Origin of the sequence: Aeromicrobium sp. JJY06 (assembly GCF_044069275.1) — a bacterium.
Lineage (GTDB): Bacteria > Actinomycetota > Actinomycetes > Propionibacteriales > Nocardioidaceae > Aeromicrobium > Aeromicrobium tamlense.
Genome location: NZ_JBIMRD010000001.1, coordinates 2,215,761 through 2,327,289, shown reverse-complemented (window position 1 = coordinate 2,327,289; position 111,529 = coordinate 2,215,761). Strand labels below are relative to the sequence as shown.

At 72.0% G+C, this 111,529-nt stretch carries 112 protein-coding genes (1 of these 112 running past the window's edge); 36 read left to right on the top strand and 76 right to left on the bottom strand.

Annotation, left to right across the window (positions count from 1 at the left end; genetic code table 11):
- A protein-coding gene (gene tyrS, locus ACGWYL_RS11445; RefSeq protein WP_179425254.1) for a tyrosine--tRNA ligase crosses the window boundary here: on the bottom strand, positions 1–916 show its 5' portion. 341 nt of this gene lie to the left of the window's left edge; only the first 916 of its 1,257 coding nucleotides appear in the window; the start codon lies at positions 914–916; its stop codon lies off the left edge, out of view.
- A 50-nt stretch (positions 917–966) separates the two neighbouring features.
- Between tyrS and ACGWYL_RS11440 the strand changes: the two genes are divergently transcribed.
- Positions 967–2,187, top strand: coding sequence for a hypothetical protein (locus ACGWYL_RS11440; protein ID WP_395487223.1), 1,221 nt, complete (start codon positions 967–969; stop codon positions 2,185–2,187).
- Here the strand turns inward: ACGWYL_RS11440 and ACGWYL_RS11435 are convergent.
- Complete coding sequence (locus ACGWYL_RS11435) at positions 2,177–2,557, bottom strand: universal stress protein (protein WP_179425258.1); 381 nt, start codon at positions 2,555–2,557, stop codon at positions 2,177–2,179. The two genes, ACGWYL_RS11440 and ACGWYL_RS11435, sit on opposite strands and share 11 nt — an antisense overlap.
- A 64-nt stretch (positions 2,558–2,621) precedes the next feature.
- On the opposite strand from ACGWYL_RS11435, the gene ACGWYL_RS11430 reads away from it, so the two are divergent.
- The 3 genes from ACGWYL_RS11430 (at position 2,622) to ACGWYL_RS11420 (ending at position 5,770) form a co-directional block, all read left to right on the top strand.
- Positions 2,622–3,281, top strand: a complete 660-nt coding sequence (locus ACGWYL_RS11430; protein ID WP_269306371.1) for a DsbA family protein — start codon at positions 2,622–2,624, stop codon at positions 3,279–3,281.
- Positions 3,282–3,406: 125 nt separating this feature from the next.
- Positions 3,407–4,513 carry an acyltransferase gene (locus ACGWYL_RS11425; RefSeq protein WP_395487222.1) on the top strand — a complete coding sequence of 369 codons (1,107 nt, stop codon included), beginning with the start codon at positions 3,407–3,409 and terminating at the stop codon, positions 4,511–4,513.
- Between the two features lie 66 nt (positions 4,514–4,579).
- On the top strand, positions 4,580–5,770 hold the full coding sequence (locus tag ACGWYL_RS11420) for an SGNH/GDSL hydrolase family protein (RefSeq protein ID WP_395487221.1): 1,191 nt from the start codon (positions 4,580–4,582) through the stop codon (positions 5,768–5,770).
- 13 nt (positions 5,771–5,783) lie between these two features.
- Here the strand turns inward: ACGWYL_RS11420 and ACGWYL_RS11415 are convergent, their stop codons facing one another.
- The 5 genes from ACGWYL_RS11415 to ACGWYL_RS11395 form a co-directional block, all read right to left on the bottom strand.
- The gene (locus tag ACGWYL_RS11415) at positions 5,784–6,332 is read right to left on the bottom strand and encodes a DNA-3-methyladenine glycosylase (protein ID WP_179425266.1); all 549 of its coding nucleotides are present in this window, start codon (positions 6,330–6,332) and stop codon (positions 5,784–5,786) included.
- A gap of 80 nt (positions 6,333–6,412) precedes the next feature.
- A complete protein-coding gene (locus tag ACGWYL_RS11410; RefSeq protein ID WP_395487220.1) occupies positions 6,413–6,820 on the bottom strand; it encodes a universal stress protein in 408 nt (135 codons plus the stop codon).
- Between the two features lie 13 nt (positions 6,821–6,833).
- A complete protein-coding gene (locus tag ACGWYL_RS11405) occupies positions 6,834–8,363 on the bottom strand; it encodes a tripartite tricarboxylate transporter permease (protein ID WP_395487219.1) in 1,530 nt (509 codons plus the stop codon).
- On the bottom strand, positions 8,363–8,872 hold the full coding sequence (locus ACGWYL_RS11400; RefSeq protein WP_395487218.1) for a tripartite tricarboxylate transporter TctB family protein: 510 nt from the start codon (positions 8,870–8,872) through the stop codon (positions 8,363–8,365). Before ACGWYL_RS11400 ends, ACGWYL_RS11405 begins: the two co-directional genes overlap by 1 nt.
- A complete protein-coding gene (locus tag ACGWYL_RS11395; RefSeq protein ID WP_179425274.1) occupies positions 8,869–9,876 on the bottom strand; it encodes a tripartite tricarboxylate transporter substrate binding protein in 1,008 nt (335 codons plus the stop codon). The genes ACGWYL_RS11400 and ACGWYL_RS11395 overlap by 4 nt, the downstream gene beginning before the upstream one ends.
- A 93-nt stretch (positions 9,877–9,969) precedes the next feature.
- Here ACGWYL_RS11395 and ACGWYL_RS11390 point away from each other — a divergent pair, with 93 nt between their 5' ends.
- The 3 genes from ACGWYL_RS11390 to ACGWYL_RS11380 are packed head-to-tail and all read left to right on the top strand — an operon-like array spanning position 9,970 to position 13,234.
- The gene (locus ACGWYL_RS11390; protein ID WP_395487217.1) at positions 9,970–11,571 is read left to right on the top strand and encodes an ATP-binding protein; all 1,602 of its coding nucleotides are present in this window, start codon (positions 9,970–9,972) and stop codon (positions 11,569–11,571) included.
- Complete coding sequence (locus ACGWYL_RS11385; protein ID WP_179425278.1) at positions 11,568–12,230, top strand: response regulator; 663 nt, start codon at positions 11,568–11,570, stop codon at positions 12,228–12,230. Before ACGWYL_RS11390 ends, ACGWYL_RS11385 begins: the two co-directional genes overlap by 4 nt.
- A gap of 47 nt (positions 12,231–12,277) precedes the next feature.
- Complete coding sequence (locus ACGWYL_RS11380) at positions 12,278–13,234, top strand: DUF2804 domain-containing protein (protein WP_395487216.1); 957 nt, start codon at positions 12,278–12,280, stop codon at positions 13,232–13,234.
- A 6-nt stretch (positions 13,235–13,240) separates the two neighbouring features.
- Here the strand turns inward: ACGWYL_RS11380 and argH are convergent, their stop codons facing one another.
- The 8 genes from argH to argG form a co-directional block, all read right to left on the bottom strand.
- Entirely contained in the window at positions 13,241–14,692 is a 1,452-nt protein-coding gene (gene argH, locus ACGWYL_RS11375; protein ID WP_395487215.1) for an argininosuccinate lyase, read from the bottom strand.
- On the bottom strand, positions 14,685–15,194 hold the full coding sequence (locus ACGWYL_RS11370) for an arginine repressor (RefSeq protein ID WP_269306351.1): 510 nt from the start codon (positions 15,192–15,194) through the stop codon (positions 14,685–14,687). The genes argH and ACGWYL_RS11370 overlap by 8 nt, the downstream gene beginning before the upstream one ends.
- Positions 15,191–16,114, bottom strand: a complete 924-nt coding sequence (argF, locus tag ACGWYL_RS11365; protein ID WP_269306349.1) for an ornithine carbamoyltransferase — start codon at positions 16,112–16,114, stop codon at positions 15,191–15,193. Before argF ends, ACGWYL_RS11370 begins: the two co-directional genes overlap by 4 nt.
- A gap of 76 nt (positions 16,115–16,190) precedes the next feature.
- Positions 16,191–17,405, bottom strand: coding sequence for an acetylornithine transaminase (locus ACGWYL_RS11360; protein WP_395487214.1), 1,215 nt, complete (start codon positions 17,403–17,405; stop codon positions 16,191–16,193).
- On the bottom strand, positions 17,402–18,364 hold the full coding sequence (gene argB, locus ACGWYL_RS11355; protein WP_179425288.1) for an acetylglutamate kinase: 963 nt from the start codon (positions 18,362–18,364) through the stop codon (positions 17,402–17,404). Before argB ends, ACGWYL_RS11360 begins: the two co-directional genes overlap by 4 nt.
- 10 nt (positions 18,365–18,374) lie before the next feature.
- Complete coding sequence (argJ, locus tag ACGWYL_RS11350; protein WP_395487213.1) at positions 18,375–19,541, bottom strand: bifunctional glutamate N-acetyltransferase/amino-acid acetyltransferase ArgJ; 1,167 nt, start codon at positions 19,539–19,541, stop codon at positions 18,375–18,377.
- Entirely contained in the window at positions 19,538–20,578 is a 1,041-nt protein-coding gene (gene argC / locus ACGWYL_RS11345) for an N-acetyl-gamma-glutamyl-phosphate reductase (RefSeq protein ID WP_179425292.1), read from the bottom strand. Before argC ends, argJ begins: the two co-directional genes overlap by 4 nt.
- A 5-nt stretch (positions 20,579–20,583) precedes the next feature.
- Complete coding sequence (argG, locus tag ACGWYL_RS11340) at positions 20,584–22,014, bottom strand: argininosuccinate synthase (protein WP_179425294.1); 1,431 nt, start codon at positions 22,012–22,014, stop codon at positions 20,584–20,586.
- A 71-nt stretch (positions 22,015–22,085) separates the two neighbouring features.
- On the opposite strand from argG, the gene ACGWYL_RS11335 reads away from it, so the two are divergent.
- Positions 22,086–23,867, top strand: coding sequence for a DUF2207 domain-containing protein (locus tag ACGWYL_RS11335; RefSeq protein WP_395487212.1), 1,782 nt, complete (start codon positions 22,086–22,088; stop codon positions 23,865–23,867).
- Positions 23,868–23,931: 64 nt separating this feature from the next.
- On the top strand, positions 23,932–24,489 hold the full coding sequence (locus ACGWYL_RS11330; RefSeq protein WP_179425296.1) for a LemA family protein: 558 nt from the start codon (positions 23,932–23,934) through the stop codon (positions 24,487–24,489).
- Positions 24,490–24,573: 84 nt separating this feature from the next.
- Here ACGWYL_RS11330 and ACGWYL_RS11325 read toward each other — a convergent pair whose 3' ends face one another.
- Genes ACGWYL_RS11325 through ACGWYL_RS11315 form a run of 3 tightly spaced genes read right to left on the bottom strand, consistent with a single transcriptional unit; the run spans position 24,574 to position 27,049 of the window.
- Positions 24,574–25,668 (bottom strand): branched-chain amino acid aminotransferase, encoded by a 1,095-nt coding sequence (locus tag ACGWYL_RS11325; RefSeq protein WP_269306338.1) that lies wholly within the window; start codon positions 25,666–25,668, stop codon positions 24,574–24,576.
- A gap of 41 nt (positions 25,669–25,709) precedes the next feature.
- Positions 25,710–26,768, bottom strand: a complete 1,059-nt coding sequence (locus ACGWYL_RS11320; protein ID WP_395487211.1) for a 3-isopropylmalate dehydrogenase — start codon at positions 26,766–26,768, stop codon at positions 25,710–25,712.
- 59 nt (positions 26,769–26,827) lie between these two features.
- Positions 26,828–27,049, bottom strand: coding sequence for a hypothetical protein (locus tag ACGWYL_RS11315; RefSeq protein WP_179425302.1), 222 nt, complete (start codon positions 27,047–27,049; stop codon positions 26,828–26,830).
- Between the two features lie 202 nt (positions 27,050–27,251).
- On the opposite strand from ACGWYL_RS11315, the gene ACGWYL_RS11310 reads away from it, so the two are divergent.
- Both ACGWYL_RS11310 and ACGWYL_RS11305 read left to right on the top strand, forming a co-directional pair.
- Positions 27,252–27,815 carry an O-methyltransferase gene (locus tag ACGWYL_RS11310; protein WP_179425304.1) on the top strand — a complete coding sequence of 188 codons (564 nt, stop codon included), beginning with the start codon at positions 27,252–27,254 and terminating at the stop codon, positions 27,813–27,815.
- Positions 27,816–27,896: 81 nt separating this feature from the next.
- Positions 27,897–28,331 (top strand): aromatic ring-opening dioxygenase LigA, encoded by a 435-nt coding sequence (locus tag ACGWYL_RS11305; protein ID WP_395487210.1) that lies wholly within the window; start codon positions 27,897–27,899, stop codon positions 28,329–28,331.
- Positions 28,332–28,338: 7 nt separating this feature from the next.
- On the opposite strand, the gene ACGWYL_RS11300 is transcribed toward ACGWYL_RS11305, so the two are convergent.
- Complete coding sequence (locus ACGWYL_RS11300; RefSeq protein WP_395487209.1) at positions 28,339–28,941, bottom strand: YitT family protein; 603 nt, start codon at positions 28,939–28,941, stop codon at positions 28,339–28,341.
- Positions 28,938–29,069: a hypothetical protein gene (locus ACGWYL_RS11295; RefSeq protein WP_269306328.1), complete on the bottom strand. Its 132-nt coding sequence runs from the start codon at positions 29,067–29,069 to the stop codon at positions 28,938–28,940. Before ACGWYL_RS11295 ends, ACGWYL_RS11300 begins: the two co-directional genes overlap by 4 nt.
- 60 nt (positions 29,070–29,129) lie before the next feature.
- On the opposite strand from ACGWYL_RS11295, the gene ACGWYL_RS11290 reads away from it, so the two are divergent.
- From ACGWYL_RS11290 to ACGWYL_RS11280, 3 genes are all read left to right on the top strand, one after another.
- Positions 29,130–30,575 (top strand): PLP-dependent aminotransferase family protein, encoded by a 1,446-nt coding sequence (locus ACGWYL_RS11290; protein WP_395487208.1) that lies wholly within the window; start codon positions 29,130–29,132, stop codon positions 30,573–30,575.
- Between the two features lie 94 nt (positions 30,576–30,669).
- Positions 30,670–32,145, top strand: coding sequence for an APC family permease (locus ACGWYL_RS11285; RefSeq protein WP_395487207.1), 1,476 nt, complete (start codon positions 30,670–30,672; stop codon positions 32,143–32,145).
- The gene (locus tag ACGWYL_RS11280) at positions 32,142–33,047 is read left to right on the top strand and encodes a universal stress protein (RefSeq protein ID WP_269306323.1); all 906 of its coding nucleotides are present in this window, start codon (positions 32,142–32,144) and stop codon (positions 33,045–33,047) included. The genes ACGWYL_RS11285 and ACGWYL_RS11280 overlap by 4 nt, the downstream gene beginning before the upstream one ends.
- A gap of 70 nt (positions 33,048–33,117) precedes the next feature.
- Here ACGWYL_RS11280 and ilvC read toward each other — a convergent pair whose 3' ends face one another.
- The 12 genes from ilvC to ACGWYL_RS11220 form a co-directional block, all read right to left on the bottom strand.
- Positions 33,118–34,143, bottom strand: coding sequence for a ketol-acid reductoisomerase (gene ilvC, locus ACGWYL_RS11275; protein ID WP_179425315.1), 1,026 nt, complete (start codon positions 34,141–34,143; stop codon positions 33,118–33,120).
- A 73-nt stretch (positions 34,144–34,216) separates the two neighbouring features.
- Positions 34,217–34,747, bottom strand: coding sequence for an acetolactate synthase small subunit (gene ilvN, locus ACGWYL_RS11270; protein ID WP_179425324.1), 531 nt, complete (start codon positions 34,745–34,747; stop codon positions 34,217–34,219).
- Positions 34,747–36,522 (bottom strand): acetolactate synthase large subunit, encoded by a 1,776-nt coding sequence (locus ACGWYL_RS11265; RefSeq protein WP_233456579.1) that lies wholly within the window; start codon positions 36,520–36,522, stop codon positions 34,747–34,749. Before ACGWYL_RS11265 ends, ilvN begins: the two co-directional genes overlap by 1 nt.
- Positions 36,523–36,778: 256 nt before the next feature.
- Positions 36,779–37,315 (bottom strand): GNAT family N-acetyltransferase, encoded by a 537-nt coding sequence (locus tag ACGWYL_RS11260; RefSeq protein ID WP_395487206.1) that lies wholly within the window; start codon positions 37,313–37,315, stop codon positions 36,779–36,781.
- Positions 37,316–37,320: 5 nt separating this feature from the next.
- A complete protein-coding gene (locus ACGWYL_RS11255) occupies positions 37,321–38,748 on the bottom strand; it encodes an SDR family NAD(P)-dependent oxidoreductase (RefSeq protein WP_269306317.1) in 1,428 nt (475 codons plus the stop codon).
- Positions 38,749–38,896: 148 nt separating this feature from the next.
- Positions 38,897–40,591, bottom strand: coding sequence for a dihydroxy-acid dehydratase (gene ilvD / locus ACGWYL_RS11250; protein WP_179425330.1), 1,695 nt, complete (start codon positions 40,589–40,591; stop codon positions 38,897–38,899).
- A gap of 41 nt (positions 40,592–40,632) precedes the next feature.
- Positions 40,633–41,316, bottom strand: coding sequence for a hypothetical protein (locus ACGWYL_RS11245; RefSeq protein ID WP_179425332.1), 684 nt, complete (start codon positions 41,314–41,316; stop codon positions 40,633–40,635).
- Positions 41,316–41,936, bottom strand: a complete 621-nt coding sequence (locus ACGWYL_RS11240) for a SatD family protein (protein ID WP_190263514.1) — start codon at positions 41,934–41,936, stop codon at positions 41,316–41,318. Before ACGWYL_RS11240 ends, ACGWYL_RS11245 begins: the two co-directional genes overlap by 1 nt.
- 46 nt (positions 41,937–41,982) lie before the next feature.
- Positions 41,983–43,020, bottom strand: a complete 1,038-nt coding sequence (locus ACGWYL_RS11235; RefSeq protein WP_395487205.1) for a patatin-like phospholipase family protein — start codon at positions 43,018–43,020, stop codon at positions 41,983–41,985.
- 183 nt (positions 43,021–43,203) lie between these two features.
- A complete protein-coding gene (locus ACGWYL_RS11230; protein WP_395487204.1) occupies positions 43,204–43,908 on the bottom strand; it encodes a hypothetical protein in 705 nt (234 codons plus the stop codon).
- The gene (locus tag ACGWYL_RS11225) at positions 43,905–44,744 is read right to left on the bottom strand and encodes a hypothetical protein (protein ID WP_395487203.1); all 840 of its coding nucleotides are present in this window, start codon (positions 44,742–44,744) and stop codon (positions 43,905–43,907) included. Before ACGWYL_RS11225 ends, ACGWYL_RS11230 begins: the two co-directional genes overlap by 4 nt.
- A 44-nt stretch (positions 44,745–44,788) precedes the next feature.
- Positions 44,789–45,259: a DUF6326 family protein gene (locus ACGWYL_RS11220; protein WP_395487202.1), complete on the bottom strand. Its 471-nt coding sequence runs from the start codon at positions 45,257–45,259 to the stop codon at positions 44,789–44,791.
- A 159-nt stretch (positions 45,260–45,418) separates the two neighbouring features.
- Between ACGWYL_RS11220 and ACGWYL_RS11215 the strand changes: the two genes are divergently transcribed.
- Both ACGWYL_RS11215 and ACGWYL_RS11210 read left to right on the top strand, forming a co-directional pair.
- Positions 45,419–46,558, top strand: a complete 1,140-nt coding sequence (locus tag ACGWYL_RS11215) for a sensor histidine kinase (protein ID WP_395487201.1) — start codon at positions 45,419–45,421, stop codon at positions 46,556–46,558.
- On the top strand, positions 46,555–47,217 hold the full coding sequence (locus tag ACGWYL_RS11210) for a response regulator (RefSeq protein ID WP_395487200.1): 663 nt from the start codon (positions 46,555–46,557) through the stop codon (positions 47,215–47,217). Before ACGWYL_RS11215 ends, ACGWYL_RS11210 begins: the two co-directional genes overlap by 4 nt.
- A 6-nt stretch (positions 47,218–47,223) precedes the next feature.
- Here ACGWYL_RS11210 and ACGWYL_RS11205 read toward each other — a convergent pair whose 3' ends face one another.
- From ACGWYL_RS11205 to ACGWYL_RS11195, 3 genes are all read right to left on the bottom strand, one after another.
- Positions 47,224–47,625, bottom strand: a complete 402-nt coding sequence (locus tag ACGWYL_RS11205; RefSeq protein ID WP_269306300.1) for a Rid family detoxifying hydrolase — start codon at positions 47,623–47,625, stop codon at positions 47,224–47,226.
- Between the two features lie 85 nt (positions 47,626–47,710).
- The gene (locus ACGWYL_RS11200) at positions 47,711–47,890 is read right to left on the bottom strand and encodes a hypothetical protein (RefSeq protein ID WP_179425350.1); all 180 of its coding nucleotides are present in this window, start codon (positions 47,888–47,890) and stop codon (positions 47,711–47,713) included.
- Positions 47,891–47,913: 23 nt separating this feature from the next.
- Positions 47,914–48,540: an NAD(P)-dependent oxidoreductase gene (locus tag ACGWYL_RS11195; RefSeq protein WP_395487199.1), complete on the bottom strand. Its 627-nt coding sequence runs from the start codon at positions 48,538–48,540 to the stop codon at positions 47,914–47,916.
- 44 nt (positions 48,541–48,584) lie between these two features.
- Here ACGWYL_RS11195 and ACGWYL_RS11190 point away from each other — a divergent pair, with 44 nt between their 5' ends.
- The 6 genes from ACGWYL_RS11190 (at position 48,585) to ACGWYL_RS11165 (ending at position 55,036) form a co-directional block, all read left to right on the top strand.
- Positions 48,585–49,256, top strand: a complete 672-nt coding sequence (locus ACGWYL_RS11190) for a hypothetical protein (protein WP_395487198.1) — start codon at positions 48,585–48,587, stop codon at positions 49,254–49,256.
- 27 nt (positions 49,257–49,283) lie between these two features.
- Positions 49,284–49,628, top strand: coding sequence for a hypothetical protein (locus tag ACGWYL_RS11185; RefSeq protein WP_395487197.1), 345 nt, complete (start codon positions 49,284–49,286; stop codon positions 49,626–49,628).
- A gap of 47 nt (positions 49,629–49,675) precedes the next feature.
- The gene (locus ACGWYL_RS11180; protein WP_395487196.1) at positions 49,676–50,260 is read left to right on the top strand and encodes a hypothetical protein; all 585 of its coding nucleotides are present in this window, start codon (positions 49,676–49,678) and stop codon (positions 50,258–50,260) included.
- Positions 50,261–50,447: 187 nt separating this feature from the next.
- Entirely contained in the window at positions 50,448–52,064 is a 1,617-nt protein-coding gene (locus tag ACGWYL_RS11175) for a helicase (RefSeq protein WP_395487195.1), read from the top strand.
- A gap of 44 nt (positions 52,065–52,108) precedes the next feature.
- Entirely contained in the window at positions 52,109–54,631 is a 2,523-nt protein-coding gene (gene hrpB, locus ACGWYL_RS11170) for an ATP-dependent helicase HrpB (RefSeq protein ID WP_395487194.1), read from the top strand.
- Positions 54,632–54,649: 18 nt separating this feature from the next.
- Positions 54,650–55,036 (top strand): nuclear transport factor 2 family protein, encoded by a 387-nt coding sequence (locus tag ACGWYL_RS11165; protein WP_179425358.1) that lies wholly within the window; start codon positions 54,650–54,652, stop codon positions 55,034–55,036.
- Here ACGWYL_RS11165 and ACGWYL_RS11160 read toward each other — a convergent pair.
- Positions 55,033–55,971: a thermonuclease family protein gene (locus tag ACGWYL_RS11160; protein WP_395487193.1), complete on the bottom strand. Its 939-nt coding sequence runs from the start codon at positions 55,969–55,971 to the stop codon at positions 55,033–55,035. The genes ACGWYL_RS11165 and ACGWYL_RS11160 overlap by 4 nt on opposite strands.
- A 69-nt stretch (positions 55,972–56,040) precedes the next feature.
- Positions 56,041–56,559: a hypothetical protein gene (locus ACGWYL_RS11155; RefSeq protein ID WP_395487192.1), complete on the bottom strand. Its 519-nt coding sequence runs from the start codon at positions 56,557–56,559 to the stop codon at positions 56,041–56,043.
- Between the two features lie 97 nt (positions 56,560–56,656).
- On the opposite strand from ACGWYL_RS11155, the gene ACGWYL_RS11150 reads away from it, so the two are divergent.
- Positions 56,657–57,031: a hypothetical protein gene (locus ACGWYL_RS11150; protein WP_395487191.1), complete on the top strand. Its 375-nt coding sequence runs from the start codon at positions 56,657–56,659 to the stop codon at positions 57,029–57,031.
- Positions 57,032–57,043: 12 nt separating this feature from the next.
- On the opposite strand, the gene ACGWYL_RS11145 is transcribed toward ACGWYL_RS11150, so the two are convergent.
- Together ACGWYL_RS11145 and ACGWYL_RS11140 are read right to left on the bottom strand one after the other, a co-directional pair.
- On the bottom strand, positions 57,044–57,304 hold the full coding sequence (locus tag ACGWYL_RS11145) for a Txe/YoeB family addiction module toxin (protein ID WP_395487190.1): 261 nt from the start codon (positions 57,302–57,304) through the stop codon (positions 57,044–57,046).
- Positions 57,301–57,552 (bottom strand): type II toxin-antitoxin system Phd/YefM family antitoxin, encoded by a 252-nt coding sequence (locus ACGWYL_RS11140; RefSeq protein ID WP_269306280.1) that lies wholly within the window; start codon positions 57,550–57,552, stop codon positions 57,301–57,303. The genes ACGWYL_RS11145 and ACGWYL_RS11140 overlap by 4 nt, the downstream gene beginning before the upstream one ends.
- A 90-nt stretch (positions 57,553–57,642) precedes the next feature.
- On the opposite strand from ACGWYL_RS11140, the gene ACGWYL_RS11135 reads away from it, so the two are divergent.
- Both ACGWYL_RS11135 and ACGWYL_RS11130 read left to right on the top strand, forming a co-directional pair.
- Positions 57,643–57,882, top strand: a complete 240-nt coding sequence (locus ACGWYL_RS11135; protein WP_395487189.1) for a hypothetical protein — start codon at positions 57,643–57,645, stop codon at positions 57,880–57,882.
- Complete coding sequence (locus ACGWYL_RS11130) at positions 57,879–58,127, top strand: hypothetical protein (protein WP_395487188.1); 249 nt, start codon at positions 57,879–57,881, stop codon at positions 58,125–58,127. The genes ACGWYL_RS11135 and ACGWYL_RS11130 overlap by 4 nt, the downstream gene beginning before the upstream one ends.
- An 11-nt stretch (positions 58,128–58,138) precedes the next feature.
- Here ACGWYL_RS11130 and ACGWYL_RS11125 read toward each other — a convergent pair whose 3' ends face one another.
- From ACGWYL_RS11125 to ACGWYL_RS11100, 6 genes are all read right to left on the bottom strand, one after another.
- On the bottom strand, positions 58,139–58,618 hold the full coding sequence (locus tag ACGWYL_RS11125) for a pyridoxamine 5'-phosphate oxidase family protein (protein ID WP_179425370.1): 480 nt from the start codon (positions 58,616–58,618) through the stop codon (positions 58,139–58,141).
- Positions 58,619–58,665: 47 nt separating this feature from the next.
- Positions 58,666–58,956: a DUF1540 domain-containing protein gene (locus tag ACGWYL_RS11120; RefSeq protein WP_179425372.1), complete on the bottom strand. Its 291-nt coding sequence runs from the start codon at positions 58,954–58,956 to the stop codon at positions 58,666–58,668.
- A 93-nt stretch (positions 58,957–59,049) separates the two neighbouring features.
- A complete protein-coding gene (gatB, locus tag ACGWYL_RS11115) occupies positions 59,050–60,570 on the bottom strand; it encodes an Asp-tRNA(Asn)/Glu-tRNA(Gln) amidotransferase subunit GatB (RefSeq protein ID WP_269306272.1) in 1,521 nt (506 codons plus the stop codon).
- Positions 60,567–62,072 (bottom strand): Asp-tRNA(Asn)/Glu-tRNA(Gln) amidotransferase subunit GatA, encoded by a 1,506-nt coding sequence (gatA, locus tag ACGWYL_RS11110; RefSeq protein WP_179425376.1) that lies wholly within the window; start codon positions 62,070–62,072, stop codon positions 60,567–60,569. Before gatA ends, gatB begins: the two co-directional genes overlap by 4 nt.
- A complete protein-coding gene (gene gatC, locus ACGWYL_RS11105; RefSeq protein ID WP_395487187.1) occupies positions 62,069–62,371 on the bottom strand; it encodes an Asp-tRNA(Asn)/Glu-tRNA(Gln) amidotransferase subunit GatC in 303 nt (100 codons plus the stop codon). The genes gatA and gatC overlap by 4 nt, the downstream gene beginning before the upstream one ends.
- Before the next feature lie 38 nt (positions 62,372–62,409).
- Complete coding sequence (locus tag ACGWYL_RS11100; RefSeq protein ID WP_395487186.1) at positions 62,410–62,799, bottom strand: hypothetical protein; 390 nt, start codon at positions 62,797–62,799, stop codon at positions 62,410–62,412.
- A gap of 253 nt (positions 62,800–63,052) precedes the next feature.
- Between ACGWYL_RS11100 and ACGWYL_RS11095 the strand changes: the two genes are divergently transcribed.
- Complete coding sequence (locus tag ACGWYL_RS11095) at positions 63,053–63,757, top strand: cutinase family protein (protein ID WP_395487185.1); 705 nt, start codon at positions 63,053–63,055, stop codon at positions 63,755–63,757.
- Between the two features lies 1 nt (position 63,758).
- Here the strand turns inward: ACGWYL_RS11095 and ligA are convergent, their stop codons facing one another.
- Complete coding sequence (gene ligA, locus ACGWYL_RS11090) at positions 63,759–66,038, bottom strand: NAD-dependent DNA ligase LigA (protein ID WP_395487184.1); 2,280 nt, start codon at positions 66,036–66,038, stop codon at positions 63,759–63,761.
- A 109-nt stretch (positions 66,039–66,147) separates the two neighbouring features.
- Between ligA and ACGWYL_RS11085 the strand changes: the two genes are divergently transcribed.
- Complete coding sequence (locus tag ACGWYL_RS11085; protein WP_395487183.1) at positions 66,148–67,134, top strand: DNA topoisomerase IB; 987 nt, start codon at positions 66,148–66,150, stop codon at positions 67,132–67,134.
- Between the two features lie 88 nt (positions 67,135–67,222).
- Here ACGWYL_RS11085 and ACGWYL_RS11080 read toward each other — a convergent pair whose 3' ends face one another.
- Positions 67,223–68,155 carry a methionine synthase gene (locus ACGWYL_RS11080; RefSeq protein ID WP_395487182.1) on the bottom strand — a complete coding sequence of 311 codons (933 nt, stop codon included), beginning with the start codon at positions 68,153–68,155 and terminating at the stop codon, positions 67,223–67,225.
- A 41-nt stretch (positions 68,156–68,196) separates the two neighbouring features.
- Here ACGWYL_RS11080 and ACGWYL_RS11075 point away from each other — a divergent pair, with 41 nt between their 5' ends.
- Complete coding sequence (locus ACGWYL_RS11075) at positions 68,197–68,724, top strand: GNAT family N-acetyltransferase (protein ID WP_179425390.1); 528 nt, start codon at positions 68,197–68,199, stop codon at positions 68,722–68,724.
- On the opposite strand, the gene ACGWYL_RS11070 is transcribed toward ACGWYL_RS11075, so the two are convergent.
- The 3 genes from ACGWYL_RS11070 to ACGWYL_RS11060 all read right to left on the bottom strand — a co-directional run bounded on the left by ACGWYL_RS11070 (position 68,712) and on the right by ACGWYL_RS11060 (position 72,269).
- Positions 68,712–69,776 (bottom strand): NAD(P)-binding domain-containing protein, encoded by a 1,065-nt coding sequence (locus tag ACGWYL_RS11070; RefSeq protein WP_395487181.1) that lies wholly within the window; start codon positions 69,774–69,776, stop codon positions 68,712–68,714. The two genes, ACGWYL_RS11075 and ACGWYL_RS11070, sit on opposite strands and share 13 nt — an antisense overlap.
- Positions 69,777–69,966: 190 nt before the next feature.
- The gene (gene mnmA / locus ACGWYL_RS11065; protein ID WP_179425394.1) at positions 69,967–71,064 is read right to left on the bottom strand and encodes a tRNA 2-thiouridine(34) synthase MnmA; all 1,098 of its coding nucleotides are present in this window, start codon (positions 71,062–71,064) and stop codon (positions 69,967–69,969) included.
- Complete coding sequence (locus ACGWYL_RS11060) at positions 71,061–72,269, bottom strand: cysteine desulfurase family protein (RefSeq protein ID WP_395487180.1); 1,209 nt, start codon at positions 72,267–72,269, stop codon at positions 71,061–71,063. The genes mnmA and ACGWYL_RS11060 overlap by 4 nt, the downstream gene beginning before the upstream one ends.
- Before the next feature lie 110 nt (positions 72,270–72,379).
- On the opposite strand from ACGWYL_RS11060, the gene ACGWYL_RS11055 reads away from it, so the two are divergent.
- Both ACGWYL_RS11055 and ACGWYL_RS11050 read left to right on the top strand, forming a co-directional pair.
- Complete coding sequence (locus tag ACGWYL_RS11055) at positions 72,380–74,086, top strand: alpha/beta hydrolase (protein WP_395487179.1); 1,707 nt, start codon at positions 72,380–72,382, stop codon at positions 74,084–74,086.
- Positions 74,083–74,529, top strand: a complete 447-nt coding sequence (locus tag ACGWYL_RS11050) for a hypothetical protein (protein WP_395487178.1) — start codon at positions 74,083–74,085, stop codon at positions 74,527–74,529. The genes ACGWYL_RS11055 and ACGWYL_RS11050 overlap by 4 nt, the downstream gene beginning before the upstream one ends.
- A gap of 1 nt (position 74,530) precedes the next feature.
- Here ACGWYL_RS11050 and ACGWYL_RS11045 read toward each other — a convergent pair whose 3' ends face one another.
- The 10 genes from ACGWYL_RS11045 to ACGWYL_RS11000 all read right to left on the bottom strand — a co-directional run bounded on the left by ACGWYL_RS11045 (position 74,531) and on the right by ACGWYL_RS11000 (position 83,322).
- Positions 74,531–77,176, bottom strand: coding sequence for a BTAD domain-containing putative transcriptional regulator (locus ACGWYL_RS11045; protein ID WP_395487177.1), 2,646 nt, complete (start codon positions 77,174–77,176; stop codon positions 74,531–74,533).
- A gap of 12 nt (positions 77,177–77,188) precedes the next feature.
- Positions 77,189–77,593 (bottom strand): TadE/TadG family type IV pilus assembly protein, encoded by a 405-nt coding sequence (locus ACGWYL_RS11040; protein ID WP_179425404.1) that lies wholly within the window; start codon positions 77,591–77,593, stop codon positions 77,189–77,191.
- A complete protein-coding gene (locus tag ACGWYL_RS11035) occupies positions 77,590–78,006 on the bottom strand; it encodes a TadE/TadG family type IV pilus assembly protein (protein WP_269306245.1) in 417 nt (138 codons plus the stop codon). The genes ACGWYL_RS11040 and ACGWYL_RS11035 overlap by 4 nt, the downstream gene beginning before the upstream one ends.
- A complete protein-coding gene (locus ACGWYL_RS11030) occupies positions 78,003–78,392 on the bottom strand; it encodes a TadE/TadG family type IV pilus assembly protein (protein WP_269306243.1) in 390 nt (129 codons plus the stop codon). The genes ACGWYL_RS11035 and ACGWYL_RS11030 overlap by 4 nt, the downstream gene beginning before the upstream one ends.
- A gap of 4 nt (positions 78,393–78,396) precedes the next feature.
- Positions 78,397–78,603, bottom strand: a complete 207-nt coding sequence (locus tag ACGWYL_RS11025; protein WP_269306241.1) for a Flp family type IVb pilin — start codon at positions 78,601–78,603, stop codon at positions 78,397–78,399.
- Between the two features lie 29 nt (positions 78,604–78,632).
- The gene (locus ACGWYL_RS11020) at positions 78,633–79,538 is read right to left on the bottom strand and encodes a type II secretion system F family protein (protein ID WP_269306239.1); all 906 of its coding nucleotides are present in this window, start codon (positions 79,536–79,538) and stop codon (positions 78,633–78,635) included.
- The gene (locus ACGWYL_RS11015; RefSeq protein ID WP_269306237.1) at positions 79,535–80,389 is read right to left on the bottom strand and encodes a type II secretion system F family protein; all 855 of its coding nucleotides are present in this window, start codon (positions 80,387–80,389) and stop codon (positions 79,535–79,537) included. The genes ACGWYL_RS11020 and ACGWYL_RS11015 overlap by 4 nt, the downstream gene beginning before the upstream one ends.
- The gene (locus tag ACGWYL_RS11010; protein WP_179425421.1) at positions 80,389–81,696 is read right to left on the bottom strand and encodes a CpaF family protein; all 1,308 of its coding nucleotides are present in this window, start codon (positions 81,694–81,696) and stop codon (positions 80,389–80,391) included. Before ACGWYL_RS11010 ends, ACGWYL_RS11015 begins: the two co-directional genes overlap by 1 nt.
- The gene (locus ACGWYL_RS11005; RefSeq protein WP_179425423.1) at positions 81,696–82,472 is read right to left on the bottom strand and encodes a hypothetical protein; all 777 of its coding nucleotides are present in this window, start codon (positions 82,470–82,472) and stop codon (positions 81,696–81,698) included. Before ACGWYL_RS11005 ends, ACGWYL_RS11010 begins: the two co-directional genes overlap by 1 nt.
- A gap of 79 nt (positions 82,473–82,551) precedes the next feature.
- Complete coding sequence (locus ACGWYL_RS11000) at positions 82,552–83,322, bottom strand: SAF domain-containing protein (RefSeq protein WP_395487176.1); 771 nt, start codon at positions 83,320–83,322, stop codon at positions 82,552–82,554.
- Between the two features lie 200 nt (positions 83,323–83,522).
- On the opposite strand from ACGWYL_RS11000, the gene ACGWYL_RS10995 reads away from it, so the two are divergent.
- Entirely contained in the window at positions 83,523–88,079 is a 4,557-nt protein-coding gene (locus ACGWYL_RS10995) for an FtsK/SpoIIIE domain-containing protein (protein ID WP_395487175.1), read from the top strand.
- Between the two features lie 178 nt (positions 88,080–88,257).
- Positions 88,258–89,187 carry a hypothetical protein gene (locus tag ACGWYL_RS10990; protein ID WP_395487174.1) on the top strand — a complete coding sequence of 310 codons (930 nt, stop codon included), beginning with the start codon at positions 88,258–88,260 and terminating at the stop codon, positions 89,185–89,187.
- A gap of 102 nt (positions 89,188–89,289) precedes the next feature.
- On the opposite strand, the gene ACGWYL_RS10985 is transcribed toward ACGWYL_RS10990, so the two are convergent.
- The 3 genes from ACGWYL_RS10985 to ACGWYL_RS10975 all read right to left on the bottom strand — a co-directional run bounded on the left by ACGWYL_RS10985 (position 89,290) and on the right by ACGWYL_RS10975 (position 91,165).
- The gene (locus ACGWYL_RS10985; protein WP_269306227.1) at positions 89,290–90,252 is read right to left on the bottom strand and encodes a hypothetical protein; all 963 of its coding nucleotides are present in this window, start codon (positions 90,250–90,252) and stop codon (positions 89,290–89,292) included.
- Positions 90,222–90,794 (bottom strand): DUF6318 family protein, encoded by a 573-nt coding sequence (locus ACGWYL_RS10980; RefSeq protein WP_269306226.1) that lies wholly within the window; start codon positions 90,792–90,794, stop codon positions 90,222–90,224. The genes ACGWYL_RS10985 and ACGWYL_RS10980 overlap by 31 nt, the downstream gene beginning before the upstream one ends.
- A gap of 65 nt (positions 90,795–90,859) precedes the next feature.
- Positions 90,860–91,165, bottom strand: a complete 306-nt coding sequence (locus ACGWYL_RS10975; RefSeq protein ID WP_269306224.1) for a WXG100 family type VII secretion target — start codon at positions 91,163–91,165, stop codon at positions 90,860–90,862.
- Positions 91,166–91,368: 203 nt separating this feature from the next.
- On the opposite strand from ACGWYL_RS10975, the gene ACGWYL_RS10970 reads away from it, so the two are divergent.
- From ACGWYL_RS10970 to ACGWYL_RS10960, 3 genes are read left to right on the top strand one after another with little or no spacing between them, the layout of a single operon-like run.
- Positions 91,369–91,713, top strand: a complete 345-nt coding sequence (locus ACGWYL_RS10970; protein WP_179425444.1) for a hypothetical protein — start codon at positions 91,369–91,371, stop codon at positions 91,711–91,713.
- Between the two features lie 9 nt (positions 91,714–91,722).
- On the top strand, positions 91,723–93,708 hold the full coding sequence (locus ACGWYL_RS10965; protein ID WP_395487173.1) for a DUF6571 family protein: 1,986 nt from the start codon (positions 91,723–91,725) through the stop codon (positions 93,706–93,708).
- A 2-nt stretch (positions 93,709–93,710) separates the two neighbouring features.
- The gene (locus tag ACGWYL_RS10960; protein ID WP_395487172.1) at positions 93,711–94,307 is read left to right on the top strand and encodes a hypothetical protein; all 597 of its coding nucleotides are present in this window, start codon (positions 93,711–93,713) and stop codon (positions 94,305–94,307) included.
- A gap of 1 nt (position 94,308) precedes the next feature.
- Here ACGWYL_RS10960 and ACGWYL_RS10955 read toward each other — a convergent pair whose 3' ends face one another.
- The 10 genes from ACGWYL_RS10955 to ACGWYL_RS10910 all read right to left on the bottom strand — a co-directional run bounded on the left by ACGWYL_RS10955 (position 94,309) and on the right by ACGWYL_RS10910 (position 106,969).
- Complete coding sequence (locus tag ACGWYL_RS10955; RefSeq protein ID WP_395487171.1) at positions 94,309–95,424, bottom strand: cysteine desulfurase family protein; 1,116 nt, start codon at positions 95,422–95,424, stop codon at positions 94,309–94,311.
- On the bottom strand, positions 95,421–96,257 hold the full coding sequence (gene nadC / locus ACGWYL_RS10950) for a carboxylating nicotinate-nucleotide diphosphorylase (protein ID WP_269306217.1): 837 nt from the start codon (positions 96,255–96,257) through the stop codon (positions 95,421–95,423). The genes ACGWYL_RS10955 and nadC overlap by 4 nt, the downstream gene beginning before the upstream one ends.
- Complete coding sequence (gene nadB, locus ACGWYL_RS10945; RefSeq protein WP_395487170.1) at positions 96,250–97,767, bottom strand: L-aspartate oxidase; 1,518 nt, start codon at positions 97,765–97,767, stop codon at positions 96,250–96,252. The genes nadC and nadB overlap by 8 nt, the downstream gene beginning before the upstream one ends.
- Complete coding sequence (gene nadA / locus ACGWYL_RS10940) at positions 97,767–99,011, bottom strand: quinolinate synthase NadA (protein ID WP_395487169.1); 1,245 nt, start codon at positions 99,009–99,011, stop codon at positions 97,767–97,769. Before nadA ends, nadB begins: the two co-directional genes overlap by 1 nt.
- Complete coding sequence (locus ACGWYL_RS10935; protein ID WP_269306211.1) at positions 99,008–99,649, bottom strand: NUDIX domain-containing protein; 642 nt, start codon at positions 99,647–99,649, stop codon at positions 99,008–99,010. Before ACGWYL_RS10935 ends, nadA begins: the two co-directional genes overlap by 4 nt.
- Before the next feature lie 72 nt (positions 99,650–99,721).
- On the bottom strand, positions 99,722–100,609 hold the full coding sequence (gene eis, locus ACGWYL_RS10930; RefSeq protein WP_395487168.1) for an enhanced intracellular survival protein Eis: 888 nt from the start codon (positions 100,607–100,609) through the stop codon (positions 99,722–99,724).
- Positions 100,610–100,630: 21 nt separating this feature from the next.
- Positions 100,631–103,996: an error-prone DNA polymerase gene (locus ACGWYL_RS10925; RefSeq protein WP_395487167.1), complete on the bottom strand. Its 3,366-nt coding sequence runs from the start codon at positions 103,994–103,996 to the stop codon at positions 100,631–100,633.
- Between the two features lie 90 nt (positions 103,997–104,086).
- Positions 104,087–105,661, bottom strand: a complete 1,575-nt coding sequence (locus tag ACGWYL_RS10920; RefSeq protein ID WP_395487166.1) for a DNA polymerase Y family protein — start codon at positions 105,659–105,661, stop codon at positions 104,087–104,089.
- Positions 105,661–106,332: a hypothetical protein gene (locus tag ACGWYL_RS10915; protein ID WP_179425466.1), complete on the bottom strand. Its 672-nt coding sequence runs from the start codon at positions 106,330–106,332 to the stop codon at positions 105,661–105,663. The genes ACGWYL_RS10920 and ACGWYL_RS10915 overlap by 1 nt, the downstream gene beginning before the upstream one ends.
- A gap of 31 nt (positions 106,333–106,363) precedes the next feature.
- The gene (locus tag ACGWYL_RS10910) at positions 106,364–106,969 is read right to left on the bottom strand and encodes a TetR/AcrR family transcriptional regulator (protein ID WP_179425468.1); all 606 of its coding nucleotides are present in this window, start codon (positions 106,967–106,969) and stop codon (positions 106,364–106,366) included.
- Positions 106,970–107,088: 119 nt separating this feature from the next.
- On the opposite strand from ACGWYL_RS10910, the gene ACGWYL_RS10905 reads away from it, so the two are divergent.
- The gene (locus ACGWYL_RS10905; RefSeq protein WP_395487165.1) at positions 107,089–107,715 is read left to right on the top strand and encodes a CPBP family intramembrane glutamic endopeptidase; all 627 of its coding nucleotides are present in this window, start codon (positions 107,089–107,091) and stop codon (positions 107,713–107,715) included.
- A gap of 58 nt (positions 107,716–107,773) precedes the next feature.
- On the opposite strand, the gene ACGWYL_RS10900 is transcribed toward ACGWYL_RS10905, so the two are convergent.
- The 3 genes from ACGWYL_RS10900 to ACGWYL_RS10890 are packed head-to-tail and all read right to left on the bottom strand — an operon-like array spanning position 107,774 to position 111,391.
- Positions 107,774–109,477, bottom strand: coding sequence for a dipeptide ABC transporter ATP-binding protein (locus tag ACGWYL_RS10900; protein ID WP_395487164.1), 1,704 nt, complete (start codon positions 109,475–109,477; stop codon positions 107,774–107,776).
- Positions 109,474–110,472 carry an ABC transporter permease gene (locus ACGWYL_RS10895; RefSeq protein ID WP_179425474.1) on the bottom strand — a complete coding sequence of 333 codons (999 nt, stop codon included), beginning with the start codon at positions 110,470–110,472 and terminating at the stop codon, positions 109,474–109,476. The genes ACGWYL_RS10900 and ACGWYL_RS10895 overlap by 4 nt, the downstream gene beginning before the upstream one ends.
- On the bottom strand, positions 110,465–111,391 hold the full coding sequence (locus ACGWYL_RS10890; protein WP_179425476.1) for an ABC transporter permease: 927 nt from the start codon (positions 111,389–111,391) through the stop codon (positions 110,465–110,467). Before ACGWYL_RS10890 ends, ACGWYL_RS10895 begins: the two co-directional genes overlap by 8 nt.
- Positions 111,392–111,529: the final 138 nt, after the last annotated feature.

Below are 111,529 nucleotides of genomic sequence, written 5' to 3'. Positions count from 1 at the left end.
GCACGAGCGTCGTGAGCTCGGCCGCGAGCCGGCGCTGCGCGGCGCGGGCACCCGGGCGCTCGGAGTGCTCCGCCATCAGCGCGTCGATCTCCTCGACGGGCAAGAACGTGAACTGCTTGAGGTACTCCCCCACCTTGGAGTCCTCGGCCTGGATCCAGGACTGGTAGAAGGCGTAGGGGCTCATCAGCTCGGGATCGAGCCAGATCGTGCCGCTCTCGGTCTTGCCGAACTTCGTGCCGTCGGCCTTGGTGATGAGCGGCGTCGACAGTGCGTGCACCTTGGCGCCCTCGGCACGGCGGATCAGCTCGACGCCACCGGTGAGGTTGCCCCACTGGTCGCTGCCGCCCGTCTGCAGCACCGCGCCGTGGCGGCGGAACAGCTCGAGGTAGTCCATCGACTGCAGCAGCACGTAGCTGAACTCGGTGTAGCTGATGCCCGACTCGAGCCTGCTGGCGACGACGTCGCGGGCCAGCATCCGGTTCACCGGGAAGTGCTTGCCGATGTCGCGCAGGAAGTCGAGCACGGACATCGGCTGCGTCCAGTCGAGGTTGTTGACCACCGTGGCGCCGTTGTCCCCGCCGAACTCGACGAAGCGCGAGACCTGGCCACGGATCCGCTCGACCCAGTCGGCGACCGTCTCCTTGGAGTTCATGATCCGCTCCCCCGACTCCTTCGGGTCGCCGATGAGGCCCGTGGAGCCGCCGACGAGGATCAGCGGCCGGTTGCCCGCGAGCTGGAGGCGACGCGCGGTCAGGAGCTGGAGCAGGTTGCCGACGTGGAGGCTCGGCGCGGTCGGGTCGAAGCCCACGTAGTAGGTGATCGGGCCCGCGTCGATCTCGGCCCGGAGGGCGTCGAGGTCGGTGGAGTGCGCGATGAGGCCGCGCGCCTGCAGGTCGTCGATCACGTGTGTAGTCACGCGTTCAAGGCTATCGGCGCGGAACGCCGGGGCCTCACTAGGCTTCGGGCGTGAACACCCCTGCCGAGACGCACGAGGTCGGGATCGTGGCCGTCCGCGCGGACGGCTCGACCATCGACGCGCGCGACCTCCTGGACTACCTGGACTCCGTGCGCATCGCAGGCGGCGTGATCGACGGGGCCCGTCTAGGCCAGCCGGAGGTGCACACGGTTCGCCTGGCGCTCGACGCGGACGAGCTCGTCCTGCGCAGCGACGACCTGCCGCCGAGCCTGCCCTGGCAGGGACTGGTCCGCTCACTGGTGCACCGGTTCGACACCGTGGCGCTGGTGGACGACGGCGTGGTGGATCGCGACGGCCGGCACCACACGGGTGGCGACCTTCCGGAGGAGCTCGATGAGCTCATGGGCACCGTGTGGGAGGCCGAGACCCACTCCCTGCCGCTCACGCTGGTCCACGTCGTCCGCACCGACCCGGACCTCGGCGGGGAGGCCCAGTCGATCGCCAATCGCGGCGACGCGACCGTGGAGGTCGCCGAGGTCGATGGGTTCACGCTGATCCACGACACGCTCAGCACGGATCCCGGGGTCGTCGTGGACGTGACGCTGCGGTCGCAGCTGCCTGCCGTGTCCTTCAGCCGGGAGGGAGACGGCCGTGGCGCGATCATCCGTGTCCGGCACGGCGGTCGCACCGTCGTGTGTCACGTGGACCGGGGCGTCCCTCCTGAGCTGACCACGGGGCTCCACGATCCCGAGACGCGCGCCCTGCTGCGGGGCGAGGTGACCCTGTGGTTCCCCTCGCGGCGACGCCGATTCGACGACGCGCTCGTGGCGCGCCTCAAGGCCGCCGGGACGGGCGAGAAGTCCTTCGCGGCCGACGTCGCCGACGCCGTCGGCGTCCCGCTCTCCGCGGCGCTGTGGCTGGAGGAGGAGGCTCCACCCCCGGCCGTCACGGTCGTCGGCCCCCTCTCGAAGCGCGAGATGCTCGCGCGCGGGCTGAGAGGCGCCGCGGGCGACCTGCGCACCGAGCTCTCGCGGGAGGAGATCACGAAGGGGCCGCTCGGCGGCCTTCGCCGGTTCCTGATCGAGCACCCCGGCGCGTGCTTCGTCTACGGCCTGACCGAGCTCGCGCTGGCGGTGGTGTTCCTCACCGTCGCCGCGGACTGGGGCCTGTGGGCGCCGATCCGCTGGGTCGTGGCCATCTACTTCGCGGTCGACGGGCTGTTCAGCCTCGGGGTGGCCGCCGTGACGTGGCGGGGTCGCGTCAGGGCTTGACGGCGATGACGGGCATCGGGGCGTCGAGCAGGATCATCTGGGTGACGCGGCCCATGAGCATCTTGCCGACGGGCGTGCGCTTGCGGATGCCGATGACGAGGCGCTCGGCGCCGGCGTCGACGGCCTCGTCGATCACGACGTCCGAGACCGAGAGCGAGGCCGCGCGGCGGACCTCGTAGTCGATGCCCTCGAGGTCGAACCGCTCGGTGAACTCCGAGAGGTCGATCTCCTCGGGCTCGTCGAACTCGGGGTCGATCTCGCTGACCGTGATGATGACGAGCTTCTCGTCGTTGGCCTCGGCCTTGGCTGCGGCCCAGCGGACCGCAGCGCGCCCGTAGTCGTCGGGTCGGTAGGCGACGGCGATGGTCATGGTCCGAGCGTATCGCGCACCCGCGTCGGGAATGCCGCGACGGCTCCCCGGCGTTGGGACCGACGTGAACGACAACGCTGCACGTCCCGTCAAGGTCGACATCTGGTCCGACATCGCCTGCCCCTGGTGCTTCATCGGCAAGCGCCGCTTCGAGTCCGCCCTGCAGGACTTCGACGGCGAGGTCGAGGTCGAGTTCCACAGCTTCGAGCTGGCCCCGGACACGCCGGTCGACTTCGAGGGCAGCGAGGTCGACTTCCTCGCGCACCACAAGGGCATGGACGCCGGCCAGGTCGAGCAGATGCTGACGCAGATGACCGCGCTGGCCGCCGACGAGGGCCTGTCGTACGACTTCGAGGCGCTGCGCCACACCAAGACGCTGCTCGCGCACCAGGCGCTGCACTTCGCCAAGGAGCACGGCAAGCAGATCGAGCTCAAGGAGCGCCTGCTGTCGGCGTACTTCGAGCAGGGTCGCCACGTCGGCCGCGTGGATGAGCTCGTCGCGCTGGGCGCCGAGGTGGGACTGGACGCCGACGCGCTGCGTGAGGCCCTCGAGTCGGGTCGTCACGCCGACGACGTCGAGGCCGACATCGCCCAGGCGCGTGCCTACGGCATCTCGGGCGTCCCCTTCTTCGTGTTCGACGGCCGCCTCGGCGTGTCGGGCGCGCAGGCCCCCGAGACGTTCCGCCAGGTCCTCGACCGGGCCGTCGCGGAGGCCTCGGCGTGACCGGACCGTTCGAGATCGTGGGCGACGACGACGCGCCCGTGTGCGTCGACGGCGTCTGCGAGATCCCGCAGGCGAGCGACGGGGCACCCGAGGAGCAGGCGGAGCCCGGCCTCTAAGGTGCCGCCATGAGCACCACGGCCACGAGAGTCGCGCGCCGGCACGAGCTGGACCACCTGCGGGTGCTGGCGACCTTCGCGGTCATCCTGCTGCACACCGGGGCGATCGTCGTGGTGGTGTGGCGCGACTCGGCGCCCGAGCTGGTCTCGGCCTTCAACGTCGGCAACCTGGCCGACTCGCTGGGGCGCTTCGCGGTCAACTGCTTCTTCATGACGTCGGGGGCGCTGCTGCTCGACCCCGTCCGCCGCTTCGTGCTGCGGCCGCAGTTCCTGCGCGTCGCGCTCCCGACGCTGACGTGGATCGTGATCTACGGCCTCGCGAACGCGCTGCTGCGCGAGGACGGCGCGCGCGGCGTCAACGGCACCCTCACCGACCCCGGGGAGCTGGGACTGACCGGTCTCGTGCGGGCGCTCCTGGGCGGCCCGGCCGCGTACCACCTGTGGTTCGTCTACGTCCTGCTCGGGATCTACCTCACGGTGCCGCTGCTGCGGGCCCTGACGGACCGTCCCGAGCCCCAGCGCCGCCAGCTGCTGACGTGGTTCCTCGTGCTGTGGCTCGTCGCCGACCTGCTGCCGCGGTGGGGCGCCTGGTTCCTCGGAGACCGCTTTCCCGCGCTCTACCCGTCACCGTTCGCGGCCCTGCCGACGGGCTACGTCGGCCTGTTCGTCCTCGGCTTCGTGATCAGCCACTACCGCGACCGGCTGGGGGTGCCGTACCTCGCGTGGCTCGCGCTGGCGGTGGCCGGCCTCGGGTGGACCTTCGTCGCCGTGTGGCAGGCGGCCAGCCACGGCGATCCCGACGTGTTCGCCGCCTACGACAATCTCAAGCCGCCGGTGCTGATGTACTCGATCGGCGTCTTCGCGCTCTTCGCCACGCGCAGCTGGGGACCCGGACCCGCGTGGCCGGCCGTCCGCCGGCTCTCCGAGCTGAGCTTCCGGATCTACCTCGTGCACGCGCTCGTCCTGCACACCCTGCGGGTCACGACCGACCTCGGCCCGCTCGTCGAGGACCGCCCGATCGTGGGGCTCCCGGTCATCTACGTCGCCACCGTCGTGATCTCGGTGGGCGTCTCCTGGGCGCTCGACCTCGTGAAGCCGCTGCGCCGCTGGATCTGACGGGGGACGGTGATACCGTCGCGGAGTTCGCGTGATGCAGGTCACATCGTCCTCGAGGAGTCCCCCGTGAAGTCCTTCCGTCGCTCGTCGGCCGTCGCCGCCTCCCTCGCCCTCCTGGCCGGCCTGGCCAGCGCGCTGCCCGCCTCCGCCGGCGAGCGCGCTCCTGCGTGGCACCATCCCGCGACCGGCGAGAAGTACGTCGCGATGGGCGACTCGTTCGTCGCCGGCCCCGGCATCCCCGAGCAGGTTCCCGGCGGCTGTGCCCGCAGCGACCACAACTTCCCCAGCCTCGTCGCCGCCGAGATCGGCGCGAGGAGCTTCACCGACGTGAGCTGCAGCTCGGCCACGACGGCGCACTACTGGAGCCCGCAGACGACGCCCGCCGGCGATGTGCCGCCCCAGCTCGACGCGCTCACCCGCGACACCACGCTCGTGACGATCGGCACCATGGGCGGCAACGACGTGGGCCTGGTCGGCCTGGCCCAGACGTGCCTGATCCAGGGCTGCAGCACCCTGCCCACGCAGCCGTACCACGATGCGATCGACGGGCTCGCCGACACCTATCGGCGCGTCATCGCCGACGTCCGCAAGCGCTCGCCGAAGGCGCAGATCGTCGCGGTCGGGTACGGCACCTACGTGCCGACCGAGACGTGCCCCGCGCTCTTCCGCGCGACCAACGCCGACCTCGCGTACCTGCAGTCGATGATCGACCGACTCAGCGACACCGTCGGACGCGTGGCGAAGGAGCAGAAGATCGCCTTCGTCGACATGCGCGACATCGAGGGCTGGCAGGAGCACTCGGCCTGCGCCGCCCCGGCCGACCAGTGGATCCGTGGCCTCGAGGCCTACGGCGACGGTGCTCCGCTGCACCCGTCGACCGCCGGCATGGCCCAGATGGCCGACCAGGCCCTCGAGACGATCGAGCCGCTCGTGGCGGGTCGTCACGACTCGCGGCGCCGCCTCGGTCGCGCGGCCGGCACCCTGCGGCTGCACGCCGTCTGTCAGGGACCGGCGCGCAAGGCGCGGGTGACCCTGCGGGTGACCGGCGGGCAGGGCCTCGCCACGTCCACCACGTTCGGCATCGGGAGTCGCGTGGTCGGCACCGACACCCGCGCGCCCTTCGCGCTCACCCGGTCGGCGGCGTCGCTGCGCGGCCACGCCCACCGGGGTCCGGTGCGCGCCCAGGTGACCTTGCGGCACGGCAGCGTCGTCCGCACGGCCGACCTGGCCACCAGCACGCCGAAGTGCCTGCGCTGAGCTGACGAGCGGGTCAGGCCCGGGGGTGCCGGCGATAGGCCGACACCGTCGGGTCGCCCGCGACCCAGAAGCGCCACGGCGCGTCGGCGTTGAGCCGGACGCCCACGCGAGGGCCGGCGACGATCTCGGGATCCTCGACCCGCTCCCCCAGTGACACCGGCTCGGGATCGAGCAGGTCGGTGCCGAGATCGGCGCTGGTGATCCCGAGCGCCTTCGTGAGGTTGCCGGGGCCGCGCGCCAGGGCGACGTCGGCCACGGGACCGCGGCGCTCGCGGGCGAGCTCGATCCCCTCGACGATCTCGGCGGCGCGGATGAGCACGGCGGCCGCCTTCTCAGTGGGTCCCGTGACGACGTTGGCCGCGTGATGGCCGTGGATCCGGTACACGTAGAGCCGCCACGCCGGTCCGTACATGATCTCCGAGCGCGGCGTGCGGACGTACGCGTGGGAGGCGGGGTCCTCGATGCCGCCGTAGGCCTCGACCTCGGTGATCCGCGCGACCACGCCGTGCCCGTGCAGCAGGCGGCCCAACAGGTCGCGGGCGCGCAGGGTGACCTCGGCCATGGGTCGTGGATCTCGCTTCCGGGACGGGAACAGGGACGGCGTCATCGTAGGCACGCCGCCGCGAGCCACCCCGAACCGGTTCAGACCGCGTCGGACTCCTCGTCCGGCTTGACCGCCAGGACGGGGCACGGCGCATCGAGGATCACCCGCTGGGCGACGCTTCCCATCAGCGCCTTGCCCACCGGGCTGCGGTGCCGGACGCCGACCACGATGAGGCTGGCGCCCGACTCGGTCGCCGCGCGGACGACGCTCTCGGCGACGTCGCGCACGACCTCCTGGCGCACCTCGGCCTGGAGGCCGAGCGTCGCCAGCCGCACGCGCACCTGCGTGATCTCGTCCTCGCGCGCGAATCGCGTGTCCACGAGCGAGTCGCCGCGGGTGTCGTTGATCACGAGCAGGCCCTCGCTGCGCAGCGTCGCCTCGGCGGCGCCGTGGGCGAGCGCGGCTCGTCCGTACTGGTCGGGGCTGTAGGCCACCACGATCGTCATGTCGTCGTTCCTCTCAGATGTCGTCGCGGTCGGTGACCGCCGCGCGGTCGAGCATGCGGTCGATCTCGTCGGTGTCGTGCCCGCGGCGACGCCACGTCACGACCCCCATGACCACGGCGATCGCCGCCATGAGGACGTAGACCAGGACGGCCACCGGCTCGCTCCACAGGGTGCTCAGGTCACCCTGCGAGATGGCCAGGGCGGTGGTCAGCTGCTCCTCCAGGCGCGGCCCGAGGATCACACCGATGATGAGCGGCAGCACCGGGAGCCCGAAGCGCCGCATCGCGAAGCCGAGCAGGCCCAGCACCAGCAGGATGCCGAGGTCGAACGCCTGGAAGTTCACGCTGTACGCACCGAGCGCGGCGAAGAACAGGATGCCGGCGTAGAGGTACGGCCGCGGGATCTGCAGCAGCTTCGCCCAGATGGGCGCCATCGGCAGGTTCAGCACCAGCAGCAGCACGTTGGCGATGAACAAGCTGGCCAGCAGGGCCCACACGAGCTCGGGCTCGGCGTCCATCAGCTGCGGGCCGGGCTGGATGCCGTAGCTCTGGATCGCCAGCAGCATGACCGCGGCGGTCGCGGTGGTCGGCAGACCGATCGCCAGCAGCGGCACGAGCGTGCCCGCGGCCGACGCGTTGTTCGCCGCCTCCGGGCCGGCGACGCCCTCGATGGCGCCCTGGCCGAACTCCTCGGGATGCTTCGTGAGGCGACGCTCGGTGATGTACGACAGGAACGTCGGGACCTCGGCGCCGCCGGCGGGCAGGGCGCCGAACGGGAAGCCGTACGCCGTGCCGCGCAGCCACGGCTTCCACGAGCGGCCCCAGTCGGCCCGGCTCATCCAGGGCTGCCCGACGGGGATGATCTCCAGCGGGCGGCGGCGCAGGTGGGCCGCGACCCACAGCGCTTCGCCGATGGCGAAGATCGCGACCGCGACGACCACGACGTCGATGCCGTCGGCGAGCTCGGGCCGGCCGAACGTGAGCCGGGCCTGACCCGTCTGGGAGCCGACCAGCGCGATCGTCAGGCCGAGGAAGAGCGAGGTGAAGCCGCGCAGCTTCGAGGAGCCCAGCACGGCCGTGACCGTGAAGAGCGCGAACAGCATGATCGCGAAGTACGACGGCGCACCGAGCTCGACCACGACGTCGGCGATCCTGGGCATCAGGACGACGAGCAGGATCGAGCCGATGGTGCCGGCGACGAACGAGCCGATCGCCGCGGTGGCGAGGGCCTGTGCCGCACGTCCGCGCTTGGCCATCTTGTTGCCCTCGAGCGCCGTGACGACCGATGAGGACTCTCCGGGGGTGTTCAGCAGGATCGACGTCGTCGAGCCGCCGTACATGCCGCCGTAGTAGATGCCGGCGAACATGATGAGCGCGCCCGCCGGGTCGACGTTGTAGGTGATCGGCAGCAGCAGCGCCACCGTCATCGCCGGGCCGATGCCCGGCAGCACGCCGACGGCCGTGCCCAGCAGCACGCCGATGACGGCGTACAGCAGGTTCTCGGGGGTCAGGGCGTTCGCGAAGCCCTCCAGCAGCAGCTCCATCAGAGCACTCCGTCCAGGACGCCCGCAGGGATCGGGATGCCGAGGCCGACGTAGAAGCCGTACCAGGTCAGCAGGGAGAGTGCGATGCCCACGCCGACGTCGAGCAGCAGGCGCCGGCTGCCGAGGATGCGCGCCGAGGCGGCGAAGAGGAAGGCGCCCATGATCGCCCAGCCGAGCCAGTTGATCAGCGCCACGACGACGACGATCACGGCGACCAGCTGCAGCAGCGTGGTCCAGTCGAGACCGCCGGAGAGGTCGACGTCCTCGCCCTCCTCGGGCTCGGCGACGTCACCGCGCCAGGTGGCGACGGCCAGCAGGACGCCGAGGGCGACGAGCACGCTGCCGATCGCGTACGAGAACGCGTACGGCTGGACGGGCTGGTCGGCGAAGCCGGCGTCGAGCCCGAGGGCGTCGACGAGGACGACGATGCCGACGACGGTGACGAAAGCCGCGAGCCCGTACTGGGCCCGGTCCACCGTGCGTGCCGGTGAGTTCGTGGTGGTGGTCATGCGAGTCCCAGCTCCTCGAGGGTCGAGGCGACGCGGTCGTTCTGCTCCTCCAGGAAGGTGCCGAAGTCGTCGCCCGTGGCGAAGTCGTCGATCCAGCCGTTGCGCTCGAGGGCCTCCTGCCACTCGGGCGTCTCGTGCATGGCGGTCAGCAGCTCGATGTACTCGGCGCGGGTCTCCTCCGAGATGCCCGGCGGTGCGAGCACTCCGCGCCAGTTGATGAAGCTGAAGTCGATGCCCTCCTCCTTGAGGGTGGGCGCGTCGACGGTCTCGAGCGGCTCCTCGCCGGAGACGGCGAGCACGCGCAAGGACCCGTCCTCGATCTGGCCCTCGAACTCGCCGAGGCCGGACATGCCGACCTCGATCTTGGAGCCGAGGAGCGCCGTCGTGAGCGGTCCGCCGCCGTCGTACGTGATGTAGTTGACGTCCTTCGCGTCGATGCCGAGCTCGTCCGCGAGCTGCATCGGGAAGAGGTGGTCGGGTCCGCCCGGCGACGAGCCGCCGCCGATCGTGACGCTGCCGGGGTCCTTCTTCCAGGCGTCGACGAAGTCCTGGACCGTGCGGAACGGCGAGTCCTTCGGCACGAGGATGCCCTCGGGCTCGGACACCAGCTGCGCGATCGGCGTGGCCTTGTCGACGGTGGCGTCGGAGCCGTTCGTGAAGACCGACCCGACGACGCCGAGACCCATGGTCATCAGCAGGTCGTCGGCGCCGCGCTCGTTCATGAGTCGCTGCATCGCGACGGTGCCGCCGGCGCCGATGACGTTGGTGACCTCGAAGCGTCCGGTGAGCTCGTTCTCCTCCATCGCCCGCACACCGGCGCGACCCGTGAGGTCGTAGCCGCCACCCGGGCTGTTCGGGATCATCATGCGCAGGCGCCGGTTGGACGCGTCCTCGTCGTCGGCTCGCGTGACCCCGCAGCCGGCGAGCATCGCCAGCACCAGCGTCGCCACGAGGCCCACGCCCAGCGCGCGGCCACGGCGGCCGCTCGTTCCCCACCTGATCATCGGTCCTCCTCGTCGTGCTCCACCCCGATCATGCGGGCCCTTGTGGCGTGGGTCACGATTGCGGAACCAAAGGAGGTTCTGGTCATTGTGGTCATGCGGAGCGTGTCGCCCGGACGGCGCCGGCTGACGCTCGCCGGGCAGGTGCTGCTGCTGCAGCTGGCGGTCGTCGCCGCCGTGCTGCTCGTCGTGGCGGTGATCTCGTTCCGGCAGAGCACGGCGGCCTTCACCGACGAGCGCGGCAGCGCGATGCGGTCGGTCGCGGAGTACCTCGCGGGCGGCGAGGTCGTCCGCACCGCGATCGACGAGCCCTCCGCCACCCGGACGCTCGCGCCGTTCGTCGAGCGGGCCGTCGCGCTGTCGGGCGCCACCGACGTGCTGGTGACCGATCCCGACGGCACCGTGATCGCCGCGGCCGAGCCGTCGGAGGTGGGCACCACGCTCGACCTCGGCGAGAGCCGCGTGCGCGAGGGACGCGGCTGGAGCGGCGACGTCGAGCACGACGGCCGGACCTACGTGACGGCGCACGCGCCCGTGATCGCCGACGACGGCACGCTCGTGGGCATCGCGGTCGCCGAGCAGGCCTACCCGTCGTGGTGGGACCGGATCGCGGACTCCTCCACCGACCTCGCGCCGTACCTCGGTCTCGGGGCCTTGCTGGGCGGACTCGGCACGTGGGCCGTCTCGCGGCTGCTGAAGCGTCGCACCCGCGGCCTCGCCGGCGACGAGATCGCCACGCTCGCCGACCACCGCTACGCCCTGCTGCACAGCATCCGCGAGGGCGTCGTCGCCGTGGACAACTCCGGCGTCGTGACCGTCATGAACGACGCCGCCCGGCGGCTGCTCGGCGTCACGGGAGACCCGGTCGGGCAGCCGCTCGACGCGCTGGGACTCGACGCCGCGCTGACCGAGGTGATCGGGGGCGACGCCGAGACCCGCGACGCCGTCGTCCTCACGGGCGACCGGGTGCTGGTGGTCAACCGGCGCGCGGCGTCCAGCCGGGGCCTGGGCATCGGCGGCGTCACGACGATGCGCGACCGCACCGACGTCGTCGAGGTCGAGCAGCAGCTCAGCTCGAACCTCTCGATCACCGATGCGCTGCGTGCCCAGACGCACGAGTTCGCGAACCGTCTCCACACGATCTCCGGCCTCGTCGAGCTGGGCGAGTACGACGAGCTGGCGAGCCTGCTGGGCACGCTGACGCGCGAGCGGGCGGTGCTGGACGCGAGTCTGCGCGACGCGGTGCGCGACCCGGCCGTCGCCGCGCTGCTGGCCGCCAAGGTCAGCCAGGCGGCCGAGGCCGGACTGGACCTGCGGATCGACCCGTCCTCGCACGTGCCAGCCCTGGAGCCGGACCTGGCCGCCGACCTCACCACCGTGCTGGGCAACCTCGTCGACAACGCCGTGGACGCCTGCCGCGGCGGCGCCGGGCGCGAGGTGGCCGTCCGCCTGACCGAGATCGATGGCACGATCGAGGTCGTGGTGAGCGACGACGGACCCGGCGTGCCGGACGAGATCGCCGGATCGATCTTCTCGCGCGGCTTCTCGACGAAGCCCGAGGTCCTCGGCGGCCGCGGCATCGGACTGCCGCTCGTGCGCCTCATCGCCACGCGTCGCGGGGGCTCGGCCACCCTCGACCCCGGCGGGCCGGGCGCCACGTTCCGGGTGCGTCTCCCCCTCGTGGGCGGCGCCGCATGATCCGCGTGCTCGTCGTCGACGACGACTTCATGGTGGCGCGGATCCACCAGCGGTTCGTCGAGCGCACCGACGGGTTCGAGATCGCCGGGACCGCCGGCACGGGAGCGGACGCGCTGAGCGCGGTGGCCGAGCTCCGCCCCGACCTGGTGCTGCTCGACGTCCACCTGCCCGACATGGACGGCATCGAGGTGCTGCGCGCGCTGCGCGCCTCGGGGCACGAGGTCGGCGTCATCATGGTCACCGCCGAGCGCGACGCCGACGTGGTCCGCGCGGCGCTGCTGGGTGGCGCGCAGCAGTACCTCGTGAAGCCGTTCGAGTACCCCGAGCTGGCCGACCGCCTGCGCGCCGTCGCGAAGTCGATCCGGTCGCTGCACACCGAGTCCGAGCCGGACCAGTCGGCGATCGACCGGGCGTTCGGCGGTGGGCCGGGCGGTCCGGCGCCGCTGGCGAAGGGCCTGAGCGCCGAGACGGCGGCGTCGGTGCTGGCTGCGCTGGAGGGTGCGGGCGAGGTCTCGGCGGCCGAGGCCGCCGAGCTGATCGGGCTCTCGAGGGTCAGCGCGCGGCGCTACCTCGAGCACTTCGTGAGCACCGGTCGCGCCACCGTCAGGCTCCGCTACGGCACCGCCGGACGGCCCGAGCGGCGCTACCTCCTCGACTGAACGGAGTCCCGCTCCCGGCCCGCCCTGCTGCCCCTAGGCTTCGGGGCATGTCCGAGATCGCCGAGCCCGTCGACCTCGCCGTCGGCCGCCGCCTCAACCCCGACGCCGTCGGCTGGACGCGACGCCCGCTGCACCGCACGGCCCTGCCCTGGACCGGCCGGGCGAAGCGCTGGGAGTACTGGGGCATCGTCACCCGCCGGTTCGTGCTGGGCCTGACGATCGCCGACCTCGACTACGCGAACCTCACGCAGGTCTACGCGTATGACCGGCTGCGCCGGCACGAGGTCAGCCTCAACACGACGAAGCTTGGGCCGCTGCGCCCGGGCCTGTCCGACGACCTCCCGCCGATCACCGTGTCGAGCGGACCGCTGACCTTCGCCGACCACGGCCGGGGCACGCGCATCAGCGTGCAATCCGAGCGGGTCACGGTCGCGTTGGAGGCCGAGGGCGGCGACGACGCGCTCGGGGTGGTCGTGCCGTGGAGCCCGCGGCGATTCCAGTACACACTGAAGGACCCCGCGCGGCCGCTGAGCGGCACGATCGAGGTCGACGGCGAGCGCGAGGCCGTCGTGGCCGGCTGGGGCGTCCTCGACCGCGGCCGCGGCGTCTGGCCCTACCGGATGACGTGGAACTGGGGTGCCGGGAGCGGCGACGTGGGCGGCCGGCGCCTGGGCCTGCAGCTCGGTGGGAAGTGGACCGACGGGACCGGCCAGACCGAGAACGGCCTGTTCGTCGACGGCCGCCTGCACCACTGGATCGACGACCTCCAGTGGTCGTACGACCTCGAGGACCCCGCGTCGCCGTGGACCGTCACGGGCCCCGACGTCGAGGCCACCCTGACGCCCTTCCACCGCCGCGTCGCGAAGACCCAGCTGGGCGTGATCGCGTCGCGCACCCACCAGGCCTTCGGGCGCTGGTCGGGCTGGGCCCGCGGCGGCAAGGGCGTGGAGCACCGGCTCGACGGCCTCGTCGGCTGGGCCGAGGAGGCCCGCAACCGCTGGTGAGGACCCTCAGAGCCGCGAGCGGAGCTCCGCGAGCTGCTCGGTGACGCGCGCCTGGGCGGTGCCGCCACGGCCGTCGCGCGAGGCGATCGAGCCGGCGAGCGTCAGCACCTGCCGCACTCCCCCGGGCTCGGACGCGCCGGCCAGGTGCGGCGAGATCTGCGCGAAGTCGTCGTCGCTGAGGTCCCACAGCTCGATGCCGCGCTCCTCGCAGGCCCGGACGCAGGCGCCCGAGAGCTCGTGCGCGACGCGGAACGGCACGCCCTGACGGACGAGCCACTCGGCGATGTCGGTGGCCAGCGCGAAGCCCTGCGGCGCCAGCTCGGCCATCCGCGTGGTGTTGAACTCGAGCGTGGCGACCATGCCGGTGAACGCCGGCAGCAGGACCTCGAGCGTGTCGATCGAGTCGAAGACCGGCTCCTTGTCCTCCTGCAGGTCGCGGTTGTAGGCCAGCGGCAGCGCCTTGAGGGTGGCCAGCAGGCCCGACACGTTGCCGATCAGACGGCCGGCCTTGCCGCGCGCGAGCTCGGCGATGTCGGGGTTCTTCTTCTGCGGCATGATGCTCGACCCGGTGGAGTACCCGTCGTGCAGCGTGACGAAGTCGAACTCCTTCGTGTTCCACAGGATGATCTCCTCGGCGAGCCGGGAGACGTCGACGCCGATCTGCGCCGCCACGAAGGCGAACTCGGCGACGAAGTCGCGCGCCGCGGTGCCGTCGATCGAGTTCGCGGCCGAGCCGGTGAAGCCGAGGTCGGCCGCGACCGCCTCGGGGTCGAGGCCCAGCGAGGAGCCCGCGAGCGCGCCCGAGCCGTAGGGCGACTCGGAGCCGACGCGGGCGTCCCACTCGCGCAGGCGATCGAGGTCGCGCACGAGCGGCCACGCGTGGGCCAGCAGGTGGTGCGAGAGCAGCACGGGCTGGGCGTGCTGGAGGTGCGTGCGGCCGGGCATCGGGGCACCCAGGTGGCGCTCGGCCTGCCCGGCGATGGCCTCGACGAGCTCGCGGACGAGCGAGGCGACCTGGCGCGCGTGGTCGCGCAGGTAGGCGCGGAAGAGCGTGGCGACCTGGTCGTTGCGCGAGCGGCCGGCGCGCAGGCGACCGCCGAGGTCGGCGCCGAGTCGCTCCATCAGGCCGCGCTCGAGCGCGGAGTGGACGTCCTCGTCGCCCGGCTCGGGGCGGAAGGCACCCGAGCGGACGTCGCCGTCGAGCGACGCGATGCCGTCCATCATGGCCGCGAGGTCGTCGTCGGTCAGCAGGCCCGCGGAGTGCAGCACACGCGCGTGGGCGCGCGAGCCGGCGAGGTCGTAGGGCGCGAGCCGCCAGTCGAAGTGCGTGGAGCGCGAGAGCTCGGTCAGCTCGGGCGACGGGCCGGACGCGAAGCGCCCGCCCCAGAGCCGCGAGTCGGCGGCCTCGACGTCGGTGGAGCCGGGCACGGCGGGCGTGAGGTCGGAGGAGTCAGTCATCGGTGGGCACCTTACGGGCGAGGGAGTTCAGGTGGGCGGCGAGGGCCTCGCCGCCGGCCGGGTCGCGCGAGATCAGCATGACCGTGTCGTCGCCGGCGATCGTGCCGAGCGTCTCGCTCATCTGCACGTGGTCGATCGCGGAGGCCAGGAACTGCGCGGCACCGGGCGGGGTGCGCAGCACCACGAGGTTCGCGGACGACTGCGCCGAGACGAGCAGCTCGCGCAGCAGCCGCTGGAGCCGGACCTGCGCTGCGGACGAGTCGGAGGCGGCCCGCGCGCTGCGGTCGCCGCCCTCGGCCGGAACCGCGTAGACGAGGCTGCCGTCGCCCTGGCGGACGCGGACGGCGTCGAGCTCGTCGAGGTCGCGCGACACCGTGGACGCCGTCGCGGTGACCCCGCGCTCGCGCAGCAGGTCGACGAGCTCGCCCTGCGACCGCACGTCGCACGTGCCGAGCAGGTCGACGATGAGCGCTTGGCGGGACGCCTTGGTGCCGGGGATCATGACCGTTCCAGCAGCCAGGTCAGGACCGCCTTCTGGGCGTGGACGCGGTTCTCGGCCTCGTCCCACACCACGGACTGCGGTCCGTCGATGACGTCGGCGGCGATCTCGAGCCCCCGGTACGCCGGGAGGCAGTGGAGCACGATCGCCTCGGGGTCGGCCTTGGCCATGAGGTCCGCGGTGACCGAGTAGGCGCCGAACAGCGCGACGCGCTCGGCCTTCTCGTCCTCCTGCCCCATCGAGACCCACGTGTCGGTGATGACGACGTCGGCTCCGGCCACGGCGGCGGCCGGGTCGGCAGTGACCGCGACGGAGCCGCCCGTGCCGGCGGCGATCCGCTCGGCGTCGGCGACGATCGCGGGATCGGGCTGAAAGCCCTCGGGTGCGCCGACGCGGACGTGCATGCCCGCCGTGGCGCCGCCGAGGAGGTACGAGTGGCCCATGTTGTTGGCCCCGTCGCCCACGTAGGCGACCGTGAGCCCGGCGAGCGCGCCCTTGTGCTCGATCACCGTCAGCCAGTCCGCGAGGATCTGACACGGGTGGAAGTCGTCCGAGAGCGCGTTGACCACCGGGACGCCCGCGTGCTCGGCCATCTGCTCGAGGCCGTCCTGGGCGTAGGTGCGCCACACGACGGCGCTGGCCATGCGGCCCAGGACGCGCGCCGTGTCGGCGATCGGCTCGCCGCGACCCACCTGCGTGACGCCCGTGTCCATCACGACGGGATTGCCACCGAGGTCGGCGATGCCCACCGCGAACGACACGCGCGTGCGGGTGGACGACTTGTCGAACAGCACGACCACCGACTGGGGTCCCGCGAGCGGGCGGCGCGAGTACGGCTCGGCCTTCAGTTCGGCGGCGAGCGCCAGCACTTCAGCCTGTTCTTCGGGAGTCAGGTCGTCGTCCCGCAGGAAGTGCCGGGTCATGATCCCACCTCCGTGGAAAGTGCAGGGTACGTCGGCGGCACCATGCCCGTGCCGATGCTCGCTCGCTGGCGCTCGCTCATGAGAGCACCTCGTCGAGGATCGCGCCGAGGGTGGACACGGCGTGGGCGGCCTCGTCCTCGGTCAGCACGAGCGGCGGCGCGAGGCGCAGCCGGTCGGGCGTGGGGGCGTTCACGATGAGCCCGGCGTCGAGCGCGGCCTTCTGCACGTCGGCCGCGCGCGGCTCGCTGAGCACGACGCCCCGCAGCAGGCCTCGACCCGTGACGCCCTCGACCCGCGCGTGGCGGGTGAGGCCGTCGGCGAGCTGGTCGCCGCGCGCCTGCGTGGCCGCGAGCAGGCCCTGCGACTCGATCGTGGAGATGACGGCCAGGCCGGCGGCGGTCGCGACCGGGTTGCCGCCGAACGTGGTGCCGTGGTTGCCCGGGCCGAGCAGCGTGGCGGCCTCCCCGAGCGCGACGCACGCACCGATCGGGATGCCGCCGCCGAGGCCCTTGGCGAAGGTCACCAGGTCGGGCGTGACGCCCGACGGCGTGTGCCCGAACCAGTCGCCGGTGCGGCCGATGCCGGTCTGGACCTCGTCGAGCCACAGCAGCGCGCCGTGCTCGGACGTGATCCGGCGGGCGGCCGCGAGGTAGTCCTCCGGCGGCACGATGACGCCGGCCTCCCCCTGGATGGGCTCGAGGATCACGGCGGCCACGGTCTCGTCGACGGCCGCGGCCAGTGCCTCGGCGTCGCCGAACGGCACCCAGCGGACGTCGCCCGGCAGCGGCTCGAACGGCTCGCGGTAGGCGGCCTTCGAGGTCAGCGCGAGCGCGCCCATCGAGCGGCCGTGGAACGAGCCCTCGGCAGCGACGACCGTGGTGCGGCCCGTGCGGCGGGTGGCCTTGAACGCGGCCTCGTTGGCCTCGGTGCCCGAGTTCGCGAAGAAGACGCGGCCGTCGGAGCCGAGCAGCTCGAGCAGCTTCTCGGCGAGCTCGATCTGGGGCGCCGACGCGAAGAAGTTGCTGATGTGGCCGAGCGTCTGCAGCTGCTGCGCGACGGCCTCGAGGATCGCGGGGTGCCCGTGGCCGAGCACGTTGACGGCGATGCCGCCGAGCAGGTCGAGGTAGCGGTTGCCGTCGGCGTCCCACACGTGGGAGCCCTCGCCGCGCACGAGCACGCGCTGCGGGTCGCCGAACGTGTTCATCACCGCGCCGCGGTAGCGCTCGGTCCACTCGGCGCCGCCGAGCCGGGGCTCGCGGCCGTGGATCACGACTCCTTCAGGAAGACTCACGACTTCTCCTTCGCACTGGTCGTGTACATCGCGGTGCGGATCTTGGTCCGTGCGCCGGCGAGCACCTGGGTGCCGACGCCCTCGTCGGTGAAGATCTCCAGCAGCACGGCGTGCTCCTCGCGACCGTCGACGACGGTGGCGCGCTTGACGCCGCCACGGACGGCGTTGAGGCACGCGGTCATCTTGGGGATCATGCCGCTGGCCAGCTCGGGCAGGATCGCCTCGAGCGACTCGGGGCTGATCTCGCCGATGACGTCACTGCTGTTCGGCCAGTCGGCGTAGAGGCCCTCGACGTCGGTGAGGACCAGCAGCTTCTCGGCCCCGAGCGCCACGGCGAGGGCCGAGGCGGCCGTGTCGGCGTTGACGTTGAGCACCTGGCCGTCGGCGTCGGGCGCGACGGTGGAGACCACCGGGATGCGACCGGCGTCGATGAGGTCGATGACGGCCTCGGGACGCACCCCGACGACCTCGCCCACGAGGCCCACGTCGACCGGCTCGCCGTCGACGACCGGCTGGGTGCGCTGGGCACGGAACAGGCCGCCGTCCTCACCGGACAGGCCGACGGCGAGGTCGCCGTGCTGGTTGAGCAGGCCGACCAGCTCGGGGCCGACCTGGCCCTTGAGCACCATCCGGACGACCTCGACGGCCTCGGGTGTGGTGACCCGCAGGCCGCCGCGGAACTCCGACTCGATCTGGAGGCGGTCGAGCATGGCGCTGATCTGCGGCCCGCCGCCGTGCACGACCACCGGCTTGAAGCCGGCCAGCCGCAGGAAGACGATGTCCTCCGCGAACGCGCGCTTGAGGCGCTCGTCGGTCATGGCGTTGCCGCCGTACTTCACCACGACGATCTTGCCGTGGTAGGCCTTCAGCCACGGCAGGGCGTGCGCCAGCGTGGCCGCCTTCGTGGTGGCGGCCGCCCAGTCCTCGGGCGCCCACTGCTTCATCTCGTTGTCACTCATCGGTGCTTCCTCAGGTCGAGTAGGCGGAGTTCTCGTGGACGTAGGCGTGCGTCAGGTCGTTGGTCCAGATCGTGGCGCTGTGGTCGCCTGCCTTGAGGTCGATCGTGACCGTGACCGAGCGCGGCTCGAGGTCGACCAGGTCGATCGACTCCCCCACGCCGGAGTTGCGGCACACCCACACGTCGTTGACCGCGACGTCGAGGTCGAGCGGGTCGAACTCCGCGGTCGTGGTGCCGGCCGAGGCCAGGATGCGGCCCCAGTTGGGGTCCTTGCCGTAGATCGCCGTCTTGAACAGGTTGCTGCGCGCGACGGACCGGCCGACCTCGAGCGCGTCCTGCTCGCTCGCGGCGTTGACCGTGGTGATCGCGATCTCGTGGTCGGCGCCCTCGGCGTCGGCCAGCAGCTGCAGCGCGAGGTCGCGGCACACGGTGGTGAGCGCCTCGGTGAACGCGGCGACCTCCGGCGCGACGCCCGAGGCACCGGACGCCATCAGCAGCACGGTGTCGTTGGTGGACTGGCAGCCGTCGGAGTCGAGCCGGTCGAACGTCTGGGCCGTGGCGGTCCGCAGGGCGGTGTCGAGCGTGGCCGCGTCGAGGTCGGCGTCGGTCGTGACGACGACGAGCATCGTGGCCAGCGCCGGGGCGAGCATGCCCGCGCCCTTCGCCATGCCGCCGATGACCCAGCCGTCGCCCTGCGCGACGGACTGCTTCATGACGGTGTCGGTGGTCATGATCGCCGTCGCTGCGTCGGCGCCGCCCTCGGGCGAGAGAGCGACGACGGCCGCGTCGACCCCGGCCAGCACCTTGGGCTCGTCGAGCAGGCGCCCGATGAGGCCCGTCGAGCAGACCTGGACGTCGATCGCACCGATGCCGAGGTGCTCGGCGACGCGCTCGGCCGTGCGGTGCGTGGCCGCGAATCCCTCGGGTCCCGTGTAGCAGTTGGCGCCGCCGGAGTTGAGCACGATCGAGCGGGCGCTGCCGCCCTTGATCGCCTGCTCGCTCCAGATCACCGGGTGCGCCTTGCAGCGGTTCGAGGTGAACACGGCGGCCGCGGCCGACGACGGACCGTCGTTGACGACGAGCGCGATGTCGGGCTTGCCCGATTCCTTGAGGCCGGCGGTGACGCCCGCGGCCCGGAATCCCTGCGCAGCGGTCACGCCCGTGCTGTTCTCGTTCATGGCGCCACTCCGATCGTGGTGAGTCCGGTGGTCTCGGGCAGACCCAGCGCGAGGTTCATCGACTGGACGGCCGCGCCGGCCGTGCCCTTGACGAGGTTGTCGATGGCCGTGACCGTGACGAGGCGACCCGCGCGCTCGTCGACCGCGACCTGGATCTGGGCCGTGTTGGCGCCCAGCGTGGCGGCCGTGGTGGGCCACTGGCCCTCGGGCAGCAGGTGCAGGAACGGCTCGTCGCCGTACGCGTCCTCGTAGGCGGCGCGCACCTGCGCCTCGTCGATGCCCTCGGCCAGCCGCGCGGTGGCGGTGGCCAGGATGCCCCGCGCCATCGGCACCAGCGTGGGCGTGAAGGAGATCGTCACCTCGGGCGCACCGGCCTTCGTGAGGTTCTGCGCGATCTCGGGGATGTGGCGGTGGCTGCCGCCGACCGCGTACGGCAGCGCGGCGCCCAGGCCCTCGGACGCCAGCAGGTGCGTCTTGAGCGACTTGCCCGCGCCGGAGTACCCGTTCGCCAGCACCGCGACGAGGTCGGTGGTCTCGACCAGACCCGCGGCGACCGCCGGCTGCAGGCCCAGCGTCACGGCGGTGACGTTGCAGCCCGGCACGGCGACGCGCCGCGCGCCGGCCAGCGCCGCGCGCTGACGCGAGGAGCCCGTGATGAGCTCGGGCATGCCGTACGGCCAGGTGCCCGCGTGCTCGCCGCCGTAGTAGTCGGCCCAGTCCTGCGAGCTCTCGAGCCGGTGGTCGGCCCCGCAGTCGATCACGAGGACGTCGTCGGGCAGCTGCGCGGCGACGGCGCCCGACGCGCCGTGCGGCAGCGCCAGGAACACGACGTCGTGTCCGGCGAGGGTCTCGGGGGTGGTCTCGGCGACGATCCGGTCGGCCAGCGGGAGCAGGTGGGGCTGGTGCTGGCCGAACCGCGAGCCCGCGGTGGACGCCGCGGTCAGCGCGCCCACCTCGACCTCGGGGTGCGACAGCAGCAGCCGCAGCACTTCTCCGCCGGCGTACCCGGTGGCACCGGTGACGGCGACCTTGATCATGGCGATCAGTCCGTCCCGAACTCCATGGCGGCGGCCTCGAGAGCCACCTCCTCGTCACCCTCGACCGAGGGGTTCGCCTCGATCCGCATGGCGCCGCCGGCCGGCAGGTCGCCGAACAGCGTGCCGTTCTCGACCAGGACCTGGCCCTGGTCGAGCGGCTGCGAGGCGTACATCTCGAGCTTGGCGCGCGAGTCGGCGATGTCGAGATTGCGCATCGTGAGCTGGCCGATCCGGTCGGTGGGTCCGAAGACGGCGTTCTCGGTGCGCTCCATCGAGAGCTTCTCGGGGTGGTAGGAGAAGTGCGAGCCCTGGGTGTCGAGGATCGAGTAGTCCTCGCCCCGCCGCAGCCGCAGCGTGACCGAGCCGTGCACGAGCGACGCGATCCAGCGCTGGATCGACTCGCGCAGCATCATCGCCTGCGGGTCGAGCCACCGGCCCTCGTACATCAGCCGGCCGAGGCGACGGCCGTGCGCGTGGTAGTTCGCGATGGTGTCCTCGTTGTGCACCGCGTTGACCAGCCGCTCGTAGGCGATCCACAGCAGCGCCATGCCCGGCGCCTCGTAGATGCCCCGGCTCTTGGCCTCGATGATGCGGTTCTCGATCTGGTCGGACATGCCCAGTCCGTGCCGGCCGCCGATCACGTTGGCCTCGTGGACGAGCGCGACCGGGTCGTCGAACCGGGTGCCGTTGATGGCGACGGGGCGACCCTCCTCGAACGAGATCGTGACGTCCTCGGCGTCGATGTCCACCGACGGGTCCCAGAACTTCACGCCCATGATCGGGTCGACGGTCTCCAGCGAGACGTCGAGGTGCTCCAGCGTCTTGGCCTCGTGCGTGGCGCCCCAGATGTTGGCGTCGGTCGAGTACGCCTTCTCCTGGCTGTCCCGGTACGGCAGGCCGTGCTCGACGAGCCACTGGCTCATCTCGGTGCGGCCGCCCAGCTCGTGGACGAAGTCGGCGTCGAGCCACGGCTTGTAGACGCGCAGCTCGGGGTTGGCCAGCAGGCCGTAGCGGTAGAACCGCTCAATGTCGTTGCCCTTGAAGGTCGAGCCGTCGCCCCAGATGTTGACGCCGTCCTCGTGCATCGCGCGCACGAGCAGCGTGCCGGTGACGGCGCGGCCCAGCGGGGTGGTGTTGAAGTAGGTGCGGCCCGCCGACTTGATGTGGAAGGCGCCGCACGCGAGGGCGGCCAGGCCCTCGTCGACGAGGGGGCGCTTGCAGTCGATGGCCCGGGCCAGCTCGGCGCCGTACTCCATCGCGCGTCCGGGGACGCCGGAGATGTCCGGCTCGTCGTACTGGCCGAGGTCGGCGGTGTACGTGCAGGGCACGGCGCCCTTGTCGCGCATCCAGGCGACGGCGACGGACGTGTCGAGTCCGCCGGAGAAGGCGATGCCGACGCGCTCGCCGACGGGAAGAGTGGTGAGGACCTTGGACATGGGGAACATTCTTGCACAACACTGCAAGACTTTGCATTCGGGGTGGGGTCCGCTCCGCCTAGTATCCCGCCATGGCCCGTCTCGTGCTCCGGTTGGTCACCGCGGTGATCCTCGCCGGACTGCTGCTCGTCCCCGCGCTCGCGACGATGGGAGGCTCCTCCAGCACCGGTGTCGCCGATCCCGTGACGATCACGTCGTACCGCGCGACGTACGACGTCGACGCGGACGGCACCCTGCACGCGAGCGAGACCATCACCGCCGACTTCCCGTGGGGACGCCACGGCATCTTCCGCTACTGGGACCGCTCGGACCAGGGCGACCACACCGTCCGGTACCACCCGAAGGACGTGCGCATCCGCCTCGACGGCGAGCCCGTGCCCGTCAGCCGCTCCTGGGAGCAGGGCCGGCGCTTCCGCGTGGCCAAGATCGGCGACCCGAACACCTACCTGGCGGCCGGCACCCACACCTACACGATCGACTACCGGATCGACGGCGTGCTGGGTCCGAATCCCGAGAGCCTGGCCGACTCGAGCGCCAGCTGGACCGGCGGCGAGTCCGACCGCGCCGAGCTCGTCTGGCAGGTCGTGGCCGCGGGCTGGAGCATGCCGATCAGCGTGGCCGACCTGCGCGTCTCCCTGCCGCACCCGACCGACCGCCTGGAGTGCTCGATCGGCGACGGGCGCCCGTGCACCGTCGAGGGCGAGGGCTCCCGCGAGCTGCGCATCACGGCCACCGACCTCGCGCCCCACACCGCCGTGGTGGTGCGCGCCGCGATGGACTCCCCCGCCCCCGACCGCGCGCACGTCCCCTGGTCGATCGGCTGGGACCGGATGCTGGGCTCGTCGCTGTCCGCCCTCGCCGTCGTCGTGCTGATCTCCGCGGTCGCCCTGCTCGTGGGCTACCTCCTGGAGCGCACCACGCGGGAGCGCGTGCCCGGCCTCCCCGTGCTGTTCGAACCGCCCGAAGGACTCGGTCCGGTGCAGACGGCCTACGTCACCGACGAGCGGGTGCCCCGCCACGCCCTGACCGCCACGCTGCTGCACCTGGCCGAGCAGCAGCACGTCGAGCTGCGGCAGCACGGCAAGGACTGGACCGTCACGAGCCACGTCGACCCCGCCACGTGGGACCGCCTCGACCCGCTCGCCCGCGAGGTCGTCTCCGGGCTCGACCTGCGCGGCGAGGGCCGCACGTTCACGGCCGACGGCTCGATCGAGTCGGGCAAGCGCCTGTCCGCGGTGAAGACCGCACTGCCCGGCGTCGCCCGGGCCTGGGGCACCACCAGCCGCACCGTAGTCCCGGCCTCGCACGAGTGGCTGTGGCGCGCGCTCCTCGTGGTCGCGATCGGCGTGGTGATCGGCGGCACGTTCGTCGGGGTCACCGGCCTCTACCTGATGCCCTTCGCCGCCTTCGCGATCGGCTCGGTCGGCGTGCTGATGCCCGGTGTCGGCCGGCGCCGCACCCGCGAGGGCCGCGAGCTGTGGTCGCGCGCCGGTGGCTTCGAGCGCTTCCTCAGCACCGACGCGGCGAAGGACCGGTTCGACTTCAGCGGCCGCGAGGACCTCTACACCGCCTTCATCCCCTACGCGGTCGCCTTCGGCGTCGCCGACCTGTGGGCCCTCAAGTACGAGACCGCCACGGGCCTGCCCGCACCCGTCCCGGTCTGGTACGGCGGCACGACGGGCGGCGGCAGCGTCGGCGCCAGCGGCGCGGCCGCCTTCAGCAGCTTCGAGAGCGCGCTCTCCAGCTCGATCGGCGCCTACACCGCGAGCATCTCCTCCTCATCGAGCGGGGGCGGTGGGGGCGGCGGCTTCAGCGGTGGCGGAGGCGGCGGAGGCGGGGGCGGCTCGTGGTGAACCCCTCGGCCCCGGCGCCGCGCCCCACTAGAGTTTCGACCAGTTCCCGTTCCTGGAGGTTCCCGTGCTGATCTGGATCATCGTCGCGATCGTCGTCGCCCTCGTGCTGTTCGGGGTCGTCGCGTTCAACCGGCTGCGCACGGCCGACATCGCCGCCCAGGAGGCGCTCGGCGGGATCGACGTGCAGCTGACCCGCCGCGCCGACCTCATCCCGAACCTGGTGAACGCTGTGAAGGGCTACGCCGCCCACGAGCGCGGCGTCTTCGAGGAGGTCACCGCCGCGCGCGCCGGCGTCACCGAGGCCGCCCGCTCGGGCTCGGTCGAGCAGCGCGCGGCCGCCGAGGCCCGCCTCGAGCGTGCCCTCGTCGACGTGATGGCCGTCGCCGAGGCGTACCCCGACCTCAAGGCCTCCGCGAACTTCCAGCACCTGCAGACCGAGCTGAGCGACACCGAGGACAAGCTGTCGTTCGCGCGTCAGTACTACAACGACGCGGTGCGGGCGCTCAACCAGCTGGTGCGCACGATCCCGTGGATGTTCTTCACGGGCGTCGCCGGCGTGAAGGAGCGCACCTTCTACGACGCTCCCGCCGGCCAGGACGCCCCGCCCACCGTCCAGTTCTGACCCCGCAACGAGATGTGCTCCCTTTTCGACCTTTCAGCCGGGCTGAAAGGTCGAAAAGGGAGCAAATCTCGCGGTCGGCGGAGCTCAGACCGCGCGGGTCATCCAGCCGTGGCGGTCCTCGGCGCGGCCGTACTGGATGTCGACCAGTGCCGAGCGGATGTCGGCCGTGACCTTGCCCGGCTCGCCCTCGGCGCTGACGACCTCGCCACCGTCCCACTTGAGCTTGCCCACCGGAGTGACCACCGCGGCGGTGCCGCAGGCGAAGACCTCGGTGATCGTGCCGTCGGCGACGCCGTCGCGCCAGTCGTCGATCGAGACCTTGCGCTCGATGACGTCGTGGCCCAGGTCCTTGGCGATGGCCAGGATCGAGTCGCGGGTGATGCCCTCGAGGATCGAACCACTGAGCTCGGGCGTGACGATCGAGCCGTCGGAGTGGACGAAGTACAGGTTCATGCCACCGAGCTCCTCGACCCAGCGGTGCTCCACCGAGTCCAGGAACGCGACCTGCGCGCAGCCGTGCGTCGCGGCCTCCTGCTGGGGCAGCAGGCTGGCGGCGTAGTTGCCGCCGCACTTCGCGGCGCCCGTGCCACCGGCGCCCGCCCGGCTGTACTCGCTGGAGAGCCAGATGTCGACCGGCTTGATGCCCTCGGAGAAGTAGGCGCCGGCGGGCGACGCGATCACCGAGTACGTGACGTGCTGGCTGGGCCGCACGCCCAGGAAGACCTCGGACGCGAACATGAAGGGGCGCAGGTAGAGGCTGCGCTCCTCGCCCGTGGGCACCCACGCGCGGTCGGTCTCGATCAGCGACCGCACCGACCCGATGAACCACTCGACCGGCAGCTCGGGCAGCGCGAGGCGGTGCGCCGAGCGCTGCATCCGGGCCGCGTTGGCCTCGGGACGGAACAGCCACACCGAGCCGTCGGCGTGGGCGTAGGCCTTGAGGCCCTCGAAGATCTCCTGGGCGTAGTGCAGCACCGCCGTGGCCGGGTCGAGCGACAGCGGGCCGTACGGCACGACGCGGGGGTCGTGCCAGTCGCGGTCCGGCGTCCACTCGGTCAGGAACATGTGGTCGGTGAAGTGGTTGCCGAACCCGGGATCGGCGAGGATCTCCGAGCGCTCGGCGTCGCTGCGTGCGTTCGCGTTGGTCTCGATCCGGGGGGTGAACGCAGGGGTGGTCATGGCGGACACGATAGTCCTTTCGGGAGTGGTGGGAGGGGTCGTCAGGCGACCGATACCTCCGCGGCCACGCGCGACGCGATGGCCTCCCCCACCTCCTGCGTGGATCGCGGCTGCCCGTCGCGCGCGGCGATGTCGGCCTCGACGGCGGCGGTGATGCGCGCCGCCTCGGCGGCGTGGCCGAGGTGGTCGAGCAGCAGGCCGGCCGAGAGGATCGCGGCGGTCGGGTCGGCCTTGGACTGGCCGGCGATGTCGGGCGCCGAGCCGTGGACCGGCTCGAACATGCTCGGGGCGGTGCGGTCGGGGTTGACGTTGCCGCTCGCGGCCAGGCCGATGCCACCGGTGACGGCGGCGGCCAGGTCGGTGAGGATGTCGCCGAACAGGTTGTCCGTGACGATCACGTCGAAGCGCGCCGGGTCGGTCGCCAGGAAGATCGTGGCGGCGTCGACGTGCAGGTAGTCGACCGTGACGTCGGGGAACTCCGCCGCGACGGCGTCGACCGTGCGGCTCCACAGGTGGCCGGCGTGGACGAGCACGTTGTTCTTGTGCACGAGCGTCAGCTTGCGACGCGGGCGCGCCTGCGCACGGGCGAACGCGTCGCGGACCACACGCTCGACGCCGAAGGCCGTGTTGAGGCTGACCTCGGTGGCGACCTCGTGCGGCGTGCCGACGCGGATCGCGCCGCCGTTGCCGACGTACGGTCCCTCGGTGCCCTCACGGACGACGACGAAGTCGATGTCACCCGGGTCGGCCAGCGGCGTGGGGACGCCCGGGAACAGCTTCGAGGGACGCAGGTTCACGTAGTGGTCGAGCTCGAACCGCAGCCGCAGCAGCAGTCCGCGCTCCAGCACCCCGGACGGGACCGACGGGTCGCCGACCGCGCCGAGCAGGATCGCGTCGTGCCCGCGGATCTCCTCGAGGACGCTGTCGGGCAGCGTCTCGCCGGTCGCGTGCCAGCGGCGCGCGCCCAGGTCGTAGGCCGTGCGGTCGAACGTGAGTCCGGACCCCTGCGCGACGACGTCGAGAACCTTCAGGGCCTGCTCGGTGACTTCCGGGCCGATGCCGTCGCCGGCGACGACCGCGAGGGAATAGGTGCTGGTCATGAGTCCATCCTAGAACCGTCGATCTCAGATGTTGAAACTCGGGTCTCGCTATCCGGTCGTCAGTTGTCTTCGGGCGTCTCGTCGAAATCGGCGTCGTCGCGCAGGTGCGCGGGTCCCCATTCCATGGCGATGATCGGGTCGAACATGAGTGCTCCTCTGAAGTGGCAGTGGTGGTCGGTGCGGGATCCGACGGGACCGACGACCCTGCGGGGCCACGTGCTGCGACGGGTGACGTCGGTCAGCGTTTCAGAGGAGGAGAACCAGGTCCTGGTCCAGAACATCTGCTGCAGAGTCGTCGAGCCAACGCCGAAACTCCGCGGCAGGTGTGGCCCTAGGAGGTCCTGCCGCGGCAAGCGATGAGTACGAGCTGCTTCCGCATGGCCGCGACTGTACACCAGGGTCCGGGCCGCCGTCTGCACCCCACGCAGATCTCAGCGGGTGAGCCCGGGCGCCTTCGTGCCCGCCACGTGGAACACTGGCCTCATGAGCGCTCCGGCTGAGGTCCCTGATCTGGTCGCCCGCGCCCTGGACCTGTCCCGGCGCCGCGGCTTCATCACCTCCACCCGCAGCGAGACGGGCCGACTGCTGGCGACCTTGGCCGCCTCGCGCCACGGCACCCTCGCCGAGCTCGGCACCGGCTGCGGCGTGGGCTCGGCCTGGCTGTCCAGCGGAGCCCCGAAGGGCGCCCACATCGTCACCGCCGAGCTCGATCCCGGCCTCGCCGAGGACGTGCAGGGCATCTTCCACGACGCCTCGAACGTCGAGGTCACGTGCGGCGACTGGACCGTGCTCGAGCAGTACGCGCCGTTCTCCCTGCTGTTCGTGGACGTGCGCGACGTCATGGCCAGCATCGACGTGATGGCCGACCTCCTCGAGCCCGGCGGCATCGCCGTGCTCGACGACTTCGTCCCCTCGGCGTTCTGGCCGCCGATCGTCGACGGCCAGGTCGACACGATCCGCGAGCAGTGGCTCACCGACGAGCGCTTCGCCGCCGTCGAGATGCTGATCGACCCCGACGCCAGCCTCATCATCGCCACGCGCCGCTGACGCGACCGGCACGGGCGAACCCCTCGCCGTCCTACTCTCGGCCCAACGGGTCATCGAGACCCCGACGGAGGAGGAGTCGTCATGTCCGAACCGACCTACGCCCACACCACCAGTCCGCGAGGCGTCCGCACCGTCGGACTGCTGTCGATCATCGCCGGCATCGTCCTCGTCGTAGCCGGGGCCGCCACGTGGTGGGTCGTCACCGACCAGCTGAAGGCCCAGAACATCACCGTCTCCGAGGACGCCGAGTGGTTCGGCGGCAAGCAGGTGAACGGCCCGCTCGACGCCTACTCGCAGGCGCAGGTGATCGACAAGCACGCCCTCGAGGCGACGGGTGGCAAGACCTACGCCGAGCTGGAGCAGGACGACCCACTGCGCGAGGTCGCGATGAACGCCTCGTTCCTGCGTGCCTCGCTGTTCACGTCGGTGGTCGCCTACGGCGTCGCGCTGTTCGCGGCCGGCATGGGTCTCATGTGGATCCTGATGGGCTGGTCGCTGCGTCGCCTCGCGCCCTGAGCGGACGTCAGGTCGTGGCCGGCTCGGCGGCCGCGACCCGGCGCACCTCGAACCACGGCAGGAAGAGCTGCACGATCGGGCCGATGGCCACGGCATAGAGCACCGTGCCGATGCCCACCGTGCCGCCCAGCAGGAAGCCCGTGGCGAGGACGGCCAGCTCGAGCATCGTGCGCACGCGCCGCACGCTCGCGCCGGTGCGTCGGACGATGCCGGTCCACAGGCCGTCGCGCGGGCCCGGGCCCAGGCCCGCTCCGACGTACATGGCGCCCGCCATGCCGTTGCCGACGACGCCGGCCACCAGCATCGCCGTGCCCCACACCGGACCCGAGGCCTCGGGCAGGACCGCCAGGGTGGCGTCGGCCGCCAGGCCGATCACCACGACGTTCGCGATCGTGCCGAAGCCCGGACGCTGGCGCAGCGGGATCCAGGCCAGCAGCACGAGTGCCCCGACGAGGATGACGACCTGCCCGAACGTCAGCGGCAGGTGGTGGGTCAGACCCTCGTGGAAGACGTCCCACGGGTCGAGCCCCATGCCGGCCCGCACCAGCAGGGCCATGGTCGCGCCGTAGAGCCACAGCCCGACGAAGAGCTGCACGAGACGGCGCGTCATCGCCGCGCCTCGGGCCGGCGCAGGATCGGCGCGGTGGGCAGCCGACGCAGCCCGTCGCGTCGCACGACGCGCACGGTGGCCGCGATCCCCCACATCGCGAGGGCCATCAGGATCATCCACAGGAGCACCCTCTCACTCTGCGCCGAACTGGACTTGGATTCCATAGCCAATCCTGCCAAAGTGGCCTCATGGCCCGTGCCACCGCCCTCTCCGCCCGCCGTCTCGCGTCGATGCTCGGCGACGCCGACCCCGGAGCCGGCCCCGCCTACCGCCGGCTCGCCACCCAGATCCGCGGCGCGGTGATGGACGGGCGCATCCCGTCGGGGACGACCCTGCCGAGCGAGCGCTCGCTGGCCGAGGCCACCGGGCTGAGCCGCACCACCACCACGCGCGCCTACGAGGTGCTGCGCGAGAGTCGCCTGGTGCGCACACGGCAGGGCTCCGGAACCGTGGTCGAGCTGCCCGTCGGCCGCGCGGGCTCGACGAGCATGCTGGCGCGACCCTCGCGCCACGACGGCATCGCCCTCACCGCCGCGGCGTCGGAGGCGCCGGAGGGCTTCGCCGCCCTGATCCAGCGGGCGATGACCAGCCTGCCCGCGCTGCTGGCGACCGACGGCTACCTGCCGGACGGCCTGCCGATCCTGCGCGAGAGGCTCGCCGCCCGGTACACGAGCCACGGTCTGCCCACCGACCCGGAGCAGATCGTCGTCACGACCGGCGCCCAGAGCGCGCTGTCGCTGCTCGTCTCGGTGCTCGTGCGGCCCGGCGAGCGGGTCCTCGTGGAGGGCTGCGGCTACCCCCATGCGTTCGACCTGCTGGGGCGCGCCGGCGCGCGGCTGCTGCCGCTGCCCACCGGCGACGACCCGTGGCCCGTCGACGAGGTGGCCCGGCTCGCGCCCGCCGCCGGCCTCGCCCTGTTCGTGGCCGACTTCCACAACCCCACCGGCACTCTGATGCCCTCGGCGCAGCGCCGCGAGCTGGCGCGCATCCTGCCGGCGGCCGGCGTCACCACGATCATCGACGAGACCCTGCGCGACGTGAGCCTGGGCGACGCTCCCCTGCCCGAGCACTACGCCGCTCACGACTCGTCCGCGATCGTCGTGGGCTCGGCGGCGAAGTCGCTCTGGGGCGGGCTGCGCATCGGGTGGATCCGCGCTCCCCGCACGTTGGTGCCCCGGCTCGTCCACGCCCGCATGACGCGAGACCTCGGCACGGCCGCGCTCGACCAGCTCGTCATGGCCACCGCGCTCGAGGACGGCGACCTCGACCTGACGGCGCGGCGAGCCGAGCTGCGGCACCGCCGCGACGTCCTCGTCCAGGCCGTCGGCACCCACCTGCCCGACTGGTCGCTGACGCGGCCCGAGGGCGGCCTGACCGCGTGGGCCACGCTGCCCGCTCCCCTGAGCTCGGCGCTCGTCGCGGTGGCCGAGGAGGAGGGCCTGACCCTCACGCCCGGGCCGCGGTTCTACGCGACCAGCGCCGCGGTCGGCGAGCGACGACTGCGACTTCCCTTCGCGCTGGCGCCCCACCAGCTGGAGGACGCGGTGGGGCGCCTCGCCCGGGCGTGGGAGCGCGTCACCGAGGGCCACGCGGGCGCCACCCGCGATCCGGACGCGGTCGACCTCATCGCCTGAGCGTCCGCTCCTGTTGCGGGCCGGTACCGATGCCCGCAGGCTTCTGTGCAGGCCATTTCGCCCCACCCGGGGCACGATCCGCAGGGGGCAGGGCATGGATCTGCTGAGGAAGAAGAGCGTCGACGACGTCATCCACCAGAACGACGAGACGCCGGAGAGCCAGGAGCACGGCAGCCTCAAGAAGAACCTGTCGGCGCTGGACCTGATCGGCTTCGTCATCGGCACGGGCATCTTCACGCTGACCGGCCTGCAGGCGAAGGAGAACGCCGGACCCGGCGTGACGATCTCCTTCCTCATCGCCGGAGCGGTCGCCCTGCTGGCGGCCCTCTGCTACGCCGAGCTCGCCTCGGCCGTGCCGACGGCCGGCAGCTCGTACACCTACAGCTACACGACGATCGGCGAGATCTTCGCCTGGATCATCGCGTGGGACCTCATCCTCGAGTTCGCGCTCGGCGCGGCGGTGGTGGCGCGTGGCTGGTCGGGCTACGTCGCCGGTGTCTTCGACCTTCCGGACAAGTGGTTCGCCGAGGAGGGCTCCGTCGTCAACGTCGGCGCGATCTTCATCGTGTTCGTGCTGGGCTGGGTCGCGCTGCGCGGCATCCGCGAGTCGGCGTGGGTCACGAACGGACTCGTCGTCATCAAGGTGCTCGTGTGCGTGTTCGTCATCGCGGTCGGCGCCTTCTACGTCAACACCGGCAACCTCGTGCCGTTCATCCCCGAGTCGCAGCCCCCGTCGGGCGACGGCGGCTCCTCGAGCAGCCTGCACGCGCCGCTGTGGCAGTTCCTCTCCGGCGTCGAGCCGGCCACGTTCGGCCTCACCGGCATCTTCGTGGCCGCCGCCGTGGTGTTCTTCGCCTACTCCGGCTTCGAGGCCGTGGCGAACCTCGGCGAGGAGACCAAGAAGCCCGAGCGCGACATGCCGCTCGGCCTGCTCGGCACGCTCGGCATCTGCACCGCGCTCTACGTGGGCGTCTGCATCGTCCTGACCGGCATGGTCCACTACTCCGACCTCTCCGAGGGCGATGCCGTCGCCGACGTCTTCGACCAGGTCGGCCTGGAGTGGGCGGGCATCCTCATCGGCATCGCCGCCATCGCCGGCCTGACGTCGGTGATCCTCGTCGACCTCGTCGCCATGCCGCGCATCGGCTTCGCACTGGCACGTGACGGCCTGCTGCCCGAGGCGTTCCGCCGCATCCACCCCACGTGGGGCACGCCCGTCCTGATGACCAGCCTCACCGTGGTGGCGGTGGCACTGCTCGCCGGTCTCGTCCCGATCTCGGTGCTGGCGGAGATGGTCAGCATCGGCACGCTGTTCGCCTTCGTCGTCGTGGCGATCGCCGTGATCGTGCTGCGCCGCACGCAGCCCGACATGAAGCGCCCGTTCCGCACGCCGTGGGTGCCGATCCTGCCGATCGCCACCGTCGCCTCGTGCGTGGGCCTCATGGCCAGCCTCAAGGTCGACACGTGGCTGCGGTTCCTGGTCTGGCTCGCGCTCGGCTTCGTCGTGTACTTCGCCTACGGGTACCGCCACTCGCGGCTCAACAAGTCCCCCGAGGGTGATCCTGCGTGAGCGTCGTCGTCGGGTTCGGCAGCGACACCCGCAGCCTCGCGGCGCTCGACCTCGCGGTCGAGTTCGCGCGCACCACGGGCGAGGAGCTGGTCGTCACGAGCGTGGTCCAGGACAGCTGGGACTCGCTGCGCGACTTCGCCGGCGTGGACGACGAGTGGCGCCGCTACGTCAAGGAGCAGACCGAGGAGGCGCTGGCCATCGCCCGGGCGCACCTGGGCGAGGAGGCCGACGTCGTCACCGTCTCGCGCACCGCGTCGTCAGTGCCGCAGGCGCTGCTGGACGAGAGCCGCGCCCGGAACGCCCGGCTCGTGGTGGCGGGCTCGGCGTCGCACGGCGCCCTGGGCCGCATCGCCTTCGGCAGCACGAACGGCCGGCTGGCGCACAGCTCGGCGATCCCGGTGGCGCTGGCGCCCCGCGGCTTCCACGCCCACGACGGCGGCATCGAGCGACTCGTCGTGGCGGTGGACCCGACCGCGTCGGACGCGGCGCTGAACGGACCGATCGCCTCGCTCGCGCTCTGGCTCAAGGTGCCGGTCGAGATCGTGACGTTCGCCGTGCGCAGCGGCTCGCGCACCGCCTTCGCGGCCTTCGCCGACCAGGGCGTGCGCGAGGCGTGGGCGGCGCTCGTGCGCCAGCATCAGGACCAGCTGGCCGACGGCATCCGCGCGCTCGCGCCCGGCGTCGACGTCACCACGACCCAGGTCACCAGCGCCGAGCGCTGGTCGCTCGCGCTCGACTCGTTCGAGTGGAGCCCCGGAGACCTGCTCGCCGTCGGCTCCAGCCGTCACGGCCCCGTGTCGCGCGTCTTCATGGGGTCCACCGCGACCAGGATCGTCAACCACAGCCCCGTGCCGGTGATCCTGCTCCCCCGCCCTCCGCGCGCCCGCGCGCCCCGCTCCTGACGCACGAACGCGGCGCCCCGCGCCGACACGTGGTCGGACGGGACGCCGCGCTCGGCGACGGAGGACGGACTCAGCGAGCCGCGCTGCCCTCGGTGTAGTCGTCGTCGGCCTGCTTCCACGAGAAGTGCGAGCGCAGGGCCTTGCCGGTGGCCTCGATCGGGTGACCGGCCTCCTTCTCGCGCAGCTCGAGGAACTCCTTGCCTCCGTTGTCCTGGTCGGCGATGAAGCGCTCGGCGAACGCGCCGGACTGGATGTCGCCCAGGACCTGCTGCATGCGCTCCTTGACGCCCGAGTCGATGACGCGGGGGCCGGACACGTAGTCGCCGTACTCGGCGGTGTCGGAGATGCTCCAGCGCTGCTTGGCGATGCCGCCCTCCCACATGAGGTCGACGATCAGCTTGAGCTCGTGCAGCACCTCGAAGTAGGCGATCTCGGGCTGGTAGCCGGCCTCGGTCAGCACCTCGAAGCCCGCCTGGACCAGGTGCGACATGCCGCCGCACAGCACGGCCTGCTCGCCGAAGAGGTCGGTCTCGGTCTCCTCGGTGAAGGTGGTCTTGATGACGCCGGCGCGCGTGCCGCCGATGCCCTTCGCGTACGAGAGCGCGAGGTCCCAGGCCTGGCCCGAGGCGTCCTGCTCGACCGCGATGATGTCGGGGATGCCGCGGCCGGCGACGAACTCGCGACGCACGGTGTGGCCGGGGGCCTTCGGGGCGACCATGATGACGTCGACGCCCTCGGCCGGCTTGATGTAGCCGAAGCGGATGTTGAAGCCGTGGCCGAACACCAGCGTGTCGCCGGTGGTCAGGTTGGGCGCGATCGACTCGGTGTAGACGTGACGCTGCACCTGGTCGGGCGTGAGGATGACGATCACGTCGGACTCCTCGACCGCCTCGGCGACCGGGAGGACGCGCAGGCCCTCGGCCTCGGCCTTGGCCTTGCTCTTGCTGCCGTCGGCCAGGCCGATGCGGACGTCGACGCCCGAGTCGCGCAGGTTGAGCGCGTGGGCGTGGCCCTGGCTGCCGTAGCCGATCACGGCCACGTTCTTGCCCTGGATCAGGGACAGGTCGGCGTCGTCGTCGTAGAACAGTTCAGCCACGATTCTCGGTTCTCCTTGGTTGGGGGTCGAAGGCGCAGGTGCGTGCGCCGGCGCGATGTGGGGTGCGGGTGGGTCAGCCGGCGGCGGTGCCGGGCACGGTACGCAGCGTGCGGTCGGTGATCGACCGCGAGCCGCGGCCGATCGCGACGCGTCCGGACTGCGCGATCTCGCGGATGCCGAAGGGCTCGAGCACGTTGAGCATGGCCGTGAGCTTGCCGGCGTCGCCGGTGGCCTCGATCGTGACCGAGTCCTGCGCGACGTCGACGACCTTGGCCCGGAACAGCTGGACGGTCTCGAGGACCTGGCCGCGGGTCTGCTGGTCGGTCTTGACCTTGATCAGCATGAGCTCACGCTCGACCGCGTTGCCCGAGTCGAGCTCGACGATCTTGAGCACGTTGACGAGCTTGTTGAGCTGCTTCGTGACCTGCTCGAGCGGGAGCTCCTCGACATTCACGACGATGGTCATCCGCGAGATCTCGGGGATCTCGGTGGGACCGACCGCGAGCGAGTCGATGTTGAAGCCGCGGCGCATGAACAGGCTCGAGACGCGCGCGAGGACGCCCGGCGTGTTCTCGACCAGGACGCTCAGGGTGTGCTGGGGCATCAGAGGTCTTCCTCTTCCCATTCGGGGGCCAGATCGCGGGCGATCTTGATGTCGTCGTTGCTCGTGCCGGCGGCCACCATCGGCCAGACCATCGCGTCGCGCTCGACGACGAAGTCGATCACGACGGGCACGTCGTTGATGCTCATCGCCTTGGCGATGACCTCGTCGAGCTCGTCCTCGCTCTCGCAGCGCAGGCCCACGCAGCCGTAGGCCTCGGCGAGCTTGACGAAGTCGGGGATCCGGCGGGCGCCGATGGTCTCGGGGCCGGTGTTGAGGTCGGTGTTGGAGTAGCGGCCCTCGTAGAACAGGGTCTGCCACTGGCGCACCATGCCCAGCGAGGAGTTGTTGATGACCGCGACCTTGATCGGGATGCCCTCGAGGGCGCAGGTGGCCAGCTCCTGGTTGGTCATCTGGAAGCAGCCGTCGCCGTCGATCGCCCACACGACGCGATCGGGGTCGCCCACCTTGGCACCCATCGCGGCGGGGACGCCGTAGCCCATCGTGCCGGCACCGCCGGAGTTGAGCCACTGGCGCGGGCGCTCGTACTTCACGAAGTGCGCGGCCCACATCTGGTGCTGACCGACGCCCGAGGAGTAGATCGCCTCGGCACCGGCGGCGGCGTTGATCCGCTCGATCACGGTCTGCGGGGCGAGGCCGTCGTGCGGCTTCTCGTACGCGACCGGGAACTTCGCCTTCACGCCGAGGATGTACTGGCGCCACTGGTCGTAGTCGCCCGTCAGCCCGTCCTCGTCGGACTGCTTGCGCAGCGCGCGGATGAGGTCGGCGATGACCTCGCGGGCGTCGCCCACGATCGGGACGTCGGCCACGCGGTTCTTGCTGATCTCGGCCGGGTCGATGTCGGCGTGGATGACCTTCGCGCCGGGCGCGAACGTGTCGAGGTTGCCGGTGACGCGGTCGTCGAAGCGAGCGCCCAGCGTGATGAGCAGGTCGGCCTTCTGCAGGCCGGCGACGGCCGCGACCGTGCCGTGCATGCCGGGCATGCCCAGGTGCAGGTCGTGCGAGTCGGGGAACGCGCCGCGTGCCATCAGCGTGGTGACGACCGGGATCTGCGTCAGCTCGGCGAGCATCGCCAGCTCGGCCGACGCGTCGGCCTTGATGACGCCGCCGCCGACGTAGAGGATCGGCTTCTTCGCCTCGGCGATGAGGCGCGCCGCCTCGCGGACCTGCTTGTTGTGCGGGCGCGTGGTGGGGCGGTAGCCCGGCAGCGCGAGCTCGTGCGGCCACTCGTAGGTGGTCATCGCCTGGAGGGCGTCCTTGGCGACGTCGACCAGGACCGGGCCGGGACGACCGGTGGAGGCGATGTGGAAAGCCTCCGCGACGACGCGCGGGATCTCGGCGGGGTCGGTCACCAGGAAGCTGTGCTTCGTGATCGGCATCGTGATGCCGCGGATGTCGGCCTCCTGGAAGGCGTCGGAGCCGATGACGCTGCTGGCGACCTGGCCCGTGACGGCGACGATCGGCACCGAGTCGAGGTAGGCGTCCGCGATCGCGGTGACGAGGTTGGTGGCGCCCGGGCCGGAGGTGGCCATGCAGACGCCGACCTTGCCGGTGGCCATCGCGTAGCCCTGCGCGGCGTGGCCGGCGCCCTGCTCGTGACGGACCAGCACGTGGCGGATCGAGGAGTCGAAGAGCGGGTCGTAGGCCGGCAGGATCGCGCCGCCGGGGATCCCGAAGATGACCTCCACACCGGCCTGTTCCAGCGATCGGACGAGGCTCTGCGCCCCGGTCATCGGCTCCGGTGCCGTCTCGGTCATGGCCCCACTCTTCTCGTCTGCCGGCAGCCCCGTGGCGGCGGCCGGTGCTCGGTTCCCCATCGTATTCCCTGCTTCCTGTCGTCCATTCATCGCATGAAAAAACCCCCGGCCGTGAGGCGACGAGGGCGAGACGCGCGGCGAGGTGCCGTGCGTCAGTGGACTACGAGAAGCAGCGCGTGCATGACTCCAGTGTGCGCCGGGAGGCGCGAGTGGTCAAGTTGTGAGACAAGTCGTCCAGCATCCGGACAGCCGGGCGTCAGTGGAGGGTGCCGAGCGTGGCCTCGTCGAGCGTCCGGTCGGCGAGGACGAGACGGATGCCGTCCGGCACCTCGTGGTCGGGTCCGCGCCAGACGAGGCCCAGCCCTACGCGCTCGGCGGTGCGCCGCGAGGCTTCGTTGTGCTCGAGGAGGTAGGCGACGACGGGCTCGTCGGGAGCGAGCCGCGCGGCCGCGTCGACGCCCGCCCGGGCGACCTCGGTGGCGTAGCCGTGACCGTGGCGCTCGGCTGCGATCCGGTAGTAGAGGTTCCACGTGCCGCCGGGGCGGCGCCGCACTCCCCCGATGCCGACCAGCTCACCGCCGCGGCGCGCGATCCAGTAGCCGAGGCCGTCGCGCTCCCAGTCCGCCGTGTAGTCGGCGATCTGGTCGCGGGTCTGCTGGACGTCGGTGTGCACCCCCGAGGGCAGGTGCCGCCAGACCCGCGGGTCCGCGTTCAGCGCGTGCAGCTCGTCGAGGTCGCCCTCGGACACCGCCGCGAGCTCCAGCCGCTCCGTGCTCAGCCTGGTGAGGTCCATCCCGCTCACCAGGGGAAGGGCTCGAAGTCCTTGAGGAACACGCCGTGCAGGTCGACGCCGGCCTCGCCCTGGACGATCGGGTCGTAGACGCGCGCGGCTCCGTCGACGAGGTCGAGCGGCGCCTTGAAGCCCTCCTGCGCGAGGCGCTGCTTCGTCACGTGCGGACGCTCGTCGGTGATCCAGCCGGTGTCGACGGCGGTCATGAGGATGCCGTCGGACTCGAACATCTCGCGGGCGCTGGTGCGCGTGAGCATGTTGAGCGCTGCCTTGGCCATGTTGGTGTGCGGGTGGCCGGGACCCTTGTAGCCGCGGGCGAACTGCCCCTCCATCGCCGAGACGTTGACGACGTACTTGCGGCGCGCGGCCGAGGCCGCCATGGCGGGACGCAGACGGCTGACGAGGATGAACGGCGCGACGCTGTTGCACAGCTGGACCTCGAGCAGCTCGAGCGCGTCGACCTGACCGACGTGCTGCACCCAGCTGTTCGTGTCGACGAGGTCGGGCAGGAGGCCGCCGGCGTCGATGCGCTCGAGGTCGGCCGAGCCGGCCTCGAGCGCGAGGGCGGTGAGCTCGTCGGCCGTGACGGCGTCGCCCGCGAGCGCGGGGTGCGAGCTGACCGAGCCGACGAGCGAGGCCGGGTGGGCGTCGCTGGTGTGGCCGAAGGTGACGAGCTCGGGGACGAACCCCTCGGGCAACGGCTGCAGCTCGGCGTCGGCGATGGCCTGGTAGGCGCCGGGCTGGCGCTTCACGGTCTGCGCGGCGTTGTTGATGAGGATGTCGAGCGGGCCGGCCGCGGCGACCTCGTCGGCCAGGCCGATCACCTGGGCGGGATCGCGCAGGTCGATCCCGACGATCTTGAGTCGGTCGAGCCACTCGCTGCTGTCGGGCTGGGCGCTGAAACGGCGCACGGCGTCGCGCGGGAAGCGCGTGGTGATCGTGAGGTGCGCGCCGTCGCGCAGCAGCCGCAGCGCGATGTACATGCCGATCTTGGCGCGGCCGCCGGTGAGCAGCGCGCGGCGGCCGGTGAGGTCGGTGCGGGCGTCGCGCTTGGCGTGGCTCAGCGCGGCGCAGTCGGGGCACAGCTGGTGGTAGAACGCGTCCACCACCGTGTACTTCTCCTTGCAGATGTAGCAGCCGCGCGGCACCTGCAGCACGCCCGCGGAGGCACCACGCGCGTTCGAGACCAGCGCGATGCCGGCGGTCTCGTCGTCGATGCGGCGGGGCGATCCGGTGGCGGTGAGCGAGACGACCTCGCGGTCGGCGGCGTTCACGGCGTCGCGCTTGGCCTTGCGGCGCTGCTTCTTGACGTCCTTGTAGAACTTGCCGCAGGCGCGTCGCAGCGCGACGTAGGCCTCGTCCTCGTCACCGAGGTGCTGCGCCTCGCCCAGCACCTTGAGGGCGATCGCGAGCTCGTCGTCGGTGAAGTTCGGCACCGACTGATTCTACGGTGCCGTTCCGCGAGCCTGGCCGCTGAGTGGGCGGTGAGATGTCAACCGATCCCCCGGCCGAGCGGTGAGGCGTCAACCTTCTGAGGTCTGGATTCGGTTGACGACTCACCGCTCACCCAGCGGCGGGAGCCGATCAGCCCGTGACGGCGCCGTGCGCGGCGGAGCTGACGAGCTTGCGGTACTTGGCCAGCACGCCGGAGGTGTACTTCGGCGGGTTGGGCTCCCAGCCCTCCTGGCGACGGGCCAGCTCGTCCTCGTCGATCTCGACGTCGAGGAGCTTGTTCGCGACGTCGAGGACGATCGGGTCGCCGTCGCGCACGAACGCGATCGGACCACCGTCGACGGCCTCGGGGGCGACGTGGCCGACGCACAGGCCGGTGGTGCCGCCGGAGAAGCGGCCGTCGGTGAGCAGCAGGACGTCCTTGCCCAGGCCCGCGCCCTTGATGGCGCCGGTGATGGCGAGCATCTCGCGCATGCCGGGACCGCCCTTGGGGCCCTCGTAGCGGATGACGACGACGTCGCCGGCGACGACGGTGCCGTCCTCCAGCGCGTCCATCGCCGCACGCTCGCCATCGAACACCCGGGCGGTGCCGCGGAAGACCGACTCGTCGAAGCCAGCGCTCTTGACGACCGCGCCCTCGGGGGCGAGCGAGCCGTGCAGGATCGTCAGGCCGCCGGTCTTGTGGATCGGCTGGTCGAGCGGACGGATGACGTCGCCGTCGAGTCCGAGGTCGATGTGCGCGAGGTTCTCGGCCATCGTCTTGCCGGTGACGGTCATGACGTCGCCGTGCATGAGGCCCGCGTCGAGCAGCGCCTTCATGATCACGGGGATGCCGCCGACCTTGTCGACGTCGTTCATGACGTAGCGGCCGAACGGCTTGAGGTCGCCCAGGTGGGGCACCTTGTCGCCGACGCGGCTGAAGTCGTCGAGCGTGAGCGGCACGCCGGCCTCGCGCGCGATCGCGAGCAGGTGCAGCACGGCATTGGTGGAGCCGCCGAGCGCCATGACCACGGTGATGGCGTTCTCGAAGGCCTCGAGCGTCATGATGTCGCGCGCGGTGATGCCCTTGCGGAGCAGCTCGACGACGGCCTCGCCCGACTTCTTGGCGTAGTCGTCGCGGCGGCGGTCGGGGGCCGGCGGGGCGGCCGAGCCGGGCAGGCTCATGCCGAGCGCCTCGGCCGCGGAGGCCATCGTGTTGGCGGTGTACATGCCGCCGCAGGCGCCCTCGCCGGGGCAGATCGCGCGCTCGATGCGGTCGACCTCGTCGCGGGTGATGAGGCCCTTCATGCAGGCGCCGACGGCCTCGAAGGCGTCGATGATCGTGACGTCCTTGCCGTCGACGTTGCCCGGCAGGGTGGAGCCGGCGTAGAGGAAGACGCTCGACAGGTCCAGGCGCGCGGCGGCCATGAGCATGCCGGGCAGGCTCTTGTCGCAGCCGGCGAGCAGCACCGAGCCGTCGAGGCGCTCGGCCGACATGACGACCTCGACCGAGTCAGCGATGACCTCACGGCTGACGAGCGAGAAGTGCATGCCCTCGTGGCCCATGCTGATGCCGTCAGAGACGCTGATGGTGCCGAACTCGAGCGGGTAGCCGCCACCGGCGTGGACGCCCTCCTTGACGGCCTTGGCGAGGCGGTCGAGCGAGAGGTTGCACGGGGTGATCTCGTTCCAGCTGGACGCGACGCCGATCTGGGGCTTCACCCAGTCGTCGTCGCCCATGCCCACCGCACGGAGCATGCCGCGGGCGGCGGTCTTCTCCAGACCGTCGGTGACGTCGCGGCTGCGCGGCTTGATGTCGATCTCGGGCGTGTCGGGGGTCTCGGCCATACCGGCATCGTACGACCGGCTTTCGCGAGGACGACGCCCGGTCAGAACAGCGGCACGAGCACGAGGGCGAGGAACCAGCTGACGAAGCTGCCGACCAGGACGTACTCGGCGCGCGAGCCGTCGCCCTCGTCCTTGGAGATCTCGGGGAATCGCAGGATGCCCTTGGCGGCCAGGATCGCGGCCACTCCTCCGTAGTTGCCGCCGACGGCGAAGCCGAACACGAGCACGCGCTCGAGGGGGCCGATGACGCGGCCGCCCTTGAGGCGTCGCTCCTCGGCGAGCAGACCGCGGCCGACGTGGTCGAGCACCTCGCGCACGACCGCGTTGGCGGGTCCGATGAGGGCAACGGCGGTGATGACGGCGAGGACGAGCTCGTCGAGGCTGACGCCGGCGAGCGCCGGGACGTCGAGGTCCTCGTACCAGCTGAGCATCGGTGGGCGGTCACGCTCGATCACGGGCGAGGCGATGAGGGCCAGCAGCGCGCCGATGCCCGAGACGACCATGCCCGGGACCCGCCACGACGGAACCGTGCGGGCACTGGCCCACCAGAGGCCGACGACAGCCGGCAGCCAGCCGGCGCCCGGGCCGTAGCCGAGGCCGTACGCGGCGAGGATGACGATCGCGACCATCGCGATGACCTCGAGGACGACGATCCAGAGACGGTCGACGTGGCGGAGGTACTCGGCGAGGCAGATCGCCAGCAGGACGAGGGCGAGCAGGGCCATCAGCGCACCAGCTCCAGTCCGTCGAGCACGGCGTGGGCGCCGCTGCGGCGCAGGGACTGCGAGACCGCCGACGGCGAGATGCCCTCGGCCTCGGCGAGCTCGCGCTGCGTGCGACCCTGCAGGAGGCCGAGCGCGAGGCGTCGCTGGCGGCCGTCGAAGCCGCTGACGACGTGGTCGCGGACCATCAGGTAGGCGTTCACCGTTCCCCCTTCGTGCACCCAGCTGCGCAGGCCGGACTGGCGCCCTTCGCGCCGTTCCACCTGACCGATCGCGTCGCGCGCGTTCCACCAGGCGGGTCCGTCCTGGGTGAGACCGTACTCGGAGCGACCGACGACTTCGATCGTGCCGATGCCGATGCCGACGCGGGCGTCCATCTCCGGCGGGAGCGCGAGCCTCACGGCGAGCGCGGTGACCAGCGCGTCGCGCAGGCTCGCGTGCGTCGACTGGAACTCGTCGCCGATCGTGGGCGCCGGGGCCTGCAGCGATGGCACCAGCTGGGCCGCCGTCTCGAGCGCGGTGATCAGCGCCTCCTGCGCTCCCGATCGGGACGAGGCGGTGCGCGAGGCGACGAGGTCACCGATCAGCGCGACCACCTCTGAAGTCGACGGCTTCATTTCCATGAAATGAAGCATATGACTTTATTTCGAGAAAATGAAGGGCTTGGCTTCATTCCATCGATTCCGGCCGCCATGCCGGCACCACCAGGTCGCGGTCGGGATCGGGCTCGGGCGCCGGGGGCCCGGCGGGGTGCTTCCTCACCCAGGCAGTCGCGGCGCTGTGTCCCGCGTCGAACAGGCTCGCCCGCTGCTCGGGGGTGAGGTCGAAGTCGGTCCAGCGCACGCCCCTGGGCTTGGCGAAGATGCTGCGGTCGATCGCGGCAGGGTCGCTGACGTGGCGCACCTGCGTGGAGTCGACGGTGGTGAAGATCAGGTTCGTCAGCAGCGACAGCGGCGACGTGACCGGCTTGGCCTTGGCGCGCTCCCCTGCCGGCGAGCTGAGCCGCACGCCGAGGGTGGGCCAGCGGCTGGGCTTGCCGTCGTGGCGGTCGAAGAGCTCGATGGGATAGCTGCGCAGAAGCGAGCCGTCGGCGAGGGTGAGCGTGCCGTACTGCGACTTCAGCCGAACGGGCTCGAAGAGGAACGGGATCGCGGCCGAGGCTCGCACCGCGCGGGCGACGGAGTACTCGTTCGGGTCGTGGCCGTGCGCGGGCAGGTCCCACGGTAGGAACATCGCCCGCTGGCGGGACAGGTCGCTGGCGGTGACGACGAGCCGGAACGACTGCCCCTGCGGCAGCGCGCTGCCCGGGTCGTCGAAGTAGAGGTCGCCGAAGGTGCGCACGCCGAGGTCGCCCAGGACGCCCCGCACCCACTGCTCCATGTGCCGGCCGGGGTGCGCGCCGAGGTGGAAGAGCACGCCCCACGCGTCAGCAGCGCGCGGCCACCAGCCGAGCATCGCGCCGCGCTTGCGACGGTCGAGGAAGGCGCTGTAGTCGATCGTGCGCATGATCTCGTCGACCCGACTGAACGGCTCCCCCGCGTGCTGCATCGCCGCCATCACCGCACCGACCATCGCCCCGGCGGACGACCCGCCGATCCGCGCGAACGTGTAGCCGTTCTCGGCCAGCGCGGTCGCCGCCCCCACGAGGGCGATCCCCTTGACTCCCCCGCCCTCCAGGACGAGGTCGATCGCGCGCGTCTGCTCCACGGTTCGACTCTATGGGCTCGGCGCGACCACGGCCCGGCTCAAGCGTTCGGGCCCGGTGCGCCATGTGATGTTCTGACCGACCTGATGCGCGATGGCACCCGGTGAACAACGCACCGGACTGTGGTCACCGGGCGACTGCAATATGGCGCGCTCTGTGCCCTTCGGTCTCAACCGGAAATGACGTCACTGGCGGGTGGGCACGAGGCCGGTGCGGCCGTCCCAGGAACCGTGCTCGGAGAGCGACCGGAACCGGAAGGTCGCGAACTCGTGGTGGAAGTCGCGGCGCTCGCGCTCGCGCATGGCGTCAACGTGCCGCGTCGGGTCGGGCACGTCGGAGCGTCCGTGCACCATCTCCACCATCTGGCGCGCGCTGCGCCAGATCGTGAAGGTCGAGATCGTCCGCGGCGGACGGAAGCCGGCGACGGCGAGCGTGACGCCCGGGTGGTCGCGCACGAGGCGCTCCACGGGCCGGCCGTGGTGGAGGAAGCGAGGGATCTCGGGGATGCGCATCCGGGCCAGCGTGACGGCCACGACCGGCTCGTCCTGGTCCCACGAGCCGGCCCGGAGGGGCAGTCCGGGCAAGGCGGCGAGGCTCGACCAACGGCGCAGGTACTCCAGTCGCACGTGCCAGCCGGCGGCGAGCGAGCGGCCCAACGCGTCGCGGGTCAGGAACCGCTCGAGTGAGGCTTCGTCCTGCCACTGCGCGAAGACCGCGAGCCTGCGCAGCTGGAGTCGGTCGGGCGACACGACCGGCGCGCCGAGCCGCATGAGCGAGAGGCTCTCGAGGTGGTCGAGCCCGGGGACGGTGTAGGGCGTGGGCGGTCGCAGCAGGGCGCTGGTCCCCGTGCGGCGCGGGACCTCGGCGAGGTGGAAGCTGTGGATCGTCACGACTCACGCTCGAGCCTGTAGTGCAGGCGCAGGGCCGAGACGCCCCCCATGCGCAGCTCATGATCGGTGCGCAGCACGCCGTCCGGATCGACGAAGACGTGGAAGGTCTCGTGCAGCGGCACGCGTGCCGCGTGCTCACCCGATTCGCGGACGACCACGTACGCCCCGTCCTGTCCGAAACGACCGCGAGGCGACTCGAGGAGCAGTCCGCCGTCAGCCGTGACCGAGGGGCGGAGGAACACCTGCAGGTTCCCCGACTCGAGGGGGAAGGCGACATGCACGCTCGGGCCCGCGGCGCCCGGCAGCGTCCGCGCGGAGTAGGCGCCGCTGAAGACCGTCCGACCACTCGCACGCAGGGTCCGCGTCCACGCGGACGCGACGTGGACGCCGTCGCGGTTCCGTACCGGCGTCACGTGGCTGTCCATGCCGTGCGCGACGTCGAGCGGCCTCATCGGCAGGGCGAGCTGCTCGACACGGCGGCCCCACAGGCGCGAGATCAGCTCACCGGCCGGCCAGAACACCGGCGACCAGCCGGACCACACGTCCATCCGCCAGCGCGCGGTGTGCTCGTAGAAGTCGCGCACCAGCGGGTTCAGGCGATCCGCCGCGAACCCGGGACCGTCGAGGACGGCCATGGACGGCAGCAGTCCCGCGTCGGGGTCGGCCTCCCCCAGCACGCCGCCGTGCCGTGCGGCCTCCGTGCCGATCCAGTCCGTGCCCACGCGGGCCGAGGAGCTCACCGGCGCGTCGAGCCACCGCTCCGCCCCGTCGAGGTCGACGCGGCGACCGGTGAGTCGCCAGAAGCTCCTCGACCCGAGGTCCAAGACGTGAGGCACGGACCAGATTGTGCCGCATCCATCGGCACCGTGACCCGCACTTGCTACCGGGAGCGGACCGTTCCCTGCCGCGTGGTCGCTGCCACCGACGGAGCGACACGAGGCCAGGTCCAGGCGCTGCGCAGGATGAACGCGAGCACCATCAACTCCAGCACGACGCCGAGTCCGTAGAAGAGCAGCCAGGACTCCCCCGCCACGTTGAACGCCGTCACGGGCACGAAGAGCGAAGCCGCGACGAGGTTCGCGATGCGGTTCACCCGGGCCGGCAGTGCCGCCGACAGCACGACCATCAGGGACGGGACGGACATGAGGGCCAGCGCCGCGGTCGAGAAGGTCTGGGAGATGTCGAACTCGAAGACCCGGCCGTCGAGGATGTCCTCCACGACGCCTGGCGTGAAGAAGTTGAGAATGTCCACGTAGGCGTACAGGAACATGAGGCTGGTCCAGGCTGCGGCGAGCCTGACGCGCACCGGGAGCGGCTGGTCGTCGAAGGTGTTGGGTTGGCGTGTGCTCATGGTGGGCTCCGTTGTCGTGAGGATCGTTGCGTCCACGCTCGCCCGGCACGGCGGCCTGCACATCGGTCCCGAGGCCTGAGCCGATCCGGCCGATGGAATGGCCTGATTCTCGTTCTTTCGGCGGGTGTGCCGGCGCGCGCCGATCCCTAGGGTGGAGCCGTGTTCACTGTCCGGCGCTCCCTGTGGGACGAGCCGCGACCTGCCGACGCCCCGCCCGTCGGACGGCTCGACTGGCTGCTGGCAGGCGTGTTCGCGATCGCGGCGCTGGTCGAGGGCGCCGTGCGGCCGGACGTGGCCTGGCGTCCCCTCGTGACGGTGCTAGGTCTAGCACTCGTGCCGGCTCTCCTCTGGCGGCGGAGCCATCCCTTGCTGGCCGCCTCGGTCGGGTGGGGTGTCGCCGGGGTGCTCTCGGTCCTCCAGCTGACCGCCGACACCTCGGACCTGGGCCTCTACTCCATGCTCGGCGTGCTGGTCCTTCTCTACTCACTCGTGCGGTGGGGCTCGGGACGCGAGATCGCCGCGGGATCGGCGTTCGTGGTGGTCGTCGCCGTGCTCGGGATGATCGCTTCCTCCGCGGGCTTTGCCGACGTCTTCGGTGGGAGCGTGCTCCTGCTGCTCGTCGTCGCCCTCGGAGCCGTGTTCCGCTACCGCGCGGACCTCTGGAGCCGTCAACAACGCGAGATCCGCAACCAGGAGCGGGTGGCGCTCGCGCGCGAGCTGCACGACACGGTGGCCCACCACGTCTCGGCCATCGCGGTGCAGGCGCAGGCCGGCGGCGTGGTCGTCGGCTCCCAGCCCGAGAAGGCCGCCGAGGTCCTGACCGCGATCGAGGCCGAGGCCTCGCGAACCCTCGCGGAGATGAGGTCCATGGTCCGCCTGCTGCGCGAGGAGGAGTCCGTCGACTACGCACCGCAGCGGGGCGTCGCGGACCTGCCTGCGCTGGCGCGCGTCGACACGACGCTTGCCGTCGAGGTCTCGCTGGACGGCTCGCTCACCGAGCTGGCGCGCCCCGTGGACGCGGCGCTGTACCGGCTCGCTCAGGAGTCGCTGACCAATGCCGTGCGGCACGCCCGCGGCGCGACGCGAGTCGCGATCGACGTCCACCGCGAGGGCGACGCCGTCAGACTGCGTGTCAGCGACGACGGACGGACCGAGCCGGGGCTGCCGCCGGAGCCCGGATTCGGCCTGCTGGGGATGGCCGAGCGCGCCCAGCTCCTCGGCGGCTCGCTCACCGCAGGGCCGGGACCCGAGGGTGGCTGGGTGGTCGAGGCCGCGCTACCCCTGAAGGCTCCGGCATGACCATCCGCGTGGTGGTGGCCGACGACCAGGACCTGGTCCGCACGGGGCTCGTGATGATCCTCGGCGCGCAGCCCGGCCTCGAGGTGGTGGGCGAGGCGGCCGACGGGCTCGCAGCGCTCGACCTGGCGAAGCGGCTGCGCCCCGACGTCCTCCTCGTCGACATCCGGATGCCCGGTCTGGACGGCGTCGAGGTCACGCGGCGTCTCGCCGGCCCTGACGTGGCCGACCCGATGGCGGTCGTCGTGATCACCACCTTCGACCTCGACGAGTACGTCCTCGGCGCCCTCCGCGCCGGCGCCCGCGGCTTCCTCCTCAAGGACGCCGGGCCGGACCTCCTCGTGCAGGCCATCAACGCGGCCGCGAACGGCGATGCGCTGATCGCCCCCAACGTCACCCGCCGACTGCTGTCGACGTTCGCCGACCAGGCCCCGGCGACTCCGGTCCAGCCCGTCGCGCCCCTCACTGAGCGCGAGGAGGAGGTGCTCGCCCTGGTGGCACGGGGACGGACCAACGCCGAGATCGCCTCCGAGCTCTTCGTCGGCCTGAGCACGGTCAAGTCCCACGTCGCCTCGCTGATGGCCAAGCTCGGCGCCCGCAACCGCGTCGAGATCGCGATGTGGGCATACGACACGCGGCGGGTCAGGGCCGACCAGTCGTGAGCGCTCTCAGTCCCGGGCCAACGCGACGGCCTCGATCGAGACGAGGAGTCCTCGCGGCAGCCGCACGTTCGCAGGCGCGGACCGTGCGGGCGGCGGGTCGGGCATGAATCGGGCGTAGACCTCGTTCAGCTTCGCGAAGTCGTCGACGTCGGCGTAGAAGATCGTGGTCTTCACGAGGTCTGCCAGCGACGCGCCCGCCGCCTCGAGGATGGCCGAGAGGTTGATCAGCGCCTGCTCCGTCTGCGCCTCGATGCCCTCGACCACCTGCCCGGTCTCGGGATCGATGCCCGCAGTTCCCGAACAGAAGACAAAGCCGCCCGCGACGATCGCCTGACTGTAGGGACCGAGCGCAGCCGGAGCCGCGTCCGTCTCGATCGCCACCCTGGCCGCTCCACCTTCGTGGCCCATGCAGCGAGCCTAGGCAGCGTCGAGGCTCTTGAACAGAGTTGCGAGGGCGTCGCCCCCCTCACCCCGCGCCGGGACGCAGTTCCGCCTACGGCTGGGGGTCGCCCTCCGAGTCGTCGTCCTCGTCCTCGCTGCTCAGCGCTGCGCCGAACGCGACGCCGATCGCGATGCCGAAGCCGATGAAGGCCCACTGGTCGAGCGCCACGGACAGCGCGACGCCCATGGACATGCCGATCGCGAGTCCGACGGCGAGCTTCGACGAGTCCATGCCGGCGAGCCTATCCGCGACTCTCAGGCGTGACCGATGAAGGGCTTCTGCCGTACGAAGGTCGCGTCCTCCACGCACTCGAGCAGGAAGGCCGCGGTCTCGTCGCGCGTGATCGCGCTGAGCTGGAGTCCCGGCGGGATCTCGGTGAACACCTGCAGCTCTCCCGAGGTGGTCTTCGCGAACGGGGCCGGCCTGACGATCGTCCAGTCGAGGCTCGTGCGCTCGATCAGTGCCTCCTGCCGGTCCTTGTCGGCGTAGCGGTGGCGCGTGAAGAGCGGGAAGAGAACGCGGTTGTAGAACCAGCCGCCGTGCCCCTTCGAGTCGCCGGCGCCGATCCCGGTGACGGCGACGAGACGCTTCACGCCGGTCGCCTCCATCGCCGCGATCAGTTTCCGCGTCGTGTCCGAGAACAGCGTCGTCCGGCCGAGCGAGTCGATGCCCAGGCACAGGACGACGGCGTCGTGCCCCTCGAGACTTCGCCGGAGAAAGGGTTCGTCGGTCGGCTCGCCCTCCGCGACGCGCACAAGCTCCGACGGGGTCACCCTGGACGCCTCTCGGGTCTGGGCGGTGACGGTGTGTCCCTGCGCGACCGCGCGGGCCAGCAGCCGCGAGCCGACACCGCCCGACGCTCCCACCACGACCAGTCGCATCGCAGGCCACCCCTCTGACTCGGACTTGGTACGTCCATCGAAACATGCCCCGGGTCCAGGCGGCTCCCATCCGGCGCGGAACCTCCGAAGCGCGTCGGTCCGGCGCCCGGTCGTGTCAGACTCTCGGCGTGTCGACGACATCCGCGGACCCCACGGCTTCCGTACCCCAGCCGCCGGCGCGGCGCCGCCGCAACAGGATCCTGGCGATCCTCGTGGCAATCGCGCTGGCCGCGGCGGTCATGGTGGCGTGGAACTGGTGGACGCATCCGAAGGCGTTCGGTGGACTGGGCGACGGCTATGAGACCGATCCCCGGCCGCTCGCGGATTCAGCACTCTCGACCACGGTGATCTTCCCCAAGATCAAGGGCTCTCCCGAGACCGTCACGATCAGGAGTCTCGACGCGACATTCTCCGAGAACACCGCCAAGGCAGGTGCCACCTTCTGGATCTGCCACATGACCGCGGGCGAGGATCCCATCGGTGCCGTGTTCGACCCGGAGGCGACCTGCGCCGACATCGAGAAGTTCACCGCGCCGACGCGGTTCGAGCACGGCGTCAGGCCGGACAGCGACTATCTCTTCGTCACCATCGCGCCGACTCGATCGGGCGTCGCGAAGCTGGAGTCCGTCGACATCGACTACTCGCGGTCGAAGCGTCATCTCTACCAGCGGGGAACCGAGACCATCGCTGCCGATCGCGTCGTCACGGTGCGCTGAGTCATGGATTCCTGGGCTGAACGCCGAGTGGGTACAGCATGGGCCTCCACCGTCGCGCAGATCGCGAGTTTTGCAGGGATCTTCGCGTTCCACTGGAGTGACCTCGCGTGGGTCGTCATCTGGTCCGTCGTCCTGGCCATCACCGTGGTCTGCATCTTTCGTGTTCGAGTCGTCCTGGCGAAGTGCGTGTATGCCCTGAGCCTTGCACCTGTCGGGGTGGTGCTCTGGGCTTGGGTCCAGTACCTCAACGGGACGGCCACGGACTTCTTCGGGCTGTACTTCATATACGCCGGGCTCCCCCTGCTCTTCCTCTCCGTCGTCGGCCTTCTCAGCGCGCTCGCCGCGCCCGAGCCGTTCGACGCCTGGGGATGACCGGCGAAGGTGCCCCGGAGACCGCTCCGCCGTGGAACACTCTCCGGGTGTCAGTCATCGCCGGGGCCGGGTCGGCACCAAGCCCTCGTCCCGCGGATCGACGACGTCTCCGCCGGCTGCTGGCCGGCTTTCTCGCTGTCGTCGTGGTCGCAGCGGGAATCGCGGCGGTGCACTGGTGGACGCACCCGAAGGCCTTTCGTGATCTCGGCGCTTCGTACGGAACTCAGCCGTTGCCGGTGGCCGACGCTGCTCTCTCGACCGCGGTGATCTATCCCCAGACCAGCGGTTCTCCGGAGGTGGTGAAGATCGAGGGGCTCGACGCGACGTTCTCCACCAACACCGCCAAGGCGGGCGTCACGTTCTCGATCTGCCACATGGCCGCGGACGAGGACCCCATCGGTGCCGTGTTCGAGCCACAGTCGACCTGTGGCGACATCGAGCCGTTCGAGGCACCAGCACGCTTCAACCACGGCGTGGATCCGAACAGTGACTACCTGTTCGTCACCATCACGCCGACGCGAGCCGGCGTGGCACGCCTGTCGTCGATCGACGTCGACTACCGACGTCCCGAGCACTTCCACCAGCGCGGGACCCAGAGCATCCAGGTCGGTGACGAGGTCAACGCGCGCTGAGCCGCGCTCCCTCGCTCACCTGACGTGGGCGAGCCGACGGCCCCGGACACGAACCGCCGGGTAGCGTCCGAGGGTGGCCAGTCCTCGCCGATCACGTGCTCGTCGACGCAGCTCGTCCTCGCGCCGCGCCGGGACACGACAGTCGACGCGGCCGCTGCCGTCCGCCGCACCGGGTGAGCGCATCTGGGTGCTCGACGTCCCCTACGGGACCCAAGTCGATGGAGCCACTTGGCACCCTGCGGTCAAGACCCACCTCTACGTCGGGCGCGCTCTGCCCGCACACCTCGAGCCGTACGCTCCCGGGCCGTACACGCTCGGTCGGTTCGTCGAGAACTCCCTCAATCCCGAGCCGACGCCCAACCCCGAGCCGACCGAGACGCTCGAGCCCCGCAGGATCCAGTTCGAGGCAGCCGACGCGATCGCGGCACGGGCCGAGACCGGCGGACGGCAGTTCCTGCTGGCCGACGAGCCCGGCGTGGGCAAGACGATCTCGGCCGTCCTCGGCGCGACGGCCGTGGGCGACCTGCGCGGTGCGCGACGAGTGCTCGTCGTCGCCGACCGGCCCGCCGCGATCACCATCGGCCACTGGTGCCGCACGATCGAGGCGCTCGGCCACGGGGGCCTGGAGTGGGTCGTGATCACGTGGGACCGGCTGGAGAAGGTCAAGGACCACGCGTGGGACGTGATCATCGCGGACGAGGCGCACGCCCTGCGGCGGACGACGACGAAGCGGTGGAAGCTCTGGGCGCGGATCTCCGGACACGCGCGCCCGCACGACAAGGCGCCTTTCGTCATCGCGACCACGGCGACGCCCGGGCACACGCCGCTCGAGCTCCCCTACCTCGCCCCGGCCTACGCCCAGATCCTCGGTGAGCCGATGAGCGAGTGGACCTCGGCGACGCAGCCCGCCGCCGCGTTCGCGACCGCACTCGAGCGCCACGGCGTCGAGCTCGAGCACGGCCGCTACGGCGCGGCCTGGACCGCCGACCCGGCGCGACGCGCTGCCGACCTCAAGCTGGTGCGCGGCTGGCTGAACGAGGAACAGCCGCCCGCGATGCTGCACCGCGCCGCACCGTGGGGGCCCGTGCCGATCTCCGGCATGCCGGTCGCGCTCACCCCCGCGGAGCGAGCCGCCTACGAGGCCGAGTGGGGCGAGTTCTGCCGTGAGATGGACATCGCCCGTCGCGGACGCAACGTGGCGAAGGGCCGCGCCGCCCTTCTGCGCTTCCGGCAGAAGGCCGGGCTCATCCGCGTCGACTCCACGGTCGCCTGGATCGCCCAGCAGATCGAGTCCGACCGGCAGGTGGCGTGCTCGGTGGAGTTCGTCACCACCGCGGCTGACCCGATCACCGACCGGCTCCGTGACTCCGGCATCGAGGTGGCCACCATCTACGGCCGCGACCGGTTCGATCCCGAGGCCGAGCGGCTCCGCTTCCAGACCGGGGAGGCGAGGGTCTGCGTCTTCACCGCCGTCGCCTCGATCAGCCTGCACGCCGGGGAGACCCTCGGCGACGGACGCGAGGCGAGCACCGAGCCTCGGGTCGGCCTCTTCCACCAAGCCCGGTTCTCGGGGATCGCCGCACGACAGGTGACCGGCCGCACCCACCGGGATCATCGTGTCTCGCCGTGGCACATCGCCTACGCCGAGGCCACGGTCGAGGAGCAGGTCGGCAAGGTGATGGTGGAGCGGATCGCCGCGGCGTCCGACACCGTGGGCAGCGACACCACCGGCCTCGCCGACCTGGCGCAGCTCCTCGGGGCCGACTGGCTCCCGCCCACGACCCTCATCGAGGACGGCGTCTGAGCTCGCCACGTCCATGCTCGGCTGAGGTCGGGCAGACTGCTGGGGTGTCCGACCCGCTGCGCAGGCTGCTCGCCGCACCGCCCGACCTCCCGGTCGCCGCGGGCCTGCCGGCGCTCGACGAGGCGCTTCGCAGCCGCGGCCTCGCGGTGGTGCACGCGCCGCCCGGCACGGGCAAGACGACCTTGGTCCCGCCTGCCGTGGCCCAGTCCGTCACGGGGCGCGTCGTCGTCACGCAGCCCAGCCGCATTGCGGCGCGTGCCGCCGCCCGGCGACTGGCGCACCTGCTGGGCGAGCCGGTCGGCGAGACGGTCGGGTACTCGGTGCGTGGCGAGCGACGGACCAGCCGGAGCACGCGCATCGAGGTCGTCACCACGGGACTGCTGCTCCGGCGGCTCCAGCACGATCCCGAGCTCGCCGGCGTCGGCGCCGTCATCCTCGACGAGGTGCACGAGCGCCACCTCGATGCCGACCTGACCCTCGCGCTGCTCCTGGACGTCCGCGCGAACCTGCGCGAGGACCTGTCCCTCGTCGCGATGTCCGCCACCATCGAGGCCGAGCGCACGGCCGCGCTGATCGGTGGCGGCGAGGCTGCCCCGGTGATCAGCGTTCCGGGTGCGCTCCATCCGGTCGAGACCGTCTGGTGTCCGATGCCGCCGGGGACGCGTCGCACCGACGACCGGGGCATCACGCCGGCCTTCCACGACCACGTCGCTGCGACCGTGCGTCGCGCGCTCACCGAGCACGGGGGCGACGTCCTGGTCTTCGTCCCGGGGGTCGCGGAGATCGACGCGGTCATCCGTCGGCTCGGCGGGGTGGAGGCGGACGTCCACCCGTTGCACGGACGACTGTCCGGCGCCGAGCAGGACCGAGCGCTGAGCGAGGGCCCACGTCGTCGCGCCATCGTCTCGACGGCGGTCGCCGAGTCGTCGCTGACCGTGCCCGGGGTGCGTGTCGTGGTGGACGCCGGCTTCTCGCGCGAGCCCCGGACCGACCACCGCCGCGGTCTGGCCTCCCTCGTCACCGTCGCCGTCAGTCGCGCCGCGGCCGACCAGCGGGCGGGACGAGCCGGCCGCCTGGGTCCGGGCGCCGTGCTGCGGTGCTGGTCCGAGGCGGAGAACGCGCACCTGTCGGCGCACCCGGAGCCCGAGATCGCCACCGCCGACCTGACGGCCTTCACGCTGGAGGTGGCGTGCTGGGGCAGCCATGACGTCCGAGAGCTGGCGCTCCTCGACCAGCCCCCTCCGCACGCCCTTGAGGCGGCCCGGCGGGTGCTCGTGGAGCTCGGCGCCATCACGGAGGACGGAAGAGCCACCTCGCGGGGTCGAGCCATGGCCGACGTCCCGGTCGACCCGCGGCTCGCGCGAGCCCTCATCGATGGAGCTCCACTCGTCGGGTCGAGGCGCGCTGCCGAGGTGGTCGCGATGCTCAGCGAGGACGTCCGTGCTCCCGGAGGCGATCTCGTCGCGGCGCTCAGATCACTGCGCTCCGGACAGCGGTCCGGCGCCTGGCGCAGCCAGGTCACGCGCTTGGAGTCCGTGGTGAAGGAACAGGTCGGACAGAGGGACAACGTCCCCGCGCTGACGGACGACGTCGCGGTCGGGCTCGTGGTCGCCCTCGCGCACCCGGACCGCATCGCGCGCAAGCGCTCCGGCGGCTCGAGCTACCTCATGACGTCCGGCACGGGCGCGGCCCTCGATCCGCGCGACCCCGGACCGCTCGCCGGCCTGGAGTGGCTCGCGGTCGGTGACGCGGAGCGACGGTCCGGGCAGCGTGAGGCCCGGATCCGCTCGGCGGCTCCGCTCACGGAGGACCTGGCGCTCGAGGCCGCAGGCTCGTCGTGGACCGAGGTCGACGAGGTCGGCTGGGCCGACGGACGCGTCGTGGCTCGCCGCCGCACGCTGCTCGGCGCGATCGAGCTGAGCTCCGTGCCGATCAGCGACCCTCCGGTGGAGGCCGTGACCGAGGCGATCCGGGAGGCCGTGGCGAGCGAGGGCATCGATCTCCTCACCTGGTCGGAGGCGGCCACCGCGCTGCGGGCTCGGCTCGACTTCCTGTACCGCGCGATGGGCGACCCGTGGGCCGACGTGAGCGACGAGACGCTGACGCAGAACCTTCAGTCGTGGCTGGGTCCGCAGCTGGCGCGAGTCCGCTCGGCCCGCGACCTTCGCCGCATCGACGTCGTGTCCGCACTGCGGGCGCTGTTGCCGTGGCCCGAGGCGGCGCGGCTGGACGCGCTGGCGCCGGAGCGCGTGGAGGTCCCGAGCGGCTCAATCGTGCGGATCGACTACTCCCAGGAGCAGCCGGTGCTCGCGGTCCGGCTGCAGGAGGTCTTCGGCTGGGACTCGGCCCCGGCCCTCGCGGACGGCAGGGTGCCACTCCTGCTGCACCTGCTCTCCCCCGCGCGACGCCCGGCCGCGGTCACGGCCGACCTCGACTCGTTCTGGGACAACGGCTACCCGGGGGTCCGCGCCGACCTCCGCGGCCGGTACCCCAAGCACTCCTGGCCCGACGACCCGCGCACCGCCCCGGCGACCCGCCGCACGAACGCGCGCCGCACCCGGGACTGAGCCGTCCATGATGGACGCATGACCACCGAACGCGCGGACCGCGTCCGCGCCCTGTACCAGTCGTTCAACGACCGCGACCTCGATGCCGTGCTCGCGGCGATGGCACCGAGCGTCGAGTGGCCGAACGGCTGGCGCGGTGGGCGGCTGACGGGTCGCGACGAGGTGAGGGCGTACTGGCAGCGCCAGTGGGAGGAGATCCGCCCGATGACCGTCGTCCGACACATCGCCGAGCGTCCCGACGGCACCGTCGAGGCACGTGTCCGCCTGGTCGTCCGCGACCCCGCCGGGACCGTCCTGGAGCGCTCCGAGACGACGCACGTCTACGAGTTCGCGGGACCCCTGGTCCAGCGCATGAGGGTCGAACCCCAGGACGCCGTGGCGGGTGAAGCGTCGACATCCGCCTAGTCGCACCCGGTTCCGTCACCGTCCCTGTCGAGCCGGTACGGGTCGCTGCCCGTCACTGTGACGGGGTGACCGATCTCTCCGCAGTCGAGGTCCGCGACGATCGGCAGGCAGGGCGAGTACCCGGCCATGCAGTCCTTGTCAGGTGCCTTCGCCTGGGGAGGCTGCGGAACCAGTGGGACGGGCTTCGCAGCCTTACGGCATGCCGGCACCGAGGCCGAGGCGAAGGCACGGTCGAGTCGACGAGCGAGCTCGGGGTTCTCGTGGCGGAACTCCTCGAGATAGCGGTCGTCGGCGAGCCCACGCTTCGCGAGCATCACGTTGAGCGACCGGCCCTTCACGTCCCGCACCTCGGCCACCACGCGTCCATGCGTGTCCTCCGCGTAGGCATTCACCGAGTACCCCTTGCTGAGGAGCTTCCGTGTGAAGGCCGTGGCCTCGGATCCGCACTGCTCGTTCCGCTCCGGCGTGTTGACGAGTCCCAGACGGTACTCGTTGCCGTCGGACGCCACCCAGGAGTCGCCGTCCTTCTGGTCCGTGATGAACAGCAGGACGACGGGCTCGTCCGTGGGCTCCGGGGTCGGCTCGAGCGTCGGGGACGGGTCGGCGCTCGGCGGGGTCGGATCGACCGGCCGGGACGGCTCCGTCACCTGGACGGGCTCGCTCGTCGCGCTGTCGGTGGTGACCGGCGTGGTCGCGGCACCGACCGCCACGATCCCCATGAAGGCCACGCATCCTGCGACCAGCCAGAGCTCCCACCGACGAAGCCACGGCTTGCTGCCTTGGCGAGCCTCGGTCGTGAAACCCACGGACGTCTGACGCGCACTCGTCGCGTACGGGTAGTTCCGCGCCGTGTAGTCGGTCCATGCGGAGCCGTCCCAGTAGCGCAGCTCGCCCTGATCATCGGCATACCAGCCGGCGCGGGGGGCCTCGGTCATCGACTGAGCGTCCCACGATCGTTCAGCCCATGTGGCGAAACAGGGTCAATGCAGCGGCGCACCCTCGCGCTACCGTGCGGTCATCTCCACGAGGGACCCCGCCGCCTGCGTTCCGGTCTGGAAGAGGTGTCGACCCGAGCGCCGGTACGTGACGTCAGCACCATCGATCGTCAGCCGTCCAGGCCTCGTGGCAGTCACCGTCATCAGGATCTGTGATCGCCGGCCGTCCTGCCCGAACGTGCTTCCGGCCGTGGGTCCCGTCGTGGCGCAGAAATCGGCGATGTCCCGCTCCTCCCCGGAGCCGAGACCACCATTCGCATCCTTGAGCACGCACGTCAGGAACCCGAAGCGCGCAGCGGTCTCGTCCCGGACGACGCGTGGCGCGATGTCCAAGACCCTGACCGTCTCATCCACTCCACTCAGGTGATCCGCGACGGAGATGACGTGGGTCTGGCCCACGGTCAGGCTCTCGCCCTCCTGCCCTCCGAAGGCGAGAACAGTCGGGTGGGTCCACCAGTAGCCGGCGACGAACAGCACTGAACCGAGGACCAGGACGATCGCCTCGGCACCGACCCATCGGTACGCCACGGAGCGATCCACACGCATGTCGTGCACTCTCCCACGAGCACCGGCGCCGGCGGGGCCGGTTCCTCGAAGTCGAGCCCGCCGACCGTACGCTTTCGCGATGGCCGGGAAGAGGAGCCGAGACCGCCAGCTGGCGTTCTTCGTCATGGCGCGCACCGAGCACGGTCACTATCCGCACCCGGTGGAGGTCGCCGTCCACCCCGACGGGGTGAGCTCGCGCCTGTCCTTCTCCATCGGGCCGCATGCCGCGAACGCAGGAGGACAGATCGCGCTGGCTCGTGTCCTCGATGAGCAGCGGACCGGACTGAACCCGATGTTCGCGACGGAGTTCGACGCGGCCGAGCTCCACTGGCTCGTGCCCTACCTGGTGCGGCTCCAGGCCGGCGAGGATGTGAAGGACGAGATGGTCGCGGCCTACGCAGCCCAGCATGGCCGCTCCCCCGAGGTGCTGTGGCAGCAGCACTACGGCGAGTGAGGTCGGGGACCTTCAGTCGCTGTAGTGGTAACGACAGGCTGCGATGCGGACGTCCTCGTCAACGATCTTGTAGACCAGTCGGTGCTCATCGGTGATCCGACGCGACCAGTACCCCTGGAATCCGTGCTTGAGCGGCTCAGGCTTCCCGATGCCCTCGTTGCCGTTGCGCTCGATGTCGCGAATCAGCAGGTTGATCCGCTTGAGCAGCTTGCGGTCTTGCTGCTGCCACCACAAGTAGTCATCCCACGCCGCTGTGCTGAAGACGATGCTCAATCGAGCAGTTCCTGCGACGTGCCTTGCTCGGCCTCGAGCTCCTCGATCGAGCCGAGCAGCCGGCGCGCGTTGGCCGGGCTGCGCAGGAGGTAGGCGGTCTCCTTGAGGGACTCGTAGTCATCGAGCGAGACGATCACCGCCGGCTCGTGGCCGGCGCGGGTGATGACGACCTCCTCGCGGTCATCGACTACCGCATCGAGCACTTCGGCGTACCGCCGGCGCGATTCGCTGTACGACATCGTCCTCATGGCTCATCCCTCCTAGGTACAGGAAATTGTACGCGCCAAAGTCGAGTGTCGCCAAGTGCGTCCGCCGCATTCCAGCCCTCCGCAGGCGGGTTGATCGTCGCGGCCGGGATCTGGTGTGGTGTCCGCCTGTGGCAGGCTCCCCGCGGGGCGTCGACCACCGGTGGCCTCGTCGCGATCGGGATCTTCGCGCTGTTCAGCATCCTGATGACTCTCGGTCCGCTCTCCAGTGGCGTCTGGCTGTGGGACGCCGCCCTGCTCGCGGCGCTGGGGCTCAACTTCCTTGCCATCCTGGTGCTGAAGATCTGGGCCGGGTCGAAGAGGCGACTGTGATCTCGGCGTTCGTGGAGCACCTCGTCGACCGGGTGCTCGAGAGGCTCACGCGGCACCCCGACGCCAAGGCGGCCCGGACGGCCTATGGCCGTGCCCTCCGTCAGCCCACGGAGCTTAGAGAAGCAGCGTTCCGTCAGGCGCTCGCGGACGAGGGCGTCACCCTGGACCTCGACGTCGAGGAGCATCTGCTCGGAGCGCTGAGCATCGGCGTCTCGGCACGGCGCGCGTGCGCCGTGCTCGAGTAGGCGACTTGGCCTCAGAGCTGAACGGTGTCGTTGTCGCCGAGGTCGGGCTGGGAGTCGGTGACGAGACCCTTCACGAACTGGACGGCCGCCGTGACCTTGCCCGGGGACTCCCAGTACTCGGCCGTGGTGGCGTCGATGCGCAGGGCGATGTTGTCGGGGTCCTCGGGGCCACCGGACATGAAGGCACCGGAGGACGCGTCCCAGAGGTCCTCGACCTTGCCGCGGTTCTGCTCGACGTGCGCGGTGCCGCTGAGGGAGACCCAGCCGGCGTCGCTGGCGTAGGCCACGTTCACGCGCGGGTCGGCCTCCAGGGCCTGCACCTTCTCGCTGCTGCGCTCGGTGAGGAACCAGGTCGTGCCGGGGTGGTCGAAGTCCTGCACGCCCATCGGCGTGGACACGAGGAGGCCCTCCTGCGAGACGTACGTCAGGACCGCGATCCTGGTGTCGCGCATGATCTTGGTGACGGTCTCGGTCTGGTCGCGTGAGGTCATGCCTCGACCCTCGCACCACGACCGGGAGACCGCCTCTCGAGGAGCGGCTACGCCACCTGGTAGGTCAGGCAGTCCGCGGCGTCGGCGCCCGGCCCGACCCGGATCGAGTCCGCGTGGCACTCGAGATGGTCGTTGTGGGTGCAGTCGGTGCGGTGACAGGCGCCGACCATCGCGGTCGCGGTGGGCAGGCCACCGGAGACGCTGATGTCGATGAACGTGCCGCAGCCGGCCTCGGTCCCCGTGATGTTGATGGCCCCTGCGTGGCACTCGTGGTCCGCGTTGTACGAGCAGCCCTCGACCGCACAGTCGTGGACGGGTGGCAGTTCCTTGACGCTCATGGTCGCCTCCGGCGGTGGTGGTCCTGCCTTCGACGGTACGACGACGCCCCCGCACTGAGGGAAGACTCAGTACGGGGGCGTTTCGTCGGTGCGTCAGGAGAGCTTCTCGAGGATCAGCTCGCGCACGCGGCCGGCGTCGGCCTGGCCGCGCATCTCCTTCATGACGAAGCCGATCAGCGCTCCGGCGGCGGCCTGCTTGCCGTCGCGGATCTTCTGCGCGGCGTCGGGGTCGTTCGCGATCGCTCGGTCGACGGCCTCGCCGAGCGCGCCGTCGTCCGAGACCACCTCGAGGCCGCGGGAGGCCACGACCGCCTCGGGCTCACCCTCGCCGGCCAGCACCCCCTCGAAGACCTGGCGGGCCAACTTGTCGTTGATCCGGCCGGCGTCGATCAGGCCCTGGATCTGGGCGACCTGGGCCGGGGTGATCGCCAGCGCGCTGACGTCGGTGCCCTGCTCGTTGGCCGTGCGGGCCAGCTCGCCGAGCCACCACTTCTTGGCGACCTGCGGCGAGGCGCCCGCGGCCACGGTCTCGACGACGAGGTCGAGCGCACCCGCGCCCACCGTGTCGCGCATGTCGAGATCGCTGAAGCCCCACTCGGACTGCAGGCGCTTGCGACGCTCCGACGGCGGCTCGGGCAGCGTGCCGCGCAACTCCTCGACCCACTCGCGCGACGGGGCGACGGGCGCCAGGTCGGGCTCGGGGAAGTAGCGGTAGTCGTCGGCGTCGGACTTCGGGCGGCCGGCCGACGTGGTGCCGTCGGACTCGTGGAAGTGACGCGTCTCCTGCAGGATCGAGCCACCCGCGTCGAGGATCCCGGCGTGCCGGCTGATCTCGTAGCGGACGGCGCGCTCCACCGAGCGGAACGAGTTGACGTTCTTGGTCTCCGAGCGGGTGCCGAGCTGGTCGGAGCCCAGCGGCTTCAGCGACAGGTTGACGTCGGCGCGCATCGAGCCCTGGTCCATGCGGGCGTCCGAGACGCCGAGGGCGACCATGAGGTCGCGGACCTGGTTGACGAACGCGCGCGCGACCGCGGGCGCCTTGTCGCCGGGGACCTCGATCGTGCGGGTGACGATCTCGATCAGGGGGATGCCGGCGCGGTTGTAGTCCAGCAGCGAGTAGTCGGCGCCGTGGATGCGACCCGTGCTGCCGCCGACGTGCAGCGACTTGCCCGTGTCCTCCTCCATGTGCGCACGCTCGATCTGGATGCGGAAGGTCTCGCCCTCGCCCCCGTCCTCGGAAGGCACAGTGACGTCGGTCCACCCGTCGAAGGCGATCGGCTCGTCGTACTGCGACGTCTGGAAGTTCTTCGGCATGTCCGGGTAGAAGTAGTTCTTCCGCGCGAAGCGGCACCACTCGGCGATCTCGCAGTTGAGCGCCAGACCCATCCGGATCGCTGACTCGACGGCCTTCGCGTTCACCACCGGCAGGGCGCCCGGCAGGCCCAGGCACACGGGGCAGATCTGCGTGTTCGGCTCGGCGCCGAACGCCGTGGAGCAGCCGCAGAACATCTTCGAGGCCGTGTTGAGCTCGACGTGGATCTCCAGGCCCATCACGGGCTGGTACCGGGTCAGGGCGTCCTCGAACGGGACGAGCTTCGTGTCGGTGGTGCTCATCGGGCGGCCTCCAGCTCGGGGGCGAGTGCGGCGAAGGGGCTGCCGTCGCGCTCGGCGACGAGGCGCTCCACGGCGGCACCCGCGTTGTACAGGCGGTCGTCGGCCATCGCGGGGGCGAGGAACTGCAGGCCCACCGGCAGGCCCTCGGACAGGCCGATCGGCAGCGAGATGCCGGGCACGCCGGCGAGGTTGGCCGGGATCGTCGCGATGTCCTGGGCATACATGGCCAGCGGGTCGTCGAGCTTCTCCCCCAGGCGCCACGCGACGGCGGGCGACGTGGGCGAGGCGAGGACGTCGACCTGCTCGAACGCGGCCTCGAAGTCGCGCGCGATCAGCGTGCGCACCTTCTGGGCCGAGCCGTAGTACGCGTCGTAGTAGCCGCTCGAGAGGGCGTAGGTGCCCAGGATGATGCGGCGCTTGACCTCGTCGCCGAAGCCCGCGTCGCGCGAGGCGGCCATGACCTGCTCGGCGCTGGGCACCTCGACGCCGTCGGGCGAGACGCGCAGGCCGTACCGCATGGCGTCGAACTTGGCGAGGTTGCTGCTGACCTCGCTCGGCATGACGAGGTAGTAGGCCGCGAGGCCGTGCGCGAAGCTCGGGCACGAGACCTCGACGATCTCGGCGCCGGCCTTCGCGAGGAGCTCGATCGACTCCTCGAAGCGCTGGCGCACGCCGGGCTGGAAGCCCTCGCCACCGAGCTCGCGGATGACGCCGACCCGCAGTCCCGAGACGTCGGCGCGGCGGGCGGCCTCGACCACCGGCGGCACCGGGACGTCGAGGCTGGTGGAGTCGCGGGGGTCGTGTCCGGCCATCACCTCGTGCAGCAGCGCTGCGTCGAGGACGGTGCGGGTGACCGGGCCGGCCTGGTCGAGGCTGCTGGCCATCGCGACGAGCCCGTACCGGGAGACACCGCCGTACGTGGGCTTCACGCCGACGGTCCCGGTGACGGCGCCGGGCTGACGGATCGAGCCGCCGGTGTCGGTGCCCACGGCGAGCGGCGCCTCGAACGCGGCCACCGCGGCCGCCGAGCCGCCGCCGGAGCCGCCGGGGATCCGGTCGGTGTCCCACGGGTTGCGGGTGGGGCCGTAGGCCGAGTGCTCGGTGGAGGAGCCCATCGCGAACTCGTCCATGTTGGTCTTGCCCAGGATCGGCAGGCCCGCGGCCTTGAGTCGCGAGACGACCGTGGCGTCGTACGGCGGGATCCAGCCCTCGAGCATCCTCGAGCCGCACGTGGTGGGCAGGCCCGTGGTGGTCAGGACGTCCTTGACCGCGATCGGCACGCCGGCCAGGTGGTGCAGGGACTCCCCCGCGTCGCGGCGGCGGTCGACGTCGGCGGCCGCGGCGAGCGCGCCCTCGGCGTCGACGTGCAGGTAGGCGTGGATCTCGCCGTCGACCGCGGCGATCCGGTCGAGGTGCTGCTGCGTGACCTCGACGGAGGTGACGGAGCCCTCGGCGAGCGCCGCCGCGAGGTCAGCGGCGGTGGAACGGGTCAGGTCGCTCATTCTTCTCCCAGGATCTGCGGGACGAGGAAGCGCTGTTCCTCACTGGCGGGGGCACCGGCGAGCGCCTCGTCGGGCGTCAGGCTCGGCGTCACCTCGTCGGGACGGAAGACGTTGGTCACCGGCACGGGGTGACTCATGGCCGGGACGTCGTCGCCGGCGGCCTGCTGGACGACCTGGACGTAGTCGAGGATCCCGGGGAGCTCGGCCCCCAGGCGATCGAGCTCGGACTCGGACAGTTCGATCCGCGCGAGGCTCGCCAGATGGGCGACGTCGTCGCGGGAGATCTCGGGTGACGACATGCCTTCCATCCTAGTGAGCGACATCGGACCGCCAGCACTCAGGACGCCCGGTGGTACGTCAGCTCCCAGCGGCCCTCGACCCACTCGACCTCGAACCGGACGCCGGACGTGTGCGCCGGCTCCTCACCCCTGAGCTCACCGCTCCGCGGGTCGAACCGTCGTGAGGGCGGGGAGTGGATCTCGGCCTCCACGACGAACCTGTTCTCGCTCGGATTCTCGAGCGACATGATCCGCACCGTGGGCCGCTCCTCGTAGAGGTGGATCTCTTGGGCGTAGAACGCACCGACGTCGCCCGCCAGGACGCACAGGTGGCACGACTCCGCGTCGCCGAGGTCCGCGAGCGAGGAGGGATCCTGCGCGGCGAAGGCGTACGTCGGCACCGCCACGAGATAGTCGACGTAGGCGCGCAGGCCCTCCTCGGACTTCACATCTCGAGGACGCTCGGGCCTGAGTAGCTGGTTCCACCCCTCACTCTCCGCCGGCGTCTTCGTCGGGGCGGTGAGCTCGGGAGTCGGCGTGGGGTCATCGTCACCTCCCCAGCACCCTGCCAGCGGCAGCACGAGGACCAACGAGGCGGCCAAGGCGCGCAGACGATGCATCAGCACCCCTCCCCGAGATGCGGTCACGACTGGCTTCACCGTACGCGCCCGTCAGCGGCGGCGATGGGCGAGGATGACGTCCATGCTCCCTCGGACCGCGGCGCTCGCCATGGGATGCGCGCTGCTCACGGGATGCCAGAGCAGTCCGACCGATGAGCGCGAGCAGGCGTCGAGCTGTCCCGTCATCGAGATCGTCGGCATCCGCGGGCAGGGCCAGTCGCTCGACGCGCATCGCGGCCTCGGTGCCGAGGTGGACGGGATCGCGACGGCCCTCGCCGACGATCTCGCGTCGACCGGCACCGTGCGGACGACGGCGATCCGGCACGAGAGCGGCCTCGGGAGCTGGGACGACTACGTCGAGGACGTCGCCGAAGGGCGCGAGCTGCTGGGCGAGCGGCTGCGGTCGCTCGCCGCCGAGTGCCCTGACACCCGGGTCGCCGTGATCGGCTTCAGCCAGGGCTCTCAGATCGCCCGCGAGGCGCTGGCGGCCGAGCCGGGGCTGGCGCGCGACGTGGACGCGCTGGTGCTGGTGGGCAGCCCGTTGCGCGACCCGTCGTCGCCGTTCCACCACGTGGAGCTGCCCGGTGGCGTGCCGTCGGCCGGTGGCCGGCTCGGCCCCGGCGCGGACCTCGGCGACCTGTCCGCGCGAACCGTGGAGGCCTGCGTCACCGGCGACACCGTGTGCGCGAACGACGGCTCGTCCGACCTCGCCGTGCACCGGAAGGCCTACGAGAGGCCGGCCGTGGCGCAGGCGATCGCGGACGCCGCCGCCGACGTGCTGGGCTGACTCACGCCAGCGCGTCGGGGCCGCCCTCGAGCAGCTTGACGAAGCCCGCCTCGTCGAGGATCGGGACGCCGAGCTCCTCGGCCTTGTCGGCCTTCGAGCCCGCGTTCTCGCCCACGACGACGTAGTCGGTCTTCTTGCTCACCGAGCCGGCCGGCTTGCCGCCGGCGGCGATGATCGCCTCCTTGACCGAGTCACGCGTGAAGCCCTCGAGCCCGCCGGTGACGACGACCGTGAGCCCGTCGAGCACTCCCCCGGCCGTGGACGCGGCGCCGGGGCCCGGGTGGTCGGGGATCGCGAAGCGCACACCGGCGGCCTGCCACTGGTCGACGATCTCGCGGTGCCAGTCGACCTCGAACCAGTCGGTGACCGAGTCGGCGATGATCCCACCGACTCCCTCGACCGCCGCGAGCTCCTCACGCGTGGCCGCCCGAATCGCCTCGATCGACCCGAACCACTGCGCCAGTGCCCTCGCCGCGACCGGGCCGACGTGGCGGATGTTGAGCGACACCAGCTGGCGCCAGAAGTCCTTGGTCTTGGCCTTCTCGAGTTCGTCGAGCAGCACCTGGGCCTGCTTGGACGGATCGCCCGTCTTGACCCGGAACGGCGTGCGGACCACGGGCTCGCCGGTCTTCTCGTCGAGCTTCGGCTCGCCGGTCTCGGCGTCGCGGACCTCGACCTCGATCGGGACGAGCTGGTCGATCGTGAGGGAGAACAGCCCGGCCTCGGAGTCGAGCGGAGCGCCCTTGCCCTGGGTGAGCGCGGCGGCCGTGACCTCGCCGAGCGCCTCGATGTCGAGGGCGCCGCGCGAGCCGACGTGCTCGACGCGTCCGCGCACCTGCGCCGGGCAGGTGCGGGCGTTGGGGCAGCGGAGGTCCTTGTCGCCCTCCTTCATCGCCCGCAGCGGCGTGCCGCACTCGGGGCAACCCTCGGGCATGACGAACGCGCGCTCGCTGCCGTCGCGGCGCTCGACGACCGGACCGAGGACCTCGGGGATCACGTCGCCGGCCTTGCGCAGGACGACGGTGTCGCCGATCAGCACGCCCTTGGCCTTCACGACGTCCTGGTTGTGGAGGGTGGCCTGGCGGACGACGCTGCCGGCCACGCGGACGGGCTCCATCTGCGCGTAGGGCGTGGCGCGGCCCGTGCGGCCGACCGACACGACGATGTCGAGCAGCCGGGTCTGGACCTCCTCGGGCGGGTACTTGTAGGCGATCGCCCACCGCGGCGCGCGGCTGGTCTCGCCGAGCTCGGGGTGCAGGGCGAGCTCGTCGACCTTGACGACGAGGCCGTCGATCTCGTGCTGGAGCGAGTGCCGCTGACCGCCCAGCTCCTCCATGCGCGCCACCACGGCATCGACGTCGTCGAGGACGCGCGTGTTCGGGCTGGTGGGCAGGCCCCAGCCCTGCAGCAGGTCGTAGACCTCGCTCTGGGCGGCGACCGGCGGGCGCTCCCAGGCACCGATGCCGTGGACGTAGAGGTTGAGCACCGCGATGCGCTCGTGGCCGGCCTCGAGCTCGAGGCCCGACTTCTTGTCGAGCTGCTGGCGCAGGCCGCCGCTGGCGGCGTTGCGCGGGTTGGCGAAGGCCGGGAAGCGGCGGGCCGCACTGGCGGTGGCGCGCTCCTCGCTGACGCCGCGGCTCGTGGACTCGGCGACGGCGCGATCGCGCAGGTCGGCCTGGAACGCGTTGAGCCGCTCGAACTCGGCGATGCCGATGAAGACCTCGCCGCGGACCTCGACGAGCGGCGGGTGGCCCTCGCCGTCGAGTCGCTCGGGGATGCCGCGGACCTTCAGCGCGTTGACCGTGACGTCCTCGCCGACCCGCCCGTCGCCGCGCGTGGCGGCCGAGACCAGCACGCCGTCCTCGTAGCGCAGGTTGATCGCGAGGCCGTCGATCTTGGCCTCGGTGAGCCAGCGGACCTGGCGGCCCGCCGCGCGCTCGGTCTTGGCGCACCATTCGCGCAGGTCCTCGGGCGAGAAGACGTTGTCGAGGCTGAGCATCCGCTCGGCGTGCTGGATCGGCGGCAGCGCCGTGGCGCCCGTGGCCGCGCCGACGTTCAGCGTGGGCGAGTCCTGCCCCTGCAGCTCGGGGTGGAGCCGCTCGAGCTCCTCCAGCCGGTGCATCCAGCCGTCGTACGTGGCGTCGTCGACGAGCGACGTGTCCTGGCCGTAGTAGGCGTCCCGTGCACGCTCGATCTGCTCGGTGAGCTCGGCCGCCTCCGTGCGCGCACCCGCCGCGCCGGGATCGTCGTCGGGGACCGCCGTCGCACGTGTTTCCGCCATGTCGCCGAGCCTAGTGCGAGCGTCGGACACTGCCACGCCGGTGCGCGCGTGCGGCCGAGTTGCCGCGCGCCGCGAGCGACCTAAGGTGCGGAACATGAGACTTCGCCGCGTGACGACCCGCACCCGGGGCTGGACGCGGCGGCGTGCCGGGCGCGGGTGGACCTACCTCGACGAGCTCGGCGCCACGATCACCGGCGAGGAGCGCGAGCGCATCGAGGCCCTGGTGATCCCGCCCGCGTGGACCGACGTCTGGATCAGCCCCTGGGAGAACGGTCACCTGCAGGCCACCGGCGTGGACGAGGCCGGGCGGACGCAGTACCTCTACCACCCCGAGTGGGTGCGCCAGCGGAACCTGGAGAAGTTCGACCGGGTCAGCCAGATCGCCCAGGAGCTGCCGAAGCTGCGCGCGCTCGTGACCGACCACATCACCGCGACCGACTCGTCGCGCGAGCACGCGGCCGCGGTGGCGGTGCGCCTGCTGGACTCGGGCTCGTTCCGCGTCGGCAACGACGTCTACGCCCGCCAGGGCAGCTTCGGGCTGACCACGCTGGAGCGGCGCCACGTGCGCGCCAAGGGCGAGACGCTCGTGTTCAGGTTCATCGGCAAGTCCGGCGTGGAGCACCAGGTGGTGCTCGAGGACGCGCCGGTCGTGGACGCCGTGAACCGGATGCGGCGGCGGCGCGGCGGCGGGCCTCGACTGCTCGAGTACCGCGCCAACCGGGCGCGCTACGCGCTGGACTCCTCCGACGTCAACGAGTATTTGCGCGAGCAGACCGGCCTCGACATCAGCGCGAAGGACCTGCGCACGTGGGCCGCCACCGTGCTCGCGGCCGAGGTGCTGGCGCTGTCCGACGAGCCCGGTGACACGAAGGCGTCGCGGGCCCGGGCGGTGCGCTCGGCGATGACCGAGGTCGCGCTGGCGCTCGGCAACACGCCCTCGGTGGTGCGCAGCTCCTACGTCGATCCGCGCCTGGTGAGCCTCTACGAGTCCGGCACCGTCATCCCGCGGCAGTCCTTCGAGCAGGAGATCGACGAGCTCGAGCGCCGCAACGCGATCGAGCGCGAGACGCTCCGGCTGCTCCGCAAGGCCGACTGAGCTCTCGGCCCCTACCGAGATTTGCTCCCATTTCCACCTTTCAGACCGGTTGAAAGGTAGAAACTGGAGCAAATCTCGGCGGGGGCAGTCAGGTCAAGGAGCGGGCGGCGGTGGCGGCGAGCTCGAGGGCGCGGCGGGCGTCGGCGGGCGAGCGGCCGGCGAGGCCGCAGGCGGGAGTCACCGCGCCGCGCGCGGCGAACGACTCCACCGCGAACCCGAGCCGTCCCATGAAGTCCTCGACCCGAGCCGCGTCGGCGCCGCCGAACCACAGGTCGGTGCCGGACTCGAAGGCCTGCGCCCACTCGTCCGACGGCCGGGCCAGCGACACGTCGAACGCGATCGCCTCGAAGCCCGCGCCGGCCAGCAGCGCGACGGGCACGTCGGGCGCGCACGAGTGCACGACGGGCCGCGCACCCTCGTCCACGATCGCCCGGACGACGGGCCGCAGCAGCGCGTCGGCGAGCGGCGCGTCGACCGATCGGTGCCGTCCGAAGCCACTCGCGGTCGGCACCTTGCCGCCCAGCACGGCGGTGATCGCGGGCTCGTCCACCTGGACGGTGAGCTCGCCGCTGAACCGCCGGCGCAGCTCGCGCACGTGATCGCGGACGCCCTCGCCCAGCGCCTCCGCCAGCTCGCGTCGCGCCCCGTGGTCGGAGAGCACCTTGTCGCCGCGCGGCCGCTCGACCGTGGCGGCGAGCGTCAGCGGACCGGTGACCTGCTGCTTGACCGCGGCATCGTGCTCGGCGAGCAGCTCCTCGAGCAGGTCGAGGTCGGCCCGCAGCGCCGAGCGGGCGCGACGCTGGTCCATGCCCTCCCCCGGCGCGAGTCGCCAGCCGGCGGGCTGCAGGTCGATCGGCAGCGGCACGAGCCCGAGCGTGCGGCCGAGCATCGCCGACGGCGCGCCGCGGTCGGGCAGCTCGGGGACGAAGACGATCCCGTCGTCGCCGAAGGTGTCGATCACGTGCCGCGCGACGGGAGCGAGCTCCTCGCCGGGCATGGATCCGATCCCCGTGGCGCGCATGCCGACGATTCTCCCGCACGGTCGCCTGTGAGAATCATCCGGTGACCGTTCGACCCGCCACGGAAGCCGACCTGCCCGCCCTGGCCGACCTGGCCGCGCGCACGTTCCCGCTCGCCTGCCCGCCCGACATGCCCGAGGCGAGCATGACCGCGTTCGTCGCCGAGCATCTGTCGCTCGAGCGGTTCGCGCAGTACCTCGCGCACGAGGTCGCCGAGGTCCTGGTGGCCGAGGACGACGGCGTCCTGACCGGCTACACGCTGACGTTCGCGCGCGAGCCCTACGACGATCACCTGGCCTCGCTCGTGCGGCTGCGGCCCACGGTGGAGCTCAGCAAGTGCTACGCCGACCCGACCGCGCACGGCACCGGCGTCGCCGCGCGGCTGATGGAGGCCGTCGTCGAGTCGGCGCGCGCCGCGGGCGCGGCCAGCGTGTGGCTGGGGGTGAACGGCCGCAACGCCCGGGCCCAGCGCTTCTACGCCAAGCAGGGCTTCGAGGTCGTCGGCGAGCGCCGCTTCGTCGTCGGCGCGCACACCGAGGACGACCTGGTCCTCGAGCGTCAGCTGGCCTGAGCGGAGGCCTGCTCCAGCGCCCGCCGCACCGCGCGGGCGGCCACGCGGCCGACTCGGTTCGCGCCGATCGTCGAGGCCGAGGGGCCGTATCCGACCAGCTGCACGCGCGGGTCCGCGACGGAGGTCGTCGAGGTCGCCGTCGTGTCCCCCAGCTGGATGCCGCCGAGCGGCGAACGCAGCCTCAGCGGTCGCAGGTGGTCGACGTCGGGCCGGAAGCCCGTCGCCCACAGGATGACGTCGACGGCCTCGAACGCGCCGTCGGCCCAGCGCACGCCGTCGGGCTCGATCCGCTCGAACATCGGCAGGCGCTCGTAGGCGCCGAGGCGCGCGGCCTCCTGCTCCTGGGGCCGCAGCATGAGCCCGGTGACGCTGACGACGCTGCGCGGCGGCAGTCCGCGACGCACTCGCTCCTCGACCATCGCGACGGCCGCGCGGCCCGCCTCCTGGTCGAACTCGTCCGTGCGCCAGACCGGCTCGCGTCGCGTGACCCAGAGGGTGTCGGTGAGGGGGCGCAGCAGGCCGAGGAACTGCACGGCCGACGCGCCACCGCCGACCACGAGCACGCGCTTCCCGCGGAAGTCCTCCGGATCGCCGAAGCCTGCGGTGTGCAGCTGGCGGCCCCTGAACGACTCCTGTCCCGGGTAGCGCGGCACGAACGGGCGACGCCAGGTGCCGGTGGCGTTCACGAGCGTGCGGGTGTGCCACGTGCGGCCGTCCTCGGCCTCCACGCGGAGCACGCCGTCCTCGTCGCGCACGGACCTCACGACGACCGGGCGCACGACGGGCAGGTCGTGGTGGGCCTCGTAGTCGCTGAAGTAGCCCGGCACGAAGTCGTTGGCGCGCTCGGGTCCGGTCGCGGGCGGCACCGGGTCGTCCGGCAGGTCGGCGACGCCGTGGACGTCGGCCATCGTCAGGGCGTTCCACCGGTGCTGCCACGCCCCGCCCGCGCGCGGGTTCGCGTCGAGGACGAGGTGGCGCACGCCGAGCCGACTCAGGTGGAACGAGGTCGACAGGCCGGCCTGCCCGGCTCCGATGACGATGCTGTCCCACACGCCAGGGTCAACGGCTCCGGTCCCTCCGCGATTCCCCCGGGCACCCTCGGTGAGCGGTGAGCTGTCAACCGCACCCGAGTGGGAGCGGTGAGCTGTCAACCGCATCCGACCCTCGAAGGGTTGACCACTCACCGCTCAGCCAGCGGAAGGGTTGACCACTCACCGCCCTCCCAGCGGTCCGGGTCGGGGGTCAGGCGGCGACGGAGCGGGAGGTGCGCGCGATGGTGGCCGAGCCGACGACGCGGGTGCCGGCGTAGATCACGCAGGCCTGACCCGGGGCGATGCCGGTGGCGGGGTCGCGCAGCTCGACCCGGACGACGTCGCCGTCCACGGTGACGGTGGCGCGGTGCTCGTCGCCGTGGGCGCGCAGCTGGACCGTGCAGTCGAGCGGCTCGGTGGGCGGCTCGTCGCACCAGAGCGGCTTGATGCCCTCGATCGCGTCGATGGCCAAGTGCTCGCGCGGCCCGACCGTGACGGTGCCCGAGACCGGCTCGATGTCGAGCACGAAGCGCGGCTTGCCGTCGGACGCCGGGACGCCGAGGCGCAGACCCTTGCGCTGGCCGATCGTGAACGCGTAGGCGCCGTCGTGGGAGCCGACCTCGGCCCCGGACTCGTCGACGATCGGCCCGGGCCGCGGACCGAGCCTGTCGGCCAGCCAGCCCGCGTTGTCGCCGTCGGCGATGAAGCAGATGTCGTGGCTGTCGGGCTTGTTCGCCACCTGGAGCCCGCGGCGGGCGGCCTCCTCGCGCACGAGGGTCTTCGGGTCGTCGCCGAGCGGGAACACCGAGCGCCCCAGCTGGTCCTGCGTGAGCACGCCGAGGACATAGGACTGGTCCTTGCCGTGGTCGACGGCGCGGTGCAGCTCGACGACCTCTCCGCCAGCTCGCTCGGAGGTCGCCAGTCGCGCGTAGTGGCCGGTGACGACGCCGTCGAAGCCGAGCGCGACGGCCCGCTCGAGCACCGCCGCGAACTTGATCTTCTCGTTGCAGCGCAGGCACGGGTTGGGCGTGCGGCCGGCGGTGTACTCGGCGATGAAGTCGTCGACGACCTCGTCGGCGAACTCGTCGCTCATGTCCCACACGAAGAACGGGATGCCGATGACGTCGGCCGCGCGGCGCGCGTCACCCGCGTCCTCGATCGAGCAGCAGCCGCGGGCGCCGGAGCGGTAGGACCGCGGGTTGCGGCTGAGCGCGAGGTGCACCCCGGTGACGTCGTGGCCGGCGTCCACGGCGCGAGCGGCCGCGACGGCGGAGTCGACGCCGCCGGACATCGCCGCGATGAGCCTCATCGCGTGCGGCTCCGGACCAGGCCGGCCGAGCGGGCTCGCTCGTGGACGGCGGGCAGCACCTCGAGCAGGCGGTCGACGTCGGCCTCGGTGGAGGTGTGGCCGAGGCTGAACCGCAGCGAGCCCCGCGCGGCGGCGTCGTCGAAGCCCATCGCGAGCAGCACGTGGCTGGGCTGGGGCACGCCGGCCTGGCACGCCGAGCCGGTGGAGACCTCCACGCCCTGGGCGTCGAGCAGCATGAGCAGCGCGTCGCCCTCGCAGCCCGGGAACGTCACGTGCGCGATGTTCGGCAGACGGTGCGTGGGGCCGGGCTCGGGATCGCCGTTCACGACCGCCTCGGGCACGACGCGAGCGATGCCCTCGACGAGGCGCGTGCGCAGGGTCTCGATGCGGGCGGCGTTCTCCGCCTGTCGCTGCACCGTGAGCTCGAGGGCCGTGGCGAAGCCGGCGATCAGCGCCACGCCGACCGTGCCGGAGCGCAGGTCGCGCTCCTGGCCGCCGCCGTGCAGCAGCGGGGTGGCCTCGATCTCGCGGCGGATCACCAGCGCGCCCACGCCGACGGGGCCGCCGAGCTTGTGCGCGGTGACGGTCATCGCGTCGAGGCCCGTGCCCGCGAAGTCGAGGGGCAGGTAGCCGGCGGCCTGGACCGCGTCGGAGTGCACGGAGATGCCGTGCGCGCGGGCGATCTCGACGACCTCCCTGACGGGCTGGATCGTGCCCATCTCGTTGTTGGCCCACATCGTGGTGATCGCCGTGACGTCCTCGGGACGGTCCTCGATGGACTCGCGGAGGGCGTCGAGGCGCACGCGGCCCTGGCGGTCGACGGGCGTGACGTCGATGCGGGCGCCCTCGTGCGCGGCGAGCCAGGTGACGGGGTCGAGCAGCGCGTGGTGCTCTATCGAGCTGAAGACGATGCGGTCGCGCTGCGGATCGGCGGACCGGCGCGACCAGAAGAGTCCCTTGATCGCGAGGTTGTTGGCCTCGGTGCCGCCGGAGCAGAACACGACCTCGCTGGGCCGGGCGCCCAGTCGCTCGGCGATCGACTCGCGCGACTCCTCCACGACGCGGCGGGCGCGGCGGCCGGCCTCGTGCAGGCTCGAGGGGTTCCCCGTGCGGCGCAGCTCGTCGTGCATCACCTCGACGGCCTCGGGCCACATCGTGGTGGTGGCCGCGTGGTCGAGGTAGACGCGATCGGGGGTCGTGCTCATCGTCTCCAGCGTAATGGGGGCGCACGAGGGCCGCCCGGGCCGTCCAGCCGCGGTTGCCGTGGCCGGGCAGCGCTCATAGATTGACCGGACACGGACCATCGGGGGGACGCGTGCGGGTCGAACTGGATCACGCCCTGCTGCTGGCCGCGCGCGGGGAGATGCGGCGGCTGGCCCAGTCCGTCGACGCCGAGTCCGGCCTCGCCGTGGCGACGTCGCCCGTGACGCTCCCGAGCCTGGCGCCGTTGCGCGAGAAGGCCACCTGGCTGCACGAGCAGCTGCCGATGGTGGGCGACCTCGCCGCGATCGCCCTCCTGCTCGACGAGGACGGCGACGGCACGACCGTCGTCACCGTGCCCGAGGGCGGCTGGGACGCTGCGACGCTGGTCGGACAGGCCGGCGACCAGAGGTTCGGTCCCGGGTTCGTCGAGGCGACCGGGCTGGAGGGCGAGGAGCTGTCGGCCCTGCTCCTCACACTGGGGTCGGTGGGCCGCGACCTTCCTCCCGGGTCGGCGATGACGGCCGCCGAGCTGCGCCGCTTCGTCGTCGACCATCCCCGTGTCGCCACGGCGCTGCAGTCGACGCTGCCGCTCGGCACCGGACCGGCGGGCTCGCTGCGGTCCCTCACCGGCCCGTTCATGACCGCGCCCGGCGGCGCCGCCGAGGTCTGGGACCAGCGCCGGGCCAACGCGCGCGAGCTGTTCGCGAGCCTCTCCCCCGACGACGCCGCGATCCTCGCCATGACCTACCCGTCGATCGTGGGCAACCTCGCGGGCGTCCCCTTCGCCAACCGCGCCCACGCGAACACGGTGAACGTCGTGGCGGCGCTGGCGGACGAGCGTCGCGAGCTGGCCGACCTGCGCGAGCAGCACGCCCGGAACCAGGACGACTGGGACTTCCTCGGGCTCAACAACGACGACCTCGAGGGCCCGATCGGCAACCTCGAGGACCGGATCAGCCTGTACGAGTCGATCCTCGAGGACGACCGCACGATCGTCTTCTTCGACCCGGCGGGCGACGGCGCGATCGCCGAGCTTCATGGCACGATCGACGCCAGGACCCGCAACGTCGGGGTGCTGGTGCCCGGCACCGGGAGCGACCTGTCGAACTACGAGGGCGGCGTGGCCCGGCGGTCGCGCGGCTTCGTCAACACCAACGCCGCGGGCGAGCTGGCGATGGTGTCGTGGATGGGCGGCGACCTGCCCGACGACGTGGTCGCCGACGCGCCCTTCGCGAGCTACAGCCTCGACCTCGGTCCGCGGCTCGCCGAGTTCTCGCGCGACCTCGACCAAGAGATCGGCAGCGCCACCGACTCCCGGCCGAGCGTCACCGTCGCCGGGCACTCCTACGGTGGCGCCGTGGTCGGCCGGTCGGAGCTCAGCGGACTCGTCGCCGACCGCGTCCTGCACATCGAGTCCGCCGGGATGGGGCACGACGTCCGGGACCCCGACGACCTCCCCGACTCGCAGTCGTCGGTGGACCGCTACTCCATGACCGCGCCGGGCGACATCATCGAGCTGACCCAAGGGGTCCAGATCGGGGACATCGGGCACGGAGCCGACCCCGACCACTTCGACGGCACCACGCGGCTGCACACCGGTGACCGCGTCGACGGCTCGCTGAACACCGGCCCCGACTCGCACTCGGGCGTGTTCGAGGAGCAGAGCGACGCGTGGAGGAACATGTACGAGGTGTTCACCGGAGGCGTCGTGGAGACGTACCGCTCGCCCGAGTACCAGGTCCCTCGGTCGCCTCATGGCCCCGCGATCCCCGTGCAGGTGGGCTGGCAGGACGACGGCGAGAGGATCGACATCCGATGAGGCGCGCGGTGGCGGCGCTCATGCTCTGCGGGATCGTCCTGGCAGGGTGCGGCAAGGAGGACGACATGGACCTGCAGGAACGGGCCGAGGCCCGCGCGGCCGAGGCACGCACGTACGTCGACGACCTGGCCGCTCGCGTGGGCGCCGACCCCGAGGTCGTGCAGGACGAGCTCGGCGACTGCGTGCCGGGCCAGCAGGACAGCGGGATCGACCTGTCCTACGCCGTGCACGTCACGGTGGACGACACCGCGGCCGAGCGGCTGCGCGGCGAGATCGCCGACCACTTCGCGGCCGAGGGCTGGGAGATCAAGGCCGACCCCGTGGACCCCGCGAAGGACGAGGTCAGCGTCCGCTTCGCCAAGGGCCCGTTCACCATGGGCGCCAACATCAGCACGACAGCCGGCCGGGCCGCCGTGAGCGGCACCGGCGGCTGCGTGCGCTGACTCAGGAGATCTGCGAGCCGCGGTGCGGCAGCAGCTCGTCCACGAGCGTGGCGGTGGTGTGGTCCATCGGCTCGCCCGCGAGCGCGGTCTCGAGCTGGTCGACCGCGACGGCGACCGCGGACACGCCGCCGGTCTCGTGACGGGCGCGCAGGATGATGCGCCACGCCTCCTCGTGCGTCGGGTAGATCCGCAGGATCGCGCCGGCCGCCGCCGCGGAGCCGGCCGGGTCGCGGCCGTCCTGCAGCAGTGTGGCCAGACGCAGGGCCGCGTCGATCACGAGCTCACCGATCGTGCGCGGCAGGTCGAGCGTGGCCGCCCAGGCGTAGCGGCCGCGCGGCGCGCCCTCGAACGCCGGACCGCGCACGAGCTTGAGCGCGCGACGCAGCAGGTCGATCTCGTCGCGCGGGAACTCGGCCCGGCGGCTGGCGATCACCAGGTGACGGAACGCGTCCCAGTCGCACACGACGTCGGGCCCGAGCGACAGGCGGCCGTCGAGGCTCTCGCGCAGGCGGTGGTGGCCCTCGCGGTCGGAGCCGAGCCACACGCGGGCGCGCTCGATGTTGGCGTCGCGCACCTCGGGCGTGACGCCGAGCGGCCAGACGGCGCCGGCGAGCACGGTCGGGTGCACGCCCTCGGGGTGCAGGGCCAGGAACGTGATGATCTCGGTGAGGACCGTGGCGCGACGCTCGGTCTGCTCCCCCGGGCCGTCGACGACGACCGAGCCGAGGATGCCGACGCGGCTCGTGGCGGTGAGCCAGGCGGCGTCGTCGGCGTCGCGGCGCGGCAGCGCGATGGCCACGCGGTCGCCGTCGCCGGGACGCGTGGTCAGGCCGGCCGAGGCGAACAGCGAGGCCACGGCCTCGGCGTGGTGCGCGCCGATGCGGTTGGCCGTGACGGCAAGGCCGAGCTGGGGCACGTGCAGCGTGCCGTGCTCGTCGACGTGCAGGCGCCAGCGTGCGGCGTCGTGGTCGCCCACGGCGATGGCGGCCGTGCCCGGGTGGGCCGCGGCCACGCCGGCCAGCCGCTCGAGCGCGAAGCCCGGCGACTGGCTGCCGACGGCCAGGATCGCGACCTCGTCCTCGCGACGGCGGCCGGTGAGGACGTCGTCGGCGCGGGTGGCCTCGAGCTCGGAGGCGGCGGACTCGAGGTCGGACACGAGCGTGACGCGCTCGGCCACCTCGGCGACCGCGGACGGCAGGCCGGTGGCCAGGACGCGGACCGATCGCGACCAAGGGCTGACGGCAGCCTGCAGGACGAGCGAGGTGATGACCTCGGCGCTGACGTGCAGGTCGCCGCCGACGGTGATGAGGCCGCCCGACGACGCGAGATCGACCAGGACGTCACGGCCCTCGGTGTCGACGCCGAGGCTGACCAGCGACGGGTACGCCGGCTCGGCGTCCTCGGGCGCCTCGAGCGTGGCGAGGTCGGCGGTCAGGCGCCACACGGCGCCGTCCTCGACGGCCTCCCAGCCCTCCACCGCCTCGGGGACGGCAGGCGCGAGGTGCAGGGCCACGTCGTCGTGGCCGACGACAGCCGCGTAGGCCGCCGGGACGTCGACGCCCGCGCGCTCGCAGGCGTCCGTGAGGTGACGCAGCACGGTGTCGAGCGCGGCGGCGCGCTCGGGGTCCGCGGCCAGTCGCAGGTCGGCCTCGGTCTCGCGTGCCTTCTCGTCGGGCTCGCCACCGGGACGACGGCGACGCGCCACCGCGAGCGCGGCGAGCAGGCCGCTGGCCAGCAGGCCGGCGCCCATCCACCAGGCGGTGGACTCGGGGGCCTGTGCCGTGGAGTCGGCCTCGACGCCGCCGGCGTCGGACGTGCCGCCACCGCCGCCGCCCTGCGAGCCGGCGGGCGGGGTGACCGGCGCCTGCTCGACCGCCACGCGGTCGACGCCGCTGGCGTCGCCGGGCATGACCAGCTGCCAGCCGGGCTGGATCAGCCGGGCGAGCTCGAGCTTGCGACCGTCGAGCTGGACCTTGTCCTTGTTGAGCTCGTAGATCTCCTTGTAGCGGAAGCCGTCGCCCAGGTGGCGCTCGGCGATGTCCCAGAGGTTGTCGTGGTAGCCGTCCTTCGGCGCCTTCACGGTGTAGACGAGCTCGCCCTCGAGACGGTTCTCGATCTTGTCCGTGGCCGCCGGCTTCTCCTCGGGCGCCGGGGTGACGGCGTCGACGACGGCAGCCGCCACGGCACCGGTCTGCGGGGCGATGTCCGACTCGGACGGACCCGCGGCGTTGGCGGCCGGACCGGCGACCAGACCGGTCACGAGCAGGCCGCCGATGAGGGCGCGCGCGAGGTGCTGCAGCGGGCCGGCGAACGGCACGGTGCGGGCGAGGCCGCCGCGACGCGTGGCGACGATCTCGAGGACCACACAGACCACGAACACGAGCCACAGCAGCCAGACGATCCCGACGAGCACGGACACGAGGTCCTCGGGACCGAGCTGGCGCGCGAGGTCGCGCAGGGCCGGCAGCTCGCTGGGGATCGGCGGGGCGCCGCCGAGCAGCAGCAGCGCGACGGGCAGACCGACGAGCAGCGCGACGAGCGCGAGCGCGGACCCGATCCGCGAGGCGACCGACGAGGACTCCTCCACCGGGGCAGGTGCGAGCGACTCGAAGCGGCTGGCGTCCGGGGTCAGGGTGGGATCAGTCATGGTGCTCCTACGTCAGGAGGTGGCGGCGGTCGCGGTGGCGCGGGCGGTGACCGGGTACTGGTTGATGCCGATGAGCTTGAGCATCGTGGTCTCGCTGGTGTCGCGGACCTCGATAGCGACGGTGTTGGCGTTCACCGTGATCGAGAACTGCGAGGCGGGGTAGCCCCGCGCGCTGAGGAAGTCCTGCGCGTAGAGCCGGGCCAGGCCGGGGTCGACCGCGAGCGCGCCACCGCTGCGCAGCTGGTCGACGTTGACGGCGTTGGCGCCGGCCCGCGCGGCCTGCTCGGCGTCGTCGGCGACGCGCATGCGGGCGTTGATGCCCATGCCGCCGTCGATCACGAGGCCGGCGCACAGCATGAGCACGAGCGACATGCCGAGCACGAAGATCGTCGCGCCTCCGCGTTCACGCCTGCTCATCCGAACCTCCGGTACTGGTCGATGGGGGCACTGCTGCTGGCCTCGAAGTCGCGGCTGCCGGTGAGGCCGACGAGCCCGAGGCCATCGTTGGACACGCGGCAGCGGATGGTCACCTCGACCACGCCGCCCGCGGCGAACGTGCCGCCGATGTTCGCGACGTCGCACGACGAGAAGCTGTCGTCGACGTCGCTGGCGTTCGCCGCGGCGTAGGCGGCCGAGTACGCCGCTGACTGGCTGCGCTCGAAGGACGCCGCGCGGGCGGCATCGCGGGCAGCGGCATCGATGTCGGCCCGGACGGCTACGTAGCGGCCGCCGGCGAGCACGAGCATGAGGAACATGACGAGGATCGGCACCATCAGCACGACCTCGACCGACATCGAGCCGCGCTCGGACCTGCGCATCAGGCGGATCACGGCGTGTCCTCCTGGAACTCCTCGATCGGCCCTTGGACCACTTCCTCCACCCGCGGGGAGCCGATGAACGGCAACAGCTGACTGGCCCGCCCGGAGACCGTGGCCCGCATGCTGTCGCCCACCTGCACCACCGAGACCTGCGGCCCCCGCAATACTCCGCGGCCGAGGGCCGTGGCCGATGCCATACCCTTCGCGCGACCTTGGTCCGCGTCGCCCGTGACGCGGGCGACACGCGAGGCCTCGCGGGCCGCCGCGCTGGCCGACTGCTTGGCCAGATAGGTCAGCGCGAACTGGATGGTGATGATCATGGCAATCATGAGCAGGGGCGTGTAGAGGACCAGCTCGATCGCACTGGTCCCCCGCTCAGCCCTTGCCCTGGACCGCATGTGATCAGGCGCCCTCGATCTGGTCGCCGATGTTGTTGGCCTTGCCTTCGAGCGCGCCTCGCAGGATCACGGCGATGGCTGCGCAGATCGCAACCAGAACGGCGGCAATGACGACCCATTCGACCGCGGACGCGCCCTCCTCGCGACGAGCCTTGTCGAGTCGTGCACCCAGCAGCGTGACGAGGAACCCCAGTGCGGTGGGATGAATCATGGTGTTTCTCCTTCGATGGTGCGGTGGTTTCAGAGCCCGACGATGCCTGACAGCGCCGGGAAGATGAGGAAGACGAGGAAGCCTGCGGCCAACAGGAGCTGGGCCACGAGCATGGACTGAGAACGCTCCTGCGCGCGGCTCTCCGAGTCGGCCAGCTCGCGCTGGCGCATCGACGCCGCTCGGGCGGTGAGCGAGTCGCGGACCTTGGCGCCGTCCTCGGCCACGAGGGCCAGTGCCGCGGCGAGGTCGCGCAGCTCCTCGACCTTCATGTCGTCGCCGAGGCGGCCGAGCGCGGCCCACGGGGTGATGCCCTGGAGCCGGGCGTTCTCGATGGTCTCGCGCAGCCGAACCATGCCCCAGCCCTGGCTGACGCCGGCCGCGGCCGAGAGGGCCTCGGGCACGCCGCGGCCGCCGGCGAGGTTCATCGACACGAGATCGAGGAAGGCGCTGACGACGTGGCGGAAGTCGCGTCGACGGTCGGTGGCCTCGGAATGCAGCTGCAGCTGGCCGAGCACCGCGCCGCCGAGGGCACCGAGAATCGCCAGCCACAGCGGCAGGACGGGGCTGATCCAGCCCGCGACCATGAACGGCGACAGCATGAGCGCAGGTGCGAACGCGCCGACGATGGCCGCCACGAGCGTGTTGCCCAGGTGACTGTCGACCGAGCGGTCGACGACCGACAGGTCGGAGCGGATGCTCGCGGGCAGTTCGATGCCACGGTCGTTGAGCAGGCCGGCCAGTCGCGTGCCGAGCTTCTGCGTCCGTGATTCCGCAGGCTCCAGCGGACCACGGTTGGTCCGCACCCCGCCGCGCCGACGTTGGACGTCGAGACGGGCCAGCTCGGAGGCTGCGGTCGCGCTGAAGGCAGGCGTCCTGCTGAACAGCAGCCAAGCGCCGGCGCCCACGATCGCGCCACAGATGAGGATGAGGGTCATCGCGACTCCTCTTTTGCCAGCAGGAACCGCTCGGGCATCTCGAACTCCGACAGGCGGCGCATCCAGACGAACCCGGCGCCGAACAGGCCGATCACGACGAGCAGGACGACCTGGCCGATCGGAGAGGAGTAGGGCTCGACGTAGCCACGGTTGAAGATCGAGAGGAAGAGCACGAAGGACACGGAGATCGCCATGACGATCTGGACGCTGCGACGCGTGCTGGAGCGGCTGGCGGCGATGCGGCGGCGCATGTCGAGGTCGGCGCGTGCCGACTTCGCCAGCGAGGTCAGCACCTCGCGCAGGCCCGGGCCGCGCAGCCGCGCGTTGAGGATCAGGGTGGCGACGATGAGGTCGGCGCTGGGGTCGTCGATGTCGTCGGCGAAGCCCTGCAGCGCGGTGGGCAGCGACGTGCGCACGCGGAGCCGGTCGGTGAGCCGGATCAGCGCGGGCTTGATCGCGGGGGACGCGGCGTAGGCGGTGGCCGGGATGGCCTGCTCGAGGCCGACGGCACCGGCGATCGTGTCGCGCAGGGACTCGGTCCAGGCCGCGAGGCCCTCGAGTCGCGCCATCGCGCGCTTCTCGCTGGCCAGGCCGCCGAACAGCAGGGGCGCGAACCACACGAGCGCGCCGACCGCGATGGCCAGCACGGGCCAGCTGGTGAGCAGCAGCACGAGGAGTCCGGCGCCGGCGCCGAGCAGGGCCCGGCGCGCGCTGCCCTGGAGGCGGTCGCGCAGCGAGGGACCCGGACGCTTCGGGGTGTCGTCGTGGTCGGACATGCCCACCACGACGAGCAGGATCCCGGCGCCGACCACGGCGCCGAGGAGCGTCACCATCAAGGCCAGGGACAGCATCAGTACGCCTGGCCCTCGTAGGCGGTGGGCCGGTAGCCGTGCATCTGGAGGTCCTCGATGCAGCTGACCGCGGCGGCGGCGTGGGCCATGCCGTCGGGGCCCTCGGCGAAGACCTCGCTCGACAGCACGCGGCCGTCGACGCCGTTGACCTCGCGGACCGACGTGATGACGCGGCGCAGGCCGCCACCGGTCTGGAACTCGTTGCGGCGCTCCACGAAGATCACGAAGTCGATCGCGCCGGCGATGAGCATCATCGTGGCGTCGGCCGGCAGCCGCTCCGCGGACTGGATCGCGTACGTGCAGATGCGGTTGAACACCTCGAGCGAGGAGTTCGCGTGGATCGTGGACAGCGAGCCGTCGTTGCCCTGGCTCATCGCGTTGAGCATCGTGACGATCTCGTCGCCGAGCACCTCGCCGACGATGACGCGGCTGGGGTTCATGCGCAGCGAGCGGCGCACGAGCTCGGACATGTGGATCGCACCCTGGCCCTCGGAGTTCGGCAGCCGCTCCTCGAACGCGACGACGTTCGGGTGCAGGTCGGGGAACTCCCCCAGGCCCAGCTCGAGTGCGCGCTCGACGGTGATGAGGCGCTCGGCGGGCTTGATCTCGTTGGCCAGCGCACGCAGCAGCGTGGTCTTGCCGGCGTTCGTGGCGCCCGCGATCATGATGTTCTTGCGCGCCGCGATCGCGGCGGACAGGAACGACGCCAGCTCGGGCGTCATCGTGCCGCTCTCGATCAGCATGTCGAGCGACACCCGCGCCAGGCGCGAGCGACGGATCGACAGCGACGGCCGCGGCGTGACGCCCATGACCGCCGAGAGGCGGCTGCCGTCGGGCAGGCGCAGGTCGAGCTGCGGGTTGGCCGTGTCGAACGGGCGGCTGGTGAGGCCGGAGTAGGCGCCCAGCACCTGCACCAGCTCGACGAGCTCGTCGTCGCTGTCGGCTACGGGCGGCATCCGCCGCTCCTCGCCGTTGGCGTAGCCGACGAACACGTTGTCGCAGCCGTTGATGTCGATGTTCTCGACGTCGGGGTCGTCCAGCAGTGGCTGGAGACGGCCGACGCCGTAGAGAGCGGCGTGGATGCCGTCGGCGAGCTCGGCCTCCTCGGTGCCCGAGAGCGGGGCGCGACCGGCCGCGATCTCCTGGCGGGCGTAGGACTCCAGGACTCGCGCGATGATGGCGCGCGCGAACTGGCGCTCGTCCTCGGTGGACATGGAGGGCAGGCCGGCGGCCGCGTCCTCACGACGCTGGCGGGCCAGCGTGTCGGCGACTTCCTCGCGCAGGGTGCGCAGCAGCTGCTGGTCCATCAGATCTCCTGCGCGACGGTGGACGGAGCGGCCAGGGCGCGGACCCGAGGCACCAGGTCGACGAGCGACCGCGAGAACAGGGAGCGCTGCACGGCGCGCGAGGACGAGGCGGCGCCGCGGGCGGCGGCCTTCGGGTCCCAGGCGATCGTGCCGAGCATCGTGACGTCGAGCTCGGACGCGGCGAGGAGCCGGCCGATGTCGTCGACGGCGCGCTGGTCGCGCGGGTCGCCGACCACGGCGACGCCGACGCGGGTGGCACCGGGACGGCCGAGCGACCAGGGCTCCTTCACGGTGGAGAGCCGGTCGCGCAGGTGCGCGACCGCGGCGATCTCGGAGCGGACGAGGAAGACGACGGCGTCGGACCCCTCGACCACCGGGCCGGCGGGCGAGCCGGCGATGAACCGGCCGGCGTCGGCCAGGACGTCGCCCGAGTGGGCACGCAGCGTGCGCTGCAGGTGGGGCCAGGCCGGACCCAGGCTCTGCGCCTGGCGCGGGCCCGAGGCGCCGACGAGGACGTCGATGCCGTGGCTGGTCTCCTGCAGGTGGTCGGCCAGGTCGACCTCGTCACCGGAGCGGACGGCCGCGCCGAGGGAGACCAGGCCACGCTGCTCATCGAGCGCGTTGTCGTCGGCGTCGCGCTCACGCGTGGCGACGTCGCCCCCGATCGGGTCGAGGTCGGCGACGACGACCGGCTCGGGCCAGCGCGCGGCCAGGCCCATCACGGCCGTGCTCACGCCCGGCGATCCCTTCGCGGAGACGAAGCTGATCACGGTCATCGCGCCACCGCCTCGGAAGGGGCACGGTAGGTCGGTGCCGCGATGGAGAGCGTGGAATCGTTCACTCGCTGACGCTCGCTCATCGCGCACTCGCCAGGCTGCGGAGCCGGTCGGAGTCGGTCACCGCCACGCCGCGGTCGACGAGCGACATGCCGATGCGGTTGTTGCCCGCCGCGTCGACGATCGCGTCGGCCACCTCGAGCGGGACGAGCAGCGTGGCCGCCGAGCCCTTCGCGTCGCTGCCGCCGCCGAGGACGCCGCCACCACCGGAGGCGACCGGCGGACGGATCACGAGCGCGAGCGCGAGCGGCTGGCTGGGCGTCTCGCCCTCGCCGATGCGCACGACGCGCACGAGGTCGCCGGAGTCGAGGTCGTCGGGGACGCGGCCCTCGACGAGCGGCACGCCGACCTCGGCGCGCTGGCCACCGCTGAGCGGGTTGGTGCGCACGAGCATCGTCGTGTCGAGCAGCTGACCCTCCACGAGCGGGACGCGGGAGTACGTGCCCAGCACGCTCGACAGCGCGCCCGACGGGACGATGAGGTCGGACTCGGTGGCCACGTTGGTCTCGCGGAGCATGTCGCGGGTGATCTCGGTGCCGGCGGGCACGTCGGTGGCGACGACCAGCACGGGGTCGCGCGAGTCCATGCGCAGGGCGAGCAGTCCGGCGAGCGCGGCACCGCCGACGATCAACAGGACGCCGAGCAACGCCACGGCCGGACGGCGGCGGCGCGGCGGCGTGGGACGCGCGGCCGACGGAGCGGCTCGTCCCCCGACTCCGCGAGCGGTGCGTGCGCGCTGACGGTCCTGGACCGCGTCGCCGACCGAATCGGTGCTGGTGCGCATCGACATGAAGTGGCTCCCCCTTGCAGACGTTGAGGCGCCCCACGACGGACTGAAGACACGCTCCCTCAGCGCAGCCCCCCGCAGGAACCACCACAGTCTAGCCCGATCCAGCCATCTCGTCCTGTCGGGTGGTCGACGTCACGAAGGCGCCCTCCGTCCCGCCGCTCGGGCCGAAACGCGGCGTCCCACCCTCTACGCTGAGGTCCATGCGATTGCTCGTCACCGCGGAGGCGGCATCGTCGGGGGAGATCCGAGATGCCATCGTCGCCTATTCCGCCACGAGCACGGTCGGGGATCTCGAGTCCGTGCTGCAGCAGCTCTTCGGGACGCGCAGCCCCCATGCCGACGTCGCGGACGTCATCGACCTCGACGCCCGGCGCGGCGGAGTCGACCGCACGGGTCCCGGCGTCTTCCTCGGCTCCCGCCGCCTCGACCCCGCCGACACCCTCGCGTCGGCCGGCATCCGCCACGGCGTCGTGGTGGGCCTCGGCGGTCCCAGCCGCCACCGCGAGCGCGAGCCGCAGGGCCTCGTCGAGGTGCGCGTCAGCTCGGGCCGCGGCGCCGGCCGCGTGCACCGCCTCGGGATCGGCACCTGGACGATCGGGTCCGCCGGCCACTGCGCGATCCGCGTCGACGGCACCCCCGAGGTGGCCGCCCGCCTCGAGGTCGACGCGCAGGGCCGGGTCGTCGTCACCGCTGACGAGTCCGCGCGCGACCTCACCCTGCCCATCCCCGAGCGGCGCGAGCCGCCCACCGAGCCGATCGTCCTGCAGGCCAGCGTCGCCACCCGCACGAAGCGCCGCTTCCGCCGCCGCAAGCCCGGCCTCAGCGCCCTGCAGCAGGGACGCAAGGTCGACCCGTCCGCTCCCCTGCCGCTCGTCCGGCTCGACCGCGAGCCCGTCACCGCCTCGGTGACCTGGGCGCCGGGCGCCGTCCTGGGCGTCGCCGACGTGCTCTTCGAGCTCGGCTCGGTGAGCGCCCCGGACGCCTCGCTGTCGCCCTCGGCCAACGGTCCCGAGCTGGACTACAACCGTCCGCCGCGACTGCACCCGCCCGCGCGCACCCGCGAGTTCTCGCTGCCCACCGAGCCGAAGAAGCCCGACAAGTCGCCCATTCCGCTGGTGATGATGCTGTCGCCGATGGTCATGAGCGGCTTCATGTACTGGCGCACCGGCTCGATCTTCTCGCTCATGTTCATGATCCTGATGCCGATCATGATGCTGCTGAACGCCACGGGCACGCGCCGCCAGCAGAAGGTCCGCTACCAGGAGCAGCTCGCCGAGTTCCACCGCCGCCGCGCCGACGTGGAGAAGGCCGCCGTGAAGTCGCTGGCCGACGAGCGGGGCCAGCGTCGCTCCATCTACCCCGACCCGGCCTCCGTGCTGCTGTTCGCCACCGGACCGCGGGCGCGCCTGTGGGAGCGCCGTCGCTGGGACCCCGACTTCCTCGAGCTGCGCCTGGGCACCAGCGACCTGCCGTCCGACGTCGTCGTCAAGGACTCCACGCGTGAGCAGCACGAGGGCCCGCTGCGCTGGACCGCGCCCGACGTCCCGGTGATCGTGCCGCTGGCGCCCACCGCGGTGCTCGGCGTGTGCGGCCCGTCCGACCAGTGCCTGTCCACCACGTCCTGGCTCATCGCCCAGGTCGCGGCGCTGCACTCCCCCACCGACGCCTCGGTCTGGGTCTTCACCGACCGCGACAACGCCGCCGCGTGGGAGTGGACGAAGTGGCTGCCCCACGCGCGCACCAGCGAGGACCACCCGCGCGCGGCCCGGCTCGCCCTCGACGAGGACGATCGCGCCTCGATGATCTCCGAGCTGACGCACCTGGTCGACCGGCGCAAGGAGCTCGACACCGACGAGCGCGAGGCGCTGCCCTCGGTCGTCGTCGTCCTCGACGGCGCCCGCGAGCTGCGCATGGCGCCCGGCATGACCTCGCTGCTCAAGATGGGCGCGTTCGTGCACGTCTACTTCATCTGCCTCGACCGCACGCGCCGCGAGCTGCCCGAGGAGTGCCGGGCGATCGTCGAGCTGCACGGCGACCTGCTCGACCTCGAGACCACCGCCGAGCGCCACATCGACGCCGTGCGTCGCGACGAGGTCGACGGCGTGTGGCTCGAGCGGCTCGGTCGCGCGGTCGCGCCGATCCGCGACGTCAGCACCGAGGACCTGAGCTCGAGCCTCCCGGCCGCCAGCCGTCTGCTCGACGTGCTGAGCCTGGACTCCCCCACCGGCCAGGACCTCGTCCGCCGCTGGGCCGGCGGCGGCCGCACCACCAAGGCCGTCATCGGCGAGGGCCTCGACGGACCCTTCCGCATCGACGTGCGCGCCGACGGACCGCACGGTCTCATCGCCGGCACCACCGGCTCGGGCAAGTCCGAGCTCCTCCAGACGATCATCGCGTCGCTGGCGGTGGGCAACCGGCCGGACGAGTTCAACTTCGTCCTCATCGACTACAAGGGCGGCGCGGCCTTCATGGACTGCCAGCACCTGCCCCACACCGTCGGCATGGTCACCGACCTCGACGGCCACCTCACGACGCGGGCACTCGAGTCCCTCGGCGCCGAGCTGCGGCGACGCGAGCACCAGCTCGCCGACGCCGCGGCGAAGGACATCGAGGACTACCTCGCCGCCCGCCAGCCGGGCGACGAGCCGATGCCGCGACTGCTCATCATCATCGACGAGTTCGCGGCCCTCGTGGCCGAGCTGCCCGACTTCGTCACCGGCCTGGTCGACGTCGCCCGACGCGGCCGCTCGCTCGGCGTGCACCTGATCCTGGCCACGCAGCGCCCCGCGGGCGTCGTCAACGCCGAGATCAAGTCGAACACCAACCTGCGCATCGCCCTGCGCGTCACCGACGCCAACGACTCCGACGACGTCATCGAGTCCAAGGTGGCCGCCGAGATCCCGAAGTCGTTCCCCGGCCGGGCGTACGCGCGTCTGGGCCACTCGTCGCTGACGCCGTTCCAGAGCTCGCGCGTGGGTGGCCGTCCCGCCGGCACCGAGCGCGCCGAGCTGCGCACCCGCGGCTTCGGCGTCGACGAGCTCGTGGCGCCGCCGTCCGCCGCGACGTCCGACGAGGACGACGTCTCGATCCCCACCGACCTGGCCACCCTGGTCGGCGCGGTGCGCGAGGCGAACGATCTCATCGGCCTCGAGCCCATGCGCAAGCCGTGGCTGCCGCCGCTGCCCGAGACCCTGGTCCTCGACGACCTCGAGGCGCCCACCGCACCGGACATCGGCGCCGAGCCGGTCATCGCACCGATCGTCTTCGGTCGCGGCGACCTGCCGCACCTGCAGCAGCAGGAGGTCGCCTCGTGGGACCTGCAGAACGCCGGCCACCTCGTGATCGCCGGCCAGTCGCGGTCGGGCCGCTCGTGGTCGCTGCGCGCCATCGCCGCCGCGATCGCCCGCCAGACCGCGCCCACCGACGTGCACGTCTTCGGCATCGACGCCGGCAACAACGCCCTGCTGCCGCTCGTGTCGCTGCCCCACGTGGGCGCCGTCGTCACCCGCACCCAGATCGACCGGATCTTCCGCCTGTTCGACCACCTCGGCCGCGAGCTCACGCGACGCCAGCAGCTGCTGGCCGAGCAGGGCTTCGCCGACATCGGCGAGCAGCGCGCGGCGGTCGCCGGCGCCGACCGGCTGCCGTATCTCGTGGTGCTGCTCGACCGGCTCGAGGGCTTCACCAGCGCGTTCGAGTCCGTCGACGGCGGCGTCCTGCTGGAGCGCCTCGTCGGCCTGCTCCAGGAGGGCGTGGGCGCCGGCATCCGCATCGTCATCGGCGCCGACCGCTCGGGCGTGCTCGGTCGGTACGCGCTGCTGGTCGACGACCGGATCGTCCTGTCGATGAGCGACCCGTCCGACTACTCGGTCGTCGGCCTGCCGACGAAGCAGGTGCCCGCGCACATCCCGCCGGGTCGCGGCTTCCGCGCCGGCGAGCGCCCGCAGGAGGTGCAGTTCGCGATGCTCGACGCCTCGGGCGAGGGCACCGCGCAGGTCCGCGCGATCCACGAGCTCGGCCGCGCCGTCTCCGAGCGCTACGGCGACATCCCCCGCGAGCTGCGGCCGCACCGCATCGACGAGCTGCCCGTGGCGATCAGCCTCGACGAGGCGCTCACCCTCGAGCCGTCCGAGGCCGCGCTCAGCCCCAGCTTCATCCCGGTCGGCGTCGGCGGTGACACGCTCGCGTTCGAGGGCTTCGACCCGCTGTCCACCGGCCCGGGCTTCCTCGTCGCCGGTCCTCCGCGCTCGGGCCGCAGCTCGGCGCTCGTCGTGCCGATCGGCCAGCACCTCGCGCACCGGCGCGACGTCCTGGTCATCGCGCCGCGCCGCTCGCCGCTGCGCGACCTCGACGACCGGCGCCTCCAGCAGTTCACCGGCGCCGAGCCCATCGAGGAGATCCGCGAGGCCATCGGGCGCCTGCGCACGCAGCACCTGATCGTCGTCGACGACTTCGAGGTCCTCGGCGCGGACTCGCCGATCGGGCAGCTGCTCGGCGAGACCTACGGCGCGATGCGCGACACGCCGAACGCGATGATCATCGCGGGCGGCATCGACGAGCTCGGCTCGGTCTACCGCGGCCTCCCGTCCGACCTCAAACGCGGCCGCACGGGCCTCATCCTGTCGCCCCGCGCCTCGAACGACGGCGACGTCCTCAACGCCCGCCTCCCCCGCTCGGTCGGCGCCGCGGTCCCACCCGGCCGCGGCCTCCTCATCAACCCCACCGGCTACCGCTGGGTCCAGGTCCCCAAGGCCTGACCGGGGCTCTCGCCTCCGGCGAGCGAGATGTGTAGAGGTATCCACCCTTTTTCCGCCGGATCGGCCGAGAAGGGGTGGATACCGCTACACATCTGGCGCTGGGGACAGCGTTCTCCCTCGTCCACAGGCCACCGCTCGGCTGTTCCCTCCCTCCTCCCCTGCCCGCCAGCCTCGAGGGATGCGCGAGATCCCTGAGTCGCTGACCGGTCGGCCGTTCACCGTCGCCGAGGCGCGTGCTGCGGGAGTGAGCGCGCGGACGCTCGACGGCAGTCGCTTCCGGCGGCTGTTCCGCGGCGTCCATGTCCTCGCCTCCGAAGAGCCGACGTCACGGACGTGGCTGAGGGCCGCGGTCCTGGCCGGGCCCTCCGACGCCGTGGTCAGCCACCGCACCGCGCAGGAGCTCTACGGACCCGAGCTCAGCGGCGCCGACGACCGCATCCACCTGTCCACCCGGCGCAACGCCGTCAGCCGGGACGAGCGCATCGCCGTGCACCGCCGCCTCCACCCGATCGCGTCGCACGAGGTCGACGGTCTCCCGGTCACGACGCCGGCGCGCACCTTCGTGGACTGCGCGCTGTCGCTGACGTTCGTCCAGCTCGTGGTCTTCGGCGACTGGCTGATCCACCGCGGACTCGTGGAGTTCGACGAGCTGCTGCACTACTGCCGCGGTCGTCACCTCGACGGCGTCGTCAACGCCCGCCGCGCGATGCAGTACCTCGTGGCCGACGCGCGCTCGCCGATGGAGACGCTCGTACGCCTCATGATCGTGCTCTCGGGGCTGCCGCACCCGGCGTGCAACGTGACGCTCCTCGACGACGCAGGGCACCTGGTCGCCACGCCCGACCTCCAGTGGGCGCGCTTCAAGGTGGTGGTCGAGTACGACGGGATCTGGCACGAGCGGTCGCCCGACGACCGGCGGTGGCAGCGCGACCGGCGCGAGGAGCTGGAGCGGCGCGGCTGGACCGTGATCGTCGTCCACGACACCGACCTCGCGAAGCCGGTCTCGATCGTGATCCGGGTGCACGACGCCCTGGTGCGCGGCGGCTACCGCGGGCCTCGCCCGGTGTTCGGCCCGCGGTGGCACCGCGTGGTCCGGCAGCGCCTCTGACAGAAAATGTGTAGCGGTGTCCACCGGAATCCGGCCGGATGGCTCGGAAAACGGTGGACACCGCTACACATCTCGCCCGCCGGAGGCGGGAACGGCGGAGGGTCAGTCGACCTCGGTGACGACGGACTGGATCTCGCCGACCTCGAGGGTCTGCGGCGCCGAGGTCCGGTCGATCGGGGCCGGCAGGTCGATCGGGCCCGCGGGCGTCGTGATGCGCACGGTGTAGGCGACCGACACGGAGACGTCGAACGCACCCGACCGGGCGTAGGCGTGCTCGACCGCGCCGGACTGGCCGACCGCGGCGCCCTCGACGCCGATGCCGCTGCCCGACCGACCGTCGCCGAACGACCACGTCACCGTGCCCGGCGTGAACTCCACCGGGATCTGGAAGCCGAGGATGTCGACCGTGACCGTGGTCGCCTGCGCCTCGGCGGCGAAGTTCGTCGGAATGTTGACGTAGGAGCGGTCGGCCGGCTCGATCACGAACGTGGGCGTCGGCGCGAGCGCGAGCGCCCGCTCGATGATGTCCTCGGTGGTGATCGTCGGCGGCTCGGACTCGTTCGGCTCGTCCGATCCACGGCACGTGATGCCGGCGCTGGAGAAGTTGTCCTCCGTGGCGCGGTTGTCCGCGCCCATCGCCCGTTCGAACACCCGGTAGCTGTACTCGCCGTCCACCGGGCACTGCGCGTCGAAGGCGGTGCAGAGAACGTCGTTGATGGTCTCGTAGTCCCTCACACCGGGGCCCGTGGCACGGACGGAGTTGTCGGCGCAGTTGGGCACGTACACCCGCTGGGTCCACGGCACCGGCACGCTGATGGCACCTCCGCCTCCACCACCACCGCCGCCCGGGTTGCCCTGCTCGCCGCCCTCGGAGCCGCAGACGTCGACGCCGCCGGAGCCGGCCTCGCCACCCCATCCCCCGGGGCAGTCGTCAGCGGTGGCGGGAGCCACGGTGGACAGCTGGAGAGCCGCCACGAGGCCTGCGAGCAGGACCGTGGCGGACAGGAGCGCGCCGACGCGGCGCGCGAACGAGGTCAGCCCAACTGGTAGCGCAGCAGCACCCATTGGTCGTCCTTCCACTGAAGATCGGCCGTGAAGGGCAAGCCCTTGGCCGCGTCGATGGTCGTCGTCTTCTTCTTGCCGTCGGTGGTGACCACGGACTCGCCCGCAGGCACGTCCATCGTCAGCTTCACCTGGTAGAAGACATCGTCGTTGATGGTCGGCTTTCCAGCCAACTCGTAGGTGACCGGGCCGGACAGGATCGACTGCTTGTTGATCTTGCCGTTGTCATGGTTGTCGGCCCACTCGCGGCACGTCTCGCACGAGCCGAGGTCGGCGATCGAGGTCAGGGCGGGAACGTCCGAGGTGGCCATCATGTAGAACACGGTGTCGGCCGCGTACTGCGCAAACGCCTCGGCGCCCTCGGCACTCTGCTCGTCGGCGGGCCGCTGCGGCAGCGCATCGGCGGCCCAGGTGGCCTCGGTGGTGGGCTCGGTCGTGGCGGACGCACTGGGCCGCGGGCCCGCGGTGTCGTCGTCACCACCGCCGCACGCGGCGGTCAGTCCGAGCATCAGCGCCACGGCAGCGGTGGCGATGGTCCTGCGCATGAGGTGCTCCCTTCGGCACAGCCGAGACGCCCGGCCCCCACGGGAGGCCGGGCGTCACAGGCAGGTCAGCGAGGCGACTGCAGGGGCGACAGCACGGGGTGCTGGTCGGCCTCCTTGGCGCCCTCGGCGAACTTGTTGTGCTGGAAGGCCACGTCGGTGCCGGCGTTGGCGAACGCCTGGCACAGCTGCGTGAGCGCCTGCTTGAACTGGACCCAGGCCTCGTTGAACTCCTTGGCGCCGGTCGACTGCCACTCCTCGTTGGCCTGGTTCAGGGAGCCGTCCACGTTGTTGATCATCGTGTCGGTTTCCTGCATCGACTTGTTCAGCGTGTTGTACAGCGCGTAGAGATCTTCGATCCGAGCTTGCACCATGGGTTTGTCTCCTTCGTGAGTTCGTCCCCCGATTTATTCGAACGCAGGGACCAGGATGCTGGGCACGAGCGTATCGGACGATGCGTACGCTGGCAGCCCTACCCGACCATCGAACATGGCCCGTTGTGACCATGCCGGGCTGACGAGGTCGGCGATCGACGCTACGCTGGCCCTGCCGAAGCACACCATCGCCGGGGGAAACGATGACACCTGAAGACACCGAGGAAAAGACCGAGCCCAACCTGTTCCGGGGGACGCTGCAGTCCGCCAAGACCACGGTCACGAACTGTGGGAACAACGTGTACTCGGGCTACGGATCGCCGCTCGACGCGATCGCCAACCCGCTCGCCAACGGCGGCTGGGTCTGCACCGAGGCCGACTCGTGGATCGCCGAGCTCAAGGAGCAGTGCACCGGCATCCCCGAGGCCTTCGACGACGCCGTCTCCACGATCCAGGCGCGCATCGGCTCCGAGCCCGACCGGGTGCCCGAGAACGACTGGCGCGGGAACAACTGGCCGCGCCAGTGGCGCATGCAGAGCATGTACTGAGGACGGCCCATGACCACCGTCACCATCAAGATCGACGAGATCAGCGCCGCCATCACCGCGATGGAGGACCTCTCCTCAGAGGTCACCTCCCAGGCAGGGGTCGCGCGATCCGCGTCCCCGATCAGCCTGCCGAGCCTGTCCGAGAGCACGCTGGGCAAGAAGACCCGCTGGCTCGACGACCACCTCGAGGACCTCACCACGCGCCGCGACCTGGCGATCCTGCTCGACACCGAGGGCACTGGCTCCGCGTCGTACACGGTCACCAGCGACACGCTGTCCAACGTCAAGGAGATGCTGGGCCAGGAGCTCGCGGCCGCCGCGGGCACCATCGACGCCACGTCCGACCAGGACCAGCTCGACCACCTTGCCGGCCTGCTCGAGACGTGGAAGGACGATCCCGACGTCATGTCGGCGATGTTCACCGAGCTCGGCCCCGACGGCACCGTCGGCTTCATGGCCACCATCTCCTCGGCGATGGGCTACGGCGGTGTCGGCGACCCCGACGTCTACACGTCCCTGGCCGAGGACTTCCGCTCCGGACTCGCCACCGCCTCGAACGCCCCCGGCTTCCCGGCCGAGGAGTTCGGCCAGGAGATCGTGCGCTTCAGCGTCGCGCCCCTGCTCACCGACGAGGAGCAGCAGGCCTTCGCCGAGGAGTTCGGCATGGGCATGAACGGCGCGAACATCCTCACGTTCCTCATGGGCGACACGTCGTACTCCGACGACTTCCTGCTCGGGGCGGCCAACCAGCTCGACGACTTCGAGCGGATGGCCCGCGACGGCGTGCTGACCGCGCAGGACTGGTACAGCCACAACGGCTACGGACCGCTGCCCACCGGCAACGAGACCGGCTGGTACGACGATCCGATGGCGATGATCATGCACAACTTCGGGGAGAACCCCGAGGCTGGCCTGACCTTCTTCACCCAGCCCACCGAGGACGGCTGGGACCGTCAGACCTACTACTTCGACGACCGCGAGTGGAAGGCCGACGGCTACGGCGGCATCTCGCACGCGGTCGAGGGCATCGGCACCTCCGCGGAGAACCTGACGAACGACCCGGAGGCCACCACCGGCCTGGTCTCGCGGTTCCTCGACCAGGTCGCCAACAGCCCCGGCTTCAACGCCAACGACGCCCAGCCGGCCTCGCCGTACATCGCCGACCTGCTGAAGTTCTACATGCCGGCGGTCGACACGGCCCTGCGGTTCCCGAACGAGGACGGCGACGGCGGCTCCACGTCGCTGACGATCGACAACTTCGGGTCGTTCGACCACTACCCGATCCTGTTCACCGACGACCTCGACTCGCTCATGCAGGTCTCGATGAGCACGCCCGAGGGCATGCAGCGCATCGCGGAGGGCGTCGGCGTCTACCAGCAGACGCAGATCAACAACATCGCCGCCGCGCTCGAGGCGAACCCCGACGATCCCGACCTGCGCATGCAGCTGCGCGACGTGCTGCAGCGCTCGGCGGCCCTCCAGGGCTTCGGCGAGTACTCGGTCGGCCAGGTCGAGATCGACGGCGCCGAGGACCGCGACGCGCAGCGCCAGGCCTTCATCGACCTGGTCAGCGACGCCACCAGCCTCGTGCCCCTGCCCGGGGCCGACGTGGTCGGCGAGTTCGGCAGCGACCTGATCGACTTCGGCTTCAGCCAGGCCGTCGACCTCGGCACCGACGCGGCCGGTGACGCGTTCACGTCCGAGGCCGCAGCGGCCACCGACAACGCCAACGACCGGGCCGCGGCCGGCACCAACCGGGTCAAGATCACGGCGTACCTCGCCCTGGTCGAGTCGGGCGTCATCCCGCGCGACGAGGTGCCGGACTCGTTCTTCCAGAACGGTCGCCTCATCAGCGCCGCCGACATCCCGCCCGACCAGGTGTCCGCCTACGCCCAGACCGCGATGTCCGGCGTCAGCTCGTACGCGTCGAACAACGACCTCGAGGGGCCGTACCGGGACGAGTTCCTCGAGTACTACGGACCGGCGGGAGAGTGACGGTGCGACGTCTGGTGATCGGGGCCGTCGCGTGCGCCGCCATGCTGGCGGGCTGCGCCGACGACGACAACGGCGGCGAGGGTGGCACGAACGACGACGGCGTGCCCAGCACGCTGCTGCAGCGGGACGACCTCCCCGACGTCGAGAAGGTCACCACCGACGACCGCTCGATCCTCACCAAGACGAACTGCGCCGACATGGACGGCGAGTACAACCTCACGATCACCGACAGCGATGACGTGAGCGCACTCTACGTCCTCGCCGACGGCGACCAGGTGAGGTCCTCTCTGCAGGGGCCCGCGCAGAACCAGACCACGGTCGACCACACGCTCGAGCAGGTCGACACCGCGGTCACCGCCTGCTCCGCGCCCGGCGCCGCCACCGGCACCTTCGCCCGGATCGAGGGCCTGCCTGAGGGCGCGGTCGGCTTCCGCACCGTCACCGACACGTCCGAGGGCCCGCAGACCACCGAGCGCGCGTACGCCGCGGCCGACGACGACACCGCCGTGGTGGTCACCGTCGACCACGTCGGCGAGGGCGAGCCGGCCGTCACCGCCGCCGAGCTGCTGCCGAAGGCGCTCGAGCGGGCCCGGGGCTGACTCAGCCCGTCGTCACCTGCGCGAGCTCACGCGCCACCTGCTCCAAGGTCGCGTCGTCGACCGAGTCGTCGAAGGTGAACCGCACGGCGGTCTGCGCCGTCTCGCGGTCGTAGCCCATCGCGGTGAGCACGTGGCTGGGCTCGTCGCTGCCGGCGGCGCAGGCGGACCCGCTGGACGACACGATGCCGCGCGCATCGAGGTCGACGAGGATCGACTCGCCACTGCGCGGCGTGCGGGTCAGCACGAACGAGACATGCCCGGGCAGGCGATGCGTGCGGTGACCCGTGAGCTTCGCGCCGGGGACGAGCCGCTCGACCAGGCCGACGAACCGGTCGCGCCGTTCGGTGACGACCTGCGGGTCGCCGTGGCCCAGCTCGAGGGCGGTGGCCAGCCCGACGGCTCCGGCCACGTCCTCGGTGCCCGAGCGACGGCCGTCCTGCTGTCCCCCGCCGTGCACGAGCGGCTCCCACGGCTGACGACGCTGGACCCACAGCACGCCGACGCCCTTGGGCGTACCGAGCTTGTGACCGCTGAGGCTCAGCGCCGTGACGCCCGACGTGCTCACGTCGAGGTCGAGCCAGCCCGCCGCCTGCACCGCGTCGGTGTGGAACGGCACGCCGCGCTCGGCGGCAAGGCCCGCGAGCGCGGCGATCGGCTGGATCGTGCCGACCTCGTTGTTCGCGTGCTGGATGCTGACGAGCGTGGTGTCGTCGCGCAGCGCGTCGGCGAGGGTCTGCGGCGCGACCGTGCCGTCGCGGTCCACCGGGAGCACCGTGACGTCGAAGCCGAGGCGTCCGAGCCACTCGGCCGACTCGAGCACCGCCGGGTGCTCGACCGCGCTCACCACCACGTGCCGCCCGCGAGGCGCCGCGAGCGCGATGCCCTTGATCGCCGTGTTGTCCGACTCGGTGCCGCCGCTGCAGAACGTGACCTCACCGGCGCGCGCGCCCAGCACGCCGGCGACCCGGCGCCGGGCGTCGTCGAGCGCCTGTCGCGCGACCGCGCCCGGCTCGTGGTGGCTCGCGGGGTTGCCGAAGTCGCGCGTGAGGTACGGCCACATCGCCTCGAGCACCTCGCGCCGGACGGGCGAGGTGGCGGCGTGGTCGAGGTAGATCACGAGAGCCGCACGTCCAGGCCGAGGTCGAGGTTGCGCACCGAGTGGGTCAGCGCGCCCACGCTGACGACGTCGACGCCCGTGGCGGCGATCGCCCCGATGGTCGTGAGGTCCACTCCCCCGGACGCCTCGACGAGCGCTCGGCCGGCGACCAGCTCGACGCCCGCACGCAGGTCGTCGAGGCTGAAGTTGTCGAGCATGATCGTGTCCACGCCGCCGGCCAGCACGGGCTCGATCTGGTCGAGGCGGTCGACCTCCACCTCGAGGTGGGTCGTGTGCGGGAGCTGCTCGCGCGCCGACCGGATGGCGGCGGTGATGTCGTCGACGAGGGCCAGGTGGTTGTCCTTGGCCATCACCGCGTCGGACAGGCTGAAGCGGTGGTTGTGGCCGCCCCCGCAGCGCACGGCGTGCCGCTCGAGCGCGCGCAGGCCCGGCGTGGTCTTGCGGGTGTCGGCGACGCGCACGGACGGTCCGGCCGCTTCCACATAGGCCGCCGTCAGCGTGGCGATGCCGCACATCCGCTGGACGAGGTTGAGGGCGATGCGCTCGCCGCGCAGCACGGCGCGAGCGTTGCCGCGGATCGTGCCCAGCTTCTCCCCCGCCGCGAACCGGTGGCCGTCGGCGACCAGCACCTCGACCTCGACGGCCGGGTCGATCGCGGTGAAGGCGACCTCGACGACCTCGGCACCGGCGAGGACACCGGGCTCTCGGGCGACGAGGTCGGCGGTGGCGACGGCGTCGCGCGGCACGAAGACCTCGGAGGTGAGGTCGCCATGGGGCGCGTCCTCGTCGAGGGCCATCTCGACCACGCGGAGGATCTGGCGGCGCTCAAGCATGGTGCACCGCCGTGAGCGTGGAGTGCCGGACCGGTCCCGGCGCAGCCTCGGGGACGTCGCGGCGGAAGTGCCCGCCGCGCGACTCCTCTCGGGCGAGCGCGCTGGCCACCACGGCGCGCGCGACCCACCACAGGTTGGCGTCCTCGGCGGACTTCGCGTCGATCGGAGCGGGGGGCGCCCAGCCGGCCAGCACCGCCGCCGCCTCCTCGAGGCCGGCACGGTCGCGCGCCAGTCCCGCGGCGTCCCACATCAGCTGCTGGAGGTCGGTGCGTCCGAACGCCTCGTCACCGGCGCGGACGTCCAGCCCGAGCGGCGCCCCCCAGGAGTCGTCGAAGTCGGCGTGCGCGCCAAAGGGGCGGCTGAGAATCGCGTCGGCCACCCGGGTGCCGTAGACGGCGCCCTCGAGCAGCGAGTTCGACGCGAGCCGGTTGGCGCCGTGGAGACCCGTGCAGGCGACCTCGCCGACGGCGTAGAGGCCGGGCACGTTGGTGCGGCCCGAGAGGTCGGTGCGGACGCCGCCCATCGCGTAGTGCGCGGCGGGCGTGACGGCGATCGGATCGCGGGACCAGTCGAGCCCCTGTGATCGGACGACGGCGTCGATCGTCGGGAAGCGCTCGGCGAGGAAGCGCGCGCCCAGCGCCGTGGCGTCGAGCCGCACGGGAGTGCCGCCCTGGGCGCGCATCCGCTCGGCGATCCCGCGCGCCACGACGTCGCGCGGCGCGAGCTCGGCGTCGGGGTGCAGGTCGGTCATGAACCGGTGGCCGGCCTCGTCGACCAGGACGGCACCCTCGCCGCGTACCGCCTCGGACACGAGGTGGTTTCCCGGCGTGGCCAGCGACGTGGGGTGGAACTGGACGAACTCGAGGTCGGCCACCACGGCGCCGGCGCGCAGCGCGATCGCGACGCCGTCGGCCGTGGCGACCGCGGGGTTCGTGGTGCAGGGGAAGAGCTGGCCAGCGCCGCCGGTGGCGAGCACGACGGCGTCGGCGGGCAGCTCCTCACCGTCGAGCAGACGGACGCCTCGGGCACGACCGCCCTCGAGGACGACGTCAACGACCGTGGTGTTCTCGCGGACCGTGATCCCGCTGGTGGCGAGGCGCCCGATCAGCGCCGTGGCGATCGCCGCACCCGTGGCGTCGCCGCCGGAGTGCAGGATCCGCTGGTGCGAGTGCGCCGCCTCGAGGCCGAGCGCGATGCGTCCGCCGACCCGGTCGAACGGCACGCCGCGGCGGATCAGCGTGGCGACCGCGGACGGGCCGTGCCCGCACAGCACCTCGACCGCGTCCTGGGCGCACAGGCCCGCCCCGGCGGCGAGCGTGTCGGCCACGTGCGAGGCGACGGTGTCCTCGGGCGAGGTCACCACGGCGATCCCGCCCTGGGCGACCGCGGTGTTGGACTGGTCGAGCCGGGCCTTGGCGACGAGCGTGACCTCGACGCCGGGACGCGAGACGAGGTCGAGGGCCGTGGTGAGTCCCGCGACGCCGCTGCCCACCACGACGACGTGCACCATCAGGCGTCCTTCGGCAGGGCCGCGAGCATCCGCTCGAGGGCGACCTTGGCGTGGACGGCGACGTCGTCGTCCACGACGATCTCGTTGCGGACCTCGCCCTCGACGAGGCCGTCGAGCACCCACGCGAGGTAGCCGGGGTGGATCCGGTACATCGTCGAGCACGGGCACACGACCGGGTCGAGGCAGAAGATCATCTTGTCGGGGTTCTCGGCGGCGAGCCGGTTCACGAGGTTGATCTCGGTGCCGATCGCGACCACGGAGCCGGCCGGCGCCGCCGCCACGAACTTCTTGATCGCGTCGGTGGAGCCCGCGGCGTCGGCGGCGTCGACCACGGCCATGGGGCTCTCGGGGTGCACGATGACGCGCACGCCGGGGTACTGGGCGCGCGCCTGCTCGATCTGCGCCACGGTGAACCGCTTGTGCACCGAGCAGAAGCCCGGCCACAGGAGCACGCGGGCGTCGCGCAGGACATCGGGCTCGACACCGAGGTCGGGCCGGCGCGGGTTGATCATCGGCATCTGCTCCAGCGGTACGCCCATCGCCTTGCCGGTGTTGCGACCGAGGTGCTGGTCGGGGAAGAAGAGCACCCGGCGACCCTGCTCGAACGCCCACTCCAGCACGGTGGAGGCGTTCGACGACGTGCAGACGATGCCGCCGTGACGGCCGCAGAACGCCTTGAGCGCGGCCGAGGAGTTCATGTACGTGACGGGCACGGTGTCGTCGTCGCCGTAGAACTCGGTCAGCGCCTCCCAGGCGGCCTCGACCGAGTCCTCGTCGGCCATGTCGGCCATCGAGCAGCCCGCGGCGAGGTTGGGCAGGATGACCCGCTGCTCGGGCCGGGCCAGGATGTCGGCGGTCTCGGCCATGAAGTGGACGCCGCAGAAGACGATGGCCTCGGCGTCGGGACGGGTCAGCGCGGCGTTGGCCAGCTGGAACGAGTCGCCCACGAAGTCGGCGTACTGGACGACCTCGTCGCGCTGGTAGAAGTGCCCGAGGATCACGAGGCGATCGCCGAGCGTGGCCTTGGCGGCCCGGATCCGCGCGTGCAGCTCGGCCTCGTCCATGCGCTGGTACGCCGCGGGCAGCTGACCGGGACGCGTGACCGGAGCGGGGATCACGTCGGTCTCGGACGCGCCGGGGCCGTAGCCGGGCATCCGGTCGAACTCCCACGGCTGCTTCGCCAGGTCGGCGTCGCAGCTGCTGCCCGGCGCCGACACGATGAGGTCGTTGATCGAGAGGGTCATGTTGTCTCCAGTCGGTAGAGGGCCGGGGGTCGGTGGCTGGTGCCGGTGACGTGACGGCCCGTGGCGACGATGCGCGGGCGCGCGAGGGTCTGGCGTCGGAAGTTGGCGGGGTCGAGGCGGACCTGGCGGACGGCCTCGTGCACCTCGCGCAGCTGGGCGATCGTGAACTCCTCGCCCGTGAACGCATGCGCGATGTCGGAGTAGGTGATCTTGGCGCGCAGCCGGCTGAGGGCGTACTCGACGATGAGGTTGTGGTCGAAGGCCAGCCGCGGCACCTCGTCGGCGACGAACCACTCGACGTTCTCGCCGTCGATCGCGCGGGCGTCCTCGTCGGGGCGCACGAGTGCCCAGTAGACGATCGAGACGACACGGTCGGGCGAGCGGTCGATGCCGCCGAAGCTGTAGAGCTGCTCGAGGTGGGCCGGCTCGAGGCCGGTGGTGCGCATCAGGGTGCCGCGCGCGGAGGTGTCGAGGTCCTGCGCGGGCTCCAGCGGACCGCCGGGCAGCGCCCACTGGCCGAGGAACGGGTCGCGGATGCGGCGGACCAGCGGCAGCCACAGCGTGTCGCAGCCGGTGGTGGGGTGCGGGCGCAGCGCGAAGATCACGGTCGACACGGCCAGCTCGATTCGCTGCTCCATCGCGCACCTCCTTAGGGTCACCGCGACACTAAGGGGTGGTTAAGGTCATGTCAACACTAAGTGCGACCCGTCTCAGAAGTAGTCGCGGATGATGACGGGCGCGGTCGGTGCCTCGAAGGAGCCGGGCTGCAGCACCGCGAGGTCGTAGGGGCGGTGCTCCAGGACCCGGTGCTCGGTGAGCACGTCGGTCAGCTCGGTGCCGGACGTGTCGAAGCGGACCGCGGGGACCACGGTCGAGAACGTGCCGAGCATCCAGAACAGCGAGTCGCGCGCCGCGTCGTCGGCCCAGACCATGTCCTCGACCTCGACGTACGCACCCTCGCCCTCCCCCGGCGAACGGTTCCACGCCGCGTACGCGACCGCCGAGCCGTCCTCGTCGAGGGCGAGCGTCACGCCGGTGGCGTCGTGCAGCCAGGCGTCGTCGTCGAACTCGGCCGACTCGCGCGTGAGCGGGCCGTCCTGCTGCCGCGCCCAGTCGGCGTACAGGCGCTTGAGCGTGGGCAGGTCGCCGGCGGTCGCGCGGCGCAGCTCCCGGGTGCGCTCGAAGCGGTGGAGCGCCGTCGTCGGGACCTCGATCGTGTCCATCGCGCCCACCGTGCGGTAGCCGAGGCTCCGGTAGATGCCGGGCGAGCTGGCGAACAGCGTGCCGATGACATCACCCTGCGAGCGGGCCGACTCGTGCAGGCGCTCGATGAGGAAGCGCAGCAGGCCGCGACCGCGGTGCTCCGGCGCGATGGCGACGCCGCCGATGCCGCACGTGGGCACCGCGCGACCGGCGAACCACGAGGCATAGGGTTTGCGCGACGCGGTGGCCGCGAGCTGCCCGTCGACGAACAGCCCCCACCGCTCGTACGCCGGGTGCTCGACGCGGTCGTTCGGAAGCCGGCCCGACCCGAACGCCGGCAGCCTCACGGCGATGAGCGCGTCGCGGTCGGCCTCGGTCAGTCTGCGGATCTCCATGGACCGACCGTAGGCGATCCCTCAGCGGTAGTCGCGGGAGCGGTGGCCGCGCGGGACGGCGGGGTCGATGAGGCGCTCGAGGGTCTCGGCCACCAGGTTGACCGCGCCCTGCTGGTGCTCGAGACGACCCCGGATCACCACGGCGGCGCTGGAGCGCGCCACGGCGCGGTGCCGCTGCCAGACCGCGTCGAACACGACCACGTTGAGCATCCCGGTCTCGTCCTCGAGGTTGAGGAAGGTGACGCCGCCGGCGGTGTACGGCCGCTGGCGGTGCGTGATGAGCCCCGCCACCCGCACCCGCCGATCGGGCTCGTGGTGCAGCAGTCCCCCGACGGCGAGGATCCCCTGCTCCTGCAGCATCGGGCGCAGGTGCTCGAACGGATGCTCGCTCGGCGAGATCTTCGTGGACTCGAGGTCGGCCAGGGTCAGCTCGACGTCGCTCATCCCCGGCAGCATCGGCGGTGGCGCCACGATGGCCGTGCCGGGCAGCCGGTCCTGGCCGTCGGTGTAGCCCGCGTTCCAGATCGCCTGGCGGCGGGTCAGGCCGAAGTCGTCGAAGGCGCCCGCCGTGGCCAGCTGCTCCTGCTGCGCACGGGTGAGGCCGCAGCGGCGCACCACGTCGGCCATGTCGGCGAACGGCCGCTCCGCCCGCGCCGCCACGATCCGCTCGGCGTCGGCCGTGCCGATGCCCTGCACCGAGGTCAGCCCCAGCCGCACCGCGTGGTGGCCGTCGCGACGGTGGTCGGCGTGGTCGGGGGCCGCTGCGGCGTCGAACTCCCCCACCGGTGGCTGCTGGGCCTGCGCGCAGGACGCCCGCCCCGAAGGGCCCGTGCGGTCGCCGGTCGGCTCGAGGTCGGCGTGGACGCCCGACCGCACGATGTCGGGTCGGCGCACCTCGACCCCGTGGCGCCGCGCGTCGGCCACGAGCGACTGCGGCGAGTAGAAGCCCATCGGCTGCGCCCGCAGCAGTCCGGCCAGGAACGCGGCCGGGTGGTGCAGCTTGAGCCAGCTGCTGGCGTAGACCAGCAGCGCGAAGCTGATCGCGTGGCTCTCGGCGAACCCGAAGTTCGCGAACGCCTGGATCCGGCCGTAGATGTCGTCGGCGAGGTCGCCGGTGATGCCCTTCTCGGCCATCCCCCGGTAGAGCTGGTCGCGCAGCCGGTCGATCTTCTCGACGCCGCGCTTGGAGCCCATCGCCCGGCGCAGCAGGTCGGCCTCGTCGCCCGTGCAGCCACCGAGGACCATCGCGATCTGCATGAGCTGCTCCTGGAACAGCGGGACCCCCAGCGTGCGCTCCAGCACCGGCTCGAGCACGGGGTGCGGGTAGGTGATCGGCTCCTCGCCGAGCTTGCGCCGGATGTAGGGGTGCACGGCGCCGCCCTGGATGGGTCCGGGCCGGATCAGCGCGATCTCGATGACGAGCTCGTAGAACCGGCGCGGTCGCAGCCGCGGCAGCGTGCCGACCTGGGCGCGGCTCTCGACCTGGAACACGCCGATCGAGTCGGCGCGGCACAGCATGTCGTAGACGCCCTGCTCCTCCTTGGGCATCGTGGCCAGGGTCCAGCGCTCGCCGACGCGCTCCTCGACGATGTCGAAGGTGTGCTGGATCGCGCCGAGCATGCCCAGGCCGAGCAGGTCGAACTTGACCAGGCCCATGTAGGCGCAGTCGTCCTTGTCCCACTGCAGCACGGTGCGGTTCTCCATCCGGGCGCGCTCGATCGGCACGACCTCGCCGACGGGGCGCTCGGTGAGCACCATGCCGCCGGAGTGGATGCCCAGGTGCCGCGGCGACTTCATCGCCTGCTCGGCCAGTCGCACGACCGGCTCGGGGATCGCCTCGGCCTCGGGGACGTCGGTGCGGACCGAGGACCACGAGTCGATGCGCTTGCTCCACGCGTCCTGCTGGCCGACGGAGTACCCCAGCGCCTTGGCCATGTCGCGCACCGCCGACTTCGGGCGATAGCTGATGACGTTGCAGACCTGGGCGGCGTTGCGGCGGCCGTACTTCTCGTAGACCCACTGGATCACCTCCTCGCGCCGTTCGGAGTCGAAGTCCACGTCGATGTCGGGCTCCTCGTCGCGGGTGGCCGACAGGAAGCGCTCGAACGGCAGGCCGTAGGTGATCGAGTCGACCGCGGTGATCTCCAGGGCGTAGCAGACCGCCGAGTTCGCGGCCGAGCCGCGACCCTGGCACAGGATGCCGCGGCCGCGGGCGAACGCGACGATGTCGTGGACGATGAGGAAGTAGCCGGCGAAGTCCTTGTCCTCGATGACGGCGAGCTCGCGCTGGAGCCGCTGCTCGGCCTCGTCGCGCATGTCGGCGTAGAGCCGGTCGGCGCCCCGGCGCACGAGCTCGCGCAGCCAGCTCATCGGCGTGTGGCCCTCGGGGACCTCCTGCTTGGGCAGCCGCGGCGAGGCCTTGCGCAGGTCGAAGGCGCAGGCGTCGGCGATCTCGACCGAGCGCGCCACCGACCCGGGCCAGCGGGCGAACCGCTGGGCCATCTCGGCGCCCGAGCGCAGGAACGGCGGCGGCGCGAGCCAGCCGTCGAGCTCGGCGAGGCTGCGGCGCGCCCGCACCGCGGCGAACGCCTGGGCCAGCCGGGCATCGGCCGGCCGGGCGGCGTGGACGTTGCCGGTGGCGACGGTGGGCAGGCCGAGGTCGGCGGCCCAGCCGGCGAGCGCGTCGTTGGCGGGACCGTCGCCGGGCCCGCCGTGGTCGGTCAGCTCGACCACGACGTGCTCGGCGCCGAAGAGGTCGACCAGGCGGCGCAGACCCGCGATCCCCTCGCGGCGCGCCCAGCCCTTGCGGCAGCCGGTGAGCACGACCCACCGGTCGCGGCCCCGCTCGGCGAGCTCGCGCAGGTCGTAGACCGGCTGGCCCTTCTGGGTGCCGGCGAGGTTCGCCTCGGTGATCGCCGCGGCCAGCGCGTGGTAGCCCTCGACGCCGCGGGCCAGCACGAGCAGGTGGTCGCCCTCGGGGTCGGGGACGCCGTTCTGCGGGCCGGACAGGCCCAGCGACAGCTCGGCGCCGTAGACCGTGCGGAGCCCGTGCAGCTGGGCCGCCTCGGCGAACCGGGCGGCGCCGCTGAAGCCGTCGTGGTCGGTCAGGGCGAGCGCGGACAGGCCCAGCGCCTTCGCCTCGCGCACGAGCTCCTCGGGGTGGCTCGCGCCGTCGAGGAAGCTGTGGTTGCTGTGGCAGTGCAGCTCGGCGTAGGGCACGACCGCGCCGGGCGCCTCGGGCAGCTCGGCGGCCTCGTAGGCGCCGCGCTTGCGCGAGAACGCCGGCCCGTCGCCGCCGTCGGGCAGCGGCTGCGCGGGATCGCGCCACCGCCCCGAGAGCCGCGCCTCCAGCTCGCGCCACGAGATGTCGGGGTTGTTCCAGCCCATCAGGACCCCCCGGAGCGCTGGCCGTGACGTTCATGGGGTCGACACGCCGTGAACGACCCCGCGAACGTCACGCCCAGGGCTGCGGTCGGCTCAGTCATAGCGGGCCTCGGTCCACCAGCGGCCGTTCTCGACGACCATGAGCCAGGCGCTGCCGTCGACGCCGACCACCTGGAAGCGGGCGACGCGACGGGCGGAGGCCTCGTCCCACCAGTGCTCGTCCACGGGCCACGGACCGGCCCACGCCGCGACGGGCTGCCAGGCCAGGTCGGCACCGGCCCGGAAGCGGGCGGGTCGCCCCGACAGCCCACCGCGGCCGCTGACGCTGACCGGCATCCCCTCGGCGCCCACGACCTGGGCGGGCGCCGGCTCGGCGAACACCGTGGCGGGCGCAGGCGCCGGCACGCTGCCGGGCCACGGCCGGTCGAGCGGGCGCTGCACGACGGCACGCTCGCCCCACGCGGCGGAGAGCCGCCGGTCGGACGGACCACGACCGCCCTGCACCCCCACCGAGCGGACCCCCTCGGGCCCGACGAGCGCCTGCACGCGCGCCACCGACCGCTCGACCTGGTCGTCGGGACCGCCGCCGAACAGGCTCTCGGCGTGCTCGCCGAGGGGCTCGACCTCGACCGGGACGCACCGCACCGCCGCCACGGGACCTCCGGGCGGGTCGGCGGACAGCTGCCAGCGCAGCCGGTCGAGCACGTCGCCCGAGCCGAACCAGCGAGGGTGGCGCCACAGCCGACTGGAGACCCGAGACTCCCCCGCGACCTCGGCGTCGACCTCGATCCGCAGCGTGGCGCACACCAGCCCCGCGCGGTCGAGCCGCCGGACGAAGTCCTCCACGGTCTGGCGGGCGCTGAACACCACCGCGTCGGCGCGCTCGAGCGGCGGCTCGAACGCCACCGACGCCGTCAGCTCGGCCGGCGGGGTGCGGCGCGAGATCTGGCGGACCTCCTCGCCGCGGGCCCACCGGTGCAGCAGCGCGCCGTGCGCGCCGAACCGCGCGAGCACGTCGGAGCCGGCCAGCGCCGCGAACTCCCCCACGCGACGGATCCCCAGCCGCCGCAGCACCGTGACGAGGTCGAGGCCGGGCGCGGACGTGCCGGCCGGGTCGGGCACCTCGAGCACCTCGACGGGCAGGTCGCGCAGGAAGTCGACGTTCCCGCCGGCCGCCACGATCACGCTGTCCTGGGCCGGGGCCTGGCGGGCGGCCAGCTCGGCGACGAAGACCCCGTCGGCGATACCGAACCGCACGTCCCACACGCCCAGGCCCACGAGCGCCTCGGCCATCACCGCGACGGCCTCGGGCTCGCCCCCGTAGTACCGGTCGGGGACGGTGAGCGCGCACAGGCCCGGGCGCAGCGGCGCCACGCCGGGGCTGAGCTCCTCGAGCGTGGTGACGACCTGCTCGAACGCCTTCGCGTCGGCCTCGGGACGGTGGTCGCTCACCACGAGGTCGGGGCAGCGCGACTGCGCGTCGCGGCGGCGCATCCCGCGCCGGACCCCCTGCGCGCGGGCGGCCGGCGTGCAGGCCAGCACGACGCCCTTCTCCAGGACGGCCAACGCGTCGGACGGCTCGGCCGCGCCCCCACGGGCGGCCTCGACGTGGTCGGCCAGCTGGACCAGCGCGGGCCAGTCGGGCACCCACACCACCATCGTGCGCATCAGCCCGCCACCTGCTCCATCGCGCCACGACGAGCGTCGGCGACGGACACGCCCACCGGGGCCACCCGCGCGTCACGGCTGGGCAGCCACAGCCGACGCGTGCCCGCGACGCGGCCCCCGCGCTCGACCTCGACCGTGACCTGGCGCGCGACGAGGTGACCGTGGCCGTCCTGCGGACCCGCCCAGACCGCGTCGCTCAGGCGCAGCCGGGCGTCGACCCGCGGCCAGTCCCCCACGGCCACGAGCACGGCCTGCCGCCGGTGCAGCCGGGCCCGCAGCCGCGCGACCTCGCGCTCGGGCAGGCTGACCCGGTCGACCATGACCACGCCCACCGCGTCGACCAGCGCGCCCAGCACCGAGGCCGGGTCGGCGCCCGCGTCGGGCACCCAGACGGTGCGGTCGAGGTCGACCCCCATCGCGGCGGCGGCCTCGAAGCCCACTCGGTCGCTGCCGACGATCGCCGACCAGGCGCCGTCGCGCGACGGACCCGCCATGAGCAGCAGCGCCAGGCTGGTGGAGTCGACCGCGTAGCTGCCGCCGGGCTGCAGCGCGAGCAGACCGCTGAGCGCCGGATGCGTGGCCATCGAGAGCACCGACGGACGTCCCTGCATCCGCCCGATCGTGGCCCGCAGGTCATCGACCAGGGTGGCGGTGGGGACGGCGGAGCTCACCCTCCCATCATCGAACACCTGTTCGAATCAGTCAATCCGGTTCGAGCACTCCCGGGCGTGTCGCGACGAGTGCCAGGATCGCCGCCGCCAGCGGCGACGCCGCGCCCGTCGGCCGCTGGAGGGCCCCCTGGGACGCCCCGTCCACGAGCCAGCCGACCCACGTCACCAGGTCCGCCAGATCCACATCCTCGCGCACGTCGCCGTCGCGGCGGCCGCGCCCCAGGTGCTCGGCGAGGAACCGCTCGACCATCTCGCTCTCGGCGGCGAGCGCCGCGGCGACCTCGGGCTCCCCGACCACGCCCAGCAGGCCGTTCACGAACGTGACGTACGAGTCGTCGGCCATCTCCGCCTCGATCCTCGCGGCATGGGCCAGGACCGCCGCCAGCCCCGACGCCTCGCGGGCCACCTGCTCCAGCGACTCGCGCAGGCTCTCGAGCTCGGTCGTCAGGACCGCCACCAGGACGTCGAGCTTGCTGGGGAAGTAGTGGAAGAACGTGCCGGACGAGATGCCGGCGGCCCGGCAGATGCCGGCCGTCGTCGCACGGTCGTAGCCGAGCTGGGCGAACTGGGCCGCCGCGGCGGCGACGATGACGGCACGACGCGCGCCATGGCGCTGGGGGTCCACGGATCGAGGCACGTCCGCACTCTAGGGCATGGATAGAGCAAACACTCTAGAGTGGCTACTCTATGAATGATCGGACGCCCTCCCCCGCCTCCTCGCCCGCCCGGCCCCCGGGTCCACTGCCCTGGCTGGTCGTGGGAGTCGGGCTGGCCATCGCCTACGCCCCGATGTGGCTGCCCCCGCTGGGCCGCGCGGCCGGCCTCTCGCCGGGCGTCGACGGGCCCGCCTCGTCCATCGTCTGGAACGCGCTGGCCGTCACCGTCCTGCTCGCCCACGTCCTGGTCGTCGAGCGACGCCCGCTGGCCTCCCTCGGCATCTCGCGCCCGCGGGCCAAGGACCTCGAGTGGGCGATGTACCTGTTCGGGATCGCCATGACGTGGCAGTGGGTCGTCCTCACCCTCTGGCCACCACCGGCCGACGACGGCACGGCGACCCTCACGGCGCAGCCGGTCGCCGTCGTCCTGGCCCTCGTCGTCTCGGCCGCGGTCTTCGAGGAGATCCTGTGCCGCGGCTATCCGATCGAGCGACTCAGCGAGCTGACCGGACGGCGCACGATCGCCTTCGCGCTCACGGTCCCGCTGTTCGTGGCGCCCCACGTGGCCTTCTTCGGCCTGCCGTGGCTCTGGACCGCCGGCGCGGGCACGGTCGCGATCTACGTCCTCTACGCCATCACGCGCAACCTGCCCGCCTGCATGCTGCTGCACCTGGGCGTCAACCTGCCGATCCTGATCCCCACGATCGGCCAGCGGCTCGCCGGCTGACCGAGAACGACGAAGGGCGGGCCGTCCCGTGGGACGACCCGCCCTCAGCCTCGAGCGATCAGCGCGAGAGCTCGATCGACCCGCCGGGGATCGCGTCGAGCAGTCGGCGCGTGTACGCCTGCTTGGGGTTGCTGTAGACCTCGTCGACCGAGGCGTGCTCGACCAGCTTGCCCTTCTCCATCACCAGCACGTCGTCGGCGATCTGGCGCACGACGGCGAGGTCGTGGGTGATGAACAGGTACGACAGGCCCAGCTCGGCCTGCAGGTCGGCCAGCAGCGACAGGATCTGCGCCTGGACCAGCACGTCGAGCGCGCTGACGGCCTCGTCCAGGATGACCACCTCGGGCTGCAGGGCCAGGGCGCGCGCGATGGCGACGCGCTGACGCTGGCCGCCGGACAGCTCGTTGGGGAACCGGCGCGCGACCGTCCAGGGCAGCGAGACCTTCTGGAGCAGGTCGCGGACCCGCGCCTCTCGCTCGGCCTTGGAGCCGATGTCGTGCGTGAGCAGCGGCTCCTCGATCGCCCGGAAGATCGTGTACTGCGGATCCAGCGAGGCGTACGGGTTCTGGAACACCGGCTGCATCTGCCGGCGCAGGGCCAGCTGCTGCTTCTTGGTGCGCAGGGTGGAGATGTCGACGCCGTCGAACTCCACCGAGCCCGTGGTGGGCTCGAGCAGGTCGAGCACCATCCGCGCGACGGTGGACTTGCCCGAGCCGGACTCGCCCACGATCGCCGTGGTGGTGCCGCGACGCAGCTGGAACGACACGTCGTCGACGGCGACGAAGTCGTTCTTGCGCCACGGGGCCGAGCCGGGGATGTTGAAGACCTTCGTGAGGTGCTTGGCCTCCAGCACGATGTCGGTGCCCGAGCCGAACTCGACCTCGGCCTGCGCGACCCCCTCCGCGAGCTCCTCGGCGACCTCCTGCGCGTGCTCGCGGACCTCGGCGCGCTGCTGGGACAGCAGCCGCTGGGAGGCCAGCGACGGGGCGCTGGAGATGAGGCGCTTGGAGTACGGGTGCTGCGGCTCCTGGAGGATCTCCAGCGCCGGGCCCGACTCGACGACCTGGCCCTTGTACATGACGACCAGGTGGTCGGCGCGCTCGGCGGCCAGGCCGAGGTCGTGGGTGATCAGCAGCACGGCGGTGCCCAGATCGGCGGTCAGCTGGTCGAGGTGGTCCAGGATCTGCTTCTGGACCGTCACGTCGAGCGCGCTGGTGGGCTCGTCGGCAATGAGCAGCTTCGGCCGCGCGGCCAGGCCCATCGCGATGAGCGCGCGCTGGCGCATGCCGCCGCTGAACTCGTGCGGGTACTGCTTCGCGCGCTGCTCGGCGTCGGGCAGGCCCGCCTCCTCGAGCAGCTCGACGACGCGGCGCTCGACGTCGGCGCCCTTGACCACCTCGTTGGCCACGAGGACCTCGGCGATCTGCTTGCCGACCTTGACGAGCGGGTTCAGGTTGCTCATCGGGTCCTGGGGCACCAGGCCGATGCGCGAGCCGCGCAGCGCCAGGATGTCCTTCTTGTTCGCCTTCGCGACGTCGTTCCCGTCGAACAGGATCGAGCCGCCGGTGACGTGACCCGTGCCGGGCAGCAGGTCGATGATGGCGTGCGCGGTGGTGGACTTGCCCGATCCGGACTCGCCCACGATGGCGACGGTCTGGCCCGGGTAGACGGTGAGGTTCGCACCACGGACGGCCGGGATGACCTCCTTGCCCTGGCGGAACGCGACGTCGAGGTCGATGACCTCCAGCAGCGGTGTCGTCATGCGCGGTTCCTCGACTTCGGATCGAGGGCGTCGCTCACGGCGTCGCCCAGCAGGATGAATCCCAGCGAGGTCAGTGCCAGCGCCGAGGCGGGCCAGAACATGACGCCGAGGCGCTGACCGGAGCGCACCTGGTTCTGGGCCGCGGAGATGTCGTTGCCCCACGAGACGATGCTGGTCGGCAGGCCCAGGCCCAGGAACGACAGCGTCGCCTCGGCCACGATGTAGACGCCCAGCGACACCGTCGCCAGCACGATCACCGGTGCCAGCGAGTTCGGCACCACGTGGCCCCACAGGTTCGCGCGGCGGGTCTTGCCGATCGCGCGGGCGGCGTCGACGAACTCGAGGTTCTTGACCTCCAGCACGGCACCACGCGAGATGCGCAGCACCTGTGGCCAGCCGAACGCCGCGAGGGCGAACACCACGGTGAGGATGAAGCCCCAGTAGCCGCGGTCGGGCCACAGGTTGTTGATGATCGACAGGCCGACCAGCGCGCCCAGCAGCAGCGGGATCGCGAAGAAGACGTCGGCGACGCGGGAGATGATCGTGTCGGACCAGCCACCGAAGAAGCCGGCCATGGCTCCGAAGATCACGCCCGGGACCGTCACCACGATGGTGCACAGCACGCCCACCAGCACCGAGGCGCGGGCGCCGTAGATCGTGCGGGCGAAGACGTCGTAGCCCTGCTTGTCGAAGCCGGCGATGTGACCCTCGCTGGGGCCCTCGAGGCTGCGGCTCAGGTCGGCGCGGGTCGGGTCGACGTCGGTGAACAGCTGCGGGAAGAGCACGACGATCGTGACGATCGTCAGGATGACGACCGAGACCCAGAAGATCCAGTTCTTGCGGAGGCGCTTCCACGCCTCCTTCCACTGGCTCTCGGGGCTGCGGCTGTCGTCGAAGGAGCCCGTCTCGGCCAGCGGCGTCAGCTCGACGGCGGCGACGAAGCGCTCCTGGCCCGGCAGGGCCTTCGGGGGGATGTCGGTGGGGAACTCAGGCATAGCGGATCCTCGGGTCGAGCCAGGCGTACAGAAGGTCGACGATGAGGCTCATGACGACGTAGATGAGGACCATCACCGTCACGACCGAGACGATCGTGGGGCCCTCCTTCTGCTGGATGGCGCGGAAGGCCAGGTTGCCCAGGCCCGGGATGTTGAAGATGCCCTCCGTCACGATCGCGCCGGCCATCAGCGTGCCGAGATCGGCGCCGAGGTAGGTGACGACGGGGATGAGCGAGTTGCGCAGGACGTGACGGCGGTTGACCTGGCCGTCGGTGAGGCCCTTGGCGCGAGCGGTGCGCACGTGGTCGGCCGTGAGGTTCTCGACCACGGAGGTGCGGGTGAGGCGTAGGACGTACGCGAAGGACACGAGTCCCAGCACGAATGCCGGGATGATCAGGCGGTCCCAGCTGGCGTCTCCGCCGACGGTGACCGGTGCCCAGCCGAGCTTCACACCGAAGATCAGCTGCATCGTGAAGCCGAAGACGAAGATCGGGACGGCGATGACGAGCAGCGAGGCCACGAGCATCGTGGAGTCGAAGAGCTTGCCGCGCTTGAGGCCGGCGTAGAAGCCGGCGGCGATGCCGAGCACGCCCTCGATGACCAGCGCCATCAGCGCGAGCTTGAAGGTCACCGGGATCGTCTCGGCGAGCAGCTCGCTGACGGGACGTCCCGAGAAGGAGACGCCGAGGTCACCCTGAGCGGCGTTGCCCAGGAACAGCAGCCACTGCACCAGGAACGGCTTGTCGAGGTTGTACTGCTGCTCGATCTGGGAGCGAACCGCTTCCGAGACGGGCTTCTCGCCGAACAGGGCCACGATCGGATCTCCCGGCATGGCGAAGACCATGGCGTAGATCAGGAACGTGGACCCGAGCAGCACGGGGATGGCCTGCAGGATTCGCCGGCCGATGTACCACCACATTGTTAGCTACCTCCGGGGCACGAGGGTCGTCCCGTGCGTCGATTAAGCGTACCCGCGTGCCCACGGATCGAGCGCGGGCACGGGGTGCGTTCGGTCATGAGTGTGGGGCGGCCCCGGGTCGGTGCCGCCCCCCCTCCC

Coding starts and splice junctions, on each gene's coding strand:
- ACGWYL_RS11435 (WP_179425258.1), bottom strand. CDS start 2,557: ATGACCATCGCCGTCGCCTACCGACCCGACGACTACGGGCGCGCTGCG.
- ACGWYL_RS11425 (WP_395487222.1), top strand. CDS start 3,407: ATGAGCACCACGGCCACGAGAGTCGCGCGCCGGCACGAGCTGGACCAC.
- ACGWYL_RS11415 (WP_179425266.1), bottom strand. CDS start 6,332: ATGGCCGAGGTCACCCTGCGCGCCCGCGACCTGTTGGGCCGCCTGCTG.
- ACGWYL_RS11410 (WP_395487220.1), bottom strand. CDS start 6,820: ATGACGATCGTGGTGGCCTACAGCCCCGACCAGTACGGACGAGCCGCG.
- ACGWYL_RS11405 (WP_395487219.1), bottom strand. CDS start 8,363: ATGGAGCTGCTGCTGGAGGGCTTCGCGAACGCCCTGACCCCCGAGAAC.
- ACGWYL_RS11400 (WP_395487218.1), bottom strand. CDS start 8,872: ATGACCACCACCACGAACTCACCGGCACGCACGGTGGACCGGGCCCAG.
- ACGWYL_RS11395 (WP_179425274.1), bottom strand. CDS start 9,876: ATGATCAGGTGGGGAACGAGCGGCCGCCGTGGCCGCGCGCTGGGCGTG.
- ACGWYL_RS11390 (WP_395487217.1), top strand. CDS start 9,970: ATGCGGAGCGTGTCGCCCGGACGGCGCCGGCTGACGCTCGCCGGGCAG.
- ACGWYL_RS11385 (WP_179425278.1), top strand. CDS start 11,568: ATGATCCGCGTGCTCGTCGTCGACGACGACTTCATGGTGGCGCGGATC.
- ACGWYL_RS11380 (WP_395487216.1), top strand. CDS start 12,278: ATGTCCGAGATCGCCGAGCCCGTCGACCTCGCCGTCGGCCGCCGCCTC.
- argH (WP_395487215.1), bottom strand. CDS start 14,692: ATGACTGACTCCTCCGACCTCACGCCCGCCGTGCCCGGCTCCACCGAC.
- ACGWYL_RS11370 (WP_269306351.1), bottom strand. CDS start 15,194: ATGATCCCCGGCACCAAGGCGTCCCGCCAAGCGCTCATCGTCGACCTG.
- argF (WP_269306349.1), bottom strand. CDS start 16,114: ATGACCCGGCACTTCCTGCGGGACGACGACCTGACTCCCGAAGAACAG.
- argB (WP_179425288.1), bottom strand. CDS start 18,364: ATGAGTGACAACGAGATGAAGCAGTGGGCGCCCGAGGACTGGGCGGCC.
- argJ (WP_395487213.1), bottom strand. CDS start 19,541: ATGAACGAGAACAGCACGGGCGTGACCGCTGCGCAGGGATTCCGGGCC.
- argC (WP_179425292.1), bottom strand. CDS start 20,578: ATGATCAAGGTCGCCGTCACCGGTGCCACCGGGTACGCCGGCGGAGAA.
- argG (WP_179425294.1), bottom strand. CDS start 22,014: ATGTCCAAGGTCCTCACCACTCTTCCCGTCGGCGAGCGCGTCGGCATC.
- ACGWYL_RS11335 (WP_395487212.1), top strand. CDS start 22,086: ATGGCCCGTCTCGTGCTCCGGTTGGTCACCGCGGTGATCCTCGCCGGA.
- ACGWYL_RS11325 (WP_269306338.1), bottom strand. CDS start 25,668: ATGACCACCCCTGCGTTCACCCCCCGGATCGAGACCAACGCGAACGCA.
- ACGWYL_RS11320 (WP_395487211.1), bottom strand. CDS start 26,768: ATGACCAGCACCTATTCCCTCGCGGTCGTCGCCGGCGACGGCATCGGC.
- ACGWYL_RS11315 (WP_179425302.1), bottom strand. CDS start 27,049: ATGTTCTGGACCAGGACCTGGTTCTCCTCCTCTGAAACGCTGACCGAC.
- ACGWYL_RS11310 (WP_179425304.1), top strand. CDS start 27,252: ATGAGCGCTCCGGCTGAGGTCCCTGATCTGGTCGCCCGCGCCCTGGAC.
- ACGWYL_RS11305 (WP_395487210.1), top strand. CDS start 27,897: ATGTCCGAACCGACCTACGCCCACACCACCAGTCCGCGAGGCGTCCGC.
- ACGWYL_RS11300 (WP_395487209.1), bottom strand. CDS start 28,941: ATGACGCGCCGTCTCGTGCAGCTCTTCGTCGGGCTGTGGCTCTACGGC.
- ACGWYL_RS11290 (WP_395487208.1), top strand. CDS start 29,130: ATGGCCCGTGCCACCGCCCTCTCCGCCCGCCGTCTCGCGTCGATGCTC.
- ACGWYL_RS11285 (WP_395487207.1), top strand. CDS start 30,670: ATGGATCTGCTGAGGAAGAAGAGCGTCGACGACGTCATCCACCAGAAC.
- ilvN (WP_179425324.1), bottom strand. CDS start 34,747: ATGCCCCAGCACACCCTGAGCGTCCTGGTCGAGAACACGCCGGGCGTC.
- ACGWYL_RS11265 (WP_233456579.1), bottom strand. CDS start 36,522: ATGACCGAGACGGCACCGGAGCCGATGACCGGGGCGCAGAGCCTCGTC.
- ACGWYL_RS11260 (WP_395487206.1), bottom strand. CDS start 37,315: ATGGACCTCACCAGGCTGAGCACGGAGCGGCTGGAGCTCGCGGCGGTG.
- ilvD (WP_179425330.1), bottom strand. CDS start 40,591: ATGGCCGAGACCCCCGACACGCCCGAGATCGACATCAAGCCGCGCAGC.
- ACGWYL_RS11245 (WP_179425332.1), bottom strand. CDS start 41,316: ATGGCCCTGCTCGCCCTCGTCCTGCTGGCGATCTGCCTCGCCGAGTAC.
- ACGWYL_RS11240 (WP_190263514.1), bottom strand. CDS start 41,936: ATGGAAATGAAGCCGTCGACTTCAGAGGTGGTCGCGCTGATCGGTGAC.
- ACGWYL_RS11220 (WP_395487202.1), bottom strand. CDS start 45,259: ATGAGCACACGCCAACCCAACACCTTCGACGACCAGCCGCTCCCGGTG.
- ACGWYL_RS11210 (WP_395487200.1), top strand. CDS start 46,555: ATGACCATCCGCGTGGTGGTGGCCGACGACCAGGACCTGGTCCGCACG.
- ACGWYL_RS11205 (WP_269306300.1), bottom strand. CDS start 47,625: ATGGGCCACGAAGGTGGAGCGGCCAGGGTGGCGATCGAGACGGACGCG.
- ACGWYL_RS11200 (WP_179425350.1), bottom strand. CDS start 47,890: ATGGACTCGTCGAAGCTCGCCGTCGGACTCGCGATCGGCATGTCCATG.
- ACGWYL_RS11195 (WP_395487199.1), bottom strand. CDS start 48,540: ATGCGACTGGTCGTGGTGGGAGCGTCGGGCGGTGTCGGCTCGCGGCTG.
- ACGWYL_RS11190 (WP_395487198.1), top strand. CDS start 48,585: ATGCCCCGGGTCCAGGCGGCTCCCATCCGGCGCGGAACCTCCGAAGCG.
- ACGWYL_RS11165 (WP_179425358.1), top strand. CDS start 54,650: ATGACCACCGAACGCGCGGACCGCGTCCGCGCCCTGTACCAGTCGTTC.
- ACGWYL_RS11160 (WP_395487193.1), bottom strand. CDS start 55,971: ATGACCGAGGCCCCCCGCGCCGGCTGGTATGCCGATGATCAGGGCGAG.
- ACGWYL_RS11150 (WP_395487191.1), top strand. CDS start 56,657: ATGGCCGGGAAGAGGAGCCGAGACCGCCAGCTGGCGTTCTTCGTCATG.
- ACGWYL_RS11140 (WP_269306280.1), bottom strand. CDS start 57,552: ATGAGGACGATGTCGTACAGCGAATCGCGCCGGCGGTACGCCGAAGTG.
- ACGWYL_RS11125 (WP_179425370.1), bottom strand. CDS start 58,618: ATGACCTCACGCGACCAGACCGAGACCGTCACCAAGATCATGCGCGAC.
- ACGWYL_RS11120 (WP_179425372.1), bottom strand. CDS start 58,956: ATGAGCGTCAAGGAACTGCCACCCGTCCACGACTGTGCGGTCGAGGGC.
- gatB (WP_269306272.1), bottom strand. CDS start 60,570: ATGAGCACCACCGACACGAAGCTCGTCCCGTTCGAGGACGCCCTGACC.
- gatA (WP_179425376.1), bottom strand. CDS start 62,072: ATGAGCGACCTGACCCGTTCCACCGCCGCTGACCTCGCGGCGGCGCTC.
- gatC (WP_395487187.1), bottom strand. CDS start 62,371: ATGTCGTCACCCGAGATCTCCCGCGACGACGTCGCCCATCTGGCGAGC.
- ACGWYL_RS11095 (WP_395487185.1), top strand. CDS start 63,053: ATGCTCCCTCGGACCGCGGCGCTCGCCATGGGATGCGCGCTGCTCACG.
- ligA (WP_395487184.1), bottom strand. CDS start 66,038: ATGGCGGAAACACGTGCGACGGCGGTCCCCGACGACGATCCCGGCGCG.
- ACGWYL_RS11080 (WP_395487182.1), bottom strand. CDS start 68,155: ATGCGCGCCACGGGGATCGGATCCATGCCCGGCGAGGAGCTCGCTCCC.
- mnmA (WP_179425394.1), bottom strand. CDS start 71,064: ATGAGGCTCATCGCGGCGATGTCCGGCGGCGTCGACTCCGCCGTCGCG.
- ACGWYL_RS11060 (WP_395487180.1), bottom strand. CDS start 72,269: ATGAGCACGACCCCCGATCGCGTCTACCTCGACCACGCGGCCACCACC.
- ACGWYL_RS11050 (WP_395487178.1), top strand. CDS start 74,083: ATGAGGCGCGCGGTGGCGGCGCTCATGCTCTGCGGGATCGTCCTGGCA.
- ACGWYL_RS11045 (WP_395487177.1), bottom strand. CDS start 77,176: ATGACTGATCCCACCCTGACCCCGGACGCCAGCCGCTTCGAGTCGCTC.
- ACGWYL_RS11040 (WP_179425404.1), bottom strand. CDS start 77,593: ATGAGCAGGCGTGAACGCGGAGGCGCGACGATCTTCGTGCTCGGCATG.
- ACGWYL_RS11030 (WP_269306243.1), bottom strand. CDS start 78,392: ATGCGGTCCAGGGCAAGGGCTGAGCGGGGGACCAGTGCGATCGAGCTG.
- ACGWYL_RS11025 (WP_269306241.1), bottom strand. CDS start 78,603: ATGATTCATCCCACCGCACTGGGGTTCCTCGTCACGCTGCTGGGTGCA.
- ACGWYL_RS11020 (WP_269306239.1), bottom strand. CDS start 79,538: ATGACCCTCATCCTCATCTGTGGCGCGATCGTGGGCGCCGGCGCTTGG.
- ACGWYL_RS11015 (WP_269306237.1), bottom strand. CDS start 80,389: ATGCTGTCCCTGGCCTTGATGGTGACGCTCCTCGGCGCCGTGGTCGGC.
- ACGWYL_RS11010 (WP_179425421.1), bottom strand. CDS start 81,696: ATGGACCAGCAGCTGCTGCGCACCCTGCGCGAGGAAGTCGCCGACACG.
- ACGWYL_RS11005 (WP_179425423.1), bottom strand. CDS start 82,472: ATGACCGTGATCAGCTTCGTCTCCGCGAAGGGATCGCCGGGCGTGAGC.
- ACGWYL_RS11000 (WP_395487176.1), bottom strand. CDS start 83,322: ATGTCGATGCGCACCAGCACCGATTCGGTCGGCGACGCGGTCCAGGAC.
- ACGWYL_RS10995 (WP_395487175.1), top strand. CDS start 83,523: ATGCGATTGCTCGTCACCGCGGAGGCGGCATCGTCGGGGGAGATCCGA.
- ACGWYL_RS10990 (WP_395487174.1), top strand. CDS start 88,258: ATGCGCGAGATCCCTGAGTCGCTGACCGGTCGGCCGTTCACCGTCGCC.
- ACGWYL_RS10985 (WP_269306227.1), bottom strand. CDS start 90,252: ATGGGTGCTGCTGCGCTACCAGTTGGGCTGACCTCGTTCGCGCGCCGC.
- ACGWYL_RS10980 (WP_269306226.1), bottom strand. CDS start 90,794: ATGCGCAGGACCATCGCCACCGCTGCCGTGGCGCTGATGCTCGGACTG.
- ACGWYL_RS10975 (WP_269306224.1), bottom strand. CDS start 91,165: ATGGTGCAAGCTCGGATCGAAGATCTCTACGCGCTGTACAACACGCTG.
- ACGWYL_RS10970 (WP_179425444.1), top strand. CDS start 91,369: ATGACACCTGAAGACACCGAGGAAAAGACCGAGCCCAACCTGTTCCGG.
- ACGWYL_RS10965 (WP_395487173.1), top strand. CDS start 91,723: ATGACCACCGTCACCATCAAGATCGACGAGATCAGCGCCGCCATCACC.
- nadC (WP_269306217.1), bottom strand. CDS start 96,257: ATGCTTGAGCGCCGCCAGATCCTCCGCGTGGTCGAGATGGCCCTCGAC.
- nadB (WP_395487170.1), bottom strand. CDS start 97,767: ATGGTGCACGTCGTCGTGGTGGGCAGCGGCGTCGCGGGACTCACCACG.
- nadA (WP_395487169.1), bottom strand. CDS start 99,011: ATGACCCTCTCGATCAACGACCTCATCGTGTCGGCGCCGGGCAGCAGC.
- ACGWYL_RS10935 (WP_269306211.1), bottom strand. CDS start 99,649: ATGGAGCAGCGAATCGAGCTGGCCGTGTCGACCGTGATCTTCGCGCTG.
- eis (WP_395487168.1), bottom strand. CDS start 100,609: ATGGAGATCCGCAGACTGACCGAGGCCGACCGCGACGCGCTCATCGCC.
- ACGWYL_RS10925 (WP_395487167.1), bottom strand. CDS start 103,996: ATGGGCTGGAACAACCCCGACATCTCGTGGCGCGAGCTGGAGGCGCGG.
- ACGWYL_RS10920 (WP_395487166.1), bottom strand. CDS start 105,661: ATGCGCACGATGGTGGTGTGGGTGCCCGACTGGCCCGCGCTGGTCCAG.
- ACGWYL_RS10900 (WP_395487164.1), bottom strand. CDS start 109,477: ATGACGACACCGCTGCTGGAGGTCATCGACCTCGACGTCGCGTTCCGC.
- ACGWYL_RS10895 (WP_179425474.1), bottom strand. CDS start 110,472: ATGCCTGAGTTCCCCACCGACATCCCCCCGAAGGCCCTGCCGGGCCAG.
- ACGWYL_RS10890 (WP_179425476.1), bottom strand. CDS start 111,391: ATGTGGTGGTACATCGGCCGGCGAATCCTGCAGGCCATCCCCGTGCTG.